Consider the following 99,356-nt stretch of genomic DNA (forward strand, 5'->3'; position numbering starts at 1 on the left):
CTCCAGCCCCAGCGCGGCCCCGCCGCCGGGCCCACCGCCGCCCCCGCCGCCGGTGTCCGACGTGATCGATGCGCTGCACGCGTCGGCCGACGCCGCCGGGCGGCTGGTGACCACCGAGTCGGGCTACCGGGCGGGTCTGTTGGCCTCGATCGCCGCCTCCTGCACGGCGTCCTACCAGGTGGCGCTGGTGCCCGGGGGGCCGTCGATATGAGCAGCGGCAAGGACGCCGACAACGCCGCGCTGTGCGACGCGCTGGCCATCGAGCACTCGACGATCTACGGCTACGGCATCGTGTCGGCGATGTCGCCGCCCAGTGTCAACGGCATGGTGGTCGAGGCCCTGGGCCAGCACCGCCAGCGCCGCGACGACGTCATGGCGATGCTGGCCGCCCGCCAGGTCAATCCCCCGGTCGCCGCGCCCGGCTACCAGTTACCGATGCTGGTGGCCAGCGCGGCGGACGCGGCGCGGCTGGCGGTCCGGATGGAAAACGACGGCGCGACGGCGTGGCGCGCGGTCATCGAGCACGCCGAGACGGCCGACGACCGCGCGTTCGCCTCGACGGCGCTGACGCAGAGCGCGGTCATGGCCGCGCGGTGGAACAAGGTGCTGGGCGCCTGGCCCATCACGACGAGCTTCCCGGGCGGCAACGAGTAAGGCAGCTGAGTAGGCACCGAGCAGGCACCGAGTAGGCACCGAGCAGGCACCGGCGGCTAACCGCTCAGGGCCGCCGCGATATCGCCGGCCAGCGACGGACCCACGGCCAGCTCGCGGGTCTGGCCGGCGAAGCGGTCGCGCAGCTCCACGACGCCGTCCGCCCAGCCCCGGCCCACCACCACGATCCACGGCACCCCCAGCAGCTCGGCGTCCTTGAACTTGACGCCCGGCGAGGCCTGCCGGTCGTCGAGCAGCACGTCGACACCGAGCCGGTCGAGGTCCTCGGCAAGGGCGGTCGCCCCGGCGCGCGCCTGGGCGTCCTTGTTGGCGATCACCAGGTGCGCGTCGAACGGCGAGACGGCCGACGGCCAGCGCAGGCCCAGCTCGTCGTGGTGCTGCTCCGCGATGACGGCCACCATCCGCGATATGCCCAGGCCGTAGGACCCCATGGTCAGCCGCACCGGCTTGCCGTCCTCGCCCAGCACGTCAACGGTGAAGGCGTCGGTGTACTTGCGGCCGAGCTGGAAGATGTGGCCGATCTCGATGCCGCGCGCGGAGACCAGCGGGCCGGCGCCGTCCGGCGACAAATCGCCGTCGCGCACCTCGGCGGCCTCGATGGTGCCGTCGGCGGTGAAGTCCCGGCCGGCCACCAGCCCCACGACGTGGCGGCCGGGCTCGTCGGCGCCGGTGATCCAGCTGGTGCCGTCCACCACCCGCGGGTCGACGAGATAGCGAACACCGTTCTCGCGCAAGGCTTTCGGGCCGATATAACCCTTCACCAGGAAGGGGTATTTGGCGAAGTCGGCGTCGTCGAGCAACGCGTAGTCGGCCGGTTCCAGCGCCGCGCCCAGCCGCTTCTCGTCGACCTCGCGGTCGCCGGGCACCCCGATCCCCAACAGCTCCCAGTCCCCGCCGGGCTGGCGCACCCTGAGCATGACGTTCTTGAGCGTGTCGGCCGCGGTGACGGCGCGACCCAGGCCGGCCCCGTCGGCCGAGTTGGCCCACTCCACCAGCGTGGCGATCGTCGGGGTGTCGCCGGTGTCGTGGACGACGGCCTCGGGCAACCCGGCCACGACGTCCGCCGGCGGCGCCGGCGGGCGCGCGGTGACGACCGCCTCGACGTTGGCCGCGTAGCCGGACTCCAGGCACCGCACGAAGGTGTCCTCGCCGACCTCGCTCTCGGCCAGGAATTCCTCAGAGGCGCTGCCGCCCATCGCGCCCGACACCGCGGACACGATGACGTAGCGCACCCGCAGGCGCGCGAAGATGCGCTGATACGCCTCGCGGTGCGCGTGGTAGGCGGCCTTGAGCCCGGCGTCGTCGACGTCGAAGGAGTAGGAGTCCTTCATCACGAACTCCCGCACCCGCAGGATGCCGGCCCTCGGCCGCGCCTCGTCGCGGTACTTGTTCTGGATCTGGAACAGCAGCAGCGGAAAGTCCTTGTAGGAGCTGTATTCGCCCTTGACCGTCAGGGCGAAGAGCTCCTCGTGGGTGGGGCCCAGCAGGTAGTCGTTGCCGCGCCGGTCCTTGAGGCGAAAGACGCCGTCGCCGTACTCGGTCCAGCGGTTGGTCGTCTCGTACGGCGCGCGCGGCAGCAGCGCGGGGAACAGGATCTCCTGGCCGCCGATCGCGGTCATCTCGTCGCGCACGACGCGTTCGATCTTGCGCAGCACCCGCAGCCCCAGCGGCAGCCAGCTGTACAGCCCGGGAGCCACGGGCCGGACGTACCCGGCGCGGATGAGCAGCTTGTGGCTGGGCACTTCGGCGTCGGCGGGATCGTCGCGCAGGGTGCGCAGGAACAGCTCGGACATCCGGGTGATCACAGCGGGCAAGCCTAACGGGCGGGTCGACGTCGCGGTGCCCGGCGCCGCCGGTCGGGCGGGGGCAGAAGAGTGGCGTCAGAACGGTGGCATCAGAACGGTGGCATCAGAACAGCGTGCCGCAATACGGTGCCCGTTGGGTCGTGAAGACCGTGTCCAGGTCGAGCAGCGCGCCGCTGCGCAATTCGGTGATGCGGCCGGCCTGGTGGAGCTCCCACGCCCGATGCGCGCCCATGTAGATCGATCCCAGGTCGCCAAGACCGATTTCGACGTCGGCGGGCCCGTCGTGCGGCACGCACGTCCCGGCGCCGTCGCGGGTGCGGAGCAGGTAGCGCCCTCCCGCGACGCGGAGCGGATCCGTGACCTCCAGGACGATGTCGGCGTCGGCACGATAGACCCGTTTGCGAAGAACCCCGGGCACGTCCATGATTCGCATCCACAAAAAATCGTTCACGCGGATCGTCTGCGCGGCCAGCTGGTCCTTCAGCTTGAGCGGAAGCGGATCATCGACGGGCGTTTCGATGATGCTGTTGTCTAACATCTTCAGGCTCAGCAGCGTCGCCAACAGGTCGGTGTGCGCCTCGGGCGTGACCGGGCAGAAGTCCTGGACGACCAGGTCGCCAAAGGGTCGGCGGAATGCGTGCGGCGAGGCTCCCATCACGCGGTAGGTCAAAAAACCGTCCGGATGAACGATGAAATTGAGCGCCGATCCGTTGTCCCGTTGCGTCACCCTGTCTTCCAGGAAGTCGGCCCACCACCCGCGGTCGCGGCTCAGCGTCCCGGGCGTGACCGCACACCATCGTTCGTACAGCGCGGGCAGCAGTTGCTCCGCCTGGGAGGCGTCGACGACGCGCGCCGGGTTTCGGTCGGGCTTGGCGCGCAGCTCGGTGAAGCGTGGCTCGAGGTTGTAAGTCCGCGCGTAGGTGGCCACGCCGCCACCCAGGATCTCGTACACCGTCGGCTGGGTCGGAACGCCACAGAGGATCGGATACTTGCGTTCCTGCAGTATCCCGAAGCCGCGGATGCTGAGCTGCTGCCAGATGCCCCTGCCCAGATGCGTTGGGGCGACGGCTATCATGGCCAGCCACGCCGCCCGCACCGTGGCGCCGCCCGGTACGGTGAGCCGCAGTCTGTAGCACAGCGAGGTGCCGACCACGGTGGGGCGCCGCGGATTGGAGACGTCCTCGGCGACCAGGATGTCTTCGACGTCGATGCGGCGCTTCCAGGCTTCGACGTCGGACGGCTCCACCGAAACGCCATAAGCGCCCGCCTGGTTCGCATAGACGGCCTGCCAGTCGTCATCGGTGGCCAATCTGATCCGGATCGCGTCGTCCGTCGTGTCCATCCCTCGTCCCATCGGTCGCTTCTCGACGCTTCCCGAAGGCGTCGCCTGGACGGCACTACCCCGCCGGACACCCCGTCAATCACCCGCTCTAGCGGCGCTATTCGGCCGACGGGCCGCAATCCTGTGCGCGCAACGGTTGCGGCGCGCTGTTACAGCTCGCCGGCGTCGATCGCGTCCTTGACCTCTTGCGCGTGCGCGACCTGCTGGGGCGTGTAGCCGATGAACAGCGCCGCGGCGCCGACGATGACGGCCGCCCCGGCCACCCACAGCAGGCCGTAGGTGTAGCCGTGGTCCAGCGCGCCCAGCTGCGCGTCGTTCATGAACTTCACCGGGCCCGTGGTGCCGCCCAGATACAGCGTGCGCGAGGTGATCACGGCCTGGATGACGGCCAGCACGAGCGGGCCGCCCAGGCTCTGGGCCATCAGCGCGATGGCCGACACCGGCCCGATCTGGTCGAAGCCGACCCCGGCGATCGCCGACAGGGTCAGCGGGACCACCGCCATGCCGATGCCGATCCCGCCCACGATGATGGGCAGCACCAGGTTGGGGAAGTAGGGCACGCCGCGGTGCATGAAGCCCCAGCCGTACAGCATCGCCCAGAACAGCAGGATGCCGCCGCCGATCGTCAGCACCCGCGGCGAGAACCGCGACACCAGCTGCGAGGACACCCCCAGGCCGATGCCCATGGCGATGACGAACGGGATGAAGCCGACGCCGGCGCGCAACGCGCTGTAGCCCAGGATGTCCTGCACGTACAGGCCGATGCAGACCGTCAGGCTGAACATCACGCCGCCGGCCAGGAAGATCGCGGTGAAGGTGACCAGCCGGTTGCGGTCGCGGAACAGGCGGAACGGCACGACGGGGTTTTCGGCGGTGCGCTCCACCACGATGAACGCGAGCGCGGAGGCCAGCGCCACCGCCGCCGAGCCGATCGTGGTGAGCGAGATCCAGCCCTTCTCCGGGCCCATCGAGAACGCGAAGACGGCGGCGGTGCAGGCCACGGTGGCCAGCACGGCCCCGGCCGCGTCGAGCTTCATCCGCTCCCGGTTGGTTTCCCGCAGCGCGGTGCGCGCCAGGTAGATCATCACCAGCCCGATCGGCACGTTCACCAAAAACGCCAGCCGCCAGGACAACTCGGTCAGCGCGCCGCCGACCACCAGGCCCATCACCGAGCCGACCGCGGTCATGGCGGCGAACACCGCCGTGGCGGCGTTGCGCGCCGGGCCCTTCGGGAAGGTGGTCGCCACCAGCGCGAGACCGGTCGGCGACGCGATGGCCGACCCGATGCCCTGCAGCAGCCGGGCGATGACCATGGTCGCCTCGTCCCACGCGACCGCGCACAGCACGGAGGAGATGGTGAACAGCGCGACGCCGACGATGAAGGTGCGCTTGCGCCCGATGGTGTCGCCGAGGCGCCCGCCGAGCAGCATCAGCCCGCCGAACGTCAGCACGTACGCGGTGATGACCCAGCTACGGCCGGCGTCGGACAGGCTCAGCTCGTTCTGGATCTTCGGCAGCGCGACGATGGCGACGGTGCTGTCCATGGTGGCCAGCAGCTGCATGCCGCCGATGGCGATCACGGCCGCGATGAAGCGCCAGGAGGGCATCCACGCCGGGTAATACCGGCTGATGCGCGATGAGGCGGTCTCCTCCGGGCGCGTTTCACGCACCGGGGCCGGACGATCGGGGCGTGCGGATGCCATGTTTCGGCCCGCGCGCTCGGTGTCGTTGAGAGCCGTCATAATGGGTTACCTTACAGTAATCTTAAGAATCGTTTAAACGCCGAACGCAGCAACCGAGCCGATGACGATGATCGCGGGAGGTCGGATCCCCTCCGCGCGGATCTTCTCGGGCGTGTCGGCGAGGGTGGCCCGCAACGTGTGTTGAGCTGCCGTTGTTCCGTGCTGGACCACCAGCACCGGAGTATCCGCAGGTCGGCCGCCGTTGAGCAGGGCGTCGACGAAAAGTTCGATCCGCTCGACCGCCATCAGCAAAACGATCGTGCCGCGCAGGGCGGCCAATGCGTCCCAATTGACTAACGATTCGGGGTGCCCCGGCGCGACGTGGCCGCTGACCACCACGAACTCGTGATTTACGGCCCGGTGCGTGACCGGAACACCCGCCAGGGCGGGCACGCCTATGGCGCTGGTCACACCCGGCACCACGGTCACCGGAATCCCGGCGTCGGCGCACGCCAGCACCTCCTCGTAGCCGCGCGCGAAGACGAAGGGGTCGCCGCCCTTGAGGCGGACTACGAAGCTGCCCGACCGGGCCCGGTCGATCATGACGTCGTTGATCGCGTCCTGGGCCATGGCCCGCCCGTACGGGATCTTGGCCGCGTCGATGACTTCCACGTGCGGCGGCAGCTCGGCGAGCAGTTCCGGCGGCGCGAGCCGGTCGGCGACGACGACGTCGGCCTGGGCGAGCAGGCGGCGGCCGCGGACGGTGATCAGTTCGGGATCCCCGGGCCCGCCGCCGATCAGCGCCACGCTGCCCTTGACGACGTCGTCGCTTTCCGCGGTGATCAGGCCCTGCTGCAGGGCCTCCCGGATGGCCGACCGGATCGCGGCCGAGCGGCGGTGCTCGCCGCCGGCCAGCACCCCCACCGACAACCCCGCGTAGCCGAACGTGGCCGGGGTCACCGCGCTGCCCTCGACGGCGATGTCGGCCCGAACGCAAAAGATGTGGCGGCGGTCGGCTTCGGCGACGACGGCCGCGTTCACCCGCGCGTCGTCGGTGGCGGCGATCGCGTACCAGGCACCGTCGAGGTCGCCGTCGCGGTATTCGCGCACCGACAGCGCGATGCCGCTCATCGCCTCGACGGCCGGGGTGGCGCTGCGCGAGATGACGTGAACGTCGGCGCCGCTGGCGATGAGCAGGGGCAGCCGGCGCTGCGCGACGTTCCCCCCGCCGACCACCACGACCTTCTTGCCGGCCAGCCGCAATCCGGCCAGGTAGGCGTTCTCGGTCACCGGCCAAGCCTAAAGGTTGACCGTGAGCCGGCGGGCGTTACGCGCGCGCCGTCGCGGCGTGCGCGACGAAGCGCGCCACCGCGGCCGGCGCGGCGGCCGGGTGGGTGTGCAGGTACGACGCGTGGACGCCGGCGTACACGACGCCGTCGCGCACCGTGCCGTCGCCGCCGGCGTACACCCACGCCGGCCGGTAGTCCTCGGCGAAAATGACTGCGGTCCGGTGGAATTCGTGCCCGACCACCCGTTGTCCGGCGGAGTACAGCGGCGAGTCGGTGACGGCGACGGCGTCGCGGTAGGCCAGCGTGAGGTGCGGGGTGAACCGCGCCGATCCGGCCAGCACGCCGCACATCGGGTGGCCGTCGAGTTCGGCGGCGAGGTAGACCAGCCCGGCGCATTCGGCGTGCACGGGTGCGCCCGCGGCGGCCAGCTCGTTGATCTGGCGCCGGACCAGATCGTTGGCCGACAGCTCCGCGGTGAACTGTTCGGGAAAGCCGCCGGGCAGCAGGACGGCGTCGGCGCCGTCGGGCAGCGCGTCGGCGAGCGGGTCGAACTCGGCCACGTCGGCGCCGGCGGCGCGCAGCAGCTCGGCGTGTTCGGCATAGCCGAAGCTGAAGGCCTTTCCACTCGCCATCGCGACGGTGGCGCGCGCGCCAGCCGCCTGCCCCACCGCGGCCGCGGGGTCCCACGGCCGATCGGCGGCGCGGCACCCGGCGGCGGCTGCTGTCTTCATGACGGCGGCCAGGTCGACGTGGCCGGCGACCAGCGCGGTCATCGCGTCGACCGCGGCGTGCGCGCGGTGGCCGTACTCCACCGCGGTGATGAGCCCGAGATGCCTTGTGGGCAACTCCAATTCGGCGGCGCGGGGGATGGCGCCGAGCACCGGGACCCCGGCCTGCTCGCAGCCCTGCCGCAGCACCTGCTCGTGCCGGGCCGACCCGACCCGGTTGAGGATGACGCCGGTCACCCGGGTCGCGGCGTCGAACGTCGAAAAGCCGTGCAGCAGCGCGGCGACGCTGTGCCCCTGGCCGCGCGCGTCGACCACCAGGATCACCGGGGCGCCCAGCAGGCCGGCGACGTGAGCGGTGGAACCGGCCGCGGGCGGGGTGGTTCCGATGCGCCCGTCGAACAGCCCCATCACGCCCTCGATGACGGCGATGTCGGCACCGCCGGCGCCGTGGGCGTAGAGCGGGCCGATGAGGCGCTCGCCCACCAGGACCGGGTCGAGGTTGCGGCCGGGCCGGCCCGCGGCCAGGCCGTGGTAGCCGGGGTCGATGAAGTCGGGGCCGACCTTGAACGGTGCGACGGTGTGGCCCGCCCGGCGCAGGGCGCCGATCAAACCCGTTGCGACGGTGGTCTTTCCGCTGCCCGACGCGGGCGCGGCGATCACCACCGCGGGGACGCTCACCACTCGATGCCCTTCTGCCCCTTGCGGCCGGCGTCCATCGGGTGCTTGACCTTGGTCATCTCGGTGACCAGGTCGGCGGCCTCGACCAGCCGCGGCGGGGCGTCGCGGCCGGTGATCACGACGTGCTGGCGGCCGGGCCGGGCCGCCAGGACCCGCACGACGTCGTCGACGTCGACCCAGCCCCACTTCAGCGGGTAGGTGAATTCGTCGAGCACGTAGAAGTCGTGGCGCTGCTCGGCCAGCCGGCGCGCGATCTCGGCCCACCCGTCGGCCGCGACCGCGGCGTGATCGACGTCGCCGCCCGGCTTCCCTGGCTTGCGTATCCACGACCAGCCCGCACCCATCTTGTGCCATTCGACGGGCCCGCCGAGGCGGTAGCGCTCGTGCAGCTCGCCGAGTTGGGCGAAGGCCGCCTCCTCCCCGACCTTCCATTTGGCGCTCTTGACGAACTGGAAGACGACCACGCTGAGCCCGGCGTTCCACGCCCGCAACGCCATTCCGAACGCCGCGGTCGATTTGCCTTTGCCCGCACCGGTGTGGACGGCCAGCACGGGCGTGTTGCGCCGCGCCCTGGTCGTCAGGCCGTCGTCGGGCACGTTCAGCGGTTTTCCCTGTGGCATAAGCGCCCGTCTCTCTCAGGCCGCGCCGCGCACGGCCCGGGTCAGGTGGTCGGCGCGCAACCGCTCCAGCCGCACCGCCGGCGCCCCGAGCTGATCGGCGAGCCGGTCGGCCAACCCCAGGCGCACGTAGGAGGTCTCGCAGTCCACCACCACCGCGGCGGCGCCCTCGGCGAGCAGCTTCGCCGCCGCGATCCGGCTGCGTCCCAACGGGTCCGGCCCGGCGGTGGCCCGGCCGTCGGTGAGCACCACCACCAGCGGGCGGCGCGCCCGGTCGCGGGCTCGTTCCCGGACGATCAGCTCGCGCGCGGCCAGCAGGCCCTCCGCGAGCGGGGTTTTGCCGCCGGTGTCGAACCGGGCCAGCCGCCGCCCGGCGATGTGCGCCGACGACGTCGGCGGCAGCAGCAGCCGCGCGCCGGCCTGCCGGAACGTGATGACGGCGACCTTGTCGCGGCGCTGGTAGGCGTCGCGCAGCAGCGACAGGGTGGCGCCGCTCACGGCGGCCATGCGGTCGCGGGCGGCCATCGACCCGGAAGCGTCGACGACGAAGATCACCAGGTTGCCCTCGCGCCCCTCGCGGATGGCCCGGCGCACGTCGGGCGGCGCCGGCCGCAGCGGGCCGGCCCCGGCGCGCTCGGCGGCCGAGAGCAGGGTCGCGAACAGGTGCAGGCCGTGGGCGCCGGCGTCGTCGGCGCCGGCCGCCGCGACGACGCTGCCCGAGGCGTTGCGGGCCCGCGACCGGCGCCCCGGCGCGCCCTCGCCGACGCCGGGGACGGTCAGCGCCCGGGTGCGAAACGTGGCCGATGGTGGCGCGCTGGGCTTCGCCTTCGGCGCTCCCGCCGGCGGGCCCTGTCCCGAATCCTGTTGCGGCACATCCTGACCCGTGTCCACCGATTGCCCGCCGCCGGGTGGGTCGGGGTCGGGGTCGGGGTCGCCGGCCCGCCGCAGGGCCTCGTCGAGCTGGTCGCGGTCGATGCCGGGATCGTCGAACGGGTCGCGGCGGCGCCGGTGCGGCAACGCCAGTTCGGCGGCCACCCGGATGTCCTGCTCCTCGACGGTGGTGGCCCCGCGCCACGCGGCGTGCGCGACGGCGGCGCGGGCCACCACCAGGTCGGCGCGCATGCCGTCGACGTCGAACGCCGCGCACAGGACCGCGATGCGTCGTAATTCGTTGTCCGGCAATACCACGTCGTCGACCAGGGCTCGCGCGGTGGCGATCCGCCGGGCCAGTTCCGCGTCGGCGCCGGCGTACCGGTGCGCGAACCCGTCGGGGTCGGCCTCGTAGGCCATGCGCTGCCGGATGACCTCCGCCCGCACGTCGACGTCGCGGGAGGCGTGCACGTCGACGGTGAGACCGAACCGGTCGAGCAGCTGCGGGCGCAGCTCCCCCTCCTCGGGGTTCATCGTGCCGATCAGCACGAACCGCGCCTCGTGCGAATGGGAGATGCCGTCGCGCTCGACGTGCACCCGTCCCATCGCGGCGGCGTCCAGCAGCACGTCGACCAGGTGGTCGTGCAGCAGGTTGACCTCGTCGACGTAGAGCACGCCACCGTGCGCGCGGGCCAACAGCCCCGGGGAAAACGCGTGCTCGCCGTCGCGCAGCACCCGCTGCAGGTCCAGCGAACCGATCACCCGGTCTTCGGTTGCGCCGAGCGGCATTTCGACCAGGCCGGAGCCGGCGTTGCCCGACGCCGCCGCGAGCAGCGCCGCCAGCCCGCGCACGGCCGTCGACTTGGCGGTACCCTTCTCGCCGCGGATGAGCGCGCCGCCGATCTCGGGGCGGACGGCGCACAGCAGCAGCGCGAGCCGCAGCTGCTCGTGGCCCACGATGGCGCTGAACGGGTAGGGCTTCACGGCTGCGGGGGTGGTCGTGAGGGCTTGAGCATGGGCACGTGCGGGATGCCGTCGTCGACGAAATCGTCCCCGTCGCGGACGAATCCGTGCTGCGCGTACATGTCGGCCAGGTAGGTCTGCGCGTCGATGCGGCAGGGGTAGTCGCCGACCTCGGCCAGCGCGGCGCGCAGCAGCCGGGTGGTGTGGCCTTGCCCGCGCGCGCTGCGCTTGGTGCACAGCCGGCCGATGCGGAACGCCTTCTCGCCCCCGGGGTGCTCCTCCATCAGCCGCAGCGTGCAGATCACCTCGCCGGCGGACGTCTCCAGCCAGAAGTGCCGGGTCTCGGCGAGCAGGTCGCGCCCGTCCAGCTCGGGATAGGGGCAGGCCTGCTCGACCACGAACACCTCCACCCGCAGCTTGAGCAGCTCGTAAAGGGTTGGGGCGTCAAGGTCTTTGGACCAGGACCGGCGCAGTGCTTCGGTCACGACGCCTCCAGCCCCAGCGCCTTGGTGCCCCACGCCCACACCTCGTCGAACAGCGCGGGCTCGCGCGACAGCTGCGCCCCCAGCGACGGCACCATCTCCTTGAGCGTGGCCTGCCACGAACCGTAACGGTCGGGGAAGCAGCGCCGCAGGACGTCGAGCATGGCCGGCACGGCCGTCGACGCCCCCGGCGACCCGCCGAGCAGCCCCGCGATGCTGCCGTCACCGGCGCTGAGCACGGTGGTGTCGAAGTCCAGCGCCCCGCCCCTGCGCCGGTCGCGACGGATCACCTGTACCCTCTGCCCGGCCACCATCGGCTCCCAGTCGGAATCGACTGCGCCGGGGGCGAACTCGCGCAGCGCGCGCATCCGGTCGGGCTCCGAGAGCCGCAGCTGACCGATCAGGTAGTTGACCAGCGTCAGCTCGGTGAGCCCGACCCCGAGCATCGACACCAGGTTGTCCGGCCTGATCGAGCGGGGCAGGTCGGTGAAGTGGCCGTGTTTCAAGAACTTTGGCGACCAGCCGGCATACGGCCCGAACACCAGCCACGGCCTGCCGTTGACGAACCGGAGGTCCAGGTGCAGCGCGCCGAGCGGCGGGGCGCCCGGCGCCGGCGCGCCGTACACCTTGGCGCGGTGCGCGGCGGTGAGCGCGGGGTTGCCCGCGCGCAGGAACCGGCCGCCGATCGGGAAGCCCGCGAAGCCCTTGACCTCCTCGATGCCCGACCTCTGCAGCAGCCGCAGCGCGTCCCCGCCGGCGCCGACGAAGACGAATTTTGCGTTCAGCCGGCGCTTTTCGCCGGAGCGGCGGTTGCGGATGAGCAGCGTCCAGCCGCCGTCGGCCTGCCGGGCCAGGCTGCGCACCTCGTGGCCGAACAGCGCCGTGGCGCCGTGGCGCACGCAAAACCCGATCAGCTGCCGCGACAGCGCACCGAAGTCGACGTCGGTGCCGTCGGCGGCCCAGTTGAGCGCGGTCGGTTCGGAGAAGCCGCGATTGGCCGCCATGAACGGCAGCCGGCGCGCGAATTCGTCGGGATCCTCGATCAATTCGATGCGCGCGAAGAGCGGGTTGTGCGCGAGCGCGCGCTGCCGCCGCCGCAGGTAGTCCACGGCCGCCGCCCCGCGCACGAAGCTGGCGTGCGGGATCCGGTTGACGAAGCCGGGGTCGGTCAGGATGCCGTTCTCGGCGGCGTACGCCCAGAATTGGCGGGTCACCTGGAACTGCTCGTTGACGCGGACCGCCTTGCTGATGTCGATCGAGCCGTCGGGCCGCTGCGGGGTGTAGTTGAGTTCGCACAGCGCCGAATGCCCCGTGCCGGCGTTGTTCCACGGGCTGCTGCTTTCCGCGGCGACGGCGTCCAGCCGCTCGATCACGGTGATCGACCAGTCCGGCTCCAGCCGGCGCAGCAACGCCCCCAGTGTGGCGCTCATGATCCCGGCGCCCACCAGCGCGACGTCGGTCCGCGCGGTTGTGGCTAGCCCTGACACCGTCCCAGGTTATCCCGACGCGGTGTGGGCACTTGCGGCGTGCGGCCCCCGGTTCCCAGCAAAACCTTTAAGCTGGCCCCGTGACTGGCTGGCTGCCCGACGTGCTGCCCGGTTACTGGCGGCGCACGATCCCGCTCGGGCCCGATCCGGCCGGCGAGGGCGACGTCGTGGCAACGCTGATCCGGCGCGGCGAGCCGACCGGGCCCGAGCGCCACGCGGTGCTGGCCGTGCACGGCTACACCGACTATTTCTTCAACGCGGCGCTGGCGGATCACTTCGCCGGGCGGGGCTTCGCCTTCTACGCGCTCGACCTACAGAAGTGCGGCCGGTCGCGGCGCGACGGGCAGACCCCGCACTTCATCACCGACCTCGCCCACTACGACGCCGAACTCGCGCACGGTCTGTCGGCGATCCGCGCCGCGGGCCACAGCCGCGTCCTCGTCTACGGCCACTCCTCGGGCGGCCTCATCGTGTCGCTGTGGCTGGACCGGTTGCGCCGCCGCGATCCGGCCACGCACGCCGGCGTCGGCGGCCTGGTGCTCAACAGCCCGTTTCTGGATCTGCACGGCCCGGCGTTCCTGCGGCTGGCCGTCACGTCCGCGCTGATCGCCGGCCTGTCGCGGGTGTGGTCGAAGCGTGTGGTCCGGGCCCCCACCGACGGCGGCTACGGCACCACGTTGCACCGCGACTACCAGGGTGAGTTCGACTACGACCTGCGATGGAAACCGGTGGGCGGCTTCCCGATCACCCTCGGCTGGCTGCACGCCGTCCGCCGCGGCCAGATCAGGCTGCATCGCGGGCTCGACGTCGGCGTGCCGAACCTGATCCTGCGTTCGGATCACAGCGTGCGCGAATCCGCCGACCCGGCGTCGATGCAACGCGGCGACGCCGTTCTCGACGTCACCCAGATCGCCAGGTGGGCCGGTTGCATCGGGAATCGCAGCGCCGTCGTCCCGGTGCCCGACGCCAAACACGACGTGTTCTTGTCGCTGCCGGGTCCGCGCGAGGCGGCCTATCGCCAACTGGACGGGTGGCTGGACGGCTACCTGCGCGCCGACGACAGCCGAGCCTCCGCATCCTCGGGGAAGGGGTGAGGCCAAGCATGGAAACCTACGACATCGCGATCATCGGAACCGGCTCGGGCAACAGCATTCTCGACGATCGCTATTCGGACAAGCGCGCAGCCATCTGCGAGCAGGGCACGTTCGGGGGCACCTGCCTGAACGTCGGGTGCATCCCGACGAAGATGTTCGTCTACGCCGCCGAGGTCGCCGCCAGCATCCGGGACGCGTCGCGCTACGGCGTCGACGCGCATATCGACCGGGTGCGCTGGGCAGACATCGTCTCGCGGGTCTTCGGGAGGATCGACCCGATCGCGCTCAGCGGCGAGGACTACCGGCGCGCCGCGCCCAACATCGACGTGTACGACGCGCACACCTCGTTCGGACCCGTGCAACCCGACGGTCGCTACCTGTTGCGCACCGACGCGGGTGAGGAGTTCTCCGCCGACCAGGTGGTGATCGCCGCGGGCTCGCGGGCGGTGATTCCGCCGGCGATCCTGGCGTCGGGCGTGAAGTACCACACCAGCGACACCGTCATGCGGATCGCCGAGCTGCCCGAGCGCGTCGCCATCGTCGGAAGCGGCTTCGTGGCAGCGGAATTCGCGCACATCTTCTCCGGGCTCGGCGCGCGCGTCACGCTGGTGATCCGGGGCAGCGGCATGCTGCGTCACTGCGACGACACCATCTGCGAGCGCTTCACCCGCATCGCGGCGACCAAGTGGGAGCTGCGCACCCACCGCACGGTCGCCGGCGCCGCCAACCGCGGTTCCGGCGTCGCGCTCGAGCTCGACGACGGCTCCACCGTGAACGCCGATCTGCTGCTGGTGGCGACCGGCCGGTTGTCCAACGCCGACCTGCTGGACGCCGAGCAGGCCGGCATCGACGTGCAGAACGGCCGGGTGGTGGTCGACGAGTACCAACGCACCACGGCGCGCGGCGTTTTCGCGCTCGGCGACGTCTCGTCGCCCTACCAGCTCAAGCACGTCGCCAACCACGAGGCCCGCGTCGTGCAGCACAACCTGCTGTGCGACTGGGACGACACCGAGTCCATGGCGGTGACCGACCACCGCTTCGTGCCGTCGGCGGTGTTCACCGACCCCCAGCTGGCGAGCGTCGGGCTGACCGAAAACCAGGCCGTCGCACGCGGATTCGACATCAAGGTCGCGGTGCAAAGCTACGGTGACATCGCCTACGGCTGGGCGATGGAGGACACCACCGGGCTCGTCAAACTCATCGCCGAAGCCAACAGCGGATGCCTGCTGGGCGCCCACATCATGGGTCACCAGGCGTCGTCGATCATCCAGCCGCTGATCCAGGCGATGAGTTTCGGGCTGACCGCCGGGGAAATGGCGCGCGGCCAGTACTGGATTCACCCCGCGCTGCCCGAGGTGGTCGAGAACGCCCTACTGGACCTGCGCTGAGGTCAGCCGCGCTGGCACTCCGGGCACAGGCCGTGCAGCGTCAGGCCCGCCGCCTCAGACAGCGCAAACGAACTGCCCGCCATCGCGTGCTCGAGCGCCGAACTCAGCTGGCGTGCGGGCACCTCGATGATCGAGCCGCACCGCGTGCACACGGCGTGGTGGTGGGGGGCGGTGGCCAGGCCGTAGGTGGTCACGCCGCCCTCGAGGGTCAACGCGTGCAGCACCCCCTGGTCGACGAGGGTCGTCACCGTGCGGTAGATGGTCGCCATGTCGGGCGGCTGGGTGCCGGGCGGCAGGCACGCCCGCACCCGTTGGTGGATCTCGGCCACCGCCAGGTGTCCGTTGACCGGCTCGAGCACCGCCAGCACCTGGATCCGTGACGCCATCCGGCGCAGCCCGCGGGCGCGGAGGAAGTCGCCGATGCGCTCGGCGACGGCCGGGTCGAGTGCGGGGGCCGGTTCGAAGGCCTTGGGCGTCACCCGTTCAGTGTCCCGCCCTGCACCGGGGATTGCCAGTTTTCGCGTCAACTTGGCGCGCCCGTCTCCTGCGATCAAGTTGCATTTGGCGCGCGGCGCGTCCTAATGTCGAGCCGGTGGCCAGCACCGAGCCCAACTGGCGGCCGTCACCCCTGAGCAGGCTTCGCGGCGCCCTGGCGCCGGCGGAATGGGGCCGATTGGCGGCGATGGCGGCGGTGATCGTCGCGCTGCACCTGATCGGCTGGCTCACCCTGGTGTGGATCGTCGACCCGCAGCGACTCAGCCTGGGCGGCAAGGCGTTTGGCATCGGCGTCGGGCTGACCGCCTACACGCTGGGCATGCGGCACGCCTTCGACGCCGACCACATCGCCGCCATCGACAACACCACCCGCAAGCTGATGGGCGACGGGCAGCGTCCCCTGGCCGTCGGCTTCTTTTTCTCGCTTGGCCACTCCACGGTGGTATTCGGGCTGGCGGTGCTGCTGGCGACGGGCGTCAAGGCGGTCGTCGGGCCGGTGGAGGACGACTCGTCGACGCTGCATCACTACACCGGGCTCATCGGCACCAGCGTCTCGGGCGTGTTCCTCTATCTCCTCGCCGTCCTCAACGTCATCGTCCTGGTCGGCATCCTGCGCGTCTTCGCCCGACTGCGCCGCGGCGACTACGACCCGGACGACGAGGCGCAGCTGGAACGGCAGCTGCAGAACCGCGGGCTGATCAACCGCTTCCTCGGCCGGTTCACGAAATCGATCACCAAGTCCTGGCACGTGTACCCGGTCGGGCTGTTGTTCGGGCTCGGTTTCGACACCGCCACCGAGATCGCGCTGCTGGTGCTGGCGGGCACCAGCGCGGCGGCCGGCCTGCCGTGGTACGCCATCCTGTGCCTGCCGGTGCTGTTCACCGCCGGCATGTGCCTACTGGACACCATCGACGGCTCGTTCATGAACTTCGCGTACGGCTGGGCCTTCTCCAACCCGGTGCGCAAGATCTACTACAACATCACCATCACCGGCCTGTCGGTGCTCGTCGCCGTGTTGATCGGCACCGTCGAGCTGCTCGGGCTGTTCGCCGGGCAGCTGGGGTGGCGGGGACCGTTCTGGCAGTGGCTGGGCGGCCTCGACCTCAACACCGTCGGCTTCGTCGTCGTCGGGATGTTCGTCGCCACCTGGGCGGTCGCGGTGCTCGTCTGGCGCTACGGCCGCATCGAGGAGAAGTGGGCCCCCGCCGCGGCCGGTGCCGACACGGCGACGTAGGCCGACGTCACCGGCGATCTCGGCGCTGCGCGGACACCGATCCGGGTGCAGACCCTCGTTTGGGTGAAGACCCTCTTTTGGGTGTAGAACAGTGCCATGCACGAGCTGTCGCTGTGCGAGGCGATCGCCGGTGTGGTCAAGACGCACGCCGACGGCCGGCACGTCGACGTGGTGCGCGTCCGGATCGGGGCGCTGCGCCAGGTGGTGCCGGAATCGCTGTCGTTCTGCTGGACGATGGTCCGGGACTCCGAGGACCTGCCCGACGCCGAGCTGGAACTCGAGTGCGTCACCGCCGAGGTGCGCTGCCGTTCGTGCGGGCGCCGATCCGAGATCACGTCGGCGTGGTCGATCTGGTGCCCGCGCTGCGACAGCCCCGACGTCGAGGTGCTGCACGGCAACGAGTTCCTGGTGACGTCGATGGACGTGTCGTGAAAAGCGCTCCCCCGGGACGGATTTGACCATGGGTAGATTCCACCGCCACGACGACGGAACGGTGCACGCCCACGCCCACCCCGACCACCCCGAACACCAGCGCGGGGATCACAGCCGCTACCAAACGGGCAAGCAGCGCGTCGACGTGCTGGAGGCGATCTTTGCCGAAAACGACGTTCTCGCCGACGCCAACCGGGCGGCGTTCGAATCCAACGGGATCCGCGCGCTGAACCTGATGAGTTCGCCGGGATCGGGCAAGACGACCATCCTGCAGGCGACCCTCGACGAGCTCGCCGGGGAGTTCGCGATCGGGGTGATCGAGGGCGACATCGCCACGGATCTGGATGCCGCGAAGCTCAGCGGTCGCGGCGCCCAGGTGTCACTGCTCAACACCAGCAACGGGTTTGGCGGTGAATGCCATCTCGACGCGCCGATGGTCAACCGCGCGCTGCCCGGTCTCGATCTGCCCGGCCTGGACCTGGTGGTCATCGAGAACGTCGGCAATTTGGTGTGTCCGGCGGAGTTCGACGTCGGTGAGCACGCCAAGGCGATGGTCTACTCGGTGACCGAGGGCGAGGACAAGCCGCTGAAATACCCCGTGATGTTCCGGTCGGTTGATCTGTTGCTCCTCAACAAGATTGATTTGCTTCCCTATCTTGATGTCGACGCCGACGCGTACATCGCCCACGTTCGCCAGGTCAACGCGACCGCAACCATCCTGCCGGTCAGCGCCCGCACCGGCGCCGGCATGGGCGCCTGGTTCGAATGGCTGCGGCGATTCGCCGGCCGAGACTAGGGCCCGCCGGAGCCGGCGCGGCGTTCTTGCGAACCACTTGCATCACACCCGAACTGGCCGCGCGGACCAGGCCCCGGCCACCGGTCCGCCACGGTCGCCGGATCTCCCCTGAAATTCCTTGCCGCGCAGGGTAAGTCACCCCGATAATGCCGGCCATACCATACCTGTTTAGGTGCCCTAAATTGGTAACCGTTGACAACGGTTGGCGGCAGGCGTAGACCGAAGATCAGCGCCGCGCAAGCGGGCCGACGGTCGACTCCGGCGGCGTAGGAGCCTTCAGCCCGGCTCCGGAAAGCTGCGGCATGTCAACGGAAGCGGCAGTCAAAGCGGAAGAAACATTGATCCACGTTCTATGGATCAATGCGGGGCTCAGTTGTGATGGCGATTCGGTGGCGCTGACTGCCGCCACGCAGCCCAGCGTCGAGGAAATAGCCCTCGGTGCGCTGCCGGGCTTGCCGAAGATCGCCGTGCACTGGCCCCTGATCGATTTCGAATGCGGACCCACCGGGGGGGCCGACGATTTCCTCGAGTGGTTCTTCAGAGCCGATCGCGGCGAGCTCGAACCCTTCGTGCTCGTCGTCGAGGGATCCATTCCCAACGAGAAGATCAAGGACGAGGGCTACTGGTGCGGGTTCGGCAACGACCCGGCCACCGGCCAGCCGATGACCACCAGCGAGTGGCTCGACCGGTTGGCGCCCAAGGCGACCGCGATCGTGGCCGTCGGGACGTGCGCCACCTACGGCGGCATCCACGCGATGGCCGGCAACCCGACCGGCGCGATGGGCGTTCCCGACTACCTCGGCTGGGATTGGAAGAGCAAGGCCGGGATCCCGATCGTCTGCGTTCCGGGCTGCCCGATCCATCCGGACAATCTGGCCGAGACGCTGACGTATCTGCTCTACATGGCGACCGGCCAGGCGCCGATGATCCCGCTCGACGACGCGCTGCGCCCGACGTGGTTGTTCGGCGCCACCGTGCACGAAGGGTGCGACCGGGCGGGCTACTACGAGCAGGGCGACTTCGCGACCGAGTACGGGTCGCCGAAATGCATTGTCAAGCTCGGCTGTTGGGGCCCCGTCGTGAAATGCAACGTCCCGAAGCGGGGTTGGATCAACGGCGTCGGCGGCTGCCCGAACGTGGGTGGTATCTGCATCGGCTGCACCATGCCGGGCTTTCCGGACAAGTTCATGCCGTTCATGGACGAGCCGCCCGGCGGCAAGGTCTCCACGACCGCGTCGGGTCTGTATGGGTCGGTGATCCGCAGCCTGCGCGGCATCACCAATCGCACCCTGGACAAGGAACCGCGCTGGCGCCACAACGGCGACCAACTCACCACCGGAGCCCGCAGAACCTGGTGAGTACCTGGTGGGTCACGGCACTGCAATTCTCGTCAAGACGGAGAAACTTCGATGACAACTATCGTTCCCGAGCCGACCACCTCCAAGCGTGAACCCGGCCAACTCGTCGAGATGGCGTGGGACCCGATCACCAGGATCGTGGGCAGCCTCGGCATCTACACCAAGATCGATTTCGAGAACAAGGAGGTCGTCGAGTGCCACAGCACCTCGTCGATCTTCCGGGGCTACTCGATCTTCATGAAGGGCAAGGATCCGCGCGACGCCCACTTCATCACCAGCCGCATCTGCGGCATCTGCGGCGACAACCACGCCACCTGTTCGTGCTACACGCAGAACATGGCCTACGGGGTCAAGCCGCCGCACCTCGGCGAGTGGATCGTCAACCTCGGCGAGGCCGCCGAATACATGTTCGACCACAACATATTCCAGGAGAACCTGGTCGGGGTGGACTTCTGCGAGAAGATGGTCTCCGAGACCAACCCGAGTGTCCTTTCGCTGGCGGAGAAGACCCCCGCACCGCGCGCCGACGCGCACGGATACCGGACGATCGCCGACATCATGCGCTCGCTCAACCCGTTCAGCGGCGAGTTCTACCGGGAGGCGCTGGTCGTCAGCCGCTACACGCGAGAGATGTTCTGCCTCATGGAGGGTCGCCACGTGCACCCGTCCACGCTGTACCCGGGCGGGGTCGGCACCGTGGCGACCGTCCAGCTGATGACCGATTACCTGACGCGGCTGATGCGCTACGTCGAGTTCATGAAGAAGGTCGTGCCGATGCACGACGACCTGTTCGACTTCTTCTACGAGGCGCTGCCGGGCTACGAGAAGGTGGGGTTGCGCCGCACCCTGCTCGGCTGCTGGGGCTCCTTCCAGGACCCGGAGGTGTGCAACTTCGAGTACAAGGACATGGAGCGGTGGGGCAACGCGATGTTCGTCACGCCCGGCGTGGTGGTCGACGGCAAGCTGGTCACCCACTCGCTGGTGGACATCAACCTGGGCATCCGGATCCTTTTGGGCAGTTCGTATTACGACGACTGGACCGACCAGGAAATGTTCGTCAAGACCGACCCGCTCGGCAACGCGGTGGACCGGCGCCACCCGTGGAACCAGCACACCAACCCCCACCCGCAGAAGCGCGACCTGGAGGGCGGCAAGTACAGCTGGGTGATGTCGCCGCGCTGGTTCGACGGCAAGGATCATTTGGCGCTGGACACCGGTGGCGGGCCGCTGGCCCGGCTGTGGGCGACGGCGCTGGCCGGCCTGGTCGACATCGGCTACGTGCAGGCCACCGGCAACAGCGTCAAGATCAACCTGCCCAAGACCGCGCTGAAACCCCCGGTGGAACTCGAGTGGAAGATCCCGAAGCACGGCAGCAACACCATCGAGCGCGACCGGGCGCGCACCTATTTCCAGGCCTACGCGGCCGCGTGCGCGTTGCACTTCGCCGAGAAGGCGTTGGAGGAAGTGCGCGCTGGACGTACTAAGACCTGGGAGCGCTTCGAGGTGCCCGACGAGGCCATCGGTTGCGGTTTCACCGAGGCGGTGCGCGGCGTGCTGAGCCACCACATGGTGATCCGGGACGGCAAGATCGCCAACTATCACCCGTACCCGCCCACACCGTGGAATGCCAACCCGCGCGACAGCTACGGCACCCCGGGTCCGTATGAGGACGCGGTGCAAGGGCAGCCGATCTTCGAGGAGAACGGCCGGGACAACTTCAAGGGCATCGACGTCATGCGCACGGTGCGCAGCTTCGACCCGTGCCTGCCGTGTGGCGTGCACATGTACCTGGGCAAGGGCAAGACCCTCGACAGACTGCACACCCCAACGCAGTCACCATCAGCGGAGTGACGCATGGCGGATCGCCCGGAGGAATCCCCGAAGGCCTCAGACGAAGACGCGCAGTGGCGCACGGCGGGCGATCGGATCCAGACACTCCTGGATTCCTGCGCGGCGAGCGGCCCCGCCGCCCATGAACGCGCCCAGCAGTTGGTGCGCGAGGTGGTCGGCCTCTACGGGGCCGGACTGGAACGGATCATGCGGGGAGGCGACCCCGGTTTGGCCGAGCGGCTGGCCACCGACGACCTGGTGGCCAGCCTGCTCCTGGTGCACGGTCTGCACCCGCATGACGTGCGGCGGCGGGTATCCGACGCCCTGGACCGGGTGCGCCCCTACCTCGGTTCCCACGGCGGTGACGTCGATCTGCTGGACATCACCGACGGTGTCGACGGCCAGACCGTGCGGCTGGCCTTTCAGGGCAGCTGTAAGAGCTGCCCGTCGTCGGCGGTGACGCTGGAGCTGGCCGTCGAGGACGCGGTCCGTGCGGCGGCCCCGGAGGTCTCGACGATCGAGGTGGTGACGGCCTCGACCGGGGTGGCCCCCGGCGTGATCTCTGCCGAATCGCTGATGGCGCACGTGAAGTCGAATGGCCACGCCGTCGACTGGCACCCGGTGCCCGAGGTCGCCGAGGTGACGCCCGGTGAGGTGGCGGGCTTCCTGGTCGGCGGGACAACGATGCTGGCGTGCCGGGTGGACGGCACCGCGCCGCCCTTGGCCTATCGCGACCGCTGTCCGGTGTGTGACGATTCGCTCGCGGGCGCGACCCTGCGCGGGGCGCTGCTGGAATGCCCGCGCTGTCACTCGCGTTTCGACGTCGCGCACGCCGGCGCCGGCGTCGGCGTCGATGTCGATGTCGGTGTCGGGGCAAACCTCGAACCCCTTCCGCTGCTGTACCGCGACGGCGTGCTGTCGGTGGCGCTGCGGGACCAAGCGATGGGGGCGCCGGCATGATCCCCGCCGCCAGTCCGTTCGAGGTGCTCAGCCGCATCACCAACGGTCGGCGCGCCCCGCAGCCGGCCGGCGAACGCTGTGAGATGTGCTCGGAGCCGATTCCCGGCGAGCACCAGCACGTCGTGCAGGTGGCCGCCCGGCAGCTGATGTGTGTCTGCCGGGCCTGTTATCTGTTGTTCACCGACCGCAACGCCGACCTGCGCTACCGATCGGTGCCGGACCGGTATCTGGCTTTCCCGGATTTCGCGCTGGACCGCCGCGCGTGGGAGGCATTCCAGATTCCGGTCGGCGTGGCGTTCTTCTTCACCAACTCCGCGCTGGGCCGCACCGTCGCGTTCTACCCCGGCCCGGCCGGAGCGACCGAATCCGAACTCGACCTGGACGCCTGGAACGCCGTCGCCGGCGCCGACTCACGGGTGGGCCTGCTCGCCGACGACGTCGAGGCCCTGCTGGTCCGCGTGCCCGAGGGCGACGGCGGCGACGGCAGCGACGGCGGCCGGCCGGAAAGCTATCTGGTCCCGATCGACGCCTGCTACGAATTCGTCGGGCACCTGCGCACGCTCTGGCGAGGCTTCGACGGCGGGCAGGAGGCACGGGCGTTCATCGACGGCTTCTTTGCCGACGTCAAGGCGCGCGCGCGCCAAACCCCCGGGGGGCCACCATGACCGGAGCGCACATGGACGTGAACTTCGCCGTGCTCGACGTCGCGCCCGAACCGTACACCGTGAGCCCGGTGCTGACCGCGCGCGTCGGCGTCGCCGCCGGTGCAGCGGACCCGGTGCACGCCATCGCGCTGCGCTGCCAGGTGCGGATCGAGCCCTTGCGGCGGTCCTACTCCGACGCCGAAGCCGCCGGGCTCATCGACCTGTTCGGGCCCCGTGAGCGCTGGGCCACCACCCAACGCACCTTCCTTTGGCAGCATTGCACGGCGATGGTGCCGGGCTTCACCGGCAACACGTCGGTGGCGCTTCCGCTGGACTGCACCTACGACTTCGAGGTCGCCGCGGCCAAGTACCTGCACGCGCTGCGCCACGGCGCGCTGCCGCTCCAGTTCCTGTTCAGCGGAACGATGTTCGTCAAGTCCGAACGCGGGTTCTGGGTGCAGCAGGTGCCGTGGGACCGCGAGCATCGCTACGACATGCCCGTGTCCGTCTGGCGCGACTTGATGGCACAGCACTATCCGAACACCGGCTGGGTGCGCCTCGGGCACGAGACCATAGCGGCGCTGGCCGCCTACAAGTCGGCGCAGGGGCTGCTCGACCTCGACCATGCGATCACCTCGCTGCTGGACAGCGAGCGGGAGACGACACGGTGACCCCCGCGACCCCGAATTGGGACCGGGCCCGCGCCGTCGCCGACGCGGTGCTCTACGAGGGCTATCTGCTCTATCCGTACCGCGGGACGTCGAGCAAGAACCAATCACGTTGGCAGTTCGGCGTTTTGGGTCCACCCGGCGCCGCGGACGCGGGACTGGGCGAGGACGACGCCCTCGCGGCGCAGTTCCTGGTGGACGGCGCCCGGGCGGTGACCCTGACCGTCCGGTTTCTGCAGTTGCAGCACCGCCGCGCGGAACGCGAGGTCGCCCCCGGCGAGTTCGAGCCCGTCGGCGAGCTGACCACCCCGGGCGGGGCGTGGCTCACCTGGGACGAGGCGGTCGAACGCGAACTGTCCCTCGGGCCGCTCCCCATCGACGACGAGCCTTGCACGCTGGCTCTGGAGGCCGGCGCGGCAACCGACGTCGAATTCGTCGACGGCGGGCGCCTGGTGCGCCAGCGCCAGGAGGTGCTCGGCGCCCTGACGGTCGCCAGCGAACCCGACGGCGACCTGCGCCGGGTGTCGGTGCGGGTGGGCAACGTGGGCGACGGGGCACGCGACCGCGGCGATGCGACGGCGCGGTCCATGATCGGGACCCACGTCATCGCCGAAGTCGTCGGCGGCCGGTTCGTGTCGCTGCTCGAACCGCCGCCGGGCGCCGGGGGCGCCGTGTCGCGGTGCCGGCAGCACCGTTGCTTTCCGGTGCTGGCCGGTCCGCCGGGCGCCGACGACATCCTGCTGATCTCGCCGATCATCCTCTACGACCACCCCGAGGTCGCCGAGCAGAGCGACACCGCGCTGTACGACTGCACGGAGATCGACGAGATCCTCACGCTGCGCGTCATGACGATGACCGACGAGGAGAAGGCGCAGGCCCGGGCCACCGATCCGCGCGCCGCACGGATCATCGACCAGTGCGACGCCATGTCCCCCGACGCGATGGCGCGCCTGCACGGTGTGCTTCGCGGCCCGCACGGAATCCCGGGGCTGGTGCCGGAGATACCCGCGGGCCCCAAGGACTTGGACTGGTGGGATCCGTTGGCCGACAACGCCGTGCGGCCCGAGATCGACGCCGTGCTGGTGAACGGGGTCCGGGTCGCCCGCGGCAGCCGCGTCCGGTTGCGGCCCCGCCGCCACGCCGACGCGCAGGACATCTTCGTCGCGGGCAAGACGGCCCGCGTCACCTCCGTGCACGAGGACGTGGAGGGCAACAAGCACGTCGGGGTCGTCGTCGACGACGATCCCGCCGCGGACCTGCATGATTGGTACGGCCGCTACCTGTACTTCTCCCCCGACGAAGTAGAGCCACTCGAAACTGGACAACCCGCGGTGTGAAAGGAGTTCGAAATGGAAGTCTTGGGTTGGGTGTTCATCGCCCTGATCGCGCTGGTGGTCGGGGTGGCGCTGGTGCTCGGACTGGTGTCTCTGCCCGATGCCCGGCGCTACCTCAAACTGAGGCGCATGTAGCCGGCCGGACGCCCCGTGACAACGCGCATCCTGGTGGCCGGCATCGGCAATATCTTCCTGGGGGACGACGGATTCGGCTGTGAAGTGGTCCGCAACGCCGACATCCCGCGGGACGATTCGAGCGTGCGCGTCGTCGACTACGGCATCAGGGGCATGCACCTGGCCTACGACCTGCTCGAGGACTGGGACACGGTGGTTCTCGTGGACGCCGTGCCCAACCGCGGCAGCCCGGGCACGCTGCACGTCTTCCGGGCCGATCTCGAAGCCGACCACGCATCGGGTTCGGCCGCAATCGGCATGGACGGCCACAGCATGGACCCCGCGGCGGTGTTCGCCAGCCTGCGGGCGTTGGGGGGCAACCCGCCCTACACCGTCGTCGTCGGGTGCGAGGCGGGCAGCGTCGAGGAGGGCATCGGGCTCACCGCGCCCGTGGCCGAGGCCGTCCCCCGCGCCGCGCGGGCCGTCGGCGAACTCGTCGCGGCGTTGAAAACGTCGCGCGCGCGGGCGTCGTCGCGAGGGGGGTGTTGAGGCCGTGTGTCTGGGCATACCCGGTCAGGTGATCCGCATGCTGGACGGTTACGAGGGGCAGCTCGCGCTGGTCGACGTCACCGGGGAGCAACGCAGGATCAACGTCGGCATGCTGCCGGAAGAGACGTTCGCGCCCGGCGATTGGATCATCATCCACATGGGCTTCGCCATCGAGAAGACGGACCGGGCCGGCGCCGAGGCGGCCATGGCCGGCCTGGAGCTGATGGGCCGCGGCGGCGGCGGACCGACGGGCGCCCCGGGGGGCGATTGAGATGACCGACGCCCCCCTGCTGCTCCGGAGCGAGACCGTCCGGCAGCGCTTCACCGTGACCGGTGTCGTTCAGGGGGTCGGCTTTCGCCCGTTCGTCCACCGCATCGCCACCGAGCTCGGCCTGGCGGGCTGCGTCGGCAACGATTCCGGGTCGGTGTTCCTGGAGGTGCAGGGCGAGCGCGCACGCGTCGACGACTTCGCCCGCCGGCTGCGCGCCGAGGCGCCGCCGCTGGCGCGGATCGGCAGCGTCACCGTGACCGACCTCGGCCTGGACACCCAAAGCGGCGCCCTCGGACGCGGCTTCCGGATTGTAGAAAGCCGGGTAAGCACGGTAGGCCGGGTAAGCGGGCCGCTCACCGTGGGGCAAGCGGCGACGACGCCGATCCCGCCGGACATCGCGGTGTGCGACGACTGTGTCCATGAATTGTTCGACCCGCGCGACCGGCGATACCGGCACCCGTTCGTGACCTGCACCAACTGCGGGCCGCGGTTCACCATCATCCGGGGGTTGCCGTACGACCGCCCGGCCACCACCATGTCGGCGTTCGCGATGTGCGACCGGTGCGCCGCCGAGTACCGCGACCCGGCCGACCGCCGCTTCCACGCGCAGCCGATCGCCTGCCCCGATTGCGGTCCGTCGCTGTGGTTTTCGCCGGCGGCCGGGCCGTCCACCGGGCGGGTGACCGGCTCGGATGCCGCGCTGGCGGCCACCCAGCGTGCGCTGGCGGGAGGCGCCGTCGTCGCCATCAAGGGCATCGGCGGCTACCACCTCGCCTGCGCGGTCGACGACGACGCGGCGGTCGGCGCGCTGCGAGCGCGAAAGGCCCGCGGCGCCAAGCCCTTCGCCATGCTGGTCCGCGACCTCGCCGTGGCGCGCCGCTACGCGCACGTCGACGCCGACGAGGCCGCCGCGCTGTCGAGTCCCGCCCGCCCGATAGTGTTGCTGCGGCGGCTTTCCCGAGACGACACCGCGCCGATCGCCGCGGCCGTCGCCCCGGGCAGCCCCCGGCTCGGGCTGATGCTGCCGTACTCCCCCATCCATCACCTGCTCCTGGCCCCCGTGCCCGGCGACCCGGCGCGGGTGCCCGACGCGCTGGTGCTCACCAGCGCCAATCGCTCCGACGAGCCGATCTGCTTCACGGATGCCGATGCCGCCGAGCGGCTTCCGGGGTTGTGCGATGCGGTGCTCGATCACGACCGGACGATCCACGTGCCCTGCGATGATTCCGTGGTGCGCGTCGTCGGGGACGAAGAGGGGCCGCGGGAGCTGCCGATCCGCCGGTCCCGCGGGTATGCGCCCCTCCCGATCGATCTCGGGCGCCCCGGCCCGAGCGTGCTCGCGGTGGGCGGGGAACTGAAGAACACGTTCTGCCTCACCGACGGCTCCCGCGCCTACCTGTCCGGCCACATCGGCGACATGGCCACCTGGGAGACCCTGCGCGCGTTCGAACGCGCGGTGGATCAGCTCACCGAAATCCGCGGCGCCCCGGCGCGCATCGCCGCCGACCTGCATCCCGGCTACCACACCCGGGACTGGGCGGAGCGCCGTGCGGGCGAGCGGCCGCTGGATCTCGTCCAGCACCACCACGCGCACGTCGTCTCGCTGCTGGCCGAGCATGGCCGCATCGGGGAACCCGTCGTCGGGGTGTCCTTCGACGGGACCGGCTACGGCCGCGACCAAACCATCTGGGGCGGTGAGATCCTCGCCCTCGGGACCGACAGCCACCGGTTCGCCCGCGTCGGCCACCTGCTGCCCGTGCCGCTGCCGGGCGGCGACGCCGCGGTGCGCAACCCATGGCGGACGGCGCTATCCCAACTGTGGTCCGCCGGCATCGAGTGGACCCCGGATCTGGCGCCGGTGACGGCCGCGACGCCGGACGAATTGCGCCTTACCCGTTCACAATTGGAGAGCGGCGCCGGCTGTGTGCCGTGCTCGAGCATGGGCCGGCTGTTCGACGCCGTCGCCTCCCTGCTCGGGGTGCGGCACCGGATCGACTACGAGGGCCAGGCCGCCGTCGAACTCGAGGCGCTCGCGGAAGGGGCGGGCGCGGGGGCCGGGCCGTCGCTGCCGCTGACGGTGCGGGCCGACGGGGTGATCGATCCGACCACCATGGTGCAGACGATGGTGGCGGCCCTGTACGCCGGCACGCCGCCCGCGACGCTGGCCCTGGCGTTCCACGAGGCGGTCGCGGACTGCGTCGCCAAGGTGGTCGCGCAGGTGGCCGGCGAAACCCGGCTGGTGGGCCTCACCGGCGGGGTTTTCCAGAACGTGCTGCTGCTGCGGGCATGCCGGAAGCGGCTGCAACGCAACGGGTTCGAGGTGCTGACCCACCACATCGTCCCGCCCAACGACGGCGGCCTGGCGCTGGGTCAGGCCACGATCTCGATGCTGACGGGCCTGCAAGAGCACCGGGAGGAGACCGAACCATGACCACCACCGCCATCGATCGCGGGCTGGGCGCCGAGTTGGCCGAGGATTTGGCCGCCACCGCGTTCACGCTCGCCAAGCGTTTCGCCGCCGGCGCCACCATGTGGTCGATCGCGCCCTCGTGGGAACCGCACGCGCTGCACATCGCCGTCGAGTTCGTGCACCCGGTGATCATGGGCAAGCGGGCGCTGCCGGCGGTGGCGCTGACCGGGCCCGACCTGGTGGACCTGGTCCGGGTGTCGGTGCGGCCCGGCGACATCGTGGTCGCGGTCGCCGGCGCCGACGACCCGCAGGTGCGCTCCGTGATGCGCCGCGCCCCCGCGTGGGGCGCCACCACGATCTGGATCGGCAGCGGCGAGCGGCCATCCGCCGGCGGCTTCACAGCCAGCCCGGCGGACCACCTGCTCTGGCTCGACGACCCCGACCCGCGGGTGCCCGCGACCGGCGGCTTCGTGCTGTTCTATCACCTGCTGTGGGAGCTGACCCACGTGTGCTTCGAGCACTCCGGGCTGCTCAAAGACGGCTCGTCGGGCTCCGACGAAGATGGAGCCGTTTGCGTCACGTGCAGCGACGAGGGCCGCCTCGGTGAGGTGGTCGGCGCATCGGAAAGCGGCCAGGCCGCGGTGCGCACCGCGCGCGGCGTCGAGACCGTGGTCACCGCGCTCGTCGATCCGGTCGGCCCCGGCGACCTGGTCATCGTGCACGCCGGCACGGCGATCAGCAGGCTGGAAGACGAGGAGGGCCGATGAGCAGCCCGGACGAACCCACCAACTTCCTGTACCCGTTCATCGACGCGCAGGAGGACAATCCCGAGGCGCTGCTGGCCGACCTGGCGGCGTCCGCGCAGGCCAAGGCGTCCGAAAGCCTGGCGCTGCGCCGCTCCACCCTCGAGGCCAACGCGGGCCAGCTCGACGCGGCCGCGGCCGAGGCGGCGCGCCGGTTCGCCGTGGGCGGGCGGATGTTCACGTTCGGAAACGGCGGCAGCTGCACCGATTCCACCACCCTGGCAAGGCTGTTCGCCCGCCCGCCGGTCGGCAGGCCGCTGCCGGCCTGGCCCCTGACCGCCGATCAGGCGATCCTGACCGCGCTGGGCAACGACGTCGGCTTCGAGCTGGTGTTCGCCCGGCAGCTGATCGCCCGCGCCAAGCCCGGCGACATCGCCGTCGCCATGTCGACCAGCGGGGGCTCCCCCAACCTGCTCACCGCGCTGGCCGAGGCGCGCCAGCGCGGCCTCTACACCATCGGTTTCGCCGGCTACAACGGCGGCGCCTTCGTCGACAACCCAAACGTAAACGCCTGCTTCGTCGTCCGGTCGCAAAGCGTGCACCGCATCCAGGAATCGCAGGCGCTGCTCGGCTACCAGCTCTGGTTGAGCGTGCACGAACGCCTCGGCGACAAAGGTTTGGGGGCGGCATGAGCAACTCCGCGCGTGAATACCTTTCGTCGGGGCCGCGGTTCGACGAGGGCGAGGTGATCGAACGCATCGAGTCCTTCCGCAGGCGCCGCCCCAGGCTGCTCGACGACCACGTCACCCTCGCGCACGGGGCGGGCGGCAAGGCGTCGGCGGCGCTGGTGGACGCGGTATTCGTGGAGGCATTTCGCAACCCCGTGCTGGAGTCGCTGGGCGACGGCGCGGTGCTGGCGCTGCCCAGCGGCGAGCGGCTGGCCATGTCGACGGACTCATTCGTGGTGGCGCCCAGGCGCTTTCCCGGCGGTTCGATCGGCCAACTCGCCGTCCACGGCACCTGCAACGATCTCGCGATGGCCGGTGCCGTGCCGTCGTGGATCTCGGCGGCGTTCGTGATCGAGGAGGGCTTTGCGGTCGCCGAATTGAAGGAGATCGTCGCCGACATGGCCGCCGCGGCCGCGGCCGCGGGGGTGCAGATCGTCACCGGTGACACCAAGGTGGTGCCCAAGGGTGCGGCCGACGGGCTTTTCGTCACCACCACCGGGGCCGGCGTCGTCCCCGCCGGGCGAACGCTCTCGCCGGCGTCGGTGCGCCCCGGCGACACGGTGCTGTTGTCCGGGTCGATCGGCGACCACGGCATGGCCGTCATGCTCGCCCGGGGCGACCTGGCCATCGAGGCCGATATCGCCTCCGACACCGCCTGCCTCAGCCCCCTGGTCGAACTGCTGCTGGCGGCCGCCCCGTCGACCCGGTGGATGCGCGACGCGACCCGGGGCGGGATGGGCACGGTGTGCAACGAGCTCGCCCAGGCGTGCGGTCTGGGGGTGCTGCTCGACGAGGAGCGACTGCCCGTGCGGCCCACGGTGACGGGCGCCTGCGAGTTGCTCGGCATCGACCCGCTGTACGTCGCCAACGAGGGCAAGTTCGTCGCCGTCGTCGCGCCGGATGAGGCCGACGCGGGGCTGGCCGCGCTGCGCTCCCATCCGCTGGGCGCCGAGGCGGCCCAGGTCGGGGAAATCGTCACCGAACCCGCCGAAAGCGTGGTGCTGCGTACCGGATTCGGCGGCACCCGGATCGTCGACATGCTCGTCGGCGATCCGTTACCGAGGATCTGCTGAGGGAGCTACGAGGAGAGGCGAAGACATGTGTCTTGGGATTCCGGGCCGGATCGTCGAAATCACCGATCCCGCCAACTATCTGGCGAAGGTCGACGTCAGCGGCGTACAACGCTCGATCAGCGTGCGGCTGCTCGAAGACGACATGCCCGAACCCGACGACTGGGTCCTGGTCCACGTCGGGTTCGCCATGGCCAAGATCGACGAGACCGAGGCGCTGCTCACCCTGGCCGCCATCAAGAAACTCGGCGATGCGTACACGACCGAAATGGACGCCTTCGACTCGTCGGCGATCGTCTGACAGAGGGGACACAGCAATGAAGTTCGTCGACGAGTTCCGCGATCCCGCCGCCGCCCGCAAGCTGCTGGCCGCCATAGGGAATTTGGCGCGCCTGTCCGGTGACGCGGAGCAATTCAAGTTCATGGAGGTGTGCGGCGGGCACACGCACACCATCTACCGGCACGGCATCGAACACCTGCTGCCCGACAACGTGGAGCTGGTGCACGGGCCGGGTTGCCCGGTCTGCGTCATCCCGATGGGCCGCATCGACGACGCGATGTGGCTGGCCGGCCGGCCCGACGTGATCTTCACGTGTTTCGGCGACATGATGCGGGTGCCCGGGTCGAACGGGAGCCTGCTGCACGCCAAGGCGCGGGGTGCCGACGTACGGTTCGTCTACTCCCCGCTGGACGCGCTGAAGGTCGCCGTCGACAACCCGGACAAGCAGGTGGTGTTTTTCGCCATCGGCTTCGAGACCACCGCGCCCTCGACCGCGGTCACGCTGGTCCGCGCCCGGGACATGGGCGTGGCCAATTTCAGCGTCTTCTGCAATCACGTCACGATCGTGCCGCCGATCCGGGCCATCCTCGAATCGCCGGACTTGCGGCTGTCGGGATTCATCGGCCCCGGGCACGTGTCGACGGTGGTGGGCAATCGCCCGTACCGGTTCGTGCCGGAGGTGTACCGAAAGCCGTTGGTGGTGGCCGGCTTCGAGCCGCTGGACATCCTGGCCGCGGTCGCGATGCTGCTGACCCAGATCCGCGAGGGCCGCTGCGAGGTGGAAAACCAGTACAAGCGCGTGGTGCCCGAGCACGGCAACCCCGCCGCGCTGGCGCTGATGGGCAAGGTGTTCGCGCTGCGCCCCCACTTCGAATGGCGCGGCTTGGGGTTCATTTCGCAAAGCGCGCTGCGGCTGCACGACGATTTCGCGGAGTTCGACGCGGAGCTGCGGTTCGCGATGCCCGGCGTGCGGGTCGCCGACCCCAAGGCCTGCCAGTGCGGCGAGGTGCTCAAGGGGGTGCTCAAGCCTTGGGAGTGCAAGGTTTTCGGCACCGCGTGCACCCCCGAGACCCCGATCGGGACGTGCATGGTCTCCGCGGAGGGGGCCTGTGCGGCCTACTACAACTTCGGCCGCATGCATAAGGACGCGGTCAAGCTGGTGGCGCGCACTTGACCGACACGAGCGGCCTGCCGGCCGGTCCCGAGATGTTCGCCCGCTACGCGTATGCCCCCAACGCGCTGGGCTACTGCGGCCCCCCGCTGGGCGCGACGCTGCGCGACGGGACGGTCGACGAGGTACGCAGCGCGGCAACGAAATTCTCCGGGGCCTGGCCGTACCTGCGCGTGCTGTCGGCGCTGAGCGGCATCCCCGATCCGCTGGATCACCGGCTCGTCGAGTCGTATTGGCTCGGCGGCGGCGTCGGCGCCGGGCTGGATCCGCGCGAGTTCTTCGAAGCGCTGCTGTCGATCATCGGTCCGCAGGCGGGGCGGTACTGGACGCACCTCACGGCGGACCTGGCCGGCGAGGCCGGCGCGAACCACTGCTTTCACGTGTTCGGCGTGTATCCCTGGACGCGGTTTCTCGGCAGGGGTCTCGACGAGCAACCGCTGCGTGTGCTGGACAGCTGCCGAATCACCTGGGGCACAGTGGTTTCCCGGTCCGCAGAAACCGTCGAGGTGTCGTCCCGGCGGCTCGTCTTCGACGGTAGCGTGTTGACGCTGTCGGAGGCCTCGACACGGCGGCTGGCGGTCTGGGCCGACGGGTACAGCGCGGTGCCCGACGTGGCCGTCGGCGACGAGGTCGCGGTGCACTGGGACCGGCTGTGCGGCCGGTTGTCGCCGGAACAGGTTCGTGCGCTCGCCGACAGCACCGAGCGTCAGCTGCGGGTGACCAGTCGGCGGCTAGCGGCCGTGCCGGGCGAAGCGGGTCACCGCGGTCAGCGCGTGCCACACTGACCGGCATGCCCGGTTCGATCTGCGACGTGCTGCCCGCCGCCGCCGCGCTGCTCGGGGCGCCCGGCGCCACCGACGGCCTGGGCCTCACCGAATCGGTCGGTCCGGTCGATCGCGTCGCGGTCGTGCTGATCGACGGGATGGGCTGGCACCTGCTGCCCGAGCTGGCGGACTCGTCGGCTTCCGCGGCGCCCCTGCTCGCCTCGGTGCTCGCCGGCGGCACCGGGTGGCTGCGCGAACTCACCTGCACCTTTCCGTCCACCACGCCGAGCAGCCTGGTGTCGTTGGGCACCGGGGCCCCGCCCGGCGAGCACGGTGTCCTGGGTTTCACGCTCAACGTGCCCGGCACCGACCGCGTGCTCACCCACATCCTGTGGCGCCCGGACCCGACCTGGGACCCGGCGCCCGACACGTGGCAACCGCTGCCCACCTGGTTCCAGCGCCTGCGGGGGGCGGGCATCGCTGCGCGCGCCGTGCTGCCCGCGCCGTTCATCGGCAGCGGGCTGACCGACGCGGCCTACCGCGGCGCCGACTTTCGGCCGACCCGGCGGCCGGACGACTACGCCGCACGGTTGGCCGGCGAGCTGAACGCGGCGCCGGGACTGGTCTACGGCTACACCGCCGCCCTGGACACCGCCGCCCACGTGTTCGGCATCGGTTCGCCGGCGTGGCATGAGGCGGCGGCCCGTGTCGATACGCTGCTGACCCGGCTGATCGAGGCGCTGCCGCCGAACGCGGCGCTGCTGGTGACCGCCGACCACGGCGGCCTCAACGTCCCGCCCGACGCGCGCGTCGACATCGACACCGACCCGCGGCTGGCCGCGGGACTGCGGGTGGTCGCCGGCGAACCGCGGGTGCGCTACCTGCACACCGAACCCGGGGCGGCCGACGACGTGCGGGCGGCCTGGTGCGAGGTGCTCGACGGCCGGGCGCAAATCTACGGGCGCGATGAGGCGGTGGCCACGGGCATGTTCGGGCCGGTCGCCCCGGCGCATTTGGCACGGATCGGCGACGTCGTGGTCGTGTGCACCGGCGACACGGCCATCCTGGCGACCGGCCACGAGCCCCCGGAATCCGCGCGGCTCATCGGATTTCACGGCGGTCCCAGCCCGGCCGAGATGGCCATCCCGCTGATCGCCTGGCACGGTTGACGGCCGGCGGGCCACCGGCCCCACCCCCCGGCCGCCGATAGTTTTTTTGCAAATCGATTGCATCACGGGGGTCGGCGTGGCTACGGTCAACGTGCGGCAACTTTGTTTCCGCTATGAAGGAGACGCCGATTATCAGGCCTTCGTCAGCCCGGGCCTTCTGGGCCGCGGGCCGGATACGCGGCTGCTCCCCTATTGATTTGCGCGGCGCGCAGATTGAGGAGAAGTGGACGGTGTCGGCCCAACGCGTCGGCCCAGGCGCGTTGACATAACGGCGTGGCTTCATCCCAAGCCACGATCACCACCGAACCGTAAGCCGGGTCCGACCACCCTCGTGTCGTCCGGACCCCATCGTCACGGGCCCTCCCCCGTGTCGAGTCACAAGCAGAAGTCGCGGCCGTAGCGTTTCAGCGGTCCGGCGCGTGCTTGGACATCTGAAAAACCTTCCCTCAGGCCGTCTTAGCGCACGTTGGCATATCGCGAACGTGCGTCGTAGTCATGCGCTCCGAACCGCGTCAGCGCCGAATTCCGATCGAATCATCAAGGAGAATCATGTCATTCGTCATCATCATACCGAAAACGCCTTGTACAGCAGCCAATACACGCGCGGCGATCTGAAGGGACCCGTCCCATGGACTTCGCAGCGCTCCCACCAGAGATCAACTCCGCCCGCATGTACGCCGGACCCGGCGCGGCGCCCATGCTGGCCGCGGCGACGGCGTGGGATGGCCTGGCCGCCGAATTGTCGCAAGCCGCAAGCAATTACGGGATTGTTATCGCGGACACCACAAGCGGCCCGTGGCGTGGCCCGGCATCGGTGTCGATGGGGGCGGCCGCCGCGCGGTATGTCGCCTGGCTGGGGATGACCGCCACCCAGGCCGGGCGGTCCGCAACCCAGGCCAAGGCGGCGGCCGCGGCGTATGAGGCGGCGTTCGCCATGACGGTGCCGCCGCTGGTGATCGCGGCCAACCGAGTCCGGTTGGCCGCGCTGGTGGCCACCAACCTCCTCGGCCAAAACACCCCCGCGATCGCGGCCACCGAGGCCGAGTACGCCGACATGTGGGCCCAGGACGCGGCGGCGATGTACGGCTACGCGAGCTCGTCGGCCGCCGCGTCTACGCTGACGCCGTTCACCGGGCCGCCGCCGACCGTCAGCGACGACGCCGGCGTCCCCGCCCAGGCCGCCGGCGCCGCCACCACCACCCAAGCGACGCTCACGCGGCTGATGTCCGAGCTGCCCACCGCCCTACAGGGTCTCGCCGGGCCGGGATCGGGCGGCACCACACCCGCGGCGACGCTGACCGAAATGGAGGCCTGGGCCGGCCTCGGCGGAACTGACTTGTCCAGCCCCGCGGGCATTCTCGACTTCCTGGCCGGTACGGACGGCTCGTCGGTGGGGGCGTTCCTCAACGACAACGGCCTGAACACCCTGTTTTCCTCGGGGTTTTACATGCCCGGCAACTTCTTGGGCACGATGACCGACTTCGTCGGCATGCAGGGCGCGGGGGCGGCCACGGACGCCGCCACAAACGCCGCCACAGACGCCGCCGCCGCGGTCGGCGACGCGGCGGGCGCCGCGACCGGCGATCTCGGCAATGCGGTGGGCGGGCTGGGCCGCGCCGTGTCGGCGGGGGTGGGCAACGCCCCCGCGATCGGACCGCTGTCGGTGCCGCCCTCGTGGACGGCGACCGGGCCGATCGGCGGGGCCGCGTCGGCGCTGTCACCCAATGGCGTCGCCACCCCCGGGGTCGGGGAGGGGTTGTCCAGCATGATGGGCGGCATGCCGCTGGTCAGCCCGCAGGCGCGCGGCCTCGCCGACGTCCCCCGCTACGGGTTCAGGCCGAACATCGTGGTCCATCCGCCGGCGGCCGGATGACGGCACCGGCCGGGCGCGTCGCTGATAGGATCGCCGCACTGTGAGTTTCCGTGGCGCGGGCAGAGCTTCGCGACTTGCACGACGGCGGGCAGCCGTCGCCCTCGTTGCGGGCCTGTCACTCGTCGTCGCCACCCTGGGATGCTGCGCCCTTCCGGTGGAGATTGCCGCCGGCCCGTCCGACGTGGCGGTGGCATCGCTGAGCGCCGCGGCGCAGAGCCACGCCGACTACGGCTCCACCCTCAACGACGACAAGGCATTCAAGAGCGGCGGCCTCAGACGCGATCGGGCGCCGGGTTTCCCGACTCCCGCCCCGCGCGCCGCCTGGACGCCGGCGTCCCCGTCACCGGCGGCGTGGCCGCCCCGCGCGGGCGAGAAGTGCTGCCGGGTGTCCGCGGGCGTCCTTGCCGGACAGGATCTCCTGGCTCACCTCTGCGTCTGCCGGTGCTGATCGGCGCCCGCGCCACGTTGCCGTGACCCCTGGGCGCCGCGAGCGCGCCTTGCGGAGGAACCGCCGGACCCCGGCGGCAACCCGCGGCAACCGGCACAGCCGGCCCCATTCGCGTCGTGACCAAAGGAAACCCTCGTGTTTGAAAGACATCCGTATTCAGCTCACCCGGCCCCCGATCCGCACCGCGGCGAGGCCGGCTAGCCATGGACTTCGGGGCGCTACCGCCGGAGGTGCACTCCGCGCGAATGCATTCGGGCTGCGGCGCGGGATCGCTGCTGGCCGCGGCCGAGGCCTGGGACCGGCTCGCGGCGGCGGTCTCCGCGGCGGCGGCGAAGTACCGGGATGTCACCACGACCCGGCAGGCGGAATCGCACATCGCGTGGCTGCAGGCCACCGCCGCGCTGGCCGCGCACACGGCCCACCAGGCCAAGGCCACCGCCGCCGCGTTCGAGTCGGCGCGCGCGGCGACGGTGCCGCCGCAGGAGGTCGTCACCAACCGCGCCTGGCGGACATCCCTGGCCGCGACGAATCACCTGGGCCAGGGCGCCCACGCCATCGCGGCGGCGGAGGCCGACTACGACAAGATGTGGGCGCGGGACGCCGCCGCCATGTACGGCTACGCCCGCGCCGCCGCGGCAGCCTCGGCGCTGAGCCCGTTCACGTCGCCGGCCGCGGCGGCGGGCGACGGCGGTGACCAGGGCGACGGCCAGGAGATCGTTTCGACCGGGTCGGAACTGATCTTGATGCTGCCCACCGCGCTGCAGGCGCTGTCGTCGGCGTCACCCGACCGGTTCAACGCGGCGCTGCTGGCGATGTCGTCGTCGCTGGCGGAGCTGAGCTCGCTGAAATTGGGGTTCGCCCGGGGCGCCAGCGTGCCGCTGGCCGTCGCGGTCACCGGCGCCGCCCGGGCGGTGTGGGGCAAGCGGCCGTCGATCATCGCCAGATTCGGCGGCGCGGCATCGATCGCGGGGATGGCGGTGCCGCGCGCCTGGGAGCCGGCCCCCGACGCCGTCGGCACGAGCTCGGCCGCGGCGCTGGGCCGGCGCGCCGGCCGCTGACCCGCACGTCAACGGCGCGCGTAGGACCGCGCCGCCCGCACCACCGCCTCGAACAGCCGCAGGTCGTCGAGCGACTGCTCCGGATGCCATTGCACCGCGAGGGCAAAGGCCGCCCCGGGCAGCTCCAGCGCCTCGACCACGCCGTCGGCGTCCAGCGCGGACACCACCAGGCCGTCGCCGACCTGGTCGATGGCCTGGTGGTGGTAGCACGGCGCGTCGACGGACTCCCCCAGCAGCGCGGCGAGCCGGGTGCCCGCCACGGTGCGCACCGGCAACCGGGTGAACACCCCGTTGCCGGCCCGGTGGCCGCCGTGGCCGACGACGTCGGGCAGGTGCTGGTGCAGCGTGCCGCCCCGCGCGACGTTAAGCACCTGGGCGCCGCGACAGATGCCCAGCACCGGAAGCCCACGGTCCAGCGCGCCGCGCAGCAGCGCGAACTCGAGGGCGTCGCGGTCGGCGCGGGGCCGGTCGGTGGCCGGGTGCGGTTGCTGGCCGTAGCTCGCGGGGTCGAGGTCGTAGCCCCCGGTGATCACCAGCGCGTCCAGGCCGTCGAGCAGGCTTGCGGTGGTGTCGGGGCCGGCCGGCTGCGGCGGCAGCAGCACCGCGGCGCCACCGGCCTCGACCACGCCCTCGACGTAGTCGGCCGGCAGGTAACCGGCGGCGATGTCCCAGATCCCCGCCTGCACCCGCTCGCGGTAGGCCGTCAAGCCCACCACCGGCTTGGCGTTCAAGCCCACGCCTACCAGGTGCTGGTGCGCAGCACGATCTCGGCGGCCAACTGCGCCGTCGACTCCTGCAGGGTGCGCCGGCCGAGGTCCACCACGCGGTATTCGGCGTACACGTAGCGCTGGCTCGCGTCGGCCACCGCCCGGGCGGCCGCGGAGCTCACCAGCACCGTGGTGCCGATCTCCACCGGCGGGCAGTGCTCGTCGAGGACCACGCCCCTGGGGTCGGCCACCCGCGGGTGCCCGCGGTCGATCACGATCAGGCCCACGAACCGGCCCAGCCGCGTCGCGGCCAGCTCCCAGGCCAGCTCGGCGCCGGCGCGGTCGCCGAAGACGACGGCCCAGCGGATCCCGAGTGCGTCGAGGATGCCGACCACCGACTTGGCGGTCAGCCGTGGGTCGAGTCCGATGACTACGGTCCGCAGCGATGCCGTGTGCAGGCGCTCGCACACCGCGTCGTACGCGACGGGCGCCCGCTGCTGGTCGCCGAGGATGACGACCACGACGCCCTTGTCCGGACCGGCGACAGCCACCGGAACGGGAAACCCGTCGAGCGTGGTCATCATCGAGTGCACTCACGCACGCTACCTGCAAATGGGCAGCGTGCGCGAGGGTTACGGCCGCAGATCGATCGCGACGCCCGGGCGCCGCGGCGGCGGGCCGTCGAGCAGGCCGAGGACGGCGTCGACGTCGAGGTGCGCGGCGAGCAGGTCGGCGATCGCGTCCAGCTGGGCGTCGCGCCGCGCGGCGACGTCGGTCTCGGCCGCGACGAACCCGCCACGGCCGGCCGCGTCGGCGACCCGGGCGAGCCACGCCCGGCGGAAGTCGTCGTTGTCGAGCAGGCCGTGCCAGTGGGTGCCGAACACCGCGCCGCGCGCGATGCCCTGGGGCTCGGAGTCGACCTCGAACCAGCCGGGCTCGTCGCACCGGGAGAGCCGGCCGTGATGGATTTCGTATCCGGACAGGGGCCCGTGCCGCCGGCGCAGGACCTTCGCCTCGCCGAAACGGATGTCGGCGTCCAGCAGTCCCAGGCCCTCGACCTCCCCCGCGCCGGATTCCACCGCGTCGTCGATGCGCCGACAGAGCATCTGGAAACCGCCGCAGATCCCCAGCACCGGCTTGCCGGCCCGCGCGTGGCCGGCGATCGCGCCGGCCAGGCCGCGGTCGCGCAGCCAGGACAGGTCGGCGACGGTGGCCTTGCTGCCGGGGAGCACCACCAGGTCGGCGTCGGCCAAATCGGCGGGGTCGGTGACCCAGCGCACCAGCACGCCGGGCTCGCACGCCAGCGCCTCGATGTCGGTGGAGTTGGAGATCCGGGGCAGCCGGACCGCGGCCACCTTGAGCCACTCGGCGCCGCGCGGCGGGCTCGGGGTGCCGACGACGGTGCGCGCGACCACCGACAGCGAGTCCTCGGCGTCGAGCCACAGCTCGTCGGCGTACGGCAGCACCCCGTAGGTCGGGCGGCCGGTCAGCGCGCGCAACTGCTCGAGGCCGGGCTTCAGCAGGGCGGGATCGCCGCGGAACTTGTTGACGACGAAGCCGGCGATCAGCGCCTGGTCGTCGGGGTCGAGCACCGCGACCGTCCCGAACAGGTGCGCCAACAGCCCCCCGCGGTCGATGTCCCCCACCACGATCACCGGCAGGTTTGCCGCGCGGGCCAGCCCCATGTTCGCCAAATCCGTTGTGCGCAAGTTGATCTCGGCCGGCGATCCGGCCCCCTCACAGATCACCGCGTCGAATTCGTCGCGCAGGCGGGATAATTCGTCCGCGACGACGCGGGCGAGCCGGTCGCGATGCGCGAAATAGCCGGCCGCGGTGACCGAGTCGGCGACCTGACCCCGGATCACCAGCTGCGACGTGCGGTCGCCGCCCGGCTTGAGCAGGATCGGGTTGAACCGCACGCTGGGCTCCAGCCCCGCCGCCCGCGCCTGGATCGCCTGGGCGCGGCCGATCTCGCCGCCCTCGATGGTGACGACGGAGTTGTTGGACATGTTCTGCGCCTTGAACGGCGCGACCTTCACGCCGCGGCGGCTCAGCAGCCGGCACAGGCCCGCGACCACCACCGATTTGCCGGCGTCGGAGCTGGTGCCGGCGACGAGCAGCGCCCCGCTCACTCCGACCATGGCTCCTTATATTGCGGTGAGGACTTCGGCGCCGGTGTCGGTGACCACCAGGGTGTGCTCGAACTGGGCGGTCCACTTGCGGTCCTTGGTGACCACGGTCCAGCCGTCGGGCCAGATCTCGTAGTCCAGCGCGCCGAGGTTGATCATCGGCTCGATGGTGAACGTCATGCCCGGCTGCATGATCGTCGCGACGGCGGGCTGCTCGTAGTGCAGCACGACCAGCCCGTTGTGGAAGGTGGTCCCGATGCCGTGGCCGGTGAAGTCGCGAACGACGTTGTAGCCGAATCGGTTTGCGTAGGACTCGATGACGCGGCCCACCACCGACAGGGCGCGACCGGGCTTGACGGCGTTGATCGCGCGCATCGTGGCCTCGCGGGTGCGCTCGACGAGCAGCCGGTGCTCCTCGGCGACGTCGCCCGCCAGAAACGTCGCATTGGTGTCGCCGTGCACCCCGTCGATGTAGGCGGTGACGTCGATGTTGACGATGTCGCCATCCTCGATCACCGTCGAGTCCGGGATCCCGTGGCAGATCACCTCGTTGAGCGACGTGCAGCACGACTTCGGGAATCCCTTGTAGCCCAGCGTCGACGGGTAGGCCCCGTTGTCGACCATGTATTCGTGGGCGATCCGGTCCAGTTCGTCGGTCGTCACTCCCGGCGCCACCGCCTTGCCCGCCTCCGCCAGCGCACCGGCCGCGATCCGGCCGGCGATGCGCATCTTCTCGATCACCTCGGGCGTCTGCACCCAGGGCTCGCTGCCCTCCCGGGCGGTCGACTTGCCGACGTATTCCGGGCGGGCGATGCGCCCGGGCACCGGCCGGGTCGGCGAGATCACCCCGGGGGCAAGTGCGGTCCGAGCGGGCATGTCCGCTAGCTTAGCCGGGCCGGCCGCCCCGCCGGATCGCGTTCACTCTGCGCTGAGGGCGGCCGCTTCTCACGCTTTGCCGCCATAGCCGCAGAGTCAAGGGCGGGGCCGGCGCAGCAGCGAGCGCCGCGGGCCGCGGATGACCACCGACCCGCACACCACCCGGCCGGTCAGCACGACGTGCGGCCTCCCCTCGCCCGGCGCGTCCTTGCGGCGGTCGGCGGCGCTGCCCACGTAGACCTCGACGTCGTCGATCGAGGCGCTGGCGCCGTCGGGCAGGCGGACCTCCACCGAGCCGAACCTCATGTCGAGCTCGATGACCACGACCGGGCCGGCGAACCGGGCCCGGGTGAGGTCGAGCTGCACCGAACCCAGCCGCCGCACCAGCGCCAACCGGGTGGGCACGGTCCATTCGCCGTGGCGTTTGAGCGAGCCGGCCCAGCCGCGCAGCTCCACCCGGTCGGCCGCCGACGTGACGATCGCGCCGGGCCCGGGCAGGTCGCCGACGAGCCCGTCCAGCTCACTTCGGGTGCGCGCGTACGACACCCGCGACGAGCGCTGCTCGAACTCGTCGATGTCGATCAGCCCCAGCGCGACGGCGTTGTGCAGGCGGCGCAGCGTGCCGTTCCGGTCGGCGTCGGAGATGCGCAGTGACGTCGGAGCGGCCACTTCCCCACCGGATGTTTCGCCCATGCTCGCAACTTACCGCCGAAAGCGGGGGGCGGACCGGTTCAGGCCAGGTAGTCGCGGGGCAGCGATTCGAACATCACCTTGGTCATCCGGACCGCGTATTCCGAGCTGCCACCCCCGACGATCAGCGCCGCGAACGCCAGGTCGCCGCGATAGCCGGCGAACCACGAGTGCGACCCGCCCGGGAACTCCGCCTCGCCGGTCTTCCCGTAGATCTCGCCGCAGCAACTCGAGATCTCCTTGGCGGTCCCGTTGGTCACGACCAGCCGCATCATCGGGCGCAGCGCGTCGACCATCTTCGGGGAGATCGGCGTGACCGGAATTTCCGGCCCCTCGACCGTCGTGGGCCGCCCGGCGATCAGCTGCGGCACCGGGGTCTTGCCGGCGTCGACGGTGGCCGCCACCAGCGCCATGCCGAACGGGCTGGCCAGCACCTTGCCCTGGCCGAAGCCGTCCTCGGTGCGCTCGGCCAAATCCACGGTGGGGGGCACCGACCCGGTCACCGTGGTGATGCCGTCCACCGTGTAGTCCACCCCGATGCCGTAGCGGTGGGCCGCCTGGGTCAGGCCGCGGGGCGGCATCCTGCTGCTCAGCTCGGCGAACGTGGTGTTGCACGAACTGGCGAAGGCACGCGAGAGCGGCACCACGCCCAGGTCGAAGCCGCCGTAGTTGGGAATGGTGCGGTGGCCGATGTCGATGCGGCCCGGGCAGCCCAGCATGGTGTTGGGCGTGGCCATGTCGCGCTCGACGGCGGCGCCGGCGGTGACCATCTTGAACGTCGACCCCGGCGGGAACAGGCCGTTGGCGGCCGGCAGGCCGTCGTCGTCGGCGCCCTTGTTCTGCGCGATCGCGAGGATCTCCCCCGTCGAGGGCTTGATGACGACGATCATCGCCTTGCCGCCGCGGGTGTCCACCGCGCGCTGCGCGGCGTTCTGCACCGCGCGGTCCAGCGTGATCGACACCGACGGCGCCGGGGACCCCTCGACCTCGTGCAGCACGGCCACGTCGACGCCGTTCTGGTTGACGCTGACCACCCGCCAGCCGGCCTGGCCGTCGAGCTGATCGGCCACCGCCTTTTTCACCTCGCGGATGACGGCCGGCGCGAAATGCGGGTCGGTGGGCAGCATCTCGGCCAGCGGCGTGATCACGATGCCGGGCAGCCTGCCGATCGCCGGGAACACCTTGTCGTTGTCGTCCGGGTACAGCGTCACCAGGTCCAGCGGCTGGGTCGCCGACGTCGCCTGCTCGGCGAGCAGCTGCGGGTCGGCGAGCGTGTCGTTGAACGGCCGCAGCACGTCAACCACCGCGTGGGCCGTCCCGATCAGCGCGGGCCCGGCCTGCGTGGCGTCGAGCGTGTAGTGGTACAGGTAGCCGGGGGCCAGCACGTCGCTGCCGCCCAGCTCGTTGACCGAGGCGCGCCGCGGCCGGTCGGCGCGCAACGCGAAGGTCTGGTGCTCGCCCAGCTTGGGGTGCAGCCCGGTGGTGGTCCAGCGGACCTCCCAGCGGCCCTCGTCGCGGGCCATCTTCAGCTGGCCGTCGTAGCTCCAGGTCCGGTCCCTGGGCAGGTGCCAGGTGAAACGGTAGTCGACCGTGCCGGTGTCCTCGGCGTATTTCGCGCTGAGGACCTGCGCGTCCAGGTGGGTGGCCTGCAGGCCGGCCCAGGCGGCGTTGAGCGCCTCGCGCGCCTCGTTGGGGTCGTCGCTGAGCTGCGCGGCGGTCGCGGTGTCGCCGGTGGAAAGCGCGCGGAAGAACTTCTCGGCGGCCGGGCCGGGGCCGTCGGGCCGGGGGGTGCAGCCGGACAGGGCGCCGGCCGCGACGAGCAGCACACACGCGACGGCCGAGGCCAGTGTTGTTCGAGTTGCCATCGTTACAGATGTTATGTCGGGGGCGGCGTCGCCAGCGCCGACACACCGAGACCGAATCGTGATGCACCGCGCGCGTAACCGCACGGCGAAAACCGCGGTGGAAAAGCGCAGCCGGGTTACGGTCGCGGCCGCTCAGTCCAGCAGGACCGTCGCGAAGGTGCCGACCTCGGCGAAGCCCACCTTCGCGTACGCGGCGCGGGCGACCGTGTTGAAGTCGTTCACGTACAGGCTCGCCATCCGGCCGCTGCCGACGATGACCGCGGCGACCGTCGCGGTGCCCGCGGTGCCCAAGCCCATGCCGCGCCACTCCGGGTGCACCCACACCCCCTGGATCTGTCCGACCCCGGGCGACTGCGACCCCACCTCGGCCTTGAACACCACCTGACCCTGCTCGAAGCGGGCCCAGGCCCGCCCCGCCCCGATCAGGCTGGCCACCCGCCGGCGGTAGCCCCGGCCGCCGTCGCCGAGCCGCGGGTCGACCCCCACCTCGCCGATGAACATGTCCACGGCGGCCACCAGGTAGGCGTCCAGCTCCTCCGGCCGGACCTGCCGCACCCCGGGGTCGATGTCGCAGCTGGGGTGCGCCCCGAGCGCCATCAGCGGCTGCCGGTCGCGCACGTCGCGGGCCGGGCCCCAGGCCGACTCGAGGCGCTCCCACATCGGCATCACCAGCTCGGCCCGGCCGACCAGCGACGAGCAGCGCCGCGTGCCGCTCATCGCCTCGTCGGCGAAGGCGGTCAGGTCGGCCGGCGCGCCGCGCAGCGGGATGAGGTTGGCGCCGGCGAAGCACAGCGACTCGTCGGGGCCGCGGCGGGTCCACAGCTCCCCGCCGATCGAGTTGGGGTCGACGCCGTAGTCGGCCACGCGGGCCGCGACCATGCACGAGCCGACCGGGTCGTCGTCGAGCACACGCCAGACGGCGGCGGCGTCGCGCACCACGGACACCCGCCGCTCACCAACCAGGCGAAAGATGGGCGGAGCCGACATGGGGAACTCTCTGTGGTGCGAAATGACGGCCAGTGCAGGGGCGCTGGCGCCTATCAGCTTACGGTCACAATCGGCGAACCGCTCGTTGTTGTTTGCGGAGCGTCCATCTCGGCGGCCAACCGCTGGGCCTCTTCGATGAGGGTCTCGACGATCTGGGCCTCCGGCACGGTCTTGATCACCTCGCCCCGAACGAAGATCTGTCCCTTGCCATTCCCCGACGCGACGCCCAGGTCGGCCTCGCGGGCCTCACCGGGGCCGTTGACGACGCAGCCCATCACCGCCACGCGCAGCGGCACGTCGAGGCCATCCAGCCCGGCGGTGACCTCGTTGGCCAGCCGGTAGACGTCGACCTGTGCGCGGCCACACGACGGGCAGGAGACGATCTCCAGCCCGCGCGGCCGCAGGTTCAGCGACTCGAGGATCTGGATGCCGACCTTGACCTCCTCCACCGGCGGCGCCGACAGCGACACCCGGATGGTGTCGCCGATGCCGCGCGACAACAGCGCGCCGAAGGCGACGGCGGACTTGATGGTGCCCTGGAAGGCGGGGCCGGCCTCGGTGACGCCGAGGTGCAGCGGGTAGTCGCACTGCGCGGCCAGCTGCTCGTAGGCGGCGACCATCACGACGGGGTCGTTGTGCTTGACGCTGATCTTGATGTCGCCGAAGCCGTGCTCCTCGAACAGCGAGGCCTCCCACAGCGCCGACTCGACCAGCGCCTCGGGCGTGGCCTTGCCGTACTTCTCCATGAACCGCCTGTCCAGCGAACCGGCGTTGACGCCGATGCGGATCGGGATGCCGGCCGCGCCGGCGGCCTTGGCGACCTCCCCGACCCGGCCGTCGAATTCCTTGATGTTGCCCGGGTTCACCCGCACCGCGGCGCATCCGGCGTCGATGGCGGCGAAGATGTACTTCGGCTGGAAGTGGATGTCGGCGATCACCGGGATCTGGCTGTGCCGGGCGATCTCGGCCAGCGCGTCGGCGTCCTCCTGGCGCGGGCAGGCCACCCGCACGATGTCGCAGCCGGTCGCGGTCAGCTCCGCGATCTGTTGCAGCGTGGAGTTGACGTCGTGGGTCTTGGTGGTGCACATCGACTGCACCGAGATCGGGTGGTCGCTGCCGACCCCGACGTCGCGGACCATCAGCTGGCGCGTGGCGCGCCGGGGCGCGAGCGTGGGCGGCGGGGCGTCCGGCATGCCCAGGCCGACGGACCCGGCGCTCACTGGAACAACCTGATCGGATTGACCAGATCGGCGGTGACCGTCAGCAGCATGTAGCCGACCACGAAGACCAGCACGACGTAGGTTGCGGGCATGAGCTTGAGGTAGTTCACGGGCGCGGCCGCGACCATGCCCCGCGTCGACCGGATGACGTTGCGGATCTTCTCGAACACCGCGATGGCGATGTGGCCGCCGTCGAACGGCAGCAGCGGCACCAGGTTGATCGCGCCCAGGATGAGGTTCAGCTGGGCCAGGAAGAACCAGAACGCCACCCACAGCCCGTGGTCGACGGTGTCGCCGCCGATGATGCTGGCCCCGACCACGCTCATCGGCGTCTGGGGGTCGCGCTGCCCGCCGCCGATGGCGTGCACGAGCGCACCGACCTTCGTCGGGATCGCCACCAGGGCCTTGCCCACCTCCACGCTCAGGTCGCCCGTGAAGGCGACGGTGGCGGGCACCGCCGACAGCGGGCCGTAGCGCGTGGGCCCGGCCTGCGCGGGGCCCACGCCGATGGCGCCGACGGTGGACAGCTCCTGCTTGCCGCCCGGCCCGCCGGAGAGCCAGCGCTGCGTCGGCTGGACGTTGACGTGGGTGGTGACCTCGGTGCCGGCGCGCTCGACGACGATTGCCGTCGCGCCGTGCGACTTGCGGATCGCGGCGGCCATGTCGTCGAAGGTGGACACCGGGGTGTCTCCGACCTTGACGACGACGTCGCCGGGGCGAATCCCGGCGAGTGCCGCCGGCCCGGGACCGTCGCACCGGCCGGGCTTGCCGGGGGCGACATCCGCTGCGACGCAGGCGGTCTGGCCGACCACGGCCTTCGGGTGCAGGTTGGGCAACCCCCACACGAGCGCGATGCCGTAGATCAGCACCAGGCAGATGACGAAGTTCATCCCGGGGCCCGCGAACAGCGTCGCGACGCGCCGCCAGGTGGCCTGCTTGTACATCGCACGGTCGCCCTCGTCGGGGGCCAGGTCCTCGACCGGGGTCATGCCCGCGATGTCGCAGAAGCCACCCAGGGGCACGGCCTTGACGCCGTATTCGGTTTCCCCGCGCCGGGTCGACCACAGCGTGGGGCCGAAGCCGACGAAGTAGCGGCGCACCTTCATGCCGGTGGCGCGGGCGACCCACATGTGGCCGCATTCGTGCAGCGCCACCGAGATGAGGATGGCGAGCGCGAACAGCACGATGCCGATAACGAACATCATCGGGTTGGCAGAACCTCCTGTGAGACTCGATCGATCCGGCGCCTGGCCATGTCGCGCGCCCAGCGCTGCGCGTCGAGTACCTCGTCCACGTTAGCCGGTTCGGCGGCCCATCGGTCGGCGACGTGCAGCACATCGGCGATGGTTTCCACGATTTTGGGGAAGGCGATCCGGCCGGTGAGAAACGCCTCCGCGGCCTCCTCGTTCACGGCGTTGTAGACGGCCGTCATGCAGCCGCCGGCCTGCCCGGCGTGCCGCGCGAGCTCGACGGCCGGGAAGACCTCGTTGTCCAGGGGCTCGAAGTCCCAGCTGGACGCGGCCGTGAACGCGCAGGCTGGGGCGGCGCCGGCCACCCGCCGCGGCCAGCCCAGGGCCAGCGAGATGGGCAGCTTCATGTCGGGCGGGCTGGCCTGGGCGATCGTCGAGCCGTCGACGAAGGTGACCATCGAGTGCACGATCGACTGGGGATGCACGACGACCTCGATGCGCTCGTAGGGGATGCCGAACAGCAGGTGCGTTTCGATGAGCTCGAGGCCCTTGTTGACCAGCGACGCCGAGTTCAGCGTGTTCATCGGGCCCATCGACCAGGTCGGGTGGGCGCCCGCCTGCTCCGGCGTGACGCCCTCGAGGTCGGCGGCGGCCCAGCCGCGAAACGGCCCGCCCGAGGCCGTCAGCACCAGCTTGGCGACCTCGTCGGGATCGCCGCCGCGCAGGCACTGCGCCAACGCGGAGTGCTCGGAGTCGACGGGCACGATCTGGCCCGGCCGCGCCGCCCGCAGCACCAGGGGCCCCCCGGCGACCAGCGACTCCTTGTTGGCCAGCGCCAGCCGCGCCCCCGACTCCAGCGCGGCCAGCGTGGGTCGCAGGCCCAGCGCGCCGACCAGCGCGTTGAGGACGACGTCGGCCTCGGTCTCGCGCACCAGGCGGGTCACCGCGTCGGGGCCGGCGAAGGGGACGTCGCCGATCCGCTGCGCGGCGCGCTCGTCGGCGACGGCGAGGTTGGTGACCCCTGTCTCGGCGCGCTGGCGCGCCAGGGCGTCCGGGTTGGCACCGCCGGCGGCCAGCCCGACCACCTCGAAGCGGTCCGGATTGGCCGCGATGACCTCCAGCGCCTGGGTGCCGATCGAGCCGGTGCTGCCCAGCACCAGCACGCGCAGGCGGCCCTCGGTCCCCGGATTGGTCACCCACCTATTGTGCCCCCGGCGGGCGACGCCGGACATCCGCGCGGGCCGCGGCGGCGGTGTGCCAGAATCTCCGGCAGAAGCCGATCAGGAAAGGGATTCCCCGTGGCCAGTACCGAGGTGGAGCACTTCAACGGCGTCGACGTCGCCGAGGTGCCGTCGGCCGCCTGGGGGTGGAGCCGGATCAACTACCGCACCTGGCGCACCACCGGGCTGGTCATCGTGATCTTTTTGCTGGCGATGCTGCGCGGCAACCACGTCGGTCACATCGAGGACGTGTTTTTGGTCGGGTTCGCCGTGCTGACGCTCTTCGTGCTGATCCGCGACGTGTGGGGCCGCCGCCGCGGTTGGCTCAGGTAGCCGCCGTTTGGCGCGTCGGCTCCGCCCCACCCGCCGATACCAGGACCCCGCCACCAGCACGGACAGGGCCACCGCCCAGGGCCATACGCCGTGCTGGTGCACCCAGCCGGCCAGCGCGCCCTGCAGCCGGCCCGCGGCGGCGATCACCGCGTCGTGGGGGTTCGCCGTGGCGCTGGAAAGGCGCAGCTCGTAGACGCCGTAGTAGCCGACGTACAGCCCGACCAGCACCAGCAGCGCGCCGCCGACCCGGTTGACGAACGGCAGGACGCGGCGCAGCCGATCGGGCAGGGCCGAGCCGGCCCGGGCCAGATCGGCCGCGGCGACGGCCAAGACGCCCACCACCAGGGTCAGGCCGGCGACGTAGGCGAGGTAGACGGCGACGCCGGTGACGACCGAGCCGCCGCGGAAGCCGGCGGCGGTCACGGCCAGGAAGGGCCCGATCGTGCACGACAGCGAGGCGATCGCGTAGCTGACCCCATACCCGTACATGGAGCCCAGCCGGACCGTCGGAGCCCAGTGCGGGCCCACCGGCCGGGCCGTCAGCTCCCGGCCCGACAGCAGCCAAATCCCCAGGGCGACAAGCGCGACGCCGATCACGACGGTCGCGTATGGCACGTAGCGCTGCACGGTCGCGGCCGCCGCGATGGTCAGCGCGCCGAACGATCCGAACACCGTCACGAACCCCAGCGCCATCATGGCGGTGGCCGTGCCCGCGCGGCCGAGCGCGGCGAGGCGCGTCCGTTCCCCGGGACGCCGCCCGCGCACCACCAGGAGCAGGTACGCCGGCAGCATGGCAAACCCGCAAGGGTTCAGCGCGGCCACCAATCCCGCGGCGAAGGCCAGGCCGACCAGTCCGCGATCCACGGGCTCAGCCGAGCGCGGCCACCCGGCCGGCCAGTTCGTCCTGGGGCATCGCCGAGGTGGGGTTGTTGACGAAGGTCGAGCTGCCGTCGGCGCGGTAGAACACGTAGGCCGGCTGCCAGGGGACGTTGTAGCGCGCCCAGATCGAGCCGTCGGCGTCGTTGAGGGTGGTGAAGTTCAGGTGGTACTTGGAGACGAAGTTCTGCATGGCGCCGACGTCCGAGTGGGCCGCGACGCCGACGAACGTGACGGCCGGGTTGGCGGCCGCCACCTGGCTGACACCGGGGGCCTCGGCGTTGCAGAACGGGCACCACGGCGTCCAGAACCACAGCACCGCCGGCTTGCCCTGCAGGGTGGCGCCGTTGAACGGCGCGCCGGAAAGCGTGGTCGCGGTGAACTGCAGGCGGTCGTCGGCGGCCGCCGCGCGCGGCACGTCGCCCAGCCCGAGGATCAGGGCGGCGGCGAAGACCGCCGCGGCCAACAGCTTGAGCACAGATGAGAACCGAAACATGCTCTGAAGACGGGCCGCCCGCCCGTCGGGTTCATCGGCGGCTCGTCGGGCGAGCGCCCGGTGGGCCTACCTACCCGCCCTCGGCGGCCAGCTGTCCGCAGGCGGCGCTGATCTCACGCCCGCGCGTATCCCGCACCGTGCACGACACCCCCGCCGCGCGGACCCGTCGCACGAATTCGCGCTCCACCGCCTTCGGGCTGGCGTCCCAGTCGCTGCCCGGCGTCGGGTTGAGGGGGATCAGGTTCACATGCACCAGCGGGCCGAGCGCGCGGTGCAGTCGCTTGCCCAGCAGGTCGGCCCGCCAGGGCTGGTCGTTGACGTCGCGGATCAGGGCGTACTCGACCGACACCCGCCGGCCCGTCACGTCCGCGTAGTAGCGGGCGGCGTCGAGCGCCTCGGCGATCTTCCACCGGTTGTTGACCGGGACCAGCGTGTCGCGCAGCTCGTCGTCGGGCGCGTGCAGCGACAGCGCGAGGGTCACCCCGAGCCGTTCGTCGGCGAGTTTGCGGATCGCCGGGGCGAGCCCGACGGTGGATACCGTTACCGAGCGGGCCGAGATGCCGAACCCGCGTGGCGGCGGTTCGGTGATGCGCCGCACCGCGGCCAGCACCCTGGCGTAGTTGGCCAGCGGCTCGCCCATGCCCATGAAGACCACGTTGGACAGCCGCTGGCTGGTGGGGCCGAAGTCGTCGCGCAGGGCCGCGGCGGCGGCGCGGACCTGTTCGAGGATCTCGGCGGTGGACAGGTTGCGCGTCAGGCCGCCCTGGCCGGTGGCGCAGAACGGGCAGGCCATGCCGCAGCCCGCCTGCGACGAGATGCACACCGTGTTGCGCTGCGGGTAACGCATCAGCACCGACTCGAAGGTGGCGCCGGCTGGGTCGTTAACGGCCCGCCACAACGTTTTTCGCGTATCGCCGGCGTCGCAGGTGACTTCGGCGACGGCGGTCAGCAGGTTCGGCAACATCGCCTCGGCGATCGCGGCGCGCACGGCGGCCGGAAGGTCGGTCATCTCCCGCGGATCGGCGACCAGCCGGCCGTAGTACTGCTGGGCGAGCTGCTTGGCGCGAAACGCCGGCAGCCCCAGCTCCGCGACGGCCGACGCGCGGCCCGCCTCGTCGAGGTCGGCCAAGTGCCGCGGCGGCCTGCCGCGGGGGGGCTCGTCGAAAATCAACTCCTGGACCATGACCTGTCCAGTATGGGCGCTGTCAGGACGGCAGCAGGGTGAACACCGTCCAGGCCGCCCACGCCGACGGCAGCACGCCGTCGAGGCGGTCCATCAGGCCGCCGTGGCCGGGCAGCAGCCGGCCCATGTCTTTGATGCCGAGATCTCGTTTGACCTGGGATTCGACCAGGTCGCCGAGCGTGCAGGTCAGCACGAGCACGACCCCCAGCACGGCGCCCTCCCACGGCGGTCTGTCGGCCAGGAAGGTCGCGGACAGGATCGCCGCGGTGACCCCGAAGACCGACGTGCCGACGAATCCCTCCCAGGACTTCTTCGGGCTGATCGTGGGGACCATCGGGTGCTTGCCGACGAGGACGCCCACCGCGTAGCCACCCACGTCGCAGGCGACGACGGTGATCATCAGGCAGAACACCCGCCCGGCGCCTTCTTTGGGGTGATAGACCAGCAGCGCGGCGAAGGAGGCGAACAGCGGGACCCATGCGGCCAGGAACAGGGTTGCCGAGGCGTCCCGCAGGTAGTGCGACGGGGCCGGCGGGCCCGCGGCGGGGTCGTGGTGTCTGCTCGGGTCCTGCATGAACAGCCGCCAGACCATGCACACGACCACCGTCGCGCCGAAGCCGGCCAGCGCGCCGCGCGCGCCGGTGGGCCAGGTCAACCAGACGGTGAGCTGCCCGCCGGCGAGCAGCGGAATGACCGGGATGACGTATCCGGCCTCGCGCAGCCGGCGCACCACCTCGTGGCTGGCGATCAGCGTGGCCCCGGAGCAGAAACCCACCCAGACGCGGGGGGCGAACAGCAGCGTGACGATGAGAACGGCGCCGATGCCGGCGCCGACCGCGATCGCGGCGGGCAGGTCGCGCCCCGCCCGTGACGCCTTCTTCGCCGGCTCCCGCACCGTTTCCTTGGATCCGCGCGCGGGCTCGTCGGGCTTGCTGCCTGCGCCGGTAGTTGCCACGGATATACGTGCTGAGCGGCCGTCAGACCTCCAGCAGCTCCCCTTCTTTGTGCTTAACCAGCTCGTCGATCTGGGTGACGTACTGATGGGTCGTCTTGTCGAGATCCTTTTCCGCCCGGCCGACCTCGTCCTCACCGGCCTCGCCGTCCTTGCGGATGCGGTGCAGTTCCTCCATCGCCTTGCGACGGATGTTGCGCACCGACACCCGGGCCTCCTCGCCCTTGTGCTTGGCCTGCTTGACCAGCTCCCGGCGGCGCTCCTCGGTCAGCTGCGGCACCGCCACCCGGATCAGGGTGCCGTCGTTGGTGGGGTTGACGCCCAGGTCGGAGTTGCGGATCGCCGTCTCGATGGCGTGCAGCTGACTGGCCTCGTAGGGCTTGATGACGACCAGCCGCGCCTCGGGGACGTTGATGCTGGCCAGCTGGGTGATCGGGGTGTTGGTGCCGTAGTAGTCGATCACGATCCGCGAGAACATCCCCGGGTTGGCGCGCCCGGTGCGAATGGTCGACAAGTCGTCGCGGGCCACGGATACGGCCTTTTCCATCTTCTCTTCCGCGTCGAAGAGAGCCTCATCAATCATGTGCGCCGCTCCTCCTCAAGTGGTGACCAGCGTCCCAATTTTCTCACCAGCGACCGCCCGGGCGATATTGCCATTGGTCAGCAGGTTGAACACCAGGATCGGCATGCCATTGTCCATGCAGAGGCTGAACGCGGTGGCGTCGGCCACCCGCAAGCCGCGGTCGATGACCTCGCGATGGCTGATCGCGGTGATCAGCTCGGCGTCCGGGTGGTGGCGCGGATCGGCGGAAAACACCCCGTCGACCGCCTTGGCCATCAGGACCACCTCGGCGCCGATCTCCAGCGCCCGCTGCGCGGCCGTGGTGTCCGTCGAGAAGTAGGGCAGCCCCATGCCGGCCCCGAAGATCACCACGCGCCCCTTCTCCAGGTGGCGCACGGCGCGCAGCGGCAGGTAGGGCTCGGCCACCTGGCCCATCGTGATCGCGGTCTGGACCCGGGTGACGATGCCCTCCTTTTCCAGGAAGTCCTGCAGCGCCAGGCTGTTCATGACGGTGCCGAGCATGCCCATGTAGTCCGAACGGGTGCGCTCCATCCCGCGCTGCTGCAGCTGCGCGCCGCGGAAGAAGTTGCCGCCGCCGATCACCACCGCGACCTGCACGCCGCCGCGGACCACCTCGGCGATCTGCCGGGCGACCTGCGCCACGACGTCGGGGTCCAGACCGACCTGGCCGCCGCCGAACATCTCGCCGCCCAGCTTGAGCAACACCCGCGAATACTTGGAGCGACCCTGCGGTACGCCGTTGGTGGCCTGGGGCTCCCCGGACTCCGTCATCAAACTCCTCGCATGACAGTGCCATCCCGGGCGGCCTCGTCCGGAACGGCATTTCACATCCTGCCTCATCGCAGCACAACGCGGCGTGGCCGGGGTGATTATCTGCACGGTTGGCTTCCCGTGCCCGATGTTTGAGCCGGGACCGCCCGGGGGAATCCGCACCGACGCGGGGCGATCCAGGGTCTTGAGAACGAGGACCGCGCGCCCGTGTGACGCTGAGCGGCAACGCTCAGCACGTACGCCGATGAGGAGGAAGCATCCATGGCGGACAACAAGTCGGGACCTGCGGAAGCAATGAAGGGCGTCGTCGAGGACGTCAAAGGCAAGGCCAAGGAAGCCGTGGGCGCGGTCGCCGGGCGCGACGACCTGACGCGCGAAGGCCAGGCCCAGCAGGACAAGGCCGAGGCACAGCGCGACGCGGCGAAGAAGGAAGCCCAGGCGGAGGCCGCTCGCGGCGGCGCCGAGGCGGCCGAGGAGCGCCAGAAGGCAAACCAGTAGCCGGTCGCAGATGATGGGTCCGGTCCGTGAAAACGGGCCGGACCCGTCGATTGTCCGGGCAGCGTAAATAGACTTTGCATAGTCTTGCTTTAAACGGGTATTCACCGCTGCGCTGACAGACATCTCGCCGTGAGGTGCCTACTGGTGGGGGGCGATGACAGCTCACGAGTTTGGAGATGTCTTTGGACGTTCTACTGCTTAGCGATGAAGACGACTTCGAATCGGCCTTACCGACCCTGAAATCGTTCACGCACAGCGTGCGGCGTGCTCCCCTCACCGAGCATCCCGACCAGCGCCGGAGCAGCCCCGACGTGGCGATCGTCGACGCGCGCACCGACCTCGAGCGGGCCAGGGGCGTGTGCCGCCGCCTGGCGTCGGAAGCCCCTTCCGTCGCGGTGGTTGCGGTCGTGGCGCCGTCGCGCTTCGTGGCGGTCGACGTCGACTGGCACTGCGACGACGTGCTGCTGCCCGCCGCCGGGGCCGACGAGCTGCAAGCGCGGCTCCGGCTCGCTATCGCCCGCCGGCGCAGCGCGATGGACGGCACGTTGAAGTTCGGCGACCTGTTGCTGCACCCGGCCAGCTTCACGGCCACGCTCGACGGCCAAGACCTGGGACTGACGCTCACCGAGTTCAAGCTGTTGAATTTCCTTGTGCAACATGCCGGCCGGGCGTTCACGCGCACCCGACTGATGCACGAGGTGTGGGGATATGACTGCAACGGTCGCGTCCGCACGGTCGACGTACACGTGCGGCGGCTGCGCGCCAAGCTGGGACCGGAGCACGAATCGATCATCGACACCGTCCGCGGCGTGGGCTACATGGTGGCCACGCCGCCCCAGCCGGAATGGATTCTCAGCGAGTCGACGCTGACGCCCGTGTGGACGTCGGCGACCCGTCCCGCCGCCACGGACCAGATCGCGCATTAGCCCGAAACAGCTTGTTGTGCCGTGTTTTTCGCCCGTCACGCGAAGAGCGGCAAGGCGCGCTTGCGCGCCAGGGCGTCCATCCCCCGCTGGATCGCGTCTTCGACTTCGCGGTATTTGCGGTCGACATAGTCGTCGTCCTCGGCGCGAGCGGGATCCCCGTCGATCTCGACCGCGGGCATGAACCGGGTCCGGATCTTGGCCGGCAGCGGCAGTTGCGGCAGCGCGGCCGGGGCGATGCCCCACGGCAGGGATATCGCGACGGGGAACACTTTGAGCCGCAGCAGGCGGTCGAGCCTGAGCGCCTTCGACAGGCGGTCGCCGCGAATCAGCACCGGCATCGCGTCGGCGCCGCCGACGGTCGCGATCGGGACGATCGGCACGCCGGCGCGAATCGCCATTTTCACGAAGCCTTTTCGCCCCGCGAGGTTGGCGCGGTCGCGCTCGCTCCACGGCCGCAACGAGTCCACTTCCCCGCCGGGCCACAGCGCCACGTCGCGCCCCTCCGCCAGCGCGGTGGCGATCGCGTCGGGTGCGGCCGGCAGCACGCCCATCGACCGGAAATAGCGCCCGAAGATCGGGATTGCCATCAATGCGTCGTGCGCGGTGCCGTGCAGGGGGCGGTCCTGGCCGAAGCGACGCCACCACTGCAGCCCGACGGTCCACGCGTCCCACACGAACGGGGCGCCCGAGTGGATCCCGACCAGCAGCGCCGGCGGCGCCGGCGGGATGTTCTCCCAGCCGTCGATCTCCATCCGGAACCAGTAGTCCACCAGCACATTCCAGAAGAACTTCTGCCGCTGCAAAGTCGCCTCGTCCTGGCCGCTGAGGTCCCACCTGCCGGCGCGCTGCGCGACCCAGCCGCTGACCCCGCCGTCCTGGCCGCCGCGGCGGTCCTCCATCGCCGCCCGCGCCCGCTGCGCGTGCCGCTGTGCCTGCGCGCGTACCGCTTTTGGCCTGTGATCCGATTCGGTCATGTTCGGTGGGTACCCCGTTCGGCCGCGCGGGATTCCCCGCCTAGCCACTCCCACGCGAAATCTCCCCGCGCCACTCGGCGTGTGGCGCGGGGAGATCAGGCAATCGGATCAGGCGTGCGCCGGCGCGGGCGGTGCGCCCGGAGCCGGGCTCGGCGTCGGTGCGCCGGGCTCGTTCGCCGTGCCGGGCTGGTTCGCCGTGCCGGGCTGGTTCGCCGCGCCGGGCTGGTTCGCCGTGCCGGGCTGGTTCGGCGCGCCGGGCGCCGGGGCCGCCGGCGCGTTCGACGTCCAGATCAGGACGTCTTGCATGCCGTCGTTGTAGACGACGCCGTTCGGCGGTGCGCCGGTCACGTCGAAGTACAGGACACCGGTCGATTCGGCGCCCTGCGGGATCGGCGCCGGGTTGAGGCCGTTAGGGACCTGGACCTTGTCGATCACCCGGTAGTTCTGGCCGTTGGGGCCGCGGGCGATGAAGTCGTTGACCATCGGGGTCACGACCCCGGCGTCGGACCTGGCGGTCACGTCCGCCTGGTAAAGCGTCCCCTTCGGGGTGTAGCCCGGGATCGAGGCGTTGCTCGGCTGCAGGTTGCTCACGGTGTAGGTGGTGGTCAGGGGCCCGTCCACCAGTTGTTGGCTCGTTCCGAATCCCTGGATGTTGGGCGGCGCAGCGGAAGCGGTTGTTGCAGCGAAAACGCTAGCCGCCGCGATAGCACCGGCAGCAACGGCTCCCTTGACAGCGGACATGGTGAATTTCATGGTTTTCCTTTCGTGTCGAACAATCGCTCCCACGCGAGGGCGATAAACGCACAATCCCCCGCATTACCCTTCGGCAGCAGGGCTAAACAAACCGATTAACCCTCATTTCCGGCGCCCGCGGTTTCACCTGCGGGAACGGCGCGGCTGTTGATTTGCGGCGCAGCACCTTTCACGCCACAGAATTAACATTGGCACCACGGGCTTTGGGGGCGTGGTTAATCGCGCGAAACAACCGGCGATTGGTTTCGGTCGTGTGGGGTAGCCGCAGCGGTACGGACAAGCCGAGAACAAGCCGACGAAAGGGCCGGGCACTCATGGGTTTTGCGGCACAACAACAACAAGTTCCGGGCGTGCAGGCGAAAATGCACCCGGTCCCGGACTGCGGTGAGGACACCTACCGGGGTTCGGGAAAGCTGACCGGCAAGAGGGCGATCGTCACCGGCGGCGACAGCGGCATCGGCCGCGCGGTCGCCATCGCCTTCGCCCGGGAGGGCGCCGACGTGCTCATCTCCTACCTCAATGAGGACGACGATGCGAGCGACGTGGCCCGCCACGTCGAGGCCGCCGGGCGGCGCTGCGTGCTGGTCCGGGGCGACCTTTCCGAGGCCGACCACTGCCGCGCCGTCGTGGACGCCGCGGTCAGGGAGTTCGGCGGCATCGACATCCTCGTCAACAACGCCGCCTACCAGATGATGCACAAGACCCTCGAGGAGATCAGCGACGAGGAGTGGGACTACACGTTCCGGCTGAACGTAAGCGCCTACTTCTACCTCGCCAAGGCGGCCGTCCCCCACATGGGCCCCGCCTCGTCGATCATCGGCAGTTCCTCGGTCAACTCCGACACCCCCAATCCCACGCTGGCGCCGTACGCGGCGACGAAGGCGGCCATCGCCAATTTCTCGGCCAGCCTCGCTCAGCTGTTGGGCGACAAGGGAATTCGCGTCAACAGTGTCGCCCCGGGCCCGATATGGACACCGCTGATCCCGTCCACGATGCCGGCGGACAGCGTCGAATCGTTCGGGGACAACGTGCCGCTGGGACGGGCCGGGCAGCCGGCGGAGCTGGCGCCGATCTACGTGCTGCTGGCCTCCGACGACGCGAGCTACATCTCCGGGGCGCGGGTGGCCGTGACGGGCGGCCGGCCGATTCTGTAGCGGACACGTGTAGCCCGACGTTCCGCGGGGTACTGCCCGAATCGTGGCCATCCGGACAAACCACCGGCGGCGCTGGTCCGCCGCGGCGGCCGTCGGAATCATGGCGTTGGCCGGATGTTCCGGGCCGGGTACCTCCCTGGAGAGCGCGCCGGAGGTCGCGGTGGCGCCGACCGACGCCGCCCTGCATGAGCCGGTCTGGTCGTACCGCGACAACGCAATGCTGGGGCTGACCGAGGACGGCAAGCTGGCGGAGATCACCTTCCCCTCCCCCCGGGCGGCCCACACGCGGGTGTCGGCGCCGCTGGAGCCGGGACGCAACCTGCAGATCAGCCAGAAGGACGACGGGCACGTCTTCGTGCCGCAACCCTTGCGCGGCCAGGTCGCCGTCCTCGACATCGCCACCTTGACGCAGGTCGGCGCGTTCGACGCCGGGCCCGCGCCGGCGTATCTCGCCGAGGACGCCGGCATGCGGGTGCTCCTCGCGCTGTCGGCGGACGGCTCGTCGGTGACGCCGGTGGACCAGTACGGCTTTCGCAAGCTGCCGACGGCGACCTTCCCCGCGGAGCGCGCGGACACCATCGACGGCGCCAACCGTGGGCGCGCGATCGAGTACCACCTCTACGGGTCGTCGGGCATCCGCTACTACAAGGGCCCCTCCTCGCCCCCCGAGCTACGCGGCTCGCTGCCGATGGACGTGGTCGCCAGGGCCGGCGACAGCACCTCGGTGGCACGCAGTTACGTGGCCACCCGCGACGACAGCGTGCTCTACGCGGTCGACTCGAGCCGCGGCGGCCACGGCATGGAAGTGTTGGCCCGCGCGCGGCTGTCGTCGCCGATCCGGCAGCTGGGCACCGACGACACCCGCGTGTACGCCGCCACCGACCGCGACGTGACGGTGCTGGAGACCGCCAGCTTCACCGGCTATCCGAACGGCGGCATCCCGGTGATCCGCACGATCGACTACCGGGCGGGACTTGCGGGCGGTCCCGCCGCGTCGGCGCCGCTGTCGGGCATGGCGATCGGCCCGAAGCGCGTGTACCTCACGTTGCGGGGCCAGCCGTTCGTGGTCAGTGTCGCCAAGCCCCACCTGTGACGGGAGGCCAGATGATCGTGGTCGACGACGACGTGGAGCTGCTGACCGAGCAGATCGAGGCGCTGCGGGAGCTGGGCCGGCGCGACGAGGTCAGCGAAAGCCAGGTCTACGACTTCAGCATCCGTTGGGGCGCCGCGCTTTCCGGGCGGCTGCGCCGGCTGGTGCATTATAGCCGCGTGGGCGCGCTCGACGAGGCGGCCGAAAGCCGGTTTCAGTCGCTGTGCGCGGAGCTGCGCTCGGTGTCGGACCTGATCGAGCGGTTCGGCATCGCGCGCCCCCGGTTCAGCGACGCCCCGGGCCACCCCAGGTTCCGCTAGCCTGCTGCGCGCGGGCGCGGTAGGCGATGTCGGCGACCGGGACGTCTTCGTACTCGGTCAGGAAATCCTTGGCGGGCAACACGATTCCGCTGCGCGGCATGGGACAGTCGGGATTGCGGCATGTCAACGCGACCATGAAGGCGTCGTCGTCCTCGTTGAGGAACAGGAACCCGAGGTAGAGGGCGTGACCGACGACGAAATCCGTCGCGCCGCAGCCCGCGCACCGCCCGCCCTTGACGGCCACCAACTCCAGAACCCTTTCGCACTCGGCGTTTTTCAGGTCGATCAGCTCGGGCCGTATATCGTGGCTCACGTCGTATCCCGTGTCGTTCGGCATGTCAGATCTCCACGTCCTTGTCGTAGTGGATGTTGTCCTCGCGCCATCCCCCCAGCCCGTGCCCGATGCCGGAGTAGTCGTCGACGAACTCGATCTGGTTGATCCACTTGGCCATCTTGAAGCCGACCTGTGTCTCCACCCGCAGCCGCAGCGGGGCGCCGTGCTTGATGGGCAGCGGCTTGCCGTTCATCTCGTAGGCCAGCAGCGTCTGCGGCTTGTAGGCGAGCTCGAGGTCCATCACCTCGTAGAACTGCCCCTCCCCCTCCGCGCTCGGCTCGTCGCGGGAAGTGTCCTGCATCGTCAGGAAGCAGACGTATTTCGCCTGCGGCAGGGGCCGCACATGGTCGGCCAGCCGGGCCAGCGGCAAGCCGCTCCATTCGCCGATGCTCGTCCAGCCCTGCACGCAGTTGTGCATGACCCGCTGGGACTGCCGGTCGGCCAACTGTCGCAGGCCATCCAGGTCCAGGGTGACCGGGTTTTCCACCAGGCCGCCCACGCGCAGGCGCCAGTCGACGAAGTTGTGCACGGCCATCACCTTGTATTCCGTGCTCGCCGGTGGCTTTCCGTTGACGCGGTGCTCCGCGGAGATCATCCGCTCGGGATAGTCCTGCCGCGAATTCAGGGGCCGCAGAAGGGTTTTGCGCACGCGGGAAACCACCGCGCCGAGCGCGCGGCGCACCTGCACCGGTCGGCGCAGGCTCCACACCGTCGCGGCGATGTGCACGGCGACGATCGCGGCGATGATCACCAGCGACCAGAAGGTGGCCCACCCAATGTTGCGGACCGAACCGAAGATCATCGACGCGGTGAGCTGGCCCCAACTCCAGAAGAACACCATCGACAGGTGGATGACGATGAAGACCACGAACGCCACCAGCCCCAAAAAGTGCAGGCTGCGCGCCCATTGCCGGCCGCCCCAGGCGCGCACGTACCAGGGAAACGCCGCTTCGACGGCCGGGGACTGGGCCGCCCCGGTCAGGATCTGGAACGGCGCCAGTCCGAAGATGACGCCGGCGTAGGTCAGCTTCTGGATGGCGTCCAGCGGCTCCCCCGGCAGCAGCGGCGGCAGGTTGAAGCTGAGGTAGGTGACGATGTCGTTCCACGCCTCGCCGAAGATCGACCACGAATACGGCCAGTAGCGGTGCCACTGGCCGGTGGCGAACAGCAGGATGTAGTACGACAGCCCGACGAGGATCCACCCGATCACCGAGAAGAAGTGCCAGTGGCGGCCCATGCCCAGCTTCTTGTGGCCGGGCAGCGCGAACAGTGAGCTGTAGCTCTCCTCTTCATCGAGGGTGTCGTAGAGCTTGTTCGCCGGCATTTCCTTGGTGGTGAAGCGCGCCCACTCGGTGCCCGGCTTGCTGTCGTCGCGCCAGTACAGCTTGGGGTGCGTGCCCAGGATTTCGACGCCGCTGCGCAGCACCAGGGTCAGAAACAGCACGTTGAGCCAGTGGTCGATGCGCAACCACACCGGGTAATCGAGTACCGCCGCCTGGGTCATCCTTGCCTCATCAGTCGTGCCAGTTCTGCCGCTGCGGATAAGCCACGTTGATGCCGGACAGGACGGTGGTGTGCACGGCGAGGAAGCCCGCCGCCAGGGCCATGGCCATGCTCCCCGGCGCCAGGTCCCATCGGCCGGTCAACGCCACCAACCCGGGCAAGCTGACGAACCGGCTGACCAGGTAGATGACGAGGAAGACCATGCAGGTCAGGCTGCCGAAATACCAACCCCGTTGGGGCACAGTCGGTTTGAAAGCAAACACCATGGCGCCGCAGGCCACCACGCAGGCGGCGATCAGCGCGGCGGCGTAGATCACGAAGTACGCCGGCAGGTCCGGCTCGGTGACCAGCAGGTAGACGTGCACCGCGACGATGCCCATCAGCAGCGATGCGCCCAGCCCCGTCACCGCGCGCGGCACGTCGAATGCCACGTAGCCGTTGAGGGTGAGCAGCGGCGAGGAGAAAATCCCCCGCCACGCGTTATGCGACAGCCGCACAAGGAGACCGGCCACCGCAGCTACGTACCCCTCCGGTGCTGCCGACAAACTGGTGCCGCCAAGCTGTCAGCGCTTCCACAGGTGCGCCGAACGCGCCATGGCGGGGCAAGCAAGCCAACGGATCTGACGAGCCTCACGACGGCGGCACCCCGCCCGGATACGACGGAAGCGCCGGTCCCGCGCTCCTGCCCGACGGGTAGGGAACGCCCGGGTACGGGGTGCTCGGGTAGGTGGTCGGATACCTGGAGGGCGGATACGCGCTGCTGGGAACCGCGGTGGTCGGGTACGTGGTGGTCGGGTACGTGGTGGTCGGGTACGTGGAGGTCGGGTAGGTGCTCGTCGGGTAGGTGCTGGTGGGCGGCGTCGTGGTCGGCGGCGTCGTGGTCGGCGGCGTCGTGGTCGGCGGCGTCGTGGTCACCGGCGGATGGGTGGTGACGACCGTCGTCGGCGGCGGCGCCTCGGTGGGTGCGGAATTCGGGGGTTCGACCGTGGTGGTCGGCGGCGGAGGCGGCTCCAGCCGCGACGATTCGACCGGCGGGGTCACGCCGTGCACATTGTCGGTGGGTCTGTCGCCGGTTCCGCCGAGCCGCACGGCCAACCCGCCGGCCACCAGCAACACCAGGGCGGCCGCGCCAATCGCGCTGAGCAGCACCCCCCAGCGCCGGTACCATCGCCGGCGCCGCGCTCGCGGCGCCACCGGAGGTGCCGGCGGGACCACCGCCGCCGCGCCGGGATCGCCGGCGTCGACCTCTTCTTCCACGGCGGGCACGGGCAGGCCACCCGACGCGGCTTCCTGCGACCAGGCCAGCGCGCGGTAGGTGGCCGATCGATCGCCTTCGGCGGTCGCCCGTCCCGCGGCGCTGCGGGCGACCTCGGCCGCCCACGCCGCCGGCGCCATTTCGGTGGCGGCGACGCCCAGCGGCGTCGCGGCGGGGGACGAACGCAGTTGGGCCAGCACCGCGGCGCCGATGGCGGCGCTCAGCCCGGGCTGCGGCGTGGTGACCACCGGCGCCTCCAGCCGGTCCGACAGCCGACTGGTGATCAGCGGGATGCAGGCGCCGCCGCCGACCGTCGCGATAGCGGCCAGCCGGCCTGGCGGAATCCCGATGCGCTGCAACACCTCGACAATGCATTCGACGAAGCGTTGCAACGGCGTGGAGATGAGGGTTTCGAACTCGCCGCGCGCCAGTCGAAAGTCCGCGCCGATGCCGGGCAGGTCGGCGGGGATGACGGTGACCGTGGCCGACGACAGCTGCTCCTTGGCGATGCGGCACTGAACCAGCCTTCGGTCCAGCGGGGGCAGCGGCGCGGTGCCGGCCGCGTCGGCGCCGGGGTCCGACGCGACGTGTCGCAGGATCGTCTGATCGAGCTGATTGCCGGAGAAGCCGGTGTAGCGCATGGTGGGCGCGATCTGGCGGAAGTTGGCGGCCGCATCGGCCAGGGTGATGCTGGTGCCGCTCGCGCCGAAGTCGCACAGCACCACGACGCCGTCGTCGGGAAATCCGGGCTGGGCGTACAGCGCCGCGAGCGCCGCCGTGCCGTCGCAGATGAACGCCGGCGGCTCCGTGTCGGGCGTCAGGGCGGGGCAACTGCGCACCGCCGCACGCAGGGCACCGACCTGGTGCTCGACCCAATGCCCGGGCACGGCGACGGCGACCGGCGCGCCACAGCCGACGGTACGGGCCATCCCTTCGAGCGCGGCGGCGGTCAGCGCCTCGCCCGCGTGGGCCGACCCGTCGGCCGCCACCACCAGTTCGGGGTCGCCCACCCGCTCGACGAAGCCGCGCAACGGCAGGCCGGGCTCGTCCAGGCCGGGATTCTCCTCCGGGGTGCCGACCTCCGGGGGCCGGTGGCCGAACAGCGTGAGCACCGAACCGCGGGTCACCGGCGCCCCACCGGCGCGCGCGGCCACCAGGTTCGCCGTGCCGATCGACAGGCCGAGCGGGCCGCTCATTTCTCCCCCATGTCGCTGTTTGGCGGGCGGAATCCGCGGGTTGAGGGTGTCGGACGTGGGGTCGGCTCGGACCATTGCGCTCCGGCGCGCCCACGCATCGCGTGTCGCCCCAACCTCGGCGCTGCTGGTTTAACGCGGTCACCGCCCTGTGGCAGGGCGGGCGGATTAACCCGATGCGCAGTCTTCCCGACGGCGCGGGGGTCCAAACGGCGGTCGGGCCCGCGGATCGGCCGCCCGTTCGTTTCAGGACCCGCGGTTTTCGCCCAGTTCCTCGACGATCGGGCTTTCGGCGGTGATGTCCTTGGCGCTCTCGGTCCGGCCCGGTTCGGTGTGGGTGCGACGCGCCGCGGCCCGGTCGGCGTCGCGAATGACGTCATCGTCGTTGGCGATGGTGACCGAGGCGGCGACCTGGTTGAGGTTGGTGTAGGTCTCGGGCGGGATCGCCCGCAATCGCGCACCGTCTCGTCGTCGCCGCCGCGGGGGCCCGAAACCATCGCGCGACGGCGCAGCCATCCCCGCGGCTCGGCGCTGCTCATTCAGGCGATGGCCGCCTCCGAGAGCCAGCACTCACACTGGACAGGCATGGCGGATCAACATCGCGCGGGCCTTCCCGGTGGCGGGCGATCTACACGCCGCGGGCGGCCCGGCAGCGGGCCACCGGCGTGCCGACCAGCTGGAACTCCTGGCTCTTGTCCAGCTGGGGATCGACCCCCTCCTGGAAGAGGATGATGATGTCCGAGCCGCCGAACTGGAAGTAGCCGAACTCTTCTCCCTTGGCCATGTGCTTGCCGGTGGACGCGGTGAGCACCACCGAGGACACATGGCCCATGCCCACCGGGATGACCGCCACGATCCCGACGTCGCCGCAATCGGACTGCGACGTGTCGATGGTGACCACTCCCCGGGTTTGGGAAAACTCGTAGCCGCTGCTGGAGCTGTCGCTGCCTTGCAGCTGGTGCTCCTCGATGCCGACGTGCATAAAGACCTTGCCGTTGATGCGGAAGGATTCCTCGAGCATGCCCGCCACCGGCAGGTGGAAGCGGTGGTAGGCGTGCACGGGCAGCATGTAGTGCACGAACGTTCCGTTGGCGAAGCTTTCGGCGTATTGGCTGCCCTCGATGAGTTGTTGGATGTTGCCGAACTTTTCGGTCTTGACCGTGTGGGCCGGGATATTGGAGTCGGCGTCGATGTCATAGGCCGCCTTGAACTTGCAGTCGGCCGGGCGGGTCACCACCAGGTTGGTGGTGGGCTCGGCGATCGGGCGCAGCCCGCCATTGAGCTCGCGGGCGATGAACTGGTTCGCCGTCAGCCAGCCGCTCGGCGCGTTGGGTGCCCCGTCGACGAGAGACTCGTGGATGCGGTACTGCGGCGAGTTGTCGATGAATGACTGCAAGACTTCCGGGCTGAACGACTCGGTGCTGTCCAGGAAGTTCCCCCATTGCCGGGCGAACTCGGTCACCCACTCCCGGAACACTTCGGAGTTCTGTGCCGCCTGGCCGTCGATGTCTTGGGAGATGAGGAAGTAGAAGTGCGCCTGCCGTTCGTCGACCTCCTGGGCCTTTCCCTCTTGCTGCCAGGCGTCGGCGTCGGACTCGTGGGGCACCCACCTGACGAAACGCTTCAGGTAGGCCTCGTACTCGCCGATGTCGCGTGGCCATTCCAGCGCCGCGTAGAGGTCCGGCTTCAGTTCGGCCTCGGCCCACTCGCGGGCCTTGACCAACGAACGCTCGAGACGATCGGCGAGGCCCTGTTCCTTGTCGAGCACCTCCCGAAGCTTTTTCGTGATCGCTTCCGGCTCGCTCATGTCACTGCTCCTTCGTGCGTCGGTCCACCGCCGTCGCGTACCCCCCTTGCCGGCGGGCAAACAGGCGCGTGCGCGGATCATCCGGGCGGCGTGATCGCGCTCGGCGCGTCGTAATCCGGCCGCCCGCACCGTTCAGGTTCCCGCGCACCGGAAGGGTTTCACCGGACGCGGAAACGGAAGGCCATGACTTTCAGGACGATTCGCGAGCAAATCGGCGGCGGAGGTATTCGGACATGAGATACCCGTCATTCCCGTTCGGCCCACCATCGGGCCAGCCCGAGCATTGACGAGGGATCGTGACTGCGCGCCATGGTGTTTCACTCCTGCAGCGGCCGGCGACCGCTCATCCGGGACAGCACGACCGGCAACGCCAATGCCCCCGCGGTAAGCAGGGCGCCGGCGCGCCGATGTAGCTGTGACTGGGTGTACAAGCTAGCGTCGCGGGCACGGGAGCTGAAGTCGCCCTGGGTGCGTCGAAGCTAACTCCGCCAATTCGCTCAATAACCCGGGCGGCGCATAACCGGTTCGGTGGCGGGTCGCCACCAGGCACGACTTCGAGTTGGTCCCCGAGCTCACCGAACGTGACTCGGCGGCATAGCATTTCGCCGGCGTCGCGTGGCCTGCCTGCGGCCGGGCCACCTCGGTCATGAAGAACAGCGTGGCCGCGCCGACCACCCCCGCGAGCATCAACATGTACGCCGGCACCATGGCGTCGCCGGTCGCCGACACCAGCCACTCCGCGACCAGCGGGTCGGACCGGCGAACAACGACACCGAACCCAACTCGAAAAGTTAGCCTGCGACGGCTACCGGATCGTCAAGGCCGAGTTCGACGACATCGCCAAATACGGCAACGACACCGCCTTGAGGTTGGACATCAGCGGCCGCGCACCCGGCGGTTCTCCTTCTTGATCGCGTCGACCAACTCCGACTTGTTCATCGTCGACCTGCCGCGCACATCGAGCCGGCGCGCCACGTCGAGCAGGTGCTTCTTGCTGGCGTTGGCGTCCACGCCCTCCGCCGACCGCCCCGTGTCGGAAAGCCCGCCGCGCTCGGCGCGCTCGTCCGACGGGCCCGGCTGCTCCTTGGGCTCCCAGTGGTCGCCGACCTTTTCGAAGCTGTGCTTGACGGCGGAGTAGGCCACCCGGTGGGCGCGCTCCTCGCTGCCGTACTGTTCGGCCGCCGAGTCGTGGGCTTTGGCGAACGTGCGTTGGGCCTTGTCGTCGGAGCGCCGCAGGGTGCTGGGCAGCTCACCTCGTTTGGGTTTGCCCTCTTTCGTCGTCTTGGGCATCGAACCTCCTCGCTCGTCAGCCCTCGGTCAGCTGCTGCGCCTTGGCGTAGGCCAGCTGCAGGAAGTCGGCCCCGGCAAGGGCGGTGAAGGTGCCCGCGGTCAGGCGGGTCAGCCTCGGCGCGAAGATCAGGCCGATCACGAAGCCGGTGGCCACCCACATGTCGAGGCAGAAGGGACAGGTCAGCAGTTCCCCGACGCTGTGCCGCAGCGCGCTGCCCTGCCGGGTTTCCTCCATCACCTCGGCCGGGCCTCCGGATCCCGCGTAGTGCGCGAATGGCGCCCGCAACGGGCTGGTCACGGCGTCCTTGGACACGGTGCGCGACAACTTGTGGGTGCCGACGGTGACGGTGACCAGGTCCTGGACGCCCCAGCGCTCGGGCAACCTGCGCCCGGTGGCCGCCGCGATGACGGCGGTGAGGGTGACCAGGAGCCCGTAAATGCCGAGGACCGCCGTGTAACCCTCCAGCGGTCGGGGGTTGTCCCCGCGATAGGCGTCGGCTTCCTGCCGCGCGCGTTCGGCGACTCCCTCGGTGATGTCGGGTGCATCGGCCATGGGCGCTCCTTCGGTCGGGGTCCCCTGTGGGTTACCCCGTTGGGCGCGCGAAAATCACGATCTTGGGCGAACGGCCCGCATCGATGACAGATATGTCAAGATCACTGACATGGGTCAGGCCGAAGACGCCCCGCTTGGCTACCTGCTCTACCGGGTGGGAGCCGTTCTGCGACCGGAGGTTTCCGCGGTGCTGCGCCCGCTGGACCTGACGCTGCCCGAATTCGTTTGCCTGCGCATTCTTTCACTGAATCCGGGCATGTCCAGCGCCGAGTTGTCCCGGCACACCAACGTCACACCGCAGGCGATGAACACGGTGCTGCGGGGGCTGGAGAACATCGGCGCGGTGGAGCGTCCGGCGTCGGTGTCGTCCGGCCGTGCGCTGCCGGCCACGCTGACCGGTCAGGGCCGCGCGCTGCTCAAGCGGGCCGAGGCCGCGGTCCGGGTCGCCGACGCCCGGATCCTGAGCAAGCTGACCGACGCGCAGCAGCGCGAGTTCAAACGCATGCTGGAAAAGCTCGGCTCCGACTGACGGGCGGGCGATCGCGAGGGCGACGAAGCGGGTCGCAGGGTCAAGCTAGCCCGGGTCCTGGATGCGGGCCCACGGCCGGGCCTCCTCGAGCTCGTAGGCGAGCTCGAGGAGCAGCGCCTCGTGCCCGAGGTCGGCCGTCAGCATCATGCCCACCGGCATGCCGTCGGTGGACTGGGTCAGCGGCAACGAGATCGCCGGCTCCCCGGTGACGTTTTGCAGCGGGGTGAACGCGACCCAGTCGGTGAGCCGGTCCATCACCTGCCGGTAGTCGGTGGGAGCCAGGTAGCCGACCTCCGGCGTCTCGTGGCCGAGGGTCGGCGTGAGCACGGCGTCGTAGGTGCGGAACACCCGCGCGGTGTGCCGCCGCAGCCTGCGCAGGCGCACGATCGCCAGTGGGAGGCGGTGCAGGTTGCGGCCCGCGTGCCGGTCCAGGCCGAGCGTCAGGGCGTCCAGCCGGGTGCGGTCGAACGTGTCGCCGAAGAACCGCCGCCCGGCGCGCACCTGCGTAAGCGCCAGAAAGCCCCAATACAGCACGAAGTCGTCGACGAAACTGGCCGGCACCGGGGGGTCGATCTGCTCGACGCGGTGGCCCAGCTCCTCGAGCAGCGCCGCCGACTTCAGGGTCAGCTCACGCACCTGGGGGCTGGACTCGCGCAGCACCGACCGGGTCACCACGGCGATCGTCAGCCGCCGCCGGCCGGGCCGGGTCACGTGGCCCACCGGCGCGAGCTTTTGGTTGGGCCAGATCCGCTCGGCCTCGGCGTAGAAGGCGGCGGTGTCACGCACCGAGCGGGTCACCACGCCGTTGGCCACGATGCCCACCGGCATCCGGCGCAGCTCCGCGTCCACCGGCAGCCGGCCGCGCGACGGCTTGAGGCCGACCAGCCCGTTGCAGGCGGCCGGAATGCGGATCGAGCCGCCGCCGTCGTTGGCGTGGGCTATCGGCACCACCCCGGCGGCGACGAACGCGCCGGAACCCGAGGACGACGCGCCCGCGGTGCGGTCGGTGTCCCACGGGTTGCGGACGGGTCCCAGCCGCGGGTGTTCGGCCGCGGCGCTGAACCCGAATTCCGACATCTGCGTCTTGCCCAGCGACGTGAGGCCCGTCGCCAGGAACACGCGGGTGAAATCCCCGTCGGCGGAAGCGTTTTGGGGCGTCCACGCGTCGGTGCCGCGCATCGTCGGCTGGCCGGCGACGTCGACGTTGTCCTTGACGAACGTCGGCACGGCGGAGAACACCCCGTCGGCCGCACCGCCCCGGGCCGCCTGGCGGGCCCGCTCGAACCCGTTGTACGCCAGCCCGTTGAGGGCCGGGTTGACGGCCTCGGTGCGGGCGATGGCGGCCTCGACGACGTCGGCCCTGCCGACCGAACCGGCCCGGATGGCGTCGGCCAGGCCGACCGCGTCGAGGTCACCGAGGGCATCGTCGCCGAAAGCGTGCACGCGTCGCATAGCAAGCACGCTAGTCGGTGGCGCGAGCCGTCAGGCCTGACCCACCTCGAACCGGACGAAGCGCGTCACGGTCACACCGGCCTCGTCGAGCAGGGCCTTGACCGTCTTCTTGTTGTCGGACACCGACGGCTGCTCGAGCAGCACGGCGTCCTTGAAGAAGCCGTTCAGCCGGCCCTCGACGATCTTGGGCAGCGCCTGCTCCGGCTTGCCCTCGGCCTTGGCGGTCTCCTCGGCGATGCGCCGTTCGCTGGCCACCACGTCCTCGGGCACGTCGTCGCGGGACAGGTAGCGCGCCTTGAGCGCGGCGATCTGCAGCGCGACGGCGTGGGCGGCCTCCTGGTTGTCGCCCTGGAACTCGACGAGAACGCCCACCGCGGGCGGCAGGTCGGCCGCGCGCTTGTGCAGGTAGGTCTCGACGGTCCCGTCGAAGAACGCCACCCGGCGCAGCTCGAGCTTCTCGCCGATCTTGGCCGACAGGTCGGCGATGGCCTGCTCGACGGTCGTGTCACCGGTGCTGGCCGCCTTGAGGGTGTCGACGTCGGTGGCCTTGGACTTGGCCGCCGCAGCGACCACGTCGTCGGCCAGCCGCTGGAATTCGTCGTTCTTGGCGACGAAGTCGGTCTCGCTGTTGAGCTCGATCAGCGCGCCGTCCTTGGCCGCGACCAGGCCCTCGGCCGTGGCCCGCTCGGCGCGCTTGCCGACGTCCTTGGCGCCCTTGATCCGCAGCGCCTCGACGGCCTTGTCGAAGTCGCCGTCGGTCTCGGCCAGCGCGTTCTTGCAGTCGAGCATGCCGGCGCCGGTGAGCTCCCGGAGCCGCTTGACGTCGGCGGCGGTGGCCGTCGCCGAGGCCAGCAGCTCCTGCTCCCATTCGGCGAGCGGCTCGGCGGCCTCGGCCTCGGGCTTGCCGTCGCCGCGGCCCAGCCCGGCGCGGGCCTGCAGGCCCTCGGCGACCGCGGAGGCGATCACCTTGGTCAGCAGGGCCGCCGAGCGGATCGCGTCGTCGTTGCCGGGGATCGGGTAGTCGACCTCGTCGGGGTCGCAGTTGGTGTCCAGGATCGCGATGACGGGGATGCCCAGCTTGCGGGCCTCGCCGACGGCGATGTGCTCCTTGTTGGTGTCGACGACCCAGACCGCCGACGGCACCTTGTTCATGTCGCGGATACCGCCGAGGCTGCGCTCGAGCTTGTTCTTCTCGCGGGTCAGGCCCAGGATCTCCTTCTTGGTGCGGCCCTCGAAGCCGCCGGTCTGCTCCATCGCCTCGAGTTCCTTGAGGCGCTGGAGCCGCTTGTGCACGGTGGAGAAGTTGGTCAGCATGCCGCCCAGCCAGCGCTGGTTGACGTACGGCATGCCGACGCGGGTCGCCTCGGCCGCGACGGATTCCTGCGCCTGCTTCTTGGTGCCGACGAACAAGATGGTGCCGCCGTGGGCGACGGTCTCCTTGACGAACTCGTACGCCTTGTCGATGAAGGTGAGCGTCTGCTGCAGGTCGATGATGTAGATGCCGTTGCGGTCGGTGAAGATGAACCGCTTCATCTTGGGGTTCCAGCGACGGGTCTGATGCCCGAAGTGGGTGCCGCTGTCCAGCAGCTGCTTCATGGTAACGACGGCCATAGTCAGCCATGTCCTTTTTTTGTCGGTTGTCGCCCGGCATCAGGTGAGGCCGGGCCCTGGTGCCTGTCGAGATGCCCAACCCTTACTCGGGACCGCTCAGCATCTTCAGTGCGCAGACACGCGAAGTCAGCCCGTTTACACGGACCGCGGAAAGCAGTTTACACCGTTTTCCCAGGTGCTTTATCCACAGTGCCGAGTGGCCCGATCGGCGGCGCCGGGCTGGACTGAACCGGTGCGATGGGTGGCGCTGGCGGTTGCGGTGGGCCTGCTCGGCGCCGTGCCGGCTTCGGCCGACGACGGGCGGCTGGACTGGCCGCTGCGCCCGCCCCCGGCCCTGAACCGGGGGACCCGGGGATTCGACGCCCCGTCACCCGACTGGCAGCCCGGCCACCGCGGTGTGGACCTGCCCGGCTCCCCCGGTCAGCCGGTCTATGCCGCCGCCGCGGCGACCGTGGTGTTCGCCGGGATGCTCGCGGGGCGGCCGGTGGTGTCGCTGGCGCACCCCGGCGGCCTGCGCACCAGCTACGAGCCGGTCCGGGCGAGGGTGCGGCCCGGCCAGGCGGTGACGGCCGGGACCGTGCTAGGCGAGCTGGTGGCCGGGCATCCCGGCTGCCGGGCGGCGGCGTGCCTGCACTGGGGCGCCATGTGGGGCCCGGCTTCGGGCGCCCGCTACGTCGACCCGCTGGCCCTGCTGAAGTCCACGCCGATCCGGCTCAAGCCGCTCAATCCCTAGCCAGCCGCAACAGGTGTATCACCAGCCACTCTGGCCCCCAGCGGGAGCGGGCACACTCTTTGCCCGCCTCACAGCGACAACTCGGTGGCGGCCGCCAACGGGCGCCTCGGTTGCGGCCGCCTACGGACGGCCTCGGTTGTGCCCCAACCCGGGCGGCATTGTCGCTGTGAGGCGGGCAGGTCGGGTGCCGCCCGATCCAGGGGCTCGTGTGACTCAGGTGGCACACGTGACCCCTGTGCTCACGCGCGCGGGTGCGCCTGGTCGTGCACCGCGCGCAGCCGGGACACCGCGACGTGGGTGTAGAGCTGCGTGGTTGCCAGGCTGGAATGGCCGAGCAACTCCTGGACGAGGCGCAGGTCGGCCCCGCCCTCGAGCAGGTGTGTCGCGGCGCTGTGGCGCAGCCCGTGCGGGCCCATGTCCGGCGCGCCGTCCACGGCGGCGACGGTCTGGTGCACGACGGTGCGGGCCTGGCGGACGTCGAGCCGCCGCCCGCGCGCGCCCAGCAGCAGCGCCGGCCCGGACTCCGCGGTGGCCAGCGCGGGACGCCCGTCGGCGAGCCAGGCCTGCAGCGCCTCGGCGGCCGGAGCCCCGAACGGCGCGCTGCGCTGCTTGTCGCCCTTGCCGAGCACCCGCACCAGACGGTGGCGGGTGTCCACGTCATCGACGTCCAGGCCGCACAGCTCGCTCACCCGGATGCCGGTCGCATACAGCATCTCCACGATCAGCCGGTCCCGCAAGGCCAGCGGATCGCCTTGCTGGGCACCGGATTTCGCGGCCGCCATCGCCCGCAGGGCCTGATCCTGGCGCAGCACCGACGGCAGCGTGCGGTGCGCCTTGGGCACCTGCAGCCGCGCCGCCGGGTCCGTCGCGAGCAGCCCGCGCCGCACCGCCCACGCGGTGAACGCCTTGACCGACGACGTGCGGCGGGCCAGCGTCGTGCGGGCCGCGCCCGCACCGGCGGCCGCGGCCAGCCACGCCCGCAGCAGGGGCAGGCTCAGCGCCTCCAGGCCCGACCCGGGGGCCCGGCCGTCCAGGAACGCCAGCAACGAGCGCACGTCGCCCAAATACGCCCGGCGGGTGTGCGCCGAACGGCCGCACTGCAGCTCCAGGTACTCGTCGAACTCGTCGAGGATCGCCTCCACACCATTACGGTCGCAGGCGCCGGGGGCTCGGCTCAGGTGACGCGCCGCAGCGTTTCCGGGGTGAGATCTTTGCGCGTGGGGTAGCCGTCGACGGCCATGATCAGGTCGGCCTCGGCCAGCATCGAACGCAGCACGTGCACGATGCCGTCGACGCCGCCGAGGGCCAGGCCGTAGGCGTACGGGCGGCCGACGCCCACCGCGGTGGCGCCCAACGCGAGCGCCTTGATGACGTCGGCGCCGCTGCGGATGCCCGAGTCGAACAGCACGGGCACCCCGCCGGCCGCCTCCACCACCCCCGGCAGGCAGTCGATCGCCGGCAGGCCGCCGTTGGCCTGCCGGCCGCCGTGGTTGGAGCAGTAGATGCCGTCGACGCCGCCGTCCTTGGCGCGGCGGGCGTCGTCGGGATGGCAGATGCCCTTGACGAGCAGCGGCAGATCGGTCAACGAGCGCAGCCAGGGCAGGTCGTCCCAGCTGAGGGGGTTGCCGAAGAGCTGCGCCCAGCGCAGCACCACCGCCCGCGGATCCGCTTCCGGCGGCTGTTGCAGGCCGGCGCGAAACACCGGATCGCTGGTGTAGTTGCTCAGGCAATGCCCGCGCAGCTGCGGGAAGTTGGCCGTGGTCAGGTCGCGGGGGCGCCAGCCGGGCACCCAGGTGTCGAGCGTGACGATGATCCCCCGGTAACCGGCGGCCTCCGCGCGCTGGACGAGGCTGGCGGCCAGCTCCCGGTCTTTCGGGGTGTACAGCTGGAAAAACCCCGGGGTGTCGCCGAATTCGGCGGCGACGTCCTCGAGCGGGTCGGCGGTCAGGGTGGACACCACCATCGGCACCCCGGTGCGCGCCGCCGCCCGGGCGGTGGCCAGGTCTCCGTGGCCGTCCTGGGCGCAGATGCCGATGACCCCGATGGGCGCCATGAACAGCGGCGAGGGCAGGGCCATGCCGAACAGCTCCACCGACAGATCCCGTTCGGTGGCGCCGACGAACATCCGCGGGATCAGGCCCCACCCGTCGAAGGCGCTGCGGTTGGCCCGCTGGGTGCGCTCGTCCCCGGCCCCGCCGGCGACGTACGACCACACCGACGGCGACATCGCGGCCCGCGCCTTGGCCTCCAGTTCGGCGTGGGCCACCGGCAGCGCCGGCACCGTCCCGGCGAGGCCCTGCAGGTAGATCTCGAACTGGTAATCGCCGAACGCCATGCGACGAGCATGCCAGCCCGCGCTCAGCCGGCGGCTTCGGCCTCGGCGAGCTCCTTCTTCCACTGCCGGAAGCTCTCCTCGGTGCGGCCCCGCCGCCAGTAGCCCGAGATCGACGACGCCCATTTCGCGTCCACGCCGCGCTCCTTGCGGATGTAGGGCCGCAGGTTGTGCATGACGGTTTGCGCCTCGCCGTGGATGAACACGTGCACCTGGCCCGGCAGCCACGGCGCGGTGGTGACGGCCTCGATGAGCGGCGCGAAGTCGCCGGCGCGGTCCTCGGGGACCAGGTCGGCGCGGCCACCGCGGTAGACCCAGCTCACGTCGACGGATTCCGGTGAGTTCAGCGGGATCTCGTCCTCCTGGCCGGCGACTTCGATGAACGCCTGCCCGACCGCGTCGGGAGGCAGGGCTTCCAGCGCCACGGCGATGGCCGGCAGCGCCGACTCGTCGCCGGCCAGCAGGTGCCAATCGGCGGTCGGGTCGGGGGTATAGGCGCCGCCCGGACCCATCAGGTAGATCGGCTGGCCGGGCTGGGCCGTCGACGCCCACGCGCCCGCGACGCCGTGCTCGCCGTGCACCACGACGTCCAGCGTGAGCTCGTGGGCATCGGGGTCGACGCGGCGCACCGTCATCGTGCGCACCGAGGGCTTCTGCTCCCGGGGCAGGTCGGCGAAGCTGTCCAGGGTCAGCGGATGCGGCAGCTCCGACACGTCGACGTCGCCCGGCAGGAACACCAGCTTGACGTAGGAGTCGGTGAACTTGCTGGGCACGAATTTGTCGAAGTGTGCGCTCCCGAGCACGACCCGCACCATGTGTCGAGTGAGCTGTTCGGTGCGGGCGACTTCGAAGCTTTGCAGAGGTCGACCTGCCACGTGTCCTCCTGTCTCCTCCTGTCCTGCCCGACCCCGCTCGACTATACGAGCCGCTCCGACGGGGCCGGGGCCGCGGCGCGGACAATGCGCCACCGCCCGTCGTCGCGCCGCGCCAGCCCGGCGAGCTCGAGGATGGCCAGCGGTCCCAGCACCCGCTCGGGCGCCATACCCGACGCGACCGCGATCTCGTCGACCGCGGCGGCGCCGCGGCCGGGCAGCGCCTCGTACACCCGCCGCTCGGCTTCGCCCAGCCCGTCGAGCGCGGTTGTGGGATGCGGTTCCTCGGGGGCGAGCTCACCGACGCGGCCGACCAGCTCCACGACGTCATCGGCCCGGGTGACCAGCTCCGCGCCGTCGCGCAGCAGCGCGTGACATCCCGCCGACGCCGACGACGTCACGGGCCCGGGCACCGCGGCCACCACCCGGCCCAGCGCCCGCGCCCACGCCGCGGTGTTCGCCGCGCCGCTGCGCAGGCCCGCCTCCACCACGACCGCCGCGCCCGCGACCGCGGCGACCAGCCTGTTGCGGGTCAAGAACCGGTGCCGGGCCGGGCGAACGCCCGGCGGGTATTCGGTGAACACCAGCCCACGTTGACCGATGCGGTGCAGCAGCGCGGAATGCCCTGCCGGATAAGGGATGTCGATCCCACCGGCCAGCACGGCAGCGGTGACGCCCTCGCAGTCCAGCGCCGCGCGGTGCGCCGCGCCGTCGATGCCGTAGGCGCCGCCGGACACCACCGCGACGTCGCGCTCGGCCAGCCCGGTGGCCAGGTCGGCGGCCACGTGCTCGCCGTACATCGTCGAGGCGCGCGTTCCGACCAGCGCGGCCGCGCGCGAGGCCACCTCGTCGAGGCGTTCGGGGCCCAACGCCCACAACACCATCGGCGGGCCGCCGCGGGCCTTCACCCCGGCGGCGCCGAACGCGGCGAATGCGAGCAGCGGCCACTCGTCGTCGTCGGGGGTGATCAGCCGGCCACCGCGGCTCGCGAGCAGCTCCAGATCGGCAGCGGCCCGGTCTATTTCGCGTCTGGCCTCGGTGTGGCGCGCCACTCGGTCGTCGACCGATCCGCGCCGCACCCGGTCGGCCGCCTCCACCGGCCCCACGCGTCGCACCAGCGCGACGAGTTCGGCGCAGGGCGGCTCGGCGACCCTCGACAGGTAGGCCCACGCGCGCAAGAGCGGACGGTTCATCGGTGCGCTCCGGGTTGGCGGAAACTGAGCGCGGTGGCGACCTCGTCGAGGCCGGGCGAAGCCCGGCCGGCCAGGTCGGCCAGGCTCCACGCGACGCGCAGCGTGCGGTCCAGGCCGCGGATGCTGAGCAGCCCGCCGTCCAGCGCCCGCTTGAGCGGGTTCATCGCGGCGTTGCCGGGGCGGAACTTGCGCCGCAGCAGCGTGCCGCTGACCTCGGCGTTGGTGCGGAATCCGTAGGGGCGCCAGCGCTCGGCCGCCGCGTCGCGCGCCGCGGCCACCCGCCGGCGTACCTGCGCCGTGGACTCGCCGTCGGTGACCGCGATCGCCCCGGCCCGCACCGCGTTCATCTGCACCCGCAGGTCCACGCGGTCCATCAGGGGCCCGGACAGCTTGCCCAGGTAGCGGCGTTTGGCCGCGGCCGCGCACACGCAGTCCCGCGGATCGGCCGGCGCGCACGGGCAGGGGTTGGCGGCCAGCACGAGCTGGAAGCGGGCCGGGTAGCACGCCACCCCGTCGCGGCGGGCGAGGCGAATTTCCCCGTCCTCCAACGGTGTTCGCAGGGCCTCCAGCGCGCTGACGGCGATCTCGGCGCACTCGTCCAAAAACAGCACCCCGCGGTGCGCCCGGCTGACCGCGCCGGGTCGGGCCATCCCCGAGCCGCCGCCGACGAGCGCCGCGACGGTGGAGCTGTGGTGGGGCGCCACGAACGGCGGCGCGGTGATCAGCGGGGTGTCGCCCGACAACAGCCCCGCCACCGAGTGGATCGCGGTGACCTCGAGGGACTCGCCCTCCGCCAGGCGCGGCAGCAATCCCGGAAGGCGTTGGGCCAGCATCGTTTTGCCCACCCCCGGCGGGCCGGTCAGCATGAGGTGATGCGCCCCGGCGGCCGCGACTTCCACGGCGAAGCGGGCCTGCGCCTGCCCGATTACGTCGGCCAGGTCGGCGGGCGGCTCCGGGTCCGGTGCGCCCGCGCTGATCCTGCGGTCCAGCCCGCCGGAGCCGGACAGCCAGCGCCGCAGCTGGCGCAGCGTGCGAACGCCCCACACCTCGATGCCGTCGACGAGGCTGGCCTCGGCCAGGTTGTCGACCGGGACGACGACGACCGGCCAGCCCTCGCGCTTGGCGGCCAGCACCGCGGGCAGCACCCCGCGCACCGGCCGCACCCGCCCGTCCAGGGACAGCTCGCCCAGCAGTACCGCCTTCTCCAGGCGTTCCCACGGGTGCTTGCGCTGCGCGGAGAGCACGGCCGCGGCCAGGGCGATGTCGTACACCGATCCCATCTTGGGCAGGGTCGCCGGTGACAGCGCCAGCGTGAGCCGGGCCTGGGGCCAGCTGTTGCCGCAGTTGGTGACCGCCGCCCGGACCCGGTCCCTCGACTCCTGCAGGGCCGCGTCGGGCAGGCCCACCAGGTGCACGCCGGGCAGGCCGGAGGTGATGTCGGCCTCGATCTCCACGATGGCGCCGTCCAGCCCGCGCACCGCGACCGAGAACGCCCGTCCCAGCGCCATCAGCCGATCCCCCGCAGGTGGGTGAGCTCCGGGGCGCGGCGCCGCCCGACCCGCACGCCGACCACGTCGATGCGCAGCGCCGCCCAGCGCACGTCCTGGCCGGCCAGCCACAGCCCGGCCAGCCGGCGCAGCCGCGCGACCTTGCGCGGGGTGACCGCGTGGGCCAGCCCGCCGTAGCCGTCGCCGGTGCGGGTCTTGACCTCCACGAACACCACGGTGTTCGTGGCCTCGTCGGCGGCGATCACGTCCAGCTCGCCGTAGCGGCAGCGCCAGTTGCGGGCCACGATGCGCAACCCCGTCCGCGTCAGGTGATCCACGGCGAGCGCCTCGCCCATCGCCCCGAGCTGGGCGCGGGTCATCGTCTTCTCGGTCGTCATGGCGGCCACGGTGCACCGCGGCGCCGACACCACGCGGCGCCGGCGTCGCGAAATCACCGCCAACGGACGCGGTTATCCCCAGTCGGGGAGCTATCCCCAGGCGGGCCTACGTGATGTGGTCGGCCCTGGTGGACGTCGCCGCAAAAATCACGCGTGACAACTCGGCGGGGCGGTCGACGGTCGGGCTGTCGGATTACGCGCTGCCTCTTCGTCGTATGGATAGACAGCAAATGCGCGGAAACATGACGAATCAGGAGAACGCAATGAACATCATGAAACTCGACGACAGCGCACGCCAACTCATAGGGTCCGGCCCGGCAACGCTGGTCACGATCAATCGCAACGGCAGCCCGCAAGTCAGCGTGGTCTGGGTGACGGTGCAGAGTACAGCCGACGGCGGTGATGAGCTAGTCACCGCTCATCTGATGGAGCATCAGAAGATCCGCAACATCCGCCGTGATCCCCGCGTGGCGGTGACCATCGTGTCCACCGACCGCAGTGGGCCGCAGACACCCTACCTGTCGATCAAAGGCACGGCGCGCGTCGAGGAGGGCGGCGCTCCAGAACTGCTCGACGACATCGCCACAACGATATTCGGCCCCGGCACCGGTTTCCCGCCGCCCGACGCACCGCCCGGATACCTGACTCGCATCACAATAGAGAAGGTGGGCGGGGTAGGCCCGTGGGCGACCTGAACATGACTGTGCTACCGAGTCGGTTATCCCCAGTCGGGGGCCCATCCCCAGGCGGGCCTACGTGATGCGGTCGGCCCGGGTGTAGACGTTCATCGAGTCCTCCCGCAAAAACGCCACCAGCGTCACCCCGGCGTCCTCGGCCAGCGAGACCGCCAGCGACGACGGCGCCGACACCGCGGCCAGCACGGGGATGCCGGCCATCACCGCCTTCTGCGTCAGCTCGAACGACGCCCGCCCGCTGACCAGCAGCACGCACCCCGCCAGCGGCAGCTCGCGGTGTTGCAGCGCCCATCCGACGACCTTGTCGACCGCGTTGTGCCTGCCGATGTCCTCGCGCACGACCAGCGCGGTGCCGTCGGCTGAGAACAGGGCGGCGGCGTGCAGCCCGCCGGTGGTGTCGAAAACCTTTTGCGCGGCGCGCAGTTGGCCGGGCATCCCCTGCAGGGTGGCCGCGGCGACGGTCACGGGATCCGTGCCGGGCGTAAAGCGGCCGATCAGCCGCACCGCCTCCAGCGACGCCTTGCCGCACACCCCGCACGACGACGTGGTGTAGAAGTTGCGGGTGACGTCGAGATCGGGCGGGCCGACCCCGGGCGCCAGGGTCACGTCCAGCACGTTGTAGGTGTTGGCGCCGTCGCCGACGCCCTGGGCGCGCCCGCCGCAGTAGCGGATGGTCGCCAGGTCGTCGCGCCCGGAGATCACCCCCTCGGTGAGCAGAAAGCCCTGCGCCAGCTCGAAATCCGAGCCGGGCGTGCGCATGGTCACCGTGACCGGTGCGCCGTTGACGCGGATCTCCAGCGGCTCCTCGACGGCCAGCGTCTCCGGTCGCGTGACGGCCCGCTCCGCGGTGAGATGATGCGCGCGCCGGCGCGCCGTGACGCGCCGCACTAAGCCGCCGGTTCCAGCCGGATCGTGATCGCCTTGGACACCGGGGTGTTCGACTTGTCGGCGGTGTGGTCCAGCGGGACGAGCGGATTGGTCTCGGGATAGTAGGCCGCCGCGTTGCCGACCGGCGTCGAGTAGGCGACCACCAGGAAGTCCTTCGCGCGGCGCTCCTGCAGCCGCCCCTCGGCGTCGCTGAACTCCGACACCAGATCGACGCGCCCGCCGTCGGTCAGTCCCAGATCCTCGATGTCGGCCGGGTTGACGAACACCACGCGCCGGCCGCCCTTGACCCCGCGGTAGCGGTCGTCGAGCCCGTAGATCGTGGTGTTGTACTGGTCGTGGCTGCGCAACGTCTGCAGCACCAGCCGTCCCGGCGGCACCGGCACCCAGCGCAGCGGGTTGATCGCGAAGTTGGCTTTGCCTGTGCTGGTGTGGAATTCGCGTGCATCACGCGGCGGATGCGGAAGCTGGAAGCCGTCGGGCGCACGCACCTTGCGGTTGTAGTCGGCGCAGCCGGGGACCACCGCGGCGATCGCGTCGCGGACGGTGTCGTAGTCGGCGGCGAAGCTCTCCCATGGCACCGGGTGGTCCGCGCCGAGCAGCGTGCGGGCCAGCTGGCAGACGATCTCCACCTCGCTGCGCAGCTGGTCGCCGGGCGGGTGCAGGCTGCCGCGCGACAGATGCACCATCGACATCGAATCCTCCACCGACACAACCTGCTTGCGCCCGCCGCGGACGTCCCGGTCGGTGCGGCCCAGCGTCGGCAGGATCAGCGCGGTGGCCCCATGCACGACGTGGCTGCGGTTCAGCTTGGTCGAAATCTGCACGGTCAGCGCGCAATTGCGCAACGCCGCCTCGGTGACGGAGGTGTCGGGGGTGGCCGACGCGAAGTTGCCGCCCATGCCCACGAACACCCTGGCCCGCCCGTCGCGCATCGCGCGGATCGCGGCCACGGTGTCGTAGCCGTGCCTGCGCGGGCTGGTGATGCCGAAGTGGCGGTCCAGGGCGGCCAGGAACTCCTCGGGCATCTGCTCCCAGATCCCCATGGTGCGGTCGCCCTGCACGTTGGAGTGCCCGCGCACCGGGCACACCCCGGCGCCGGGTTTGCCGATCATGCCGCGCAGCAACAGCACGTTGGTGATCTCGCCGATGGTGTCGACGGCGTGGGTGTGCTGGGTCAGTCCCATCGCCCAGCACACGACGGTGCGCCGCGAAGCCATCAGCATGGCGGCGACGCGCTCGAGCTGCCGCCGCTCGACGCCGGTGGCGACGAACACCGTGTCGAGGTCGACGTCGAGGGTCCGGCGCCGGTAGTCGTCGAAGCCGGCGCAGTGCGCGTCGACGAAGGGCCGGTCGACGACCGTGCCCGGGGCGCGGTCGTCGGCCTCGAGCAGCAACCGGCCCAGGCCGGCGAACAGCGCCATGTCGCCGCCGAGGCGGATCTGCACGAACTCGTCGGCGATCGGGACGCCGTGCCCGACAACGCCTTTCACCTTCTGCGGATCTTTGAACCGGATCAGGCCGGCCTCGGGCAGGGGGTTGACCGCGATGATATTGGCGCCGTTGGCCTTCGCCTTCCGCAGCACCGAGAGCATCCGCGGGTGGTTTGTGCCCGGGTTCTGCCCGGCGATGACGATCAGGTCGGCGTGCGCGACGTCGTCGACGGTGACCGATCCCTTGCCGATGCCGATCGACTCGGTCAGCGCCGACCCCGACGACTCGTGGCACATGTTGGAGCAGTCGGGCAGGTTGTTGGTGCCGAAGCAGCGGACCATCAGCTGGTAGCAGAACGCGGCCTCGTTGCTGGTGCGGCCGGACGTGTAGAACACCGCCTCGTCGGGGCTGTCCAGGGCGCCGAGCTGCTCGGCGATCAACCGGTAGGCGTCGTCCCAGCCGATCGGCCGGTAGTGGTCGTCACCGGGTGACAACACCATCGGGTGGGTGAGCCGGCCCTGCTGGGACAGCCAGTACTCGGGCTTTCCCGACAGTTCGGCCACCGAGTGCCGCGCGAAGAACTCGGGTGTGACGGTGCGTTTGGTGGCCTCCTCGGCCACGGCCTTGGCGCCGTTTTCGCAGAACTCGGCCACCTTGCGCCCGCCGGGCTCCTCCGGCCACGCGCAGCCGGGGCAGTCGAAGCCGTTGCGCTGGTTGAGCCGGGCCAGCGCCGCGGCGGTGCGCAGCGCGCCCATCTGCTCGAACCCCCGCTGCAGCGAGACCAGCACCGCCCGCACCCCCGCCGCCTCGCGCTTGCGCGGGGCGACCGAGACCGCGTGTTCGTCGTAGTCGGCGGGAATATCGGCGCCGTCGCCGGCGGCCGGGCGGTGCAACCTCACAGATTCAAATTACCGCCTCGCCAGGCCCGGCCCCGGCGCGCCGTCAGGGCCCCTTCACAGCCCGTTCATACCGCGCCGGCCAGCGCCGCCAGGGTGTCCTCCGAGGAGTGGACCGGCCGCCACCCGAGCTCGATCCTGGCCTTGGTGGTGTCCATCACCACCGACGTCCGCGCGATGTGCAGCCACTCCAGCACCGACGGCACGAACGGCACCCGAGCGAGCGCCGCCGACGCCGCCGAGGCCGCCATCGCCGGAACCCGCACCGGCCGGCCGCCCAGCGCCTTGACCACCTCCGAAACCGTCACCACGCCGTCGCCGGCGATGTTGTACGCGCCCGGCGGCGCCGGGGCCGTCGCCGCCAGCGCGATCGCCTCGGCGACGTCGTCGTGGTGGACCAGCTGCAGCGGGAAACCCGGATCGGGCACGACCGGCTTGAGCACCGGCACCACCCCGGCCAGCGCGCGCAACGGGCCGGGCAGCCGATTCCACGGCATCGCGTCGGCCAGCGCCGTCGCCCGGGGCCCGGCGACGATGCAGGGCCGCAGCACGAACACCTCGAGGGACGAACCCGCGGTGACGTCGGCGAGCAGCGCCTCGCAGGCGGCCTTCTGCGCGGAGTAGTAGTGCTCGGGCGACCCGCGTGGCGGCACGTCCTCGGTGAGGGGGACCGGGTTGTCGGCGTGGTAGCCGTAGGCGGCCACCGACGAGGTGTAGACCAGCCGGCGCGGGCGCTCGGCGGCGACGGTCGCCTCGAACACGTTGCGGGTGCCCTGCAGGTTGATGCGTTCGCTCTCCTCGCGCGAGCCCATGATGATGAACGCCAGGTGGATCACCACGTCGGCCTGCGCCACCAGGGCGTCGACGGCCTCGCGGTCGAGGATGTCGCCCTGCTGATAGCCGGTCTTGACCCAGCCGCTCGACGACGGGTCGAACGGCCGCCGGGCCATCCCGATGATCTTGTCCACCGCGGGCTCGCGCTCCAGCGCGGTCACCGCCGAGATCCCGATCTCGCCGGTCGGTCCGGTCACCGCCACGGTCAGCCCCATTCACATGAGCTTCCCCTCCGTGTCACCCTGAAACCACGAGTGACGAAAGACGCAAGTCGAATTGCATGCGGGTCGAACGCCGACACCGCGGGAACGGGGCACAACGTGGCAGACGGACCGATTACGGACCCGAGCGGTTCGGTAACGGGCGACGGGAGGGCCGACCCGGCGACCGTCTTCGCCGCGCTCGCCGAGATCATCTATCAGGGCTCGGACGCCACCGAGATGTACGCCGCCATCTGCGTCGCCGCCACCCTGGCCATCCGCGGCTGCGACCACGCCAGCCTGTTGGTGCGCGACAACGACCGCTACGTGACCGTCGGCGCCAGCGACGCGATAGCCCACCGGATCGACGAGCTGGAGCGCCGCGCCGGCGACGGGCCCTGCATCGACGCGATCGAGGAGGAGACGCCCCAGATCGACCCCGACCTGACGTCGCCGTCGCTGTGGCCCAAGCTCGCCGCCATCCTGGTCGAAGAGACGCCGGTGCGCGGGGCGATGGGCTTCCGCCTGCTGGTGGAAAAGCGCAAGGGCGCCGCGCTCAACCTGTTCAGCGACACCCCCAACGTGTTCGACGCCGAGTCCGCCGGGCGGGCGGCCGTGCTGGCGGCGTTCGCCAGCGTGGCCATCAACGCGGTCGCCAAGGGCCAGGACGCCGCCACGCTGCGCCGCGGGCTGCTGTCCAACCGCGAGATCGGCAAGGCGGTCGGCATGCTGATGTTGCTGCACGACCTGTCCGAGGACCAGGCGTTCGACATGTTGCGCCGCCACTCGCAGGCGCTGAACGTCAAGCTGGCCGAGGTGGCCCGCGCCGTCATCGACAATCGCGGCCGGCTGCCGTCCGACCTCGGGAGCCAGCTTCCGCCCGCCACCTAGCGGGACGGCCTACTCGGGCAGCCGGAGCTCCGGCTTCTCCACCTCTTCGATGTTGACGTCCTTGAAGGTGACGACTTTGACCTGCTTGACGAAGCGGGCCGGGCGGTACATGTCCCACACCCAGGCGTCGGAGAGCCGCAGCTCGAAGTACACCTCGCCGTCGGCGTTGCGCGGCGTCATCTCCACGCTGTTGGCCAGGTAGAAGCGCCGCTCGGTCTCCACGACGTAGCTGAACTGGCCGACGATGTCCTTGTATTCGCGGTACAGCGAGAGCTCCATCTCGGTTTCATACTTTTCGAGATCTTCCGCACTCATCTGCTCAGACGTCCTTCTCCCGGCTACCTGGTCCCATCTTTCCTCACTGCCATCCCGCACGCTCGGCCGGAGGGTCCGGTTTGCACTCGGCCACCACCCGGCCGCCCGAACCGTCGGACCCGACGGACACGCGCCGGACGTTGATGAACGAATAGCGGTGCTCGGCGCACGGGCCCAGGCGGGTCAGGGCCGTCGAATGCGCCGGCGTGCTGTAGCCCTTGTGCTCGGCGAAGCCGTAGCCGGGGTGTTCGGCGTCCATCGCGACCATCAGCCGGTCGCGGCTGACTTTGGCCAGCACGCTCGCCGCGGCGATGCAGGCGGCCACCGCGTCCCCGCCGATCACCGGCAGCGACGGCATCGGCAGCCCCGGCACGCGAAAGCCGTCGCTCAGCACGTAACCCGGGCGCACGGACAGCCCGGCCACCGCGCGCCGCATGCCCTCGATGTTGGCCACGTGCACCCCGCGGCGGTCGACCTCCGCCGACGGGATGAACACCACGTGGTAGGCCAGGGCGTAGCGGCGGATCAGCGGGAACAGCTTCTCCCGCGCCTTTTCGGTGAGCTTCTTCGAATCGTCAAGGAGGGCAAGGCTTTCCAGCCGGCCGGGCCCGAGCACGCAGGCCGCCACGACCAGCGGGCCCGCGCAGGCCCCGCGGCCCACCTCGTCCACGCCGGCCACCGGCCCCAGCCCGCCGCGGTACAGCGCGGACTCCAGGGTGCGCAACCCCCCAGACTTGCGGATCACCGTCCGCGGCGGCCAGGTGGTCGCCACGGCTACCGGCTCTGTTGGGGATTCACCGATCCAACACCGCCCCATCGCGACGGCGGCCACACGATGAATCTGGCCTTGCCGATGACGTTGGACACCGGCACCGTTCCCGAGTTCGGGTCACCGGTGCACAAGATCCCCTTGAGCGCGTCGGCGGGGACGCTGGTGCAGTGCGCGCGCGAGTCCGCCGAGTGCGTGCGGTTGTCGCCCATCACCCACAGCCGCCCGGCCGGCACGGCCACCGGCCCGAACTCGCTGCCCAGACAGGGGTACTTCGCCGGGTCGGCCATCATCGTGTTCGGATCCAGGTACGGCTCCTTGAGCGGCTTGCCGTCGACGGTCAGCCCGGTTTCCGCCCGGCACGCCACCGTCTGCCCGCCGACCGCGATGACGCGCTTGACCAGGTCGTTCTCGTCGGGCGGCACGAAGCCGATGAACGACAGACCGTCCTGCACGAAGCGCAGCGCGGTGTTGTTCGAGCGGATCGACTTGTACCCGGCGTTCCACGACGGCGGCCCCTTGAAGACGATCACGTCGCCGGGCCCCGGCCGACCGAACCGGTAGGTGAGCTTGTCGACCATGATCCGGTCGCCGACGCAGCCCGTGCACCCGTGCAGGGTGGGCTCCATGGATTCCGACGGAATCAGGTACGGGCGGGCGATGAACGTCAGCATGACGTAGTAGAGCGCCACCGCGATCACCGCGAGGATCGCGATTTCGCGCAGCGTCGACTTCTTCTTGCGCGCCGGCTCGGAAGCCCCGGCCCGCTCGGTCTCCTCGTCGGGGGCCGCGGTCGCGCCGGGATCCTCGGGGTCGCGGGTCGAGACCTTCGGTTCGCTCTGGCCGGCGTCGGCGTCGGACTGGGGCTCGGGCGAGTCCGTGGTATCCGTCACGAGATCAGCGTAGCCAGGGCGGCGTCAGCGCTTTTCCTTGATCTTGGCCTTCTTGCCGCGGAGTTCACGCAGGTAGTACAGCTTGGCGCGGCGGACGTCGCCACGGGTCACCACCTCGATATGGTCGATGTTCGGCGAATGCACCGGGAAGGTCCGCTCGACGCCGACGCCATAGCTCTCCTTGCGCACGGTGAACGTCTCCCGGATTCCCCCGCCCTGCCGGCGGATCACCACACCCTTGAACACCTGGATGCGCTCCTTGGCGCCCTCGATGACCTTGACGTGCACGTTGATGGTGTCGCCCGGGCTGAAGGCCGGGATGTCGTCGCGCAGCGACGCCTGGTCGACGAAGTCCAGCCTGTTCATCGTTAGAACTTCCTTGCGCTCGCGGCCTGCGACCGCGGCCCACGCGCGGGCGTGGGGCGGTCATCAAGCCGATGGGTTTCGGGCTTTGTGCGTGCATCTCGCGGCGGCCGGGACACGGCCGGGACCCGCTCACGGGCTCGAGACAACTGCACAATTGTGCCAGACGGCCCGCCTGCAGTGAAAATCACAGGTAAACGTCGCGGTTCGTCGCGCGCCGAAGGGCCCGGTGAGTGGTACATATGACTGGGGTCAAAACGCGCTAGTCGAACCCGGGGTAGTGGCGATGCGGCCCGCCCATGTGCCGGATCGAGGTCCGAGGAGATCCAGGGATGCGCGCCCGCCCAAGCACCGTGCTCGCCGCCGTCGCGGCGGTGACGCTGGTGCTGGCCGGGTGCGACCAGGCGCTGGTGGCGTCGCGGCCCCGGCCGGCGGCGGCCGCCGATGCCGGGCACGGCGCGCCGGCCCGTGCGTCCGTGCCGCAGCCGGAGACGGTGCAGCTGCTGCTGGACAGCGTGCCGCTGCACGGGCCGCCGCAGGCGCTGTCCGGGACGGTGTTCGGCGGCCTGCCGGCGCGCATCCAGCGGGCCATCGACGAGGCGGCCGCGGCCGGGGCGGCGTTGTCGGTCGCCGTCCTCGACCGCAAGACCCACGAGTTCGTCGCCAACGGCAACGGCCAGGTCGTCGGCACCGCCTCGGTGGCCAAGCTGTTCATCGCCGACGACCTGCTGCTGGCCGAATCGCAGGGCAGGACCACCCTGTCGGCGGAGGACCGCCGGGATCTCGACGCCATGTTGCAGTCGTCCGACGACGGCGCGGCCGAGAAGTTCTGGGCCCAGGGCGGCGGCGAGGCCATCATCACCCAGGTCGCGACCCGGTACGGGCTGTCGTCCACCACCCCGCCCAGCGATGGGCGCTGGTGGAACACCATGAGCACGCTGACCGACCTGGTCCGCTACTACGACATGCTGCTCGACGGGTCGGGCGGGCTGCCGGTCGGGCGGGCCATGGTCATCGTCGACGACCTGGCCCGGTCGACGGCCAGCGGGGTCGACGGGTATCCGCAGCGGTTCGGCATTCCCGAGGGGCTGTTCGCCGAGCCGGTGGCGGTCAAGCAGGGCTGGATGTGCTGCATCGGCAGCGACTGGATGCACCTGTCGACCGGGGTGATCGGCGCGGACCACCGCTACGTCATGGTGGTCCAGTCGCTGCAGACCACCGACGACGCCACCGCGCGCCAGACGATCACCCAGGCCGTCAGGACGATATTTCCCAACGGCCGGATCTGACGGGCCGCGCCTCGGCGCGAGCTGGGGGTGCCCCCGCGAAGCTGGGGGAACGCAGAATCGCACGCGATCGGCCCGATCTATGCGATTCTGCGTCTGCTCGCCAGTCATTCAGTCCAGCAAGTCCGGGCGGCGTTCGCGGGTGCGCCGCAGCGAGACCTCGCGGCGCCATCCGGCGATGCGCGCGTGATCCCCGGAGAGCAGGACGTCGGGGACGTCGAGCCCGCGCCAGCTCGGCGGCCGCGTGTACGACGGGCCTTCGAGCAGCCCGTTCGAGTGCGAATCGTCTTGGTGCGACTGCGGGTTGCCGATGACTTCGGGCAGCAGACGGACCACCGCCTCGATCATCACCACCGCCGCCGACTCCCCGCCCGGCAGCACGTAGTCGCCGATCGAGACCTCCTCGACCCGCATCCGCCGCGCGGCGTCCTCGACGACCCGCTGGTCGATGCCCTCGTAGCGTCCGCACGCGAACACCAGGTGCCGCTCGGCGGACCAGCGCCGGGCGGTGGCCTGGGTGAAGAGCGTGCCCGCCGGGGTGGGGACCACCAAAAGCGTTTCGCCGGAACAGGTCTCGTCCAGCGCTTCGCCCCAGACCGGGGCCTTCATGACCATCCCGGGGCCGCCGCCGTAGGGGGCGTCGTCCACCGAGTGGTGCACGTCGTAGGTCCAGCGGCGCAGGTCGTGCACGCGCAGGTCGACCAGGCCCGACGCGATCGCCTTGCCCGGCAACGATTGTCGAAGCGGGTCCAGGTAGGCCGGGAAGATCGTGATGACGTCGATTCGCACGGCTACCCCAATTCCAGCAGGCCGTCGGGCGGATCGATCTCGATCACCCCGTCGTCCAGCGACACCGACGTGACGATGGCGCCGACGAACGGCACCAGCGCTTCGTCGTTCACGCCGCCGGGGGTGCGCCGCACCGCCAGCAGCTCACCCGCGGCGGTGTGCAGCACCTCGGCGACGACACCGACGTCCGCTCCCGTCGTCGTCCGCACGCGCAGGCCCTCCAGCTGGTGGTCGTAGTAGGTGTCCGGCTCGTCGATGGGCGGCAGGTCCTCGGAGTCCACGACGAACAGGCTGCCCCGCAACGTCTCCGCGGTGTCGCGGTCGTCGACCCCGGCCAGCCGCAGCAGCAGCCGGCCCCCGTGCTCGCGGGCCTGGTCGATGACGAAACTGCGTTCCTCACCGGTGCGAGAGTTCTTGGCGCGCAACGTATTACCCGGAGTGAACCGCGCGTCGGGATCGTCGGTGCGGATCTCGACGACCACCTCGCCGCCGATGCCGTGCGCCTTGACCACCCGCCCGACCGTTAACTCCAAGGGAGCTCCATGAGCAGCGCGCGCTACTGGTCGGTGTCCACCACGTCGACGCGAATGCCGCGGCCGCCGATCCCGGCGACCAGCGTGCGCAGGGCGGTCGCGGTGCGTCCCCCGCGGCCGATCACCTTGCCGAGATCGTCGGGGTGGACGTGCACCTCCACCGTGCGCCCGCGCCGGCTCGTCACCATGTCCACCCGCACGTCGTCGGGGTTGTCGACGATCCCGCGGACCAGGTGCTCGACTGCGTCAACGACGACCGTGCTCACGTCGGTCAGCTTTCGCTCGTCGGCTCGGCCGGCGTCTCCGCGGGCGCCTCGGCGGGTGTCTCGGCTTGCGCCTCGGCTTCGGCCGGCGTCTCGGCCTCGGTCGGCGTCTCGGCCGGCGTCTCGGCCTCGGCCTTTTCGGCCTTGGCGGCCTTCTTCGCGGGGGCCTTCTTCTTCGGCTTGGCGGCCTCGGTGGTGGGGGCGCCGTCGGCCTCGGCCAGCGCGGCGTTGAACAGCTCCAGCTTGCTGGGCTTGGCGGGCTTGACCTTCAGCCGGCCCTCGGCGCCGGGCAGGCCCTTGAACTTCTGCCAGTCACCGGTGATCTGCAGCAGCTTGCGGACGGGTTCGGTGGGCTGGGCACCCACCGAAAGCCAGTACTGGGCGCGCTCGGAGTTGATCTCGATCAGGCTCGGGTCTTCTTTGGGGTGATACCGGCCGATGATCTCGATCGCGCGGCCGTCGCGGCGGGTCCGGGCGTCGGCGACGGCGATGCGGTACTGGGGATTGCGGATTTTGCCAAGCCGGGTGAGCTTGATCTTCACAGCCATGGTTGAGCGATTTCTCCTGTGCGTGTCACGCTGCAATTCAGCGGCACCGGCGGGATGCCGGGGCCCGGTTTTGCCTCGCGTGTGGTGACCGCCTCGCTAAGGCAAGAAGCAGTGATCGCGGGGCGGACAGCCGCCTATTGTGCCAGAACCGGGCTCCCGGCCCGAAATCCTCACATGACCTTCTGGAACGTCTTGGTCTCCACCCGCCGGCTCATCCGCCAGCCCTCAGGGGTGCGGACGAACTCGTCGTCGTACCAGAGCCCGCAGAACAGGATCTGATTCTTGTTCTTTTCGGGGTCCCCCGGCAGCACCATGGGGTTGAAGCAGATCACCCGCGACGACGCGCTGTCCCCGTCGATGCGCACCGAGAAGTTGCCGAGCATGTGCGCGTACACGGGGAAGGTCGGCAGCACCTCCGCCAGCCACTTTTTGACCTCGGGGTAATGGCCTTCGATGCCGCCCAACGCCGTGTAATCGATGTAGGCGTCCGGGGTGAAGACCTTGTCCAGGTCGTCGAACCGGCGGTTGTCGATGGCGGTGGAATAGTCCACCAGCAGCTGCTGGATCTCCAGGCGGTCGGAAATTTCGGCCAGGCTCAACATGCATCGATTCAACACCGCGGGCGGTGCCGGGTTGGGATCGGTAGCGGCGGGGGCGGTGTGCACTTGGCGAGTTACCGCCCGCAACGAAGGAGCCGCACATGATTTCCGGGACTACCGCGCAGGCCAGGGGGAATAATCCGAGGCTTATGAGAGCGGCAATCGCGGGGATAGCAACCGCGCTGTTGATGTGGGGCGGCTCGGGGCTGGCGGCGCCGTCCGCCCAGGCCGGCCCGTGCCCGGCCGGGAAGTCCTGCCAGCACTGGTGCCCGGGCGACGCCAACCCGGCCGGGCGGCCGGTGCCGTGGGACGGTGGCGTCTGCCACGACTACTTCTGGGACTACTACGGCGTGCACGACATCGGCGACGGGAAGTTCTACTCCTGGCGCGACATGCCCTGGCACTGAGCCGCCACCGGTCTCATCAAGGGATCGCGCAGGCCCGGAAGTAAACTTTGCGGCCATGCGCACGCTCATGGCGGCGGTCGCCGCGTCGCTGGCGGTCGGTGTCGGCCCTGCCGGCATGTCCTGGGCCGACAACTCGCAGCCGATCGGCTCGGTGCCCATCCCCGACGGCCCGGCGCAGACCTGGATCGTGGCCGACCTCGACAGCGGCCAGGTGCTGGCCGGCCGCGACCAGAACGTCGCCCACCCGCCCGCGAGCACCATCAAGGTGCTGCTGGCGCTCGTGGCGCTGGACCAGGTGAGCCTGGACTCCACCGTCGTCGCCGACGTCGCCGACACCCAGGTCGAGTGCAACTGCGTCGGCATCAAGCCCGGCCGCAGCTACACCGCGCGCCAGCTGCTCGACGCGCTGTTGCTGGTCTCGGGCAACGACGCCGCCAACACGCTGGCGCACATGCTGGGCGGCGCCGACGCCACCGTCGCGAAGATGAACGCCAAGGCCGCGTCGCTGGGGGCCACCGGCACCCACGCGTCGACGCCGTCCGGGCTGGACGGGCCCGGCGGCTCCGGGGCGTCGACGGCGCACGACCTGGCCGTCATCTTCCGCGCCGCGATGGCCAATCCGGTGTTCGCGCAAATCACGTCGGAACCGTCGGCGATGTTCCCCGGGGAAAACGGCGACGAGCCGATCACCAACCAGGACGAGCTCCTGCAGCGCTATCCCGGGGCCATCGGGGGTAAGACCGGCTTCACCAACGCCGCCCGCAAGACGTTCGTCGGCGCCGCCGCCCGCGGTGGCCGCCGGTTGGTGATCGCGATGATGTACGGGCTGGCGAGGCCGGGCGGGCCGTCGTACTGGGACCAGGCGGCCACCCTGTTCGACTGGGGTTTCGCCCTCAACCCCGAGACCGGCATCGGCTCGCTGTAGTACCGCGACTCAATTCGGCAGGGCGGCGGTGAGCAGCGCCGTCAGCACCGGGATCCGTTGCTTCGCGATCTCCGGCTGGGGCAGTACCCCCTCCACCACGGCGGCCCCGTCGAACACGTTCGTCAGCAGCGCCACGATGACCGGGAAGGTTTCCGCCGGAAAGGCCTCGGCGCCGGGGAGCGTGCGCGCGGCGTCGTGGATCTTCGCGGCGTACTGCCCGAGCTCGTGTTGCAAAGTGTCCCTGAGCTTTTCGTCGGTGCGCGCGGCGATCAACAGCTCGTAGACGACGGCGTTGGTCGGCCCGGCGGTGATGTCGCGCAGTATCGCCAGCGCGGCCTCGAGCGCCGGCTGCTCGGCCGGTATTTCGGCCACTCCCTTGGTGAACGACTCCACCTGGCGGCGCAGCACCTCCGACGCGGTGGCCGCCATGAAGTCGCCCATGGTGTCGAAGTGGCGGAACAGGGCGCCGACGGACACCCCCGCCCGCTTGGTGATCACGGCCGCCGACGCCCGCGCGTAGCCGACCTCGACGATGGTGGCGATGGCGGCGTCGAGCAGCCGCGCGACGGTCTCCTCCCGGCGCTGCTGCTGGGTTCTGGCCATGTCAGGCGCCGACCTTCAGCGCCCCGGCGTGCCGGCGGCGCCCGCCCGCCCGCAGGTAGCGGCCCGACTTCACGGATTGGCCGTAGCCGTCACGGAATTCGCCCTTGCCGAAGACGACGGCGCCGCCCACGCCGGTGGCGACCACCGCGTCGTCGTTGCGGTTGACCATGCGCCGCAGGCCGCCGTAGAACGGCACCGCCTCCTCGTGGTAACCGTCCACCGACTCGTCGAGCCCGGCCGGGTCGACCACGACGAAGTCGGCGCGGTCGCCTTCGCGCAGCGTGCCGGCGTCGATGCCGAACCACTCCGCCAGCTCGCCCGTGAGGCGATGCACCGCGCGCTGCGTGGACAGGAAGGGCGCGCCCGCCTGTTGGGCGTCCCTGGTGCGCTTGAGCATCCGCAGGCCGAAGTTGTAGAACGCCATGTTGCGCAGGTGCGCGCCGGCGTCGGAGAAGCCCATGTGGATGCTGGGCTCGGCGGCGAGCTTGTTGAGCTGCTTGGGCCGGTGGTTGGCCACCACCGTCGTCCACCGCACGTTGCGCTCACCGTTTTCGACGAGCACGTCGAGAAACGCGTCCAGCGGGTGCAGCCCGCGCTCGTCGGCGATCGCACCAAAGCTCTTGCCCAGCAACGACTTGTCGGGACACTCGACGATGACCGCGTCGTGGAAGTCGCGGTGCCACAGCGACGGGCCGAGCTTGATGCGGTCGAACTCGCGCCGGAACCGGCGGCGGTAGTCCTCGTCGGCCAAAAGCGCGTTGCGCTCCAGCTGCTCGCGCAGGTGGAGGGCGGCCGTGCCCGCGCCGAACTCTTCGAAGACCGGCAGGTCGATCCCGTCGGAGTACAGCTCGAACGGCACCGGCAGGTGCTGGAATCGCACATGAGAGCCCAGGATCTTGTTGAGCAGGCGGGTGCCGAGGCCGAACGTGTGCACGGCGAACGGCATCGACTTGGCGTCGGCGGACACCAGCAGGCTCATCCGAACGCCCTTGCGGCGGCCCAACATCCGGCTGCTGGCCAAGAAGAACAGCAGCCCGGACTTGGGGTCGTCGACGTTGGGGGCGCTCTGCAGGATCCGGCCGCGCTTGCGCAGCACCTTGATCAGCCTGCGCCGCTCCCGCCACGTCGCGAAGGTCGACGGCAAGGCGCGCGACCGGAAGCGCTCTCCGTCGAGTTTGTCGATGGCCGCGTCCATCCCGGACATGCCGAGCATCCCGGCGTCGAGCGCGTCGTCGAGCAGCGCCGCCATCTTCTCCAGCTCGGCGTCGGTGGGCGCCACGGTGGGGTCGGTGGCGCGGTCGAGGCCCAGCACCGCGGTGCGCAGGTCCGAATGACCAAGCAGGGAGCCGACGTTCGGCCCGAGCGGCAGCGCGTCGATGGCCTCGACGTAGCCGGCGGCCGTCGACCAGGTTTTGGTGGAATCCAAGGCGCCGTGGACGTATTCGCGCGGCACCGCCTCGACCCGGCTGAACAGGTCGGCGGCGTCCTCGGAGTTGGCGTAGACCGTCGACAGCGAGCAGTTGCCCAGCAGCACGGTCGTCACGCCGTGCCGCACCGACTCCCGCAGCCCGGGGTCCAGCAGCACCTCGGCGTCGTAGTGGGTGTGCACGTCGATGAAGCCGGGCACGACCCACTTGCCGGCCGCGTCGATCACCTCCGGGCACCCGGTCTCGTCCAGGGGCCCGGTGGTCACCGTGGCCACGATGCCGTCGCGAATGCCCAGCGTGCGGGTCTGCGGCGCGGCGCCGGTGCCGTCGAACCACAGCCCGTCGCGAATGATCACGTCGTATGTCACGACGGTGAGGCTAGCATAGATAGCATGTACTCACAATCTTTTCGGGGGGCGGTTTCGCGGGTCGGATCGCCACCGCGGGGCCCGTGAGTTAGAAGTGGAGGCCGGAGATTTCGCCGGCGATGGCGGTGGCGGCGGAGTTCAAGGCGCTGGCAAACCCCGAAATGCTCGTCGCGAGCGGACCCGAGAGGCCGGCCAGGTCCTGCAGCGCGGCTGACCCCAGCCCACTGAGGTTCGCCAACACAGGCGCGTTGGCGCCGAGGTGCCCCAAGCCCGAGGTGTCGATCTCGAGGCCGATGGGGCCGATCGTGCCGCCCGCGTCGAATTGCAGCGGGAACGCGGGGATATCGATTGCGGGGGTGGTGATGGGGCCGATGCCGCCAGTGGTGCTGATGTTCGGCTGGATTTCGGGAATGGAGAAGCCGGGGATTGTGAAAGGGGCGGTGGAGGCGGTGAAGTTCAGGCCAAGAGTCGTTGTCAGCGTCCCGAAAATTGGGGAGAAACTCCCCTGGATGGCACCGTTGTCCGATTGCGATCCGTCCAGGCTGAAGGAGAAGGCATTCACCCCGAACGAACTCACGAAGGCTTGCGGGGTTGAAACGCCGGCCGTAAGGCCGAGCTGGGGAACCGTGAAGGAAAGGGCGGTGACGGGGCCGACGCTGCCGCCGACGCCGATGTTCAGGGGGATTTCCGGAATGGTCAGGGACGGGATCGCGATGTCGCCGACGGTGCCGTGGACGTGAATGCCCAGGGGGATGGGAGGGGTGACGACGTTGTAATGGGCGCCGTTGACCAAGGCCGATGGAATGCTTTCCAAGCTCGGGATGTGGATCGGCACGTTGATCGGGCCGAACGTGCCGCTCGCGTCGATGTGCAGCGGAACCGCGGCAATGTCGATTCCCGGGAACCTGATCGGACCGATGTCGCCGAGGACGGTGAGGTCCAGGGGGATCTTGGAAATGGTGATGGCCGGGGTGTCGAAGGCGTTGGTGCCGCCACCGACCTGGATTCCTGGCTGTGGCAAGGAAACCCCGAGAGCCCCCGATATGGTGTCGACTTGGCCATGATGCAATCCCGCGGTGCCGACATTGAGGGGAAAACTGTTCGTTTGGAAACCCACTGTCAGGAAGTTGCGCCCGGCCACACCGAAGACAGCACTGTCGAAGTGGATTGCGGGCACCTGGATGGACGGGAGGACGACGCCACCGACGTCGCCGCCGACACCGATATTCAAGGGGATAGCCGGAACGGTGAAGGACGGGACGCTGATGCCGCCGACACTGCCGTTGACCGCGATGCCCAGCGGGACGGGCGGGATCACCAGTGTGGTGTCGAGGCCGGACGGGCCCGAGAGATGGCCGCCGCTGAAGTTGGACGAAACGCCCGAGAGTGTGTCGCCGAGATGGCCGATCCCGGAGATCAAAGCCGCCGTCTGCGGGCCGAGCGTGCTCACGTTGGACAGCCCCGAGACGGTGTTGCCCAAGTTCAGCGCGCCCGATACCAGGGCGCCGAAGTTGTGGAAGCCCGAGATTCCCGCGCCAACCGGGGCAGAATTCCAGAAGCCGGACGTGCCGGCGCCGATGTTGGCGAAACCCGATGACCCGCCGGCACCGCTGTTGAGGAAGCCCGAGGACGGCGCGGTGGTCGAGTTCCCGAATTCCGGGATGTTGATCGGGACGCTGATCGGGCCGATCGTGCTGCCGCCGGTGCCAAAGTGCAGCGGGATCGGCTGGAGATCGATCTGAGGGATGGCGATTTGGCCCAAGCCGCCCGTGGCGAGAACGTTCAGGGGGATTTCCGCAATGCTTATGCCCGTGAACCCCGAGGGCGTGGTGCCGAAGCTGAAATTCGCGCCGAGGTTGATAAAGATGCTGGTATCAATGGGGCCGACATCGCCGCTGAATCCGGCATCTCCACCGTCCACCGAAATGGTGTTCATATGGATAAGAACCGAAATCGGCTGGATGGTCGTCACGCTGCCCGACGCCTGCAATGCGGGAAGCGTGAAGGGTGCGATGCGGATCGGGCCGACGTGGCCTCCGACGGCGAAGTCCAGCGGGATTCCCGGAATGTTCAGATGCGGGACGGTGAAATCGAAGGTGCCGTTGACGTCGATGCCCAGGGGGATGGGGGGAATCACCAGGGTGTAGTCCAGGGCGGACCCCTGGTTGGTGTCCCCCCACAAAACGCCGCGGGTGAGGCTGCTGGACAGGAAGGCGCCGGTGTCCACGTCACCGGAGTTCGCGACGCCGGTGTTGACGTTGCCGGTGTTGAAGTAGCCCGTGTTGACGCTGCCCGGGTTGAAGCCGCCGGTGTTGAGGTTGCCCGGGTTGAAGCTGCCGGTGTTGTAGCTGCCCGGGTTGAAACCGCCCGTGTTGGCCACCCCGGCGTTGAACCAGCCGGTGTTGGTGCTGCCGCTGTTGCCGACGCCGGTGTTGTGGCTGCCGGAGTTGAACAACCCGAAATTGCCGGTGCCCGAGTTGAACAGGCCGATGTTGTTGCTGCCCGAGTTCAGCCCGCCGAACCCCATCTGGTGGTCCCCGGTCAGCCCGATGCCGATGTTGCCGTTGCCGGTGTTGGCCAAGCCGATGTTTCCGTCGCCGGTATTGGCAAGGCCGATGTTGAAGCTACCGAGGTTGCCGAAGCCGAAGTTGTGGTCACCCGCCGTCAACAGCGGACCCCCGTTGCCGAAGCCGACGTTGAAGCTGCCGAGGTTGCCGAAGCCGAAGTTCCCGCTGCCCACATTGGCGTTGCCCACGTTGAAGCTGCCCACGTTGGCGAAGCCGACGTTGGAGTTCCCCACGTTGGCCAAGCCGACGTTGGCGACGCTGATCAAGTTCGCCTGGCCGGCGGTTCCCTGCAGGAACAGGCCCGACAGTGCGCTGCCGACGTTGGCGATGCCGGAGTCCACCGCGGGCGTCACCAGGCCCAGGGTGCTCCCGTTGGACAACCCCGAGATGGTGTCGCCGAAGTTCAGGCCCCCCGATATCAGAGCGCCGAAGTTGTGGAAGCCCGAGATTCCCCCGCCGCCTTGGGCAAAGTTCCAGAAGCCCGACGTGTCGGCGCCGATGTTCCCGAAACCCGAAACCCCATCGCCCAAATTGAAGAAGCCCGAAGACGTCGGGACCGCGAAACCCGGGAAGTGGATCGGGATGCTGATCGGGCCGATCGTGCCGCCGGTGTCGATGTTCAATGGGATCGCGGGGATATTGATGGGCGGGGTCGTGATCGGACCGATCAGGCCGGTCACCGTGAGGTCGAGCGGGATCGAGTGCACGCTGATGGCCGGGGTGGAGATTGCCGTGGTGTGACCGGAAATGGCGGTTTGGGGCATGACGACATCTACGGTCCCGGTGATGGGCCCGACCGCGGTGTCTCCCAGAGGAATGATGGTGAGAAGCTTCAGGGAAAGGCTGAATTGTTGAACGTTGATGTCCACATGCGCGAGTTTCGCTCCGCTGAGGCTGCCTAGCGCGCTGGCGGTAAAGCTGATTTCGGGCACGGTGACGGACGGGATGTCGATGCCGGCGATGCTGCCGCCGACGTCGATGTTCACCGGGATTGCCGGCGTAAACGTGGAGGGGATGGCGATGCCGCCGATGGTGCCGTTGACGTTGACGCCCAGGGGGATGGGGGGAATGGACACCGTGAAGTCGAAGCCGGGCACCTTCGGGACACCCCCTCCGAAGCTGCTGGAGAGGAAGGCGCCGGTGTTCACGTCACCGGAGTTCGCGACGCCGGTGTTGACGTTGCCGGTGTTGAAGTAGCCCGTGTTGACGCTGCCCGGGTTGAAGCCGCCGGTGTTGTGGCTGCCCGGGTTGAAGCTGCCGGTGTTGTAGCTGCCCGGGTTGAAACCGCCCGTGTTGGCCACCCCGGCGTTGAACCAGCCGGTGTTGGTGCTGCCGCTGTTGCCGACGCCGGTGTTGTGGCTGCCGGAGTTGAACAACCCGAAATTGCCGGTGCCCGAGTTGAACAGGCCGATGTTGTTGCTGCCCGAGTTCAGCCCGCCGAACCCCATCTGGTGGTCCCCGGTCAGCCCGATGCCGATGTTGCCGTTGCCGGTGTTGGCCAAGCCGATGTTTCCGTCGCCGGTATTGGCAAGGCCGATGTTGAAGCTGCCGAGGTTGCCGAAGCCGAAGTTGTGGTCACCCGCCGTCAACAGCGGACCCCCGTTGCCGAAGCCGACGTTGAAGCTGCCGAGGTTGCCGAAGCCGAAGTTCCCGCTGCCCACATTGGCGTTACCGACGTTGGCGTTGCCCACGTTGGCGAAGCCGACGTTGGAGTTCCCCACGTTGGCCAAGCCGACATTGTTGACGAGTGTCGTGAGGCCCGGCGGGACCGCCAGACGCGGCAGCGCCTGGGTCACCGTCTCCAACGCCGTAACAGCCGCGGATGCCCCGGCGTGATAGCCGAACATCGCGACCACATCCTGGGCCCACATCCGCTCATAGGCGGCCTCGATCGCCCCGATCGCCGGGGCGTTGAGCCCCAACAGGTTCGACGCAACCAACGACACCAGCTGCGCGCGATTGACCGCCACCAGCTCCGGCTGCACGGTCGCGGCAACCGCCGCCTCAAACTCCGTCGCCGCCGCCGAGGCCTGCCTGGCCGCCTCCTCGGCCAAGGTCGCCGCCGCGCTCAACCATCCCGCATACGGCGCGGCCGCGGTCGCCATCGCCGCCGACGCAAGGCCCTGCCACGGACCGCTCGCGAGCCCCGAAGTCACCGCCGAAAACGCCGCCGCCGCCGCGCCCAGCTCACCGCCCAGGTCGTCCCAGGCCGCCGCAGCGGCCAGCATCGACGCCGAGCCCGGGCCGGCGAACATCCGCGCTGAGTTGATCTCCGGCGGTAACACGGAAAAATTCACCGCGCCAACCTTCCCGGGCCAGCGACACCACGCACCCTGCAGCCACCCCAGCACGTCCGAACCACGCCAATCGCTAGGACGAAGCTAGCGGAGACACAACGCAGCCATCCCGTGGTTACCAAACCTATACTAGATTGTTATGCAATTGTATAATTAGGCAACTGTGCCAGTCGGCACGCGTTCCCGGTGTTGTCGCGCCGGGACGCCGGTCGCCGAACTTTGGCGTCGACCACCTGGTATTTCTGGCGCCGGGCCACGATCAGCATCGCTTGCTGGGACTTTTCCGAAGATCGGGCGCCGCGGCGTCGGCGGGCCGGAACGCCCGGTGCGGCGGGTTCGGTGGAGGGCTCAGCGCGTTGCCGGGGTGGGATCGGCAACATATACTCATCGACTCGTCGGCGGTGGGGGTCGTCTCCAGCGTGTGAGGTTGACGTGTCGTATGTGATCGCTTTGCCGGATGCGGTGGCGGCGGCGGCCGCCAATATGGAGCGGATCAGCGCGGCGCTGGCGACCGCCGACGTGGCGGCGGCAGGCGCGACGACCAATGTGGTGAGCCCGGGGGCCGACGAGGTGTCCGGAGTCGTGGCGGCACTGTTCTCCAGCTACGCCAAGGACTATCGCGCGGAGGCCGCCCAGGCGGCGACATTTCATGCGCAGTTCGTGAGCGCCCTGACGGCCAGCGCGCAGTCGTATGCCTCCGCGGAGGCATACGACTGCGCGCTGGCCGTCAGGGCGCTC

General features: G+C 70.4%; 97 protein-coding genes and 5 pseudogenes. 41 read left to right on the forward strand and 61 right to left on the reverse strand.

Annotation, left to right across the window (positions count from 1 at the left end; translation table 11 throughout):
* A pseudogene (locus BST11_RS11110) lies at positions 1 to 211 on the forward strand (hypothetical protein); the annotation flags it as partial.
* Entirely contained in the window at positions 208 to 654 is a 447-nt protein-coding gene (locus tag BST11_RS11115) for a ferritin-like domain-containing protein (protein WP_083138039.1), read from the forward strand. The pseudogene BST11_RS11110 and the gene BST11_RS11115, both read left to right, overlap by 4 nt.
* Before the next feature lie 56 nt (positions 655 to 710).
* Here BST11_RS11115 and BST11_RS11120 read toward each other — a convergent pair whose 3' ends face one another.
* The 9 genes from BST11_RS11120 to mqo all read right to left on the reverse strand — a co-directional run bounded on the left by BST11_RS11120 (position 711) and on the right by mqo (position 12,615).
* On the reverse strand, positions 711 to 2,477 hold the full coding sequence (locus BST11_RS11120; protein ID WP_083138040.1) for a proline--tRNA ligase: 1,767 nt from the start codon (positions 2,475 to 2,477) through the stop codon (positions 711 to 713).
* A gap of 103 nt (positions 2,478 to 2,580) precedes the next feature.
* Complete coding sequence (locus tag BST11_RS11125) at positions 2,581 to 3,819, reverse strand: GNAT family N-acetyltransferase (RefSeq protein ID WP_083138041.1); 1,239 nt, start codon at positions 3,817 to 3,819, stop codon at positions 2,581 to 2,583.
* A 149-nt stretch (positions 3,820 to 3,968) separates the two neighbouring features.
* On the reverse strand, positions 3,969 to 5,561 hold the full coding sequence (locus tag BST11_RS11130) for an MFS transporter (protein ID WP_067323667.1): 1,593 nt from the start codon (positions 5,559 to 5,561) through the stop codon (positions 3,969 to 3,971).
* A gap of 33 nt (positions 5,562 to 5,594) precedes the next feature.
* Positions 5,595 to 6,791: a uroporphyrinogen-III C-methyltransferase gene (cobA, locus tag BST11_RS11135; RefSeq protein WP_083138042.1), complete on the reverse strand. Its 1,197-nt coding sequence runs from the start codon at positions 6,789 to 6,791 to the stop codon at positions 5,595 to 5,597.
* Positions 6,792 to 6,828: 37 nt separating this feature from the next.
* Positions 6,829 to 8,196 carry a cobyrinic acid a,c-diamide synthase CobB gene (locus BST11_RS11140; protein WP_083138043.1) on the reverse strand — a complete coding sequence of 456 codons (1,368 nt, stop codon included), beginning with the start codon at positions 8,194 to 8,196 and terminating at the stop codon, positions 6,829 to 6,831.
* Positions 8,193 to 8,816, reverse strand: coding sequence for a cob(I)yrinic acid a,c-diamide adenosyltransferase (gene cobO, locus BST11_RS11145; protein ID WP_083138044.1), 624 nt, complete (start codon positions 8,814 to 8,816; stop codon positions 8,193 to 8,195). The genes BST11_RS11140 and cobO overlap by 4 nt, the downstream gene beginning before the upstream one ends.
* Before the next feature lie 15 nt (positions 8,817 to 8,831).
* The gene (locus tag BST11_RS11150; protein WP_083138045.1) at positions 8,832 to 10,667 is read right to left on the reverse strand and encodes a magnesium chelatase subunit D family protein; all 1,836 of its coding nucleotides are present in this window, start codon (positions 10,665 to 10,667) and stop codon (positions 8,832 to 8,834) included.
* On the reverse strand, positions 10,664 to 11,131 hold the full coding sequence (locus tag BST11_RS11155) for a GNAT family N-acetyltransferase (protein ID WP_083138046.1): 468 nt from the start codon (positions 11,129 to 11,131) through the stop codon (positions 10,664 to 10,666). The genes BST11_RS11150 and BST11_RS11155 overlap by 4 nt, the downstream gene beginning before the upstream one ends.
* Positions 11,128 to 12,615 carry a malate dehydrogenase (quinone) gene (gene mqo, locus BST11_RS11160; RefSeq protein WP_083138047.1) on the reverse strand — a complete coding sequence of 496 codons (1,488 nt, stop codon included), beginning with the start codon at positions 12,613 to 12,615 and terminating at the stop codon, positions 11,128 to 11,130. The genes BST11_RS11155 and mqo overlap by 4 nt, the downstream gene beginning before the upstream one ends.
* Positions 12,616 to 12,695: 80 nt before the next feature.
* On the opposite strand from mqo, the gene BST11_RS11165 reads away from it, so the two are divergent.
* Complete coding sequence (locus BST11_RS11165; RefSeq protein WP_244897613.1) at positions 12,696 to 13,709, forward strand: alpha/beta hydrolase; 1,014 nt, start codon at positions 12,696 to 12,698, stop codon at positions 13,707 to 13,709.
* Between the two features lie 8 nt (positions 13,710 to 13,717).
* Complete coding sequence (mtr, locus tag BST11_RS11170) at positions 13,718 to 15,097, forward strand: mycothione reductase (RefSeq protein WP_083138048.1); 1,380 nt, start codon at positions 13,718 to 13,720, stop codon at positions 15,095 to 15,097.
* Between the two features lie 2 nt (positions 15,098 to 15,099).
* Here the strand turns inward: mtr and BST11_RS11175 are convergent, their stop codons facing one another.
* On the reverse strand, positions 15,100 to 15,576 hold the full coding sequence (locus tag BST11_RS11175; protein ID WP_083138049.1) for a Fur family transcriptional regulator: 477 nt from the start codon (positions 15,574 to 15,576) through the stop codon (positions 15,100 to 15,102).
* A gap of 113 nt (positions 15,577 to 15,689) precedes the next feature.
* Between BST11_RS11175 and nicT the strand changes: the two genes are divergently transcribed.
* The 23 genes and pseudogenes from nicT (at position 15,690) to BST11_RS11285 (ending at position 37,496) form a co-directional block, all read left to right on the forward strand.
* Entirely contained in the window at positions 15,690 to 16,826 is a 1,137-nt protein-coding gene (gene nicT / locus BST11_RS11180) for a Nickel transporter NicT (protein ID WP_083138050.1), read from the forward strand.
* A gap of 96 nt (positions 16,827 to 16,922) precedes the next feature.
* Positions 16,923 to 17,258: a hydrogenase maturation nickel metallochaperone HypA gene (locus BST11_RS11185; protein ID WP_083138051.1), complete on the forward strand. Its 336-nt coding sequence runs from the start codon at positions 16,923 to 16,925 to the stop codon at positions 17,256 to 17,258.
* A gap of 28 nt (positions 17,259 to 17,286) precedes the next feature.
* Positions 17,287 to 18,054: a hydrogenase nickel incorporation protein HypB gene (gene hypB, locus BST11_RS11190; protein ID WP_083138052.1), complete on the forward strand. Its 768-nt coding sequence runs from the start codon at positions 17,287 to 17,289 to the stop codon at positions 18,052 to 18,054.
* Positions 18,055 to 18,356: 302 nt separating this feature from the next.
* Positions 18,357 to 19,412 carry an NADH-quinone oxidoreductase subunit B family protein gene (locus BST11_RS11195; protein ID WP_067325005.1) on the forward strand — a complete coding sequence of 352 codons (1,056 nt, stop codon included), beginning with the start codon at positions 18,357 to 18,359 and terminating at the stop codon, positions 19,410 to 19,412.
* A gap of 51 nt (positions 19,413 to 19,463) precedes the next feature.
* Complete coding sequence (locus BST11_RS11200; RefSeq protein ID WP_083138053.1) at positions 19,464 to 21,263, forward strand: nickel-dependent hydrogenase large subunit; 1,800 nt, start codon at positions 19,464 to 19,466, stop codon at positions 21,261 to 21,263.
* A 3-nt stretch (positions 21,264 to 21,266) separates the two neighbouring features.
* Entirely contained in the window at positions 21,267 to 22,202 is a 936-nt protein-coding gene (locus BST11_RS11205) for a NifU family protein (protein WP_083138054.1), read from the forward strand.
* The gene (locus BST11_RS11210; protein ID WP_083138055.1) at positions 22,199 to 22,867 is read left to right on the forward strand and encodes a DUF5947 family protein; all 669 of its coding nucleotides are present in this window, start codon (positions 22,199 to 22,201) and stop codon (positions 22,865 to 22,867) included. The genes BST11_RS11205 and BST11_RS11210 overlap by 4 nt, the downstream gene beginning before the upstream one ends.
* The gene (locus BST11_RS11215; protein WP_083138056.1) at positions 22,864 to 23,517 is read left to right on the forward strand and encodes a DUF6084 family protein; all 654 of its coding nucleotides are present in this window, start codon (positions 22,864 to 22,866) and stop codon (positions 23,515 to 23,517) included. Before BST11_RS11210 ends, BST11_RS11215 begins: the two co-directional genes overlap by 4 nt.
* Positions 23,514 to 24,897: pseudogene (locus BST11_RS11220) on the forward strand (hypothetical protein). The gene BST11_RS11215 and the pseudogene BST11_RS11220 overlap by 4 nt, the downstream one beginning before the upstream one ends.
* Positions 24,864 to 24,983 carry a DUF6893 family small protein gene (locus BST11_RS29270; RefSeq protein WP_372509652.1) on the forward strand — a complete coding sequence of 40 codons (120 nt, stop codon included), beginning with the start codon at positions 24,864 to 24,866 and terminating at the stop codon, positions 24,981 to 24,983. The pseudogene BST11_RS11220 and the gene BST11_RS29270 overlap by 34 nt, the downstream one beginning before the upstream one ends.
* Positions 24,984 to 24,998: 15 nt before the next feature.
* Positions 24,999 to 25,511, forward strand: coding sequence for a hydrogenase maturation protease (locus BST11_RS11225; protein WP_083138058.1), 513 nt, complete (start codon positions 24,999 to 25,001; stop codon positions 25,509 to 25,511).
* A 4-nt stretch (positions 25,512 to 25,515) separates the two neighbouring features.
* Entirely contained in the window at positions 25,516 to 25,782 is a 267-nt protein-coding gene (locus tag BST11_RS11230; RefSeq protein ID WP_083138059.1) for a HypC/HybG/HupF family hydrogenase formation chaperone, read from the forward strand.
* A gap of 1 nt (position 25,783) precedes the next feature.
* Entirely contained in the window at positions 25,784 to 28,213 is a 2,430-nt protein-coding gene (hypF, locus tag BST11_RS11235) for a carbamoyltransferase HypF (protein WP_083138060.1), read from the forward strand.
* Positions 28,210 to 28,959, forward strand: coding sequence for a HypC/HybG/HupF family hydrogenase formation chaperone (locus tag BST11_RS11240; RefSeq protein WP_083138061.1), 750 nt, complete (start codon positions 28,210 to 28,212; stop codon positions 28,957 to 28,959). The genes hypF and BST11_RS11240 overlap by 4 nt, the downstream gene beginning before the upstream one ends.
* Entirely contained in the window at positions 28,956 to 29,627 is a 672-nt protein-coding gene (locus tag BST11_RS11245; RefSeq protein ID WP_083138062.1) for a D-sedoheptulose-7-phosphate isomerase, read from the forward strand. Before BST11_RS11240 ends, BST11_RS11245 begins: the two co-directional genes overlap by 4 nt.
* Positions 29,624 to 30,736: a hydrogenase expression/formation protein HypE gene (hypE, locus tag BST11_RS11250; RefSeq protein ID WP_083138063.1), complete on the forward strand. Its 1,113-nt coding sequence runs from the start codon at positions 29,624 to 29,626 to the stop codon at positions 30,734 to 30,736. The genes BST11_RS11245 and hypE overlap by 4 nt, the downstream gene beginning before the upstream one ends.
* A gap of 25 nt (positions 30,737 to 30,761) precedes the next feature.
* Complete coding sequence (locus tag BST11_RS11255) at positions 30,762 to 31,034, forward strand: HypC/HybG/HupF family hydrogenase formation chaperone (RefSeq protein ID WP_067324982.1); 273 nt, start codon at positions 30,762 to 30,764, stop codon at positions 31,032 to 31,034.
* 16 nt (positions 31,035 to 31,050) lie between these two features.
* On the forward strand, positions 31,051 to 32,187 hold the full coding sequence (gene hypD, locus BST11_RS11260; protein WP_083138064.1) for a hydrogenase formation protein HypD: 1,137 nt from the start codon (positions 31,051 to 31,053) through the stop codon (positions 32,185 to 32,187).
* Positions 32,184 to 32,969: a DUF6390 family protein gene (locus BST11_RS11265; RefSeq protein WP_264010353.1), complete on the forward strand. Its 786-nt coding sequence runs from the start codon at positions 32,184 to 32,186 to the stop codon at positions 32,967 to 32,969. The genes hypD and BST11_RS11265 overlap by 4 nt, the downstream gene beginning before the upstream one ends.
* A 5-nt stretch (positions 32,970 to 32,974) precedes the next feature.
* Positions 32,975 to 34,117, forward strand: coding sequence for an alkaline phosphatase family protein (locus tag BST11_RS11270; protein ID WP_083138065.1), 1,143 nt, complete (start codon positions 32,975 to 32,977; stop codon positions 34,115 to 34,117).
* A gap of 628 nt (positions 34,118 to 34,745) precedes the next feature.
* Complete coding sequence (locus tag BST11_RS11275; protein ID WP_083138066.1) at positions 34,746 to 35,990, forward strand: PPE family protein; 1,245 nt, start codon at positions 34,746 to 34,748, stop codon at positions 35,988 to 35,990.
* A gap of 154 nt (positions 35,991 to 36,144) precedes the next feature.
* Positions 36,145 to 36,438: a hypothetical protein gene (locus BST11_RS11280; protein ID WP_083138067.1), complete on the forward strand. Its 294-nt coding sequence runs from the start codon at positions 36,145 to 36,147 to the stop codon at positions 36,436 to 36,438.
* Between the two features lie 203 nt (positions 36,439 to 36,641).
* Positions 36,642 to 37,496: a PPE domain-containing protein gene (locus tag BST11_RS11285; RefSeq protein WP_083138068.1), complete on the forward strand. Its 855-nt coding sequence runs from the start codon at positions 36,642 to 36,644 to the stop codon at positions 37,494 to 37,496.
* An 8-nt stretch (positions 37,497 to 37,504) separates the two neighbouring features.
* Here BST11_RS11285 and BST11_RS11290 read toward each other — a convergent pair whose 3' ends face one another.
* The 10 genes from BST11_RS11290 to dxr all read right to left on the reverse strand — a co-directional run bounded on the left by BST11_RS11290 (position 37,505) and on the right by dxr (position 48,392).
* Positions 37,505 to 38,242 (reverse strand): gamma-glutamyl-gamma-aminobutyrate hydrolase family protein, encoded by a 738-nt coding sequence (locus BST11_RS11290; RefSeq protein ID WP_244897618.1) that lies wholly within the window; start codon positions 38,240 to 38,242, stop codon positions 37,505 to 37,507.
* Positions 38,236 to 38,787, reverse strand: coding sequence for an alpha/beta hydrolase (locus tag BST11_RS11295; RefSeq protein ID WP_068207651.1), 552 nt, complete (start codon positions 38,785 to 38,787; stop codon positions 38,236 to 38,238). The genes BST11_RS11290 and BST11_RS11295 overlap by 7 nt, the downstream gene beginning before the upstream one ends.
* Positions 38,788 to 38,835: 48 nt before the next feature.
* A complete protein-coding gene (locus tag BST11_RS11300; protein WP_211284695.1) occupies positions 38,836 to 40,344 on the reverse strand; it encodes a cobyric acid synthase in 1,509 nt (502 codons plus the stop codon).
* A gap of 6 nt (positions 40,345 to 40,350) precedes the next feature.
* The gene (gene map, locus BST11_RS11305) at positions 40,351 to 41,208 is read right to left on the reverse strand and encodes a type I methionyl aminopeptidase (RefSeq protein ID WP_083138069.1); all 858 of its coding nucleotides are present in this window, start codon (positions 41,206 to 41,208) and stop codon (positions 40,351 to 40,353) included.
* A 96-nt stretch (positions 41,209 to 41,304) separates the two neighbouring features.
* Positions 41,305 to 41,901 carry a DUF1707 SHOCT-like domain-containing protein gene (locus tag BST11_RS11310; protein ID WP_067324966.1) on the reverse strand — a complete coding sequence of 199 codons (597 nt, stop codon included), beginning with the start codon at positions 41,899 to 41,901 and terminating at the stop codon, positions 41,305 to 41,307.
* 38 nt (positions 41,902 to 41,939) lie between these two features.
* Positions 41,940 to 43,763 (reverse strand): penicillin-binding transpeptidase domain-containing protein, encoded by a 1,824-nt coding sequence (locus BST11_RS11315; RefSeq protein WP_083138070.1) that lies wholly within the window; start codon positions 43,761 to 43,763, stop codon positions 41,940 to 41,942.
* Positions 43,764 to 43,895: 132 nt separating this feature from the next.
* Positions 43,896 to 44,750, reverse strand: coding sequence for a GNAT family N-acetyltransferase (locus tag BST11_RS11320; RefSeq protein ID WP_083138071.1), 855 nt, complete (start codon positions 44,748 to 44,750; stop codon positions 43,896 to 43,898).
* Between the two features lie 53 nt (positions 44,751 to 44,803).
* Positions 44,804 to 45,943, reverse strand: a complete 1,140-nt coding sequence (gene ispG, locus BST11_RS11325; protein WP_083138120.1) for a flavodoxin-dependent (E)-4-hydroxy-3-methylbut-2-enyl-diphosphate synthase — start codon at positions 45,941 to 45,943, stop codon at positions 44,804 to 44,806.
* A gap of 23 nt (positions 45,944 to 45,966) precedes the next feature.
* Complete coding sequence (locus BST11_RS11330) at positions 45,967 to 47,175, reverse strand: M50 family metallopeptidase (protein ID WP_083138072.1); 1,209 nt, start codon at positions 47,173 to 47,175, stop codon at positions 45,967 to 45,969.
* Positions 47,172 to 48,392 (reverse strand): 1-deoxy-D-xylulose-5-phosphate reductoisomerase, encoded by a 1,221-nt coding sequence (gene dxr, locus BST11_RS11335; RefSeq protein ID WP_083138073.1) that lies wholly within the window; start codon positions 48,390 to 48,392, stop codon positions 47,172 to 47,174. Before dxr ends, BST11_RS11330 begins: the two co-directional genes overlap by 4 nt.
* Positions 48,393 to 48,458: 66 nt before the next feature.
* Here dxr and BST11_RS28520 point away from each other — a divergent pair, with 66 nt between their 5' ends.
* Positions 48,459 to 48,713, forward strand: coding sequence for a DUF2631 domain-containing protein (locus BST11_RS28520; protein ID WP_082958028.1), 255 nt, complete (start codon positions 48,459 to 48,461; stop codon positions 48,711 to 48,713).
* A gap of 21 nt (positions 48,714 to 48,734) precedes the next feature.
* Here the strand turns inward: BST11_RS28520 and BST11_RS11345 are convergent.
* The 6 genes and pseudogenes from BST11_RS11345 to pyrH form a co-directional block, all read right to left on the reverse strand.
* A pseudogene (locus tag BST11_RS11345) lies at positions 48,735 to 49,577 on the reverse strand (cytochrome c biogenesis CcdA family protein); the annotation flags it as partial.
* 4 nt (positions 49,578 to 49,581) lie between these two features.
* Positions 49,582 to 50,085: a disulfide bond-forming protein DsbE gene (gene dsbE, locus BST11_RS11350; protein WP_083138074.1), complete on the reverse strand. Its 504-nt coding sequence runs from the start codon at positions 50,083 to 50,085 to the stop codon at positions 49,582 to 49,584.
* 70 nt (positions 50,086 to 50,155) lie between these two features.
* Complete coding sequence (gene rlmN / locus BST11_RS11355) at positions 50,156 to 51,268, reverse strand: dual-specificity RNA methyltransferase RlmN (RefSeq protein ID WP_083138075.1); 1,113 nt, start codon at positions 51,266 to 51,268, stop codon at positions 50,156 to 50,158.
* A 22-nt stretch (positions 51,269 to 51,290) separates the two neighbouring features.
* On the reverse strand, positions 51,291 to 52,229 hold the full coding sequence (locus BST11_RS11360) for a phosphatidate cytidylyltransferase (RefSeq protein WP_372509675.1): 939 nt from the start codon (positions 52,227 to 52,229) through the stop codon (positions 51,291 to 51,293).
* A gap of 16 nt (positions 52,230 to 52,245) precedes the next feature.
* The gene (frr, locus tag BST11_RS11365; RefSeq protein ID WP_067324950.1) at positions 52,246 to 52,803 is read right to left on the reverse strand and encodes a ribosome recycling factor; all 558 of its coding nucleotides are present in this window, start codon (positions 52,801 to 52,803) and stop codon (positions 52,246 to 52,248) included.
* A gap of 15 nt (positions 52,804 to 52,818) precedes the next feature.
* Positions 52,819 to 53,574, reverse strand: a complete 756-nt coding sequence (gene pyrH / locus BST11_RS11370; RefSeq protein ID WP_067324948.1) for a UMP kinase — start codon at positions 53,572 to 53,574, stop codon at positions 52,819 to 52,821.
* A 261-nt stretch (positions 53,575 to 53,835) separates the two neighbouring features.
* On the opposite strand from pyrH, the gene mbp1 reads away from it, so the two are divergent.
* A complete protein-coding gene (gene mbp1 / locus BST11_RS11375; RefSeq protein WP_083138077.1) occupies positions 53,836 to 54,072 on the forward strand; it encodes a microaggregate-binding protein 1 in 237 nt (78 codons plus the stop codon).
* 176 nt (positions 54,073 to 54,248) lie between these two features.
* Positions 54,249 to 54,998, forward strand: a complete 750-nt coding sequence (locus BST11_RS11380) for a winged helix-turn-helix domain-containing protein (protein ID WP_083138078.1) — start codon at positions 54,249 to 54,251, stop codon at positions 54,996 to 54,998.
* A 35-nt stretch (positions 54,999 to 55,033) separates the two neighbouring features.
* Here the strand turns inward: BST11_RS11380 and BST11_RS11385 are convergent, their stop codons facing one another.
* Complete coding sequence (locus BST11_RS11385; RefSeq protein WP_083138079.1) at positions 55,034 to 55,972, reverse strand: lysophospholipid acyltransferase family protein; 939 nt, start codon at positions 55,970 to 55,972, stop codon at positions 55,034 to 55,036.
* Between the two features lie 108 nt (positions 55,973 to 56,080).
* Positions 56,081 to 56,725, reverse strand: coding sequence for an MPT63 family protein (locus BST11_RS11390; protein WP_083138080.1), 645 nt, complete (start codon positions 56,723 to 56,725; stop codon positions 56,081 to 56,083).
* A 314-nt stretch (positions 56,726 to 57,039) separates the two neighbouring features.
* On the opposite strand from BST11_RS11390, the gene BST11_RS11395 reads away from it, so the two are divergent.
* The 3 genes from BST11_RS11395 to BST11_RS11405 all read left to right on the forward strand — a co-directional run bounded on the left by BST11_RS11395 (position 57,040) and on the right by BST11_RS11405 (position 59,289).
* Entirely contained in the window at positions 57,040 to 57,879 is an 840-nt protein-coding gene (locus BST11_RS11395) for a glucose 1-dehydrogenase (protein WP_083138081.1), read from the forward strand.
* Positions 57,880 to 57,979: 100 nt separating this feature from the next.
* Complete coding sequence (locus tag BST11_RS11400) at positions 57,980 to 58,972, forward strand: hypothetical protein (RefSeq protein WP_244897619.1); 993 nt, start codon at positions 57,980 to 57,982, stop codon at positions 58,970 to 58,972.
* A complete protein-coding gene (locus tag BST11_RS11405) occupies positions 58,969 to 59,289 on the forward strand; it encodes a hypothetical protein (RefSeq protein WP_244897615.1) in 321 nt (106 codons plus the stop codon). The genes BST11_RS11400 and BST11_RS11405 overlap by 4 nt, the downstream gene beginning before the upstream one ends.
* Here the strand turns inward: BST11_RS11405 and BST11_RS11410 are convergent.
* The 9 genes from BST11_RS11410 to BST11_RS11450 all read right to left on the reverse strand — a co-directional run bounded on the left by BST11_RS11410 (position 59,255) and on the right by BST11_RS11450 (position 67,224).
* The gene (locus BST11_RS11410) at positions 59,255 to 59,626 is read right to left on the reverse strand and encodes a hypothetical protein (RefSeq protein WP_083138084.1); all 372 of its coding nucleotides are present in this window, start codon (positions 59,624 to 59,626) and stop codon (positions 59,255 to 59,257) included. The two genes, BST11_RS11405 and BST11_RS11410, sit on opposite strands and share 35 nt — an antisense overlap.
* A 1-nt stretch (position 59,627) precedes the next feature.
* Positions 59,628 to 61,127 carry a molybdopterin-dependent oxidoreductase gene (locus tag BST11_RS11415; RefSeq protein WP_083138085.1) on the reverse strand — a complete coding sequence of 500 codons (1,500 nt, stop codon included), beginning with the start codon at positions 61,125 to 61,127 and terminating at the stop codon, positions 59,628 to 59,630.
* Positions 61,128 to 61,137: 10 nt separating this feature from the next.
* The gene (locus BST11_RS11420) at positions 61,138 to 61,638 is read right to left on the reverse strand and encodes an oxidoreductase (protein ID WP_083138086.1); all 501 of its coding nucleotides are present in this window, start codon (positions 61,636 to 61,638) and stop codon (positions 61,138 to 61,140) included.
* Between the two features lie 118 nt (positions 61,639 to 61,756).
* Entirely contained in the window at positions 61,757 to 63,577 is a 1,821-nt protein-coding gene (locus tag BST11_RS11425) for an Hsp70 family protein (protein ID WP_083138087.1), read from the reverse strand.
* Between the two features lie 243 nt (positions 63,578 to 63,820).
* Positions 63,821 to 64,027, reverse strand: a complete 207-nt coding sequence (locus tag BST11_RS11430; RefSeq protein ID WP_083138088.1) for a hypothetical protein — start codon at positions 64,025 to 64,027, stop codon at positions 63,821 to 63,823.
* A gap of 175 nt (positions 64,028 to 64,202) precedes the next feature.
* A complete protein-coding gene (locus BST11_RS11435; RefSeq protein WP_083138089.1) occupies positions 64,203 to 65,381 on the reverse strand; it encodes a phosphatidylserine decarboxylase in 1,179 nt (392 codons plus the stop codon).
* Positions 65,382 to 65,813: 432 nt separating this feature from the next.
* Positions 65,814 to 66,110 (reverse strand): hypothetical protein, encoded by a 297-nt coding sequence (locus tag BST11_RS11440; protein ID WP_083138090.1) that lies wholly within the window; start codon positions 66,108 to 66,110, stop codon positions 65,814 to 65,816.
* 147 nt (positions 66,111 to 66,257) lie between these two features.
* Positions 66,258 to 66,671, reverse strand: coding sequence for a ChaB family protein (locus tag BST11_RS11445; RefSeq protein ID WP_083138091.1), 414 nt, complete (start codon positions 66,669 to 66,671; stop codon positions 66,258 to 66,260).
* Positions 66,672 to 66,687: 16 nt separating this feature from the next.
* On the reverse strand, positions 66,688 to 67,224 hold the full coding sequence (locus BST11_RS11450) for a DUF1360 domain-containing protein (RefSeq protein ID WP_083138092.1): 537 nt from the start codon (positions 67,222 to 67,224) through the stop codon (positions 66,688 to 66,690).
* Between the two features lie 109 nt (positions 67,225 to 67,333).
* Here BST11_RS11450 and BST11_RS11455 point away from each other — a divergent pair, with 109 nt between their 5' ends.
* Positions 67,334 to 67,753, forward strand: a complete 420-nt coding sequence (locus tag BST11_RS11455) for a MarR family winged helix-turn-helix transcriptional regulator (RefSeq protein WP_083138093.1) — start codon at positions 67,334 to 67,336, stop codon at positions 67,751 to 67,753.
* 45 nt (positions 67,754 to 67,798) lie between these two features.
* Here the strand turns inward: BST11_RS11455 and BST11_RS11460 are convergent, their stop codons facing one another.
* From BST11_RS11460 to rpsB, 3 genes and pseudogenes are all read right to left on the reverse strand, one after another.
* Positions 67,799 to 69,205: an amidase gene (locus BST11_RS11460; RefSeq protein WP_083138094.1), complete on the reverse strand. Its 1,407-nt coding sequence runs from the start codon at positions 69,203 to 69,205 to the stop codon at positions 67,799 to 67,801.
* Between the two features lie 30 nt (positions 69,206 to 69,235).
* The gene (gene tsf / locus BST11_RS28145; protein ID WP_244897616.1) at positions 69,236 to 69,994 is read right to left on the reverse strand and encodes a translation elongation factor Ts; all 759 of its coding nucleotides are present in this window, start codon (positions 69,992 to 69,994) and stop codon (positions 69,236 to 69,238) included.
* 39 nt (positions 69,995 to 70,033) lie between these two features.
* A pseudogene (rpsB, locus tag BST11_RS28150) lies at positions 70,034 to 70,816 on the reverse strand (30S ribosomal protein S2); the annotation flags it as partial.
* A 196-nt stretch (positions 70,817 to 71,012) separates the two neighbouring features.
* Here rpsB and BST11_RS11470 point away from each other — a divergent pair.
* Positions 71,013 to 71,543 (forward strand): annotated as a pseudogene (locus BST11_RS11470) (M23 family metallopeptidase); the annotation flags it as partial.
* 245 nt (positions 71,544 to 71,788) lie between these two features.
* On the opposite strand, the gene BST11_RS11475 reads toward BST11_RS11470, so the two are convergent.
* The 6 genes from BST11_RS11475 to BST11_RS11500 are packed head-to-tail and all read right to left on the reverse strand — an operon-like array spanning position 71,789 to position 77,831.
* Positions 71,789 to 72,691, reverse strand: a complete 903-nt coding sequence (locus tag BST11_RS11475) for a tyrosine recombinase XerC (protein WP_083138097.1) — start codon at positions 72,689 to 72,691, stop codon at positions 71,789 to 71,791.
* A 32-nt stretch (positions 72,692 to 72,723) separates the two neighbouring features.
* Entirely contained in the window at positions 72,724 to 73,884 is a 1,161-nt protein-coding gene (locus BST11_RS11480; RefSeq protein WP_083138098.1) for an alpha-hydroxy-acid oxidizing protein, read from the reverse strand.
* Between the two features lie 23 nt (positions 73,885 to 73,907).
* On the reverse strand, positions 73,908 to 74,756 hold the full coding sequence (locus BST11_RS11485; protein WP_083138099.1) for a siderophore-interacting protein: 849 nt from the start codon (positions 74,754 to 74,756) through the stop codon (positions 73,908 to 73,910).
* Positions 74,757 to 74,797: 41 nt separating this feature from the next.
* Positions 74,798 to 75,946, reverse strand: a complete 1,149-nt coding sequence (gene dprA, locus BST11_RS11490; RefSeq protein ID WP_083138100.1) for a DNA-processing protein DprA — start codon at positions 75,944 to 75,946, stop codon at positions 74,798 to 74,800.
* Positions 75,943 to 77,454 carry a YifB family Mg chelatase-like AAA ATPase gene (locus BST11_RS11495; protein WP_083138101.1) on the reverse strand — a complete coding sequence of 504 codons (1,512 nt, stop codon included), beginning with the start codon at positions 77,452 to 77,454 and terminating at the stop codon, positions 75,943 to 75,945. Before BST11_RS11495 ends, dprA begins: the two co-directional genes overlap by 4 nt.
* Positions 77,454 to 77,831 (reverse strand): YraN family protein, encoded by a 378-nt coding sequence (locus tag BST11_RS11500; protein ID WP_083138121.1) that lies wholly within the window; start codon positions 77,829 to 77,831, stop codon positions 77,454 to 77,456. The genes BST11_RS11495 and BST11_RS11500 overlap by 1 nt, the downstream gene beginning before the upstream one ends.
* 263 nt (positions 77,832 to 78,094) lie before the next feature.
* On the opposite strand from BST11_RS11500, the gene BST11_RS11505 reads away from it, so the two are divergent.
* Positions 78,095 to 78,526 carry a PPOX class F420-dependent oxidoreductase gene (locus BST11_RS11505; protein WP_083138122.1) on the forward strand — a complete coding sequence of 144 codons (432 nt, stop codon included), beginning with the start codon at positions 78,095 to 78,097 and terminating at the stop codon, positions 78,524 to 78,526.
* 57 nt (positions 78,527 to 78,583) lie between these two features.
* Here BST11_RS11505 and fdhD read toward each other — a convergent pair whose 3' ends face one another.
* From fdhD to BST11_RS11520, 3 genes are all read right to left on the reverse strand, one after another.
* A complete protein-coding gene (gene fdhD / locus BST11_RS11510; RefSeq protein WP_083138102.1) occupies positions 78,584 to 79,414 on the reverse strand; it encodes a formate dehydrogenase accessory sulfurtransferase FdhD in 831 nt (276 codons plus the stop codon).
* The gene (locus BST11_RS11515; RefSeq protein ID WP_142276302.1) at positions 79,414 to 81,744 is read right to left on the reverse strand and encodes an FdhF/YdeP family oxidoreductase; all 2,331 of its coding nucleotides are present in this window, start codon (positions 81,742 to 81,744) and stop codon (positions 79,414 to 79,416) included. Before BST11_RS11515 ends, fdhD begins: the two co-directional genes overlap by 1 nt.
* A 65-nt stretch (positions 81,745 to 81,809) precedes the next feature.
* The gene (locus BST11_RS11520; RefSeq protein WP_083138103.1) at positions 81,810 to 82,790 is read right to left on the reverse strand and encodes an NAD-dependent epimerase/dehydratase family protein; all 981 of its coding nucleotides are present in this window, start codon (positions 82,788 to 82,790) and stop codon (positions 81,810 to 81,812) included.
* A 105-nt stretch (positions 82,791 to 82,895) separates the two neighbouring features.
* Here BST11_RS11520 and BST11_RS11525 point away from each other — a divergent pair, with 105 nt between their 5' ends.
* Complete coding sequence (locus tag BST11_RS11525; RefSeq protein WP_083138104.1) at positions 82,896 to 83,666, forward strand: GAF and ANTAR domain-containing protein; 771 nt, start codon at positions 82,896 to 82,898, stop codon at positions 83,664 to 83,666.
* A gap of 9 nt (positions 83,667 to 83,675) precedes the next feature.
* Here BST11_RS11525 and BST11_RS11530 read toward each other — a convergent pair whose 3' ends face one another.
* From BST11_RS11530 to rplS, 4 genes are read right to left on the reverse strand one after another with little or no spacing between them, the layout of a single operon-like run.
* Positions 83,676 to 83,981 (reverse strand): DUF2469 domain-containing protein, encoded by a 306-nt coding sequence (locus BST11_RS11530; RefSeq protein ID WP_067325206.1) that lies wholly within the window; start codon positions 83,979 to 83,981, stop codon positions 83,676 to 83,678.
* Positions 83,982 to 84,024: 43 nt separating this feature from the next.
* Positions 84,025 to 84,753, reverse strand: a complete 729-nt coding sequence (locus BST11_RS11535; protein ID WP_067325203.1) for a ribonuclease HII — start codon at positions 84,751 to 84,753, stop codon at positions 84,025 to 84,027.
* A gap of 2 nt (positions 84,754 to 84,755) precedes the next feature.
* Positions 84,756 to 85,643 carry a signal peptidase I gene (gene lepB / locus BST11_RS11540; protein ID WP_083138105.1) on the reverse strand — a complete coding sequence of 296 codons (888 nt, stop codon included), beginning with the start codon at positions 85,641 to 85,643 and terminating at the stop codon, positions 84,756 to 84,758.
* A gap of 24 nt (positions 85,644 to 85,667) precedes the next feature.
* A complete protein-coding gene (gene rplS, locus BST11_RS11545) occupies positions 85,668 to 86,009 on the reverse strand; it encodes a 50S ribosomal protein L19 (RefSeq protein ID WP_012393605.1) in 342 nt (113 codons plus the stop codon).
* A gap of 329 nt (positions 86,010 to 86,338) precedes the next feature.
* Between rplS and BST11_RS11550 the strand changes: the two genes are divergently transcribed.
* Positions 86,339 to 87,295: a serine hydrolase gene (locus tag BST11_RS11550; protein ID WP_083138106.1), complete on the forward strand. Its 957-nt coding sequence runs from the start codon at positions 86,339 to 86,341 to the stop codon at positions 87,293 to 87,295.
* A gap of 108 nt (positions 87,296 to 87,403) precedes the next feature.
* Here the strand turns inward: BST11_RS11550 and trmD are convergent, their stop codons facing one another.
* From trmD to BST11_RS11575, 5 genes are all read right to left on the reverse strand, one after another.
* The gene (gene trmD / locus BST11_RS11555) at positions 87,404 to 88,081 is read right to left on the reverse strand and encodes a tRNA (guanosine(37)-N1)-methyltransferase TrmD (protein ID WP_083138107.1); all 678 of its coding nucleotides are present in this window, start codon (positions 88,079 to 88,081) and stop codon (positions 87,404 to 87,406) included.
* Positions 88,082 to 88,083: 2 nt separating this feature from the next.
* The gene (rimM, locus tag BST11_RS11560; protein WP_083138108.1) at positions 88,084 to 88,614 is read right to left on the reverse strand and encodes a ribosome maturation factor RimM; all 531 of its coding nucleotides are present in this window, start codon (positions 88,612 to 88,614) and stop codon (positions 88,084 to 88,086) included.
* A 23-nt stretch (positions 88,615 to 88,637) separates the two neighbouring features.
* Positions 88,638 to 88,880, reverse strand: coding sequence for an RNA-binding protein (locus BST11_RS11565; RefSeq protein WP_003878715.1), 243 nt, complete (start codon positions 88,878 to 88,880; stop codon positions 88,638 to 88,640).
* A 5-nt stretch (positions 88,881 to 88,885) separates the two neighbouring features.
* Positions 88,886 to 89,425 carry a 30S ribosomal protein S16 gene (gene rpsP, locus BST11_RS11570; RefSeq protein ID WP_083138109.1) on the reverse strand — a complete coding sequence of 180 codons (540 nt, stop codon included), beginning with the start codon at positions 89,423 to 89,425 and terminating at the stop codon, positions 88,886 to 88,888.
* Between the two features lie 170 nt (positions 89,426 to 89,595).
* On the reverse strand, positions 89,596 to 90,027 hold the full coding sequence (locus BST11_RS11575; protein ID WP_083138110.1) for a nuclear transport factor 2 family protein: 432 nt from the start codon (positions 90,025 to 90,027) through the stop codon (positions 89,596 to 89,598).
* 146 nt (positions 90,028 to 90,173) lie between these two features.
* Here BST11_RS11575 and BST11_RS11580 point away from each other — a divergent pair, with 146 nt between their 5' ends.
* The gene (locus tag BST11_RS11580) at positions 90,174 to 90,431 is read left to right on the forward strand and encodes a hypothetical protein (protein ID WP_142276303.1); all 258 of its coding nucleotides are present in this window, start codon (positions 90,174 to 90,176) and stop codon (positions 90,429 to 90,431) included.
* Between the two features lie 55 nt (positions 90,432 to 90,486).
* A complete protein-coding gene (locus BST11_RS11585; RefSeq protein WP_083138112.1) occupies positions 90,487 to 91,356 on the forward strand; it encodes a D-alanyl-D-alanine carboxypeptidase family protein in 870 nt (289 codons plus the stop codon).
* Positions 91,357 to 91,365: 9 nt separating this feature from the next.
* On the opposite strand, the gene BST11_RS11590 is transcribed toward BST11_RS11585, so the two are convergent.
* The 3 genes from BST11_RS11590 to BST11_RS11600 form a co-directional block, all read right to left on the reverse strand.
* On the reverse strand, positions 91,366 to 91,959 hold the full coding sequence (locus BST11_RS11590; protein ID WP_083138113.1) for a TetR/AcrR family transcriptional regulator: 594 nt from the start codon (positions 91,957 to 91,959) through the stop codon (positions 91,366 to 91,368).
* 1 nt (position 91,960) lies between these two features.
* Positions 91,961 to 93,775: an N-acyl-D-amino-acid deacylase family protein gene (locus tag BST11_RS11595; protein ID WP_142276304.1), complete on the reverse strand. Its 1,815-nt coding sequence runs from the start codon at positions 93,773 to 93,775 to the stop codon at positions 91,961 to 91,963.
* Between the two features lie 67 nt (positions 93,776 to 93,842).
* Positions 93,843 to 98,618, reverse strand: a complete 4,776-nt coding sequence (locus BST11_RS11600) for a PPE family protein (protein WP_083138115.1) — start codon at positions 98,616 to 98,618, stop codon at positions 93,843 to 93,845.
* 432 nt (positions 98,619 to 99,050) lie between these two features.
* Between BST11_RS11600 and BST11_RS27595 the strand changes: the two genes are divergently transcribed.
* A partial coding sequence (locus tag BST11_RS27595) for a PE family protein (RefSeq protein ID WP_158086786.1) occupies positions 99,051 to 99,356 on the forward strand: 306 nt, incomplete at its 3' end.

It is taken from the genome of Mycobacterium alsense, from assembly GCF_002086635.1.
Lineage (GTDB): Bacteria > Actinomycetota > Actinomycetes > Mycobacteriales > Mycobacteriaceae > Mycobacterium > Mycobacterium alsense.

Bases quoted from the DNA above. Each gene is read 5' to 3' on its own strand.
- BST11_RS11590 (WP_083138113.1), bottom strand. From the start codon at position 91,959: ATGGCCAGAACCCAGCAGCAGCGCCGGGAGGAGACCGTCGCGCGGCTG.
- BST11_RS11530 (WP_067325206.1), bottom strand. From the start codon at position 83,981: ATGAGTGCGGAAGATCTCGAAAAGTATGAAACCGAGATGGAGCTCTCG.
- BST11_RS11495 (WP_083138101.1), bottom strand. From the start codon at position 77,454: ATGGCGCTGGGACGGGCGTTCTCGGTCGCGGTGCGCGGGCTGGACGGC.
- BST11_RS11480 (WP_083138098.1), bottom strand. From the start codon at position 73,884: ATGGCGTTCGGCGATTACCAGTTCGAGATCTACCTGCAGGGCCTCGCC.
- ispG (WP_083138120.1), bottom strand. From the start codon at position 45,943: ATGCCGGACGCCCCGCCGCCCACGCTCGCGCCCCGGCGCGCCACGCGC.
- BST11_RS11185 (WP_083138051.1), top strand. From the start codon at position 16,923: ATGCACGAGCTGTCGCTGTGCGAGGCGATCGCCGGTGTGGTCAAGACG.
- hypB (WP_083138052.1), top strand. From the start codon at position 17,287: ATGGGTAGATTCCACCGCCACGACGACGGAACGGTGCACGCCCACGCC.
- BST11_RS11505 (WP_083138122.1), top strand. From the start codon at position 78,095: ATGAACATCATGAAACTCGACGACAGCGCACGCCAACTCATAGGGTCC.
- hypD (WP_083138064.1), top strand. From the start codon at position 31,051: ATGAAGTTCGTCGACGAGTTCCGCGATCCCGCCGCCGCCCGCAAGCTG.
- BST11_RS11115 (WP_083138039.1), top strand. From the start codon at position 208: ATGAGCAGCGGCAAGGACGCCGACAACGCCGCGCTGTGCGACGCGCTG.
- BST11_RS11195 (WP_067325005.1), top strand. From the start codon at position 18,357: ATGTCAACGGAAGCGGCAGTCAAAGCGGAAGAAACATTGATCCACGTT.
- rpsP (WP_083138109.1), bottom strand. From the start codon at position 89,425: ATGGCTGTGAAGATCAAGCTCACCCGGCTTGGCAAAATCCGCAATCCC.
- BST11_RS29270 (WP_372509652.1), top strand. From the start codon at position 24,864: ATGGAAGTCTTGGGTTGGGTGTTCATCGCCCTGATCGCGCTGGTGGTC.
- dsbE (WP_083138074.1), bottom strand. From the start codon at position 50,085: ATGTTTCGGTTCTCATCTGTGCTCAAGCTGTTGGCCGCGGCGGTCTTC.
- BST11_RS11130 (WP_067323667.1), bottom strand. From the start codon at position 5,561: ATGACGGCTCTCAACGACACCGAGCGCGCGGGCCGAAACATGGCATCC.
- BST11_RS11200 (WP_083138053.1), top strand. From the start codon at position 19,464: ATGACAACTATCGTTCCCGAGCCGACCACCTCCAAGCGTGAACCCGGC.
- BST11_RS11275 (WP_083138066.1), top strand. From the start codon at position 34,746: ATGGACTTCGCAGCGCTCCCACCAGAGATCAACTCCGCCCGCATGTAC.
- cobO (WP_083138044.1), bottom strand. From the start codon at position 8,816: ATGCCACAGGGAAAACCGCTGAACGTGCCCGACGACGGCCTGACGACC.
- mbp1 (WP_083138077.1), top strand. From the start codon at position 53,836: ATGGCGGACAACAAGTCGGGACCTGCGGAAGCAATGAAGGGCGTCGTC.
- BST11_RS11455 (WP_083138093.1), top strand. From the start codon at position 67,334: ATGGGTCAGGCCGAAGACGCCCCGCTTGGCTACCTGCTCTACCGGGTG.
- BST11_RS11445 (WP_083138091.1), bottom strand. From the start codon at position 66,671: ATGCCCAAGACGACGAAAGAGGGCAAACCCAAACGAGGTGAGCTGCCC.
- BST11_RS11310 (WP_067324966.1), bottom strand. From the start codon at position 41,901: ATGGGCGAAACATCCGGTGGGGAAGTGGCCGCTCCGACGTCACTGCGC.
- BST11_RS11205 (WP_083138054.1), top strand. From the start codon at position 21,267: ATGGCGGATCGCCCGGAGGAATCCCCGAAGGCCTCAGACGAAGACGCG.
- BST11_RS11450 (WP_083138092.1), bottom strand. From the start codon at position 67,224: ATGGCCGATGCACCCGACATCACCGAGGGAGTCGCCGAACGCGCGCGG.
- hypF (WP_083138060.1), top strand. From the start codon at position 25,784: ATGACCGACGCCCCCCTGCTGCTCCGGAGCGAGACCGTCCGGCAGCGC.
- BST11_RS11435 (WP_083138089.1), bottom strand. From the start codon at position 65,381: ATGAGCGAGCCGGAAGCGATCACGAAAAAGCTTCGGGAGGTGCTCGAC.
- BST11_RS11410 (WP_083138084.1), bottom strand. From the start codon at position 59,626: ATGCCGAACGACACGGGATACGACGTGAGCCACGATATACGGCCCGAG.
- BST11_RS11585 (WP_083138112.1), top strand. From the start codon at position 90,487: ATGCGCACGCTCATGGCGGCGGTCGCCGCGTCGCTGGCGGTCGGTGTC.
- rlmN (WP_083138075.1), bottom strand. From the start codon at position 51,268: ATGGTCCAGGAGTTGATTTTCGACGAGCCCCCCCGCGGCAGGCCGCCG.
- BST11_RS11520 (WP_083138103.1), bottom strand. From the start codon at position 82,790: ATGGGGCTGACCGTGGCGGTGACCGGACCGACCGGCGAGATCGGGATC.
- dprA (WP_083138100.1), bottom strand. From the start codon at position 75,946: ATGAACCGTCCGCTCTTGCGCGCGTGGGCCTACCTGTCGAGGGTCGCC.
- BST11_RS11295 (WP_068207651.1), bottom strand. From the start codon at position 38,787: ATGATGACCACGCTCGACGGGTTTCCCGTTCCGGTGGCTGTCGCCGGT.
- BST11_RS11125 (WP_083138041.1), bottom strand. From the start codon at position 3,819: ATGGACACGACGGACGACGCGATCCGGATCAGATTGGCCACCGATGAC.
- BST11_RS11255 (WP_067324982.1), top strand. From the start codon at position 30,762: ATGTGTCTTGGGATTCCGGGCCGGATCGTCGAAATCACCGATCCCGCC.
- BST11_RS11385 (WP_083138079.1), bottom strand. From the start codon at position 55,972: ATGACCGAATCGGATCACAGGCCAAAAGCGGTACGCGCGCAGGCACAG.
- BST11_RS11460 (WP_083138094.1), bottom strand. From the start codon at position 69,205: ATGCGACGCGTGCACGCTTTCGGCGACGATGCCCTCGGTGACCTCGAC.
- BST11_RS11415 (WP_083138085.1), bottom strand. From the start codon at position 61,127: ATGACCCAGGCGGCGGTACTCGATTACCCGGTGTGGTTGCGCATCGAC.
- pyrH (WP_067324948.1), bottom strand. From the start codon at position 53,574: ATGACGGAGTCCGGGGAGCCCCAGGCCACCAACGGCGTACCGCAGGGT.
- tsf (WP_244897616.1), bottom strand. From the start codon at position 69,994: ATGCTCGACTGCAAGAACGCGCTGGCCGAGACCGACGGCGACTTCGAC.
- BST11_RS11390 (WP_083138080.1), bottom strand. From the start codon at position 56,725: ATGAAATTCACCATGTCCGCTGTCAAGGGAGCCGTTGCTGCCGGTGCT.
- BST11_RS11285 (WP_083138068.1), top strand. From the start codon at position 36,642: ATGGACTTCGGGGCGCTACCGCCGGAGGTGCACTCCGCGCGAATGCAT.
- BST11_RS11330 (WP_083138072.1), bottom strand. From the start codon at position 47,175: ATGATGTTCGTTATCGGCATCGTGCTGTTCGCGCTCGCCATCCTCATC.
- BST11_RS11400 (WP_244897619.1), top strand. From the start codon at position 57,980: ATGGCGTTGGCCGGATGTTCCGGGCCGGGTACCTCCCTGGAGAGCGCG.
- mtr (WP_083138048.1), top strand. From the start codon at position 13,718: ATGGAAACCTACGACATCGCGATCATCGGAACCGGCTCGGGCAACAGC.
- BST11_RS11245 (WP_083138062.1), top strand. From the start codon at position 28,956: ATGAGCAGCCCGGACGAACCCACCAACTTCCTGTACCCGTTCATCGAC.
- BST11_RS11395 (WP_083138081.1), top strand. From the start codon at position 57,040: ATGGGTTTTGCGGCACAACAACAACAAGTTCCGGGCGTGCAGGCGAAA.
- BST11_RS11210 (WP_083138055.1), top strand. From the start codon at position 22,199: ATGATCCCCGCCGCCAGTCCGTTCGAGGTGCTCAGCCGCATCACCAAC.
- BST11_RS11500 (WP_083138121.1), bottom strand. From the start codon at position 77,831: ATGACGACCGAGAAGACGATGACCCGCGCCCAGCTCGGGGCGATGGGC.
- hypE (WP_083138063.1), top strand. From the start codon at position 29,624: ATGAGCAACTCCGCGCGTGAATACCTTTCGTCGGGGCCGCGGTTCGAC.
- BST11_RS11380 (WP_083138078.1), top strand. From the start codon at position 54,249: ATGTCTTTGGACGTTCTACTGCTTAGCGATGAAGACGACTTCGAATCG.
- BST11_RS11240 (WP_083138061.1), top strand. From the start codon at position 28,210: ATGACCACCACCGCCATCGATCGCGGGCTGGGCGCCGAGTTGGCCGAG.
- BST11_RS11215 (WP_083138056.1), top strand. From the start codon at position 22,864: ATGACCGGAGCGCACATGGACGTGAACTTCGCCGTGCTCGACGTCGCG.
- frr (WP_067324950.1), bottom strand. From the start codon at position 52,803: ATGATTGATGAGGCTCTCTTCGACGCGGAAGAGAAGATGGAAAAGGCC.
- BST11_RS11575 (WP_083138110.1), bottom strand. From the start codon at position 90,027: ATGTTGAGCCTGGCCGAAATTTCCGACCGCCTGGAGATCCAGCAGCTG.
- map (WP_083138069.1), bottom strand. From the start codon at position 41,208: ATGCCCGCTCGGACCGCACTTGCCCCCGGGGTGATCTCGCCGACCCGG.
- rplS (WP_012393605.1), bottom strand. From the start codon at position 86,009: ATGAACAGGCTGGACTTCGTCGACCAGGCGTCGCTGCGCGACGACATC.
- BST11_RS11320 (WP_083138071.1), bottom strand. From the start codon at position 44,750: ATGTCGGCTCCGCCCATCTTTCGCCTGGTTGGTGAGCGGCGGGTGTCC.
- BST11_RS11300 (WP_211284695.1), bottom strand. From the start codon at position 40,344: ATGGTCGGAGTGAGCGGGGCGCTGCTCGTCGCCGGCACCAGCTCCGAC.
- BST11_RS11270 (WP_083138065.1), top strand. From the start codon at position 32,975: ATGCCCGGTTCGATCTGCGACGTGCTGCCCGCCGCCGCCGCGCTGCTC.
- BST11_RS11580 (WP_142276303.1), top strand. From the start codon at position 90,174: ATGAGAGCGGCAATCGCGGGGATAGCAACCGCGCTGTTGATGTGGGGC.
- BST11_RS11550 (WP_083138106.1), top strand. From the start codon at position 86,339: ATGCGCGCCCGCCCAAGCACCGTGCTCGCCGCCGTCGCGGCGGTGACG.
- BST11_RS11315 (WP_083138070.1), bottom strand. From the start codon at position 43,763: ATGGCAACTCGAACAACACTGGCCTCGGCCGTCGCGTGTGTGCTGCTC.
- BST11_RS11425 (WP_083138087.1), bottom strand. From the start codon at position 63,577: ATGAGCGGCCCGCTCGGCCTGTCGATCGGCACGGCGAACCTGGTGGCC.
- dxr (WP_083138073.1), bottom strand. From the start codon at position 48,392: ATGTCCGGCGTCGCCCGCCGGGGGCACAATAGGTGGGTGACCAATCCG.